The 113,600-nt window shown below is 73.1% G+C and carries 97 protein-coding genes, 1 other RNA gene and 2 pseudogenes (2 of these 100 cut by a window edge); 54 read left to right on the top strand and 46 right to left on the bottom strand.

What is annotated here, in order from left to right:
- Positions 1-611: the 5' portion of a hypothetical protein gene (locus ACFYYN_RS09635; RefSeq protein ID WP_500322199.1), read on the bottom strand. Its footprint begins 520 nt before the window's first position; the window shows 611 of its 1,131 coding nt (coding positions 1-611); the start codon lies at positions 609-611; its stop codon lies beyond the left edge, outside the window.
- Positions 612-791: 180 nt separating this feature from the next.
- On the opposite strand from ACFYYN_RS09635, the gene ACFYYN_RS09630 reads away from it, so the two are divergent.
- The 3 genes from ACFYYN_RS09630 to ACFYYN_RS09620 are packed head-to-tail and all read left to right on the top strand — an operon-like array spanning position 792 to position 3,558.
- Positions 792-1,655: a Nif3-like dinuclear metal center hexameric protein gene (locus ACFYYN_RS09630; protein ID WP_500545328.1), complete on the top strand. Its 864-nt coding sequence runs from the start codon at positions 792-794 to the stop codon at positions 1,653-1,655.
- Positions 1,652-2,395 carry a zinc ribbon domain-containing protein gene (locus tag ACFYYN_RS09625; RefSeq protein WP_500322399.1) on the top strand — a complete coding sequence of 248 codons (744 nt, stop codon included), beginning with the start codon at positions 1,652-1,654 and terminating at the stop codon, positions 2,393-2,395. The genes ACFYYN_RS09630 and ACFYYN_RS09625 overlap by 4 nt, the downstream gene beginning before the upstream one ends.
- Positions 2,395-3,558: a bifunctional RNase H/acid phosphatase gene (locus tag ACFYYN_RS09620; protein ID WP_500545327.1), complete on the top strand. Its 1,164-nt coding sequence runs from the start codon at positions 2,395-2,397 to the stop codon at positions 3,556-3,558. The genes ACFYYN_RS09625 and ACFYYN_RS09620 overlap by 1 nt, the downstream gene beginning before the upstream one ends.
- Here the strand turns inward: ACFYYN_RS09620 and eda are convergent.
- Together eda and yaaA are read right to left on the bottom strand one after the other, a co-directional pair.
- A complete protein-coding gene (gene eda / locus ACFYYN_RS09615) occupies positions 3,544-4,191 on the bottom strand; it encodes a bifunctional 4-hydroxy-2-oxoglutarate aldolase/2-dehydro-3-deoxy-phosphogluconate aldolase (protein ID WP_500545326.1) in 648 nt (215 codons plus the stop codon). The two genes, ACFYYN_RS09620 and eda, sit on opposite strands and share 15 nt — an antisense overlap.
- Positions 4,192-4,913: 722 nt before the next feature.
- Positions 4,914-5,696, bottom strand: a complete 783-nt coding sequence (gene yaaA / locus ACFYYN_RS09610; protein ID WP_500545325.1) for a peroxide stress protein YaaA — start codon at positions 5,694-5,696, stop codon at positions 4,914-4,916.
- A gap of 65 nt (positions 5,697-5,761) precedes the next feature.
- Here yaaA and ACFYYN_RS09605 point away from each other — a divergent pair, with 65 nt between their 5' ends.
- Entirely contained in the window at positions 5,762-7,207 is a 1,446-nt protein-coding gene (locus tag ACFYYN_RS09605; RefSeq protein ID WP_500545324.1) for an RNB domain-containing ribonuclease, read from the top strand.
- 29 nt (positions 7,208-7,236) lie between these two features.
- An RNA gene (rnpB, locus tag ACFYYN_RS09600) (RNase P RNA component class A) lies at positions 7,237-7,636 on the top strand.
- A 2-nt stretch (positions 7,637-7,638) separates the two neighbouring features.
- Here the strand turns inward: rnpB and ACFYYN_RS09595 are convergent.
- Complete coding sequence (locus ACFYYN_RS09595; protein WP_500545323.1) at positions 7,639-9,462, bottom strand: helix-turn-helix domain-containing protein; 1,824 nt, start codon at positions 9,460-9,462, stop codon at positions 7,639-7,641.
- A 151-nt stretch (positions 9,463-9,613) separates the two neighbouring features.
- On the opposite strand from ACFYYN_RS09595, the gene ACFYYN_RS09590 reads away from it, so the two are divergent.
- The 5 genes from ACFYYN_RS09590 (at position 9,614) to ACFYYN_RS09570 (ending at position 15,749) form a co-directional block, all read left to right on the top strand.
- Positions 9,614-11,440, top strand: a complete 1,827-nt coding sequence (locus ACFYYN_RS09590; RefSeq protein ID WP_500545322.1) for an Hsp70 family protein — start codon at positions 9,614-9,616, stop codon at positions 11,438-11,440.
- A 63-nt stretch (positions 11,441-11,503) separates the two neighbouring features.
- Positions 11,504-12,607 carry a hypothetical protein gene (locus tag ACFYYN_RS09585; RefSeq protein ID WP_500545321.1) on the top strand — a complete coding sequence of 368 codons (1,104 nt, stop codon included), beginning with the start codon at positions 11,504-11,506 and terminating at the stop codon, positions 12,605-12,607.
- A 6-nt stretch (positions 12,608-12,613) separates the two neighbouring features.
- Positions 12,614-13,876: a hypothetical protein gene (locus ACFYYN_RS09580; protein WP_500545320.1), complete on the top strand. Its 1,263-nt coding sequence runs from the start codon at positions 12,614-12,616 to the stop codon at positions 13,874-13,876.
- Entirely contained in the window at positions 13,869-15,098 is a 1,230-nt protein-coding gene (locus ACFYYN_RS09575) for a patatin-like phospholipase family protein (RefSeq protein ID WP_500545319.1), read from the top strand. The genes ACFYYN_RS09580 and ACFYYN_RS09575 overlap by 8 nt, the downstream gene beginning before the upstream one ends.
- A gap of 102 nt (positions 15,099-15,200) precedes the next feature.
- A complete protein-coding gene (locus tag ACFYYN_RS09570; RefSeq protein ID WP_500545318.1) occupies positions 15,201-15,749 on the top strand; it encodes a hypothetical protein in 549 nt (182 codons plus the stop codon).
- Between the two features lies 1 nt (position 15,750).
- On the opposite strand, the gene ACFYYN_RS09565 is transcribed toward ACFYYN_RS09570, so the two are convergent.
- The 4 genes from ACFYYN_RS09565 to ACFYYN_RS09550 all read right to left on the bottom strand — a co-directional run bounded on the left by ACFYYN_RS09565 (position 15,751) and on the right by ACFYYN_RS09550 (position 20,634).
- Positions 15,751-16,950, bottom strand: a complete 1,200-nt coding sequence (locus ACFYYN_RS09565) for an acyltransferase family protein (protein ID WP_500545317.1) — start codon at positions 16,948-16,950, stop codon at positions 15,751-15,753.
- A 29-nt stretch (positions 16,951-16,979) separates the two neighbouring features.
- The gene (locus ACFYYN_RS09560; RefSeq protein ID WP_500545316.1) at positions 16,980-19,097 is read right to left on the bottom strand and encodes a bifunctional polysaccharide deacetylase/glycosyltransferase family 2 protein; all 2,118 of its coding nucleotides are present in this window, start codon (positions 19,095-19,097) and stop codon (positions 16,980-16,982) included.
- On the bottom strand, positions 19,094-19,744 hold the full coding sequence (locus ACFYYN_RS09555) for a hypothetical protein (protein WP_500545315.1): 651 nt from the start codon (positions 19,742-19,744) through the stop codon (positions 19,094-19,096). Before ACFYYN_RS09555 ends, ACFYYN_RS09560 begins: the two co-directional genes overlap by 4 nt.
- A 113-nt stretch (positions 19,745-19,857) precedes the next feature.
- Positions 19,858-20,634: an SDR family oxidoreductase gene (locus ACFYYN_RS09550; RefSeq protein WP_500545314.1), complete on the bottom strand. Its 777-nt coding sequence runs from the start codon at positions 20,632-20,634 to the stop codon at positions 19,858-19,860.
- Positions 20,635-20,668: 34 nt separating this feature from the next.
- Here ACFYYN_RS09550 and ACFYYN_RS09545 point away from each other — a divergent pair, with 34 nt between their 5' ends.
- Both ACFYYN_RS09545 and ACFYYN_RS09540 read left to right on the top strand, forming a co-directional pair.
- Complete coding sequence (locus ACFYYN_RS09545; protein ID WP_500545313.1) at positions 20,669-20,983, top strand: 4a-hydroxytetrahydrobiopterin dehydratase; 315 nt, start codon at positions 20,669-20,671, stop codon at positions 20,981-20,983.
- A gap of 665 nt (positions 20,984-21,648) precedes the next feature.
- Complete coding sequence (locus ACFYYN_RS09540) at positions 21,649-23,292, top strand: alkaline phosphatase D family protein (protein ID WP_500545312.1); 1,644 nt, start codon at positions 21,649-21,651, stop codon at positions 23,290-23,292.
- A 5-nt stretch (positions 23,293-23,297) separates the two neighbouring features.
- Here ACFYYN_RS09540 and ACFYYN_RS09535 read toward each other — a convergent pair whose 3' ends face one another.
- Entirely contained in the window at positions 23,298-24,308 is a 1,011-nt protein-coding gene (locus ACFYYN_RS09535; protein WP_500545311.1) for a Gfo/Idh/MocA family protein, read from the bottom strand.
- Between the two features lie 81 nt (positions 24,309-24,389).
- Here ACFYYN_RS09535 and ACFYYN_RS09530 point away from each other — a divergent pair, with 81 nt between their 5' ends.
- The 5 genes from ACFYYN_RS09530 to ACFYYN_RS09510 all read left to right on the top strand — a co-directional run bounded on the left by ACFYYN_RS09530 (position 24,390) and on the right by ACFYYN_RS09510 (position 31,181).
- Positions 24,390-25,682, top strand: coding sequence for a multidrug effflux MFS transporter (locus ACFYYN_RS09530; RefSeq protein ID WP_500545310.1), 1,293 nt, complete (start codon positions 24,390-24,392; stop codon positions 25,680-25,682).
- 38 nt (positions 25,683-25,720) lie between these two features.
- Positions 25,721-25,918, top strand: coding sequence for a hypothetical protein (locus ACFYYN_RS09525; RefSeq protein WP_499511571.1), 198 nt, complete (start codon positions 25,721-25,723; stop codon positions 25,916-25,918).
- Positions 25,884-26,972 carry a serine hydrolase domain-containing protein gene (locus ACFYYN_RS09520; RefSeq protein WP_500545309.1) on the top strand — a complete coding sequence of 363 codons (1,089 nt, stop codon included), beginning with the start codon at positions 25,884-25,886 and terminating at the stop codon, positions 26,970-26,972. Before ACFYYN_RS09525 ends, ACFYYN_RS09520 begins: the two co-directional genes overlap by 35 nt.
- Positions 26,973-27,209: 237 nt before the next feature.
- Positions 27,210-29,357 carry a SpoIIE family protein phosphatase gene (locus tag ACFYYN_RS09515; protein WP_500545308.1) on the top strand — a complete coding sequence of 716 codons (2,148 nt, stop codon included), beginning with the start codon at positions 27,210-27,212 and terminating at the stop codon, positions 29,355-29,357.
- Between the two features lie 252 nt (positions 29,358-29,609).
- Complete coding sequence (locus tag ACFYYN_RS09510) at positions 29,610-31,181, top strand: methionine--tRNA ligase (RefSeq protein WP_500545307.1); 1,572 nt, start codon at positions 29,610-29,612, stop codon at positions 31,179-31,181.
- Between the two features lie 128 nt (positions 31,182-31,309).
- On the opposite strand, the gene ACFYYN_RS09505 is transcribed toward ACFYYN_RS09510, so the two are convergent.
- The 3 genes from ACFYYN_RS09505 to ACFYYN_RS09495 all read right to left on the bottom strand — a co-directional run bounded on the left by ACFYYN_RS09505 (position 31,310) and on the right by ACFYYN_RS09495 (position 33,863).
- On the bottom strand, positions 31,310-32,230 hold the full coding sequence (locus ACFYYN_RS09505) for a DUF6891 domain-containing protein (RefSeq protein ID WP_500545306.1): 921 nt from the start codon (positions 32,228-32,230) through the stop codon (positions 31,310-31,312).
- A 77-nt stretch (positions 32,231-32,307) separates the two neighbouring features.
- Positions 32,308-33,579: an MFS transporter gene (locus tag ACFYYN_RS09500; RefSeq protein ID WP_500545305.1), complete on the bottom strand. Its 1,272-nt coding sequence runs from the start codon at positions 33,577-33,579 to the stop codon at positions 32,308-32,310.
- A 44-nt stretch (positions 33,580-33,623) separates the two neighbouring features.
- Positions 33,624-33,863, bottom strand: coding sequence for a hypothetical protein (locus ACFYYN_RS09495; protein ID WP_500545304.1), 240 nt, complete (start codon positions 33,861-33,863; stop codon positions 33,624-33,626).
- Positions 33,864-33,949: 86 nt separating this feature from the next.
- Between ACFYYN_RS09495 and ACFYYN_RS09490 the strand changes: the two genes are divergently transcribed.
- Entirely contained in the window at positions 33,950-34,942 is a 993-nt protein-coding gene (locus ACFYYN_RS09490; protein WP_500545303.1) for a small ribosomal subunit Rsm22 family protein, read from the top strand.
- 73 nt (positions 34,943-35,015) lie between these two features.
- Here ACFYYN_RS09490 and ACFYYN_RS09485 read toward each other — a convergent pair whose 3' ends face one another.
- Together ACFYYN_RS09485 and ddaH are read right to left on the bottom strand one after the other, a co-directional pair.
- Positions 35,016-36,557, bottom strand: coding sequence for a phytoene desaturase family protein (locus ACFYYN_RS09485; RefSeq protein WP_500545302.1), 1,542 nt, complete (start codon positions 36,555-36,557; stop codon positions 35,016-35,018).
- A gap of 19 nt (positions 36,558-36,576) precedes the next feature.
- Positions 36,577-37,392, bottom strand: a complete 816-nt coding sequence (gene ddaH, locus ACFYYN_RS09480) for a dimethylargininase (protein ID WP_500322231.1) — start codon at positions 37,390-37,392, stop codon at positions 36,577-36,579.
- 161 nt (positions 37,393-37,553) lie between these two features.
- Here ddaH and ACFYYN_RS09475 point away from each other — a divergent pair, with 161 nt between their 5' ends.
- The 4 genes from ACFYYN_RS09475 to ACFYYN_RS09460 all read left to right on the top strand — a co-directional run bounded on the left by ACFYYN_RS09475 (position 37,554) and on the right by ACFYYN_RS09460 (position 41,783).
- Entirely contained in the window at positions 37,554-38,459 is a 906-nt protein-coding gene (locus ACFYYN_RS09475) for a LysR family transcriptional regulator (protein WP_500358034.1), read from the top strand.
- An 86-nt stretch (positions 38,460-38,545) separates the two neighbouring features.
- Positions 38,546-39,109, top strand: a complete 564-nt coding sequence (locus ACFYYN_RS09470) for a cysteine dioxygenase family protein (RefSeq protein ID WP_500322234.1) — start codon at positions 38,546-38,548, stop codon at positions 39,107-39,109.
- A gap of 26 nt (positions 39,110-39,135) precedes the next feature.
- Positions 39,136-40,227: a YeiH family protein gene (locus tag ACFYYN_RS09465; RefSeq protein WP_500545301.1), complete on the top strand. Its 1,092-nt coding sequence runs from the start codon at positions 39,136-39,138 to the stop codon at positions 40,225-40,227.
- A gap of 173 nt (positions 40,228-40,400) precedes the next feature.
- A complete protein-coding gene (locus ACFYYN_RS09460) occupies positions 40,401-41,783 on the top strand; it encodes a serine hydrolase domain-containing protein (protein ID WP_500545300.1) in 1,383 nt (460 codons plus the stop codon).
- 131 nt (positions 41,784-41,914) lie between these two features.
- Here the strand turns inward: ACFYYN_RS09460 and ACFYYN_RS09455 are convergent, their stop codons facing one another.
- Positions 41,915-42,586, bottom strand: coding sequence for a biliverdin-producing heme oxygenase (locus ACFYYN_RS09455; protein WP_500545299.1), 672 nt, complete (start codon positions 42,584-42,586; stop codon positions 41,915-41,917).
- A 388-nt stretch (positions 42,587-42,974) separates the two neighbouring features.
- On the opposite strand from ACFYYN_RS09455, the gene ACFYYN_RS09450 reads away from it, so the two are divergent.
- Positions 42,975-43,721, top strand: coding sequence for a bifunctional DNA primase/polymerase (locus tag ACFYYN_RS09450; protein ID WP_500322238.1), 747 nt, complete (start codon positions 42,975-42,977; stop codon positions 43,719-43,721).
- Between the two features lie 41 nt (positions 43,722-43,762).
- Here the strand turns inward: ACFYYN_RS09450 and efeU are convergent, their stop codons facing one another.
- The 4 genes from efeU to map all read right to left on the bottom strand — a co-directional run bounded on the left by efeU (position 43,763) and on the right by map (position 48,012).
- Complete coding sequence (gene efeU, locus ACFYYN_RS09445) at positions 43,763-44,614, bottom strand: iron uptake transporter permease EfeU (protein WP_500545298.1); 852 nt, start codon at positions 44,612-44,614, stop codon at positions 43,763-43,765.
- A 16-nt stretch (positions 44,615-44,630) separates the two neighbouring features.
- Positions 44,631-45,884: an iron uptake transporter deferrochelatase/peroxidase subunit gene (gene efeB, locus ACFYYN_RS09440; RefSeq protein WP_500545297.1), complete on the bottom strand. Its 1,254-nt coding sequence runs from the start codon at positions 45,882-45,884 to the stop codon at positions 44,631-44,633.
- Between the two features lie 18 nt (positions 45,885-45,902).
- Positions 45,903-47,039 carry an iron uptake system protein EfeO gene (efeO, locus tag ACFYYN_RS09435; protein WP_500545296.1) on the bottom strand — a complete coding sequence of 379 codons (1,137 nt, stop codon included), beginning with the start codon at positions 47,037-47,039 and terminating at the stop codon, positions 45,903-45,905.
- A gap of 124 nt (positions 47,040-47,163) precedes the next feature.
- Complete coding sequence (map, locus tag ACFYYN_RS09430) at positions 47,164-48,012, bottom strand: type I methionyl aminopeptidase (protein WP_500369940.1); 849 nt, start codon at positions 48,010-48,012, stop codon at positions 47,164-47,166.
- A 64-nt stretch (positions 48,013-48,076) separates the two neighbouring features.
- Between map and ACFYYN_RS09425 the strand changes: the two genes are divergently transcribed.
- From ACFYYN_RS09425 to ACFYYN_RS09410, 4 genes are all read left to right on the top strand, one after another.
- Entirely contained in the window at positions 48,077-48,310 is a 234-nt protein-coding gene (locus ACFYYN_RS09425; RefSeq protein WP_500369941.1) for a hypothetical protein, read from the top strand.
- A gap of 34 nt (positions 48,311-48,344) precedes the next feature.
- Positions 48,345-49,343 (top strand): CapA family protein, encoded by a 999-nt coding sequence (locus ACFYYN_RS09420; RefSeq protein ID WP_500545295.1) that lies wholly within the window; start codon positions 48,345-48,347, stop codon positions 49,341-49,343.
- Positions 49,344-49,464: 121 nt separating this feature from the next.
- Positions 49,465-50,121, top strand: a complete 657-nt coding sequence (locus ACFYYN_RS09415; protein ID WP_500545294.1) for an SCO2207 family protein — start codon at positions 49,465-49,467, stop codon at positions 50,119-50,121.
- Positions 50,122-50,295: 174 nt separating this feature from the next.
- A complete protein-coding gene (locus ACFYYN_RS09410) occupies positions 50,296-51,993 on the top strand; it encodes a carbohydrate binding domain-containing protein (protein WP_500322245.1) in 1,698 nt (565 codons plus the stop codon).
- Between the two features lie 22 nt (positions 51,994-52,015).
- Here the strand turns inward: ACFYYN_RS09410 and ACFYYN_RS09405 are convergent, their stop codons facing one another.
- From ACFYYN_RS09405 to ACFYYN_RS09390, 4 genes are all read right to left on the bottom strand, one after another.
- Positions 52,016-53,290: an MFS transporter gene (locus ACFYYN_RS09405; protein ID WP_500545293.1), complete on the bottom strand. Its 1,275-nt coding sequence runs from the start codon at positions 53,288-53,290 to the stop codon at positions 52,016-52,018.
- A gap of 84 nt (positions 53,291-53,374) precedes the next feature.
- Entirely contained in the window at positions 53,375-54,334 is a 960-nt protein-coding gene (locus tag ACFYYN_RS09400; RefSeq protein ID WP_500545292.1) for a dihydrodipicolinate synthase family protein, read from the bottom strand.
- A gap of 10 nt (positions 54,335-54,344) precedes the next feature.
- Positions 54,345-54,938 (bottom strand): hypothetical protein, encoded by a 594-nt coding sequence (locus ACFYYN_RS09395; RefSeq protein ID WP_500369947.1) that lies wholly within the window; start codon positions 54,936-54,938, stop codon positions 54,345-54,347.
- 66 nt (positions 54,939-55,004) lie between these two features.
- Positions 55,005-55,688 (bottom strand): FadR/GntR family transcriptional regulator, encoded by a 684-nt coding sequence (locus ACFYYN_RS09390; protein WP_500545291.1) that lies wholly within the window; start codon positions 55,686-55,688, stop codon positions 55,005-55,007.
- A gap of 255 nt (positions 55,689-55,943) precedes the next feature.
- Between ACFYYN_RS09390 and npdG the strand changes: the two genes are divergently transcribed.
- Both npdG and ACFYYN_RS09380 read left to right on the top strand, forming a co-directional pair.
- A complete protein-coding gene (gene npdG / locus ACFYYN_RS09385) occupies positions 55,944-56,660 on the top strand; it encodes an NADPH-dependent F420 reductase (protein ID WP_500545290.1) in 717 nt (238 codons plus the stop codon).
- A 62-nt stretch (positions 56,661-56,722) separates the two neighbouring features.
- Positions 56,723-56,917 (top strand): hypothetical protein, encoded by a 195-nt coding sequence (locus tag ACFYYN_RS09380; RefSeq protein WP_499511543.1) that lies wholly within the window; start codon positions 56,723-56,725, stop codon positions 56,915-56,917.
- On the opposite strand, the gene ACFYYN_RS09375 is transcribed toward ACFYYN_RS09380, so the two are convergent.
- Positions 56,907-57,698, bottom strand: a complete 792-nt coding sequence (locus tag ACFYYN_RS09375; RefSeq protein WP_500545289.1) for a site-2 protease family protein — start codon at positions 57,696-57,698, stop codon at positions 56,907-56,909. The two genes, ACFYYN_RS09380 and ACFYYN_RS09375, sit on opposite strands and share 11 nt — an antisense overlap.
- Before the next feature lie 269 nt (positions 57,699-57,967).
- Here ACFYYN_RS09375 and ACFYYN_RS09370 point away from each other — a divergent pair, with 269 nt between their 5' ends.
- On the top strand, positions 57,968-58,483 hold the full coding sequence (locus ACFYYN_RS09370) for a hypothetical protein (protein ID WP_500545288.1): 516 nt from the start codon (positions 57,968-57,970) through the stop codon (positions 58,481-58,483).
- Positions 58,484-59,113: 630 nt separating this feature from the next.
- Positions 59,114-62,461 carry an ATP-binding protein gene (locus tag ACFYYN_RS09365; RefSeq protein ID WP_500545287.1) on the top strand — a complete coding sequence of 1,116 codons (3,348 nt, stop codon included), beginning with the start codon at positions 59,114-59,116 and terminating at the stop codon, positions 62,459-62,461.
- A 7-nt stretch (positions 62,462-62,468) separates the two neighbouring features.
- On the opposite strand, the gene ku is transcribed toward ACFYYN_RS09365, so the two are convergent.
- Entirely contained in the window at positions 62,469-63,368 is a 900-nt protein-coding gene (gene ku / locus ACFYYN_RS09360) for a non-homologous end joining protein Ku (protein WP_500545286.1), read from the bottom strand.
- Positions 63,369-63,409: 41 nt separating this feature from the next.
- Between ku and ligD the strand changes: the two genes are divergently transcribed.
- The 3 genes from ligD (at position 63,410) to ACFYYN_RS09345 (ending at position 66,881) form a co-directional block, all read left to right on the top strand.
- Positions 63,410-64,309, top strand: a complete 900-nt coding sequence (ligD, locus tag ACFYYN_RS09355) for a non-homologous end-joining DNA ligase (RefSeq protein ID WP_500322259.1) — start codon at positions 63,410-63,412, stop codon at positions 64,307-64,309.
- 13 nt (positions 64,310-64,322) lie between these two features.
- Positions 64,323-65,198 (top strand): ATP-dependent DNA ligase, encoded by an 876-nt coding sequence (locus ACFYYN_RS09350; protein WP_500545285.1) that lies wholly within the window; start codon positions 64,323-64,325, stop codon positions 65,196-65,198.
- Between the two features lie 66 nt (positions 65,199-65,264).
- Entirely contained in the window at positions 65,265-66,881 is a 1,617-nt protein-coding gene (locus ACFYYN_RS09345) for a M48 family metallopeptidase (protein WP_500545284.1), read from the top strand.
- Here the strand turns inward: ACFYYN_RS09345 and ACFYYN_RS09340 are convergent.
- The 7 genes from ACFYYN_RS09340 to panB all read right to left on the bottom strand — a co-directional run bounded on the left by ACFYYN_RS09340 (position 66,872) and on the right by panB (position 72,831).
- The gene (locus ACFYYN_RS09340; RefSeq protein ID WP_500545283.1) at positions 66,872-67,927 is read right to left on the bottom strand and encodes a PHP domain-containing protein; all 1,056 of its coding nucleotides are present in this window, start codon (positions 67,925-67,927) and stop codon (positions 66,872-66,874) included. The two genes, ACFYYN_RS09345 and ACFYYN_RS09340, sit on opposite strands and share 10 nt — an antisense overlap.
- 10 nt (positions 67,928-67,937) lie before the next feature.
- The gene (locus ACFYYN_RS09335; RefSeq protein WP_500322265.1) at positions 67,938-68,759 is read right to left on the bottom strand and encodes an ABC transporter permease; all 822 of its coding nucleotides are present in this window, start codon (positions 68,757-68,759) and stop codon (positions 67,938-67,940) included.
- On the bottom strand, positions 68,756-69,736 hold the full coding sequence (locus ACFYYN_RS09330) for an ATP-binding cassette domain-containing protein (RefSeq protein WP_500322266.1): 981 nt from the start codon (positions 69,734-69,736) through the stop codon (positions 68,756-68,758). The genes ACFYYN_RS09335 and ACFYYN_RS09330 overlap by 4 nt, the downstream gene beginning before the upstream one ends.
- A gap of 162 nt (positions 69,737-69,898) precedes the next feature.
- A complete protein-coding gene (locus tag ACFYYN_RS09325; protein WP_500322268.1) occupies positions 69,899-70,612 on the bottom strand; it encodes an anti-sigma factor family protein in 714 nt (237 codons plus the stop codon).
- The gene (locus tag ACFYYN_RS09320; protein ID WP_089221762.1) at positions 70,609-71,202 is read right to left on the bottom strand and encodes a sigma-70 family RNA polymerase sigma factor; all 594 of its coding nucleotides are present in this window, start codon (positions 71,200-71,202) and stop codon (positions 70,609-70,611) included. Before ACFYYN_RS09320 ends, ACFYYN_RS09325 begins: the two co-directional genes overlap by 4 nt.
- Positions 71,202-71,747, bottom strand: a complete 546-nt coding sequence (locus tag ACFYYN_RS09315; RefSeq protein WP_499511531.1) for a hypothetical protein — start codon at positions 71,745-71,747, stop codon at positions 71,202-71,204. Before ACFYYN_RS09315 ends, ACFYYN_RS09320 begins: the two co-directional genes overlap by 1 nt.
- A 202-nt stretch (positions 71,748-71,949) precedes the next feature.
- A complete protein-coding gene (gene panB / locus ACFYYN_RS09310) occupies positions 71,950-72,831 on the bottom strand; it encodes a 3-methyl-2-oxobutanoate hydroxymethyltransferase (protein ID WP_500545282.1) in 882 nt (293 codons plus the stop codon).
- Between the two features lie 170 nt (positions 72,832-73,001).
- Here panB and ACFYYN_RS09305 point away from each other — a divergent pair, with 170 nt between their 5' ends.
- The 4 genes from ACFYYN_RS09305 (at position 73,002) to ACFYYN_RS09290 (ending at position 77,751) form a co-directional block, all read left to right on the top strand.
- Entirely contained in the window at positions 73,002-74,606 is a 1,605-nt protein-coding gene (locus ACFYYN_RS09305) for an MFS transporter (RefSeq protein ID WP_500545281.1), read from the top strand.
- Entirely contained in the window at positions 74,603-75,247 is a 645-nt protein-coding gene (locus ACFYYN_RS09300; protein WP_500545280.1) for a TetR/AcrR family transcriptional regulator, read from the top strand. Before ACFYYN_RS09305 ends, ACFYYN_RS09300 begins: the two co-directional genes overlap by 4 nt.
- 268 nt (positions 75,248-75,515) lie before the next feature.
- The gene (locus ACFYYN_RS09295) at positions 75,516-76,436 is read left to right on the top strand and encodes an endonuclease/exonuclease/phosphatase family protein (RefSeq protein WP_500545482.1); all 921 of its coding nucleotides are present in this window, start codon (positions 75,516-75,518) and stop codon (positions 76,434-76,436) included.
- 94 nt (positions 76,437-76,530) lie between these two features.
- Complete coding sequence (locus ACFYYN_RS09290) at positions 76,531-77,751, top strand: MFS transporter (protein WP_500360250.1); 1,221 nt, start codon at positions 76,531-76,533, stop codon at positions 77,749-77,751.
- Between the two features lie 220 nt (positions 77,752-77,971).
- Here the strand turns inward: ACFYYN_RS09290 and ACFYYN_RS09285 are convergent, their stop codons facing one another.
- The gene (locus tag ACFYYN_RS09285; protein WP_500437764.1) at positions 77,972-79,729 is read right to left on the bottom strand and encodes an NAD+ synthase; all 1,758 of its coding nucleotides are present in this window, start codon (positions 79,727-79,729) and stop codon (positions 77,972-77,974) included.
- 271 nt (positions 79,730-80,000) lie between these two features.
- Here ACFYYN_RS09285 and glnA2 point away from each other — a divergent pair, with 271 nt between their 5' ends.
- Positions 80,001-81,362 carry a gamma-glutamylpolyamine synthetase GlnA2 gene (gene glnA2 / locus ACFYYN_RS09280; protein WP_500322275.1) on the top strand — a complete coding sequence of 454 codons (1,362 nt, stop codon included), beginning with the start codon at positions 80,001-80,003 and terminating at the stop codon, positions 81,360-81,362.
- A 955-nt stretch (positions 81,363-82,317) separates the two neighbouring features.
- Here glnA2 and ACFYYN_RS09275 read toward each other — a convergent pair.
- Entirely contained in the window at positions 82,318-82,680 is a 363-nt protein-coding gene (locus tag ACFYYN_RS09275; protein WP_500545279.1) for a hypothetical protein, read from the bottom strand.
- Between the two features lie 198 nt (positions 82,681-82,878).
- On the opposite strand from ACFYYN_RS09275, the gene ACFYYN_RS09270 reads away from it, so the two are divergent.
- From ACFYYN_RS09270 to ACFYYN_RS09255, 4 genes and pseudogenes are all read left to right on the top strand, one after another.
- A complete protein-coding gene (locus ACFYYN_RS09270; protein WP_500545278.1) occupies positions 82,879-83,160 on the top strand; it encodes a hypothetical protein in 282 nt (93 codons plus the stop codon).
- Positions 83,161-83,290: 130 nt separating this feature from the next.
- Positions 83,291-83,362: pseudogene (locus tag ACFYYN_RS09265) on the top strand (glutamine synthetase); the annotation flags it as partial.
- A 100-nt stretch (positions 83,363-83,462) separates the two neighbouring features.
- The gene (locus ACFYYN_RS09260) at positions 83,463-83,834 is read left to right on the top strand and encodes an ankyrin repeat domain-containing protein (RefSeq protein ID WP_500545277.1); all 372 of its coding nucleotides are present in this window, start codon (positions 83,463-83,465) and stop codon (positions 83,832-83,834) included.
- Positions 83,835-83,992: 158 nt separating this feature from the next.
- Positions 83,993-84,238 carry a hypothetical protein gene (locus ACFYYN_RS09255; RefSeq protein WP_500545276.1) on the top strand — a complete coding sequence of 82 codons (246 nt, stop codon included), beginning with the start codon at positions 83,993-83,995 and terminating at the stop codon, positions 84,236-84,238.
- Between the two features lie 171 nt (positions 84,239-84,409).
- Here ACFYYN_RS09255 and ACFYYN_RS09250 read toward each other — a convergent pair whose 3' ends face one another.
- Complete coding sequence (locus tag ACFYYN_RS09250) at positions 84,410-84,994, bottom strand: fascin domain-containing protein (RefSeq protein WP_500545274.1); 585 nt, start codon at positions 84,992-84,994, stop codon at positions 84,410-84,412.
- A gap of 259 nt (positions 84,995-85,253) precedes the next feature.
- On the opposite strand from ACFYYN_RS09250, the gene ACFYYN_RS09245 reads away from it, so the two are divergent.
- On the top strand, positions 85,254-85,997 hold the full coding sequence (locus tag ACFYYN_RS09245; RefSeq protein ID WP_500545273.1) for a bifunctional helix-turn-helix transcriptional regulator/GNAT family N-acetyltransferase: 744 nt from the start codon (positions 85,254-85,256) through the stop codon (positions 85,995-85,997).
- 60 nt (positions 85,998-86,057) lie between these two features.
- On the opposite strand, the gene ACFYYN_RS09240 is transcribed toward ACFYYN_RS09245, so the two are convergent.
- A complete protein-coding gene (locus ACFYYN_RS09240) occupies positions 86,058-86,972 on the bottom strand; it encodes a LysR family transcriptional regulator (RefSeq protein WP_500545272.1) in 915 nt (304 codons plus the stop codon).
- A gap of 95 nt (positions 86,973-87,067) precedes the next feature.
- Here ACFYYN_RS09240 and ACFYYN_RS09235 point away from each other — a divergent pair, with 95 nt between their 5' ends.
- Positions 87,068-87,949: a PhzF family phenazine biosynthesis isomerase gene (locus ACFYYN_RS09235; protein ID WP_500545271.1), complete on the top strand. Its 882-nt coding sequence runs from the start codon at positions 87,068-87,070 to the stop codon at positions 87,947-87,949.
- Here ACFYYN_RS09235 and glpK read toward each other — a convergent pair.
- Together glpK and ACFYYN_RS09225 are read right to left on the bottom strand one after the other, a co-directional pair.
- The gene (gene glpK, locus ACFYYN_RS09230) at positions 87,933-89,441 is read right to left on the bottom strand and encodes a glycerol kinase GlpK (protein WP_500322286.1); all 1,509 of its coding nucleotides are present in this window, start codon (positions 89,439-89,441) and stop codon (positions 87,933-87,935) included. The genes ACFYYN_RS09235 and glpK overlap by 17 nt on opposite strands.
- Positions 89,442-89,512: 71 nt before the next feature.
- The gene (locus ACFYYN_RS09225) at positions 89,513-90,280 is read right to left on the bottom strand and encodes an IclR family transcriptional regulator (RefSeq protein WP_500545270.1); all 768 of its coding nucleotides are present in this window, start codon (positions 90,278-90,280) and stop codon (positions 89,513-89,515) included.
- A 181-nt stretch (positions 90,281-90,461) separates the two neighbouring features.
- Between ACFYYN_RS09225 and ACFYYN_RS09220 the strand changes: the two genes are divergently transcribed.
- Positions 90,462-90,887: an ATP-binding protein gene (locus tag ACFYYN_RS09220; protein WP_500532783.1), complete on the top strand. Its 426-nt coding sequence runs from the start codon at positions 90,462-90,464 to the stop codon at positions 90,885-90,887.
- Positions 90,888-90,981: 94 nt separating this feature from the next.
- Positions 90,982-91,404, top strand: coding sequence for a TOBE domain-containing protein (locus ACFYYN_RS09215; protein WP_499511511.1), 423 nt, complete (start codon positions 90,982-90,984; stop codon positions 91,402-91,404).
- A 255-nt stretch (positions 91,405-91,659) separates the two neighbouring features.
- Here the strand turns inward: ACFYYN_RS09215 and ACFYYN_RS09210 are convergent, their stop codons facing one another.
- The 4 genes and pseudogenes from ACFYYN_RS09210 to ACFYYN_RS09195 all read right to left on the bottom strand — a co-directional run bounded on the left by ACFYYN_RS09210 (position 91,660) and on the right by ACFYYN_RS09195 (position 97,384).
- Positions 91,660-92,679 (bottom strand): TolB family protein, encoded by a 1,020-nt coding sequence (locus tag ACFYYN_RS09210; protein WP_500545269.1) that lies wholly within the window; start codon positions 92,677-92,679, stop codon positions 91,660-91,662.
- A 21-nt stretch (positions 92,680-92,700) separates the two neighbouring features.
- Positions 92,701-93,966, bottom strand: coding sequence for an MFS transporter (locus ACFYYN_RS09205; RefSeq protein WP_500545267.1), 1,266 nt, complete (start codon positions 93,964-93,966; stop codon positions 92,701-92,703).
- A 5-nt stretch (positions 93,967-93,971) separates the two neighbouring features.
- Positions 93,972-94,876: pseudogene (locus tag ACFYYN_RS09200) on the bottom strand (alkaline phosphatase family protein).
- A gap of 189 nt (positions 94,877-95,065) precedes the next feature.
- Positions 95,066-97,384, bottom strand: coding sequence for a peptidoglycan recognition protein family protein (locus ACFYYN_RS09195; RefSeq protein ID WP_500545266.1), 2,319 nt, complete (start codon positions 97,382-97,384; stop codon positions 95,066-95,068).
- Positions 97,385-97,612: 228 nt separating this feature from the next.
- Between ACFYYN_RS09195 and ACFYYN_RS09190 the strand changes: the two genes are divergently transcribed.
- Positions 97,613-100,573, top strand: a complete 2,961-nt coding sequence (locus ACFYYN_RS09190; protein WP_500545265.1) for a bifunctional [glutamine synthetase] adenylyltransferase/[glutamine synthetase]-adenylyl-L-tyrosine phosphorylase — start codon at positions 97,613-97,615, stop codon at positions 100,571-100,573.
- An 18-nt stretch (positions 100,574-100,591) separates the two neighbouring features.
- Here the strand turns inward: ACFYYN_RS09190 and ACFYYN_RS09185 are convergent, their stop codons facing one another.
- Genes ACFYYN_RS09185 through ACFYYN_RS09175 form a run of 3 tightly spaced genes read right to left on the bottom strand, consistent with a single transcriptional unit; the run spans position 100,592 to position 104,244 of the window.
- Entirely contained in the window at positions 100,592-101,434 is an 843-nt protein-coding gene (locus ACFYYN_RS09185) for a phosphatase PAP2 family protein (RefSeq protein WP_499511505.1), read from the bottom strand.
- Positions 101,435-101,471: 37 nt separating this feature from the next.
- Entirely contained in the window at positions 101,472-102,560 is a 1,089-nt protein-coding gene (locus ACFYYN_RS09180) for a LacI family DNA-binding transcriptional regulator (protein ID WP_500322298.1), read from the bottom strand.
- A 25-nt stretch (positions 102,561-102,585) separates the two neighbouring features.
- Positions 102,586-104,244, bottom strand: coding sequence for a glycoside hydrolase family 13 protein (locus tag ACFYYN_RS09175; RefSeq protein WP_500545264.1), 1,659 nt, complete (start codon positions 104,242-104,244; stop codon positions 102,586-102,588).
- Positions 104,245-104,569: 325 nt separating this feature from the next.
- Between ACFYYN_RS09175 and ACFYYN_RS09170 the strand changes: the two genes are divergently transcribed.
- The 5 genes from ACFYYN_RS09170 (at position 104,570) to ACFYYN_RS09150 (ending at position 110,750) form a co-directional block, all read left to right on the top strand.
- Positions 104,570-105,844, top strand: a complete 1,275-nt coding sequence (locus ACFYYN_RS09170; protein WP_500322300.1) for an extracellular solute-binding protein — start codon at positions 104,570-104,572, stop codon at positions 105,842-105,844.
- A gap of 137 nt (positions 105,845-105,981) precedes the next feature.
- On the top strand, positions 105,982-106,983 hold the full coding sequence (locus ACFYYN_RS09165) for a carbohydrate ABC transporter permease (RefSeq protein WP_499511501.1): 1,002 nt from the start codon (positions 105,982-105,984) through the stop codon (positions 106,981-106,983).
- 53 nt (positions 106,984-107,036) lie between these two features.
- Positions 107,037-107,957 carry a sugar ABC transporter permease gene (locus ACFYYN_RS09160; protein WP_500545263.1) on the top strand — a complete coding sequence of 307 codons (921 nt, stop codon included), beginning with the start codon at positions 107,037-107,039 and terminating at the stop codon, positions 107,955-107,957.
- A 92-nt stretch (positions 107,958-108,049) separates the two neighbouring features.
- Positions 108,050-109,681, top strand: coding sequence for a glycoside hydrolase family 13 protein (locus ACFYYN_RS09155; protein ID WP_500545262.1), 1,632 nt, complete (start codon positions 108,050-108,052; stop codon positions 109,679-109,681).
- Positions 109,682-109,712: 31 nt separating this feature from the next.
- Positions 109,713-110,750: a LacI family DNA-binding transcriptional regulator gene (locus ACFYYN_RS09150; RefSeq protein ID WP_500322303.1), complete on the top strand. Its 1,038-nt coding sequence runs from the start codon at positions 109,713-109,715 to the stop codon at positions 110,748-110,750.
- 314 nt (positions 110,751-111,064) lie between these two features.
- Here ACFYYN_RS09150 and ACFYYN_RS09145 read toward each other — a convergent pair whose 3' ends face one another.
- On the bottom strand, positions 111,065-112,522 hold the full coding sequence (locus tag ACFYYN_RS09145) for a hypothetical protein (RefSeq protein WP_500545261.1): 1,458 nt from the start codon (positions 112,520-112,522) through the stop codon (positions 111,065-111,067).
- Between the two features lie 327 nt (positions 112,523-112,849).
- Between ACFYYN_RS09145 and pulA the strand changes: the two genes are divergently transcribed.
- On the top strand, positions 112,850-113,600 hold the start of the coding sequence (pulA, locus tag ACFYYN_RS09140; protein WP_500545260.1) for a pullulanase-type alpha-1,6-glucosidase. 4,679 nt of this gene lie beyond the right edge of the window; 751 of the gene's 5,430 nt are visible here — the first part of the coding sequence; the start codon lies at positions 112,850-112,852; the stop codon falls past the right edge of the window.

Raw genomic sequence — 113,600 nt, 5'->3', positions numbered from 1 at the left:
CTCCCCTCGGTGATCTGCAGCAGCGGGCTGACCGCCCCGGCCCGCTCCAGGTCGACGGCGACCGTCTTGACCGTCCCCTCCGCCTCGCGGTCCAGCGCGAGCAGCCGGCCCGCCCGGTCCAGCCACGCGCCGCCCCCGCAGCGGCCCGGGACCTCCGCCAGCCGGCGCGGCCGCAGGTCCCGGTCGTCGTGCACCAGCCACACCGCCGACACCTCGCGCACCGGGTCGTAGGTGAGCGCGTACGCCTCGCCGGAGGCGACCGGGGGCAGCAGCCGCGCCTCCGCGTCCCCGCCCGGCAGCGAGCCGACGAGCAGTTCGCCGGTCCCGGGACCGGTCGGGTAGAGCAGGGCGAGGTCGTACCGGTCGGCGACCCGGCGGCGGATGAGCACGCGGCCGTCGGGCAACGGCAGGACCTCGGAGCACTGTTCCTCGGGCTGGTTGCCGGGCAGGGGCACGGTGTACGGCTCGGGCCCGCCGAGCGTCCAGCGCTCGGGGTACCAGCCGTCACCCCCGTCGGGTGCCTGGGCCAGGCAGGCGGCGTAGGAGCCGTCCGCGGCGATCGTGAACCCGGCCCGTCGCACGGTGGTGGTCTCGGTGGCGCAGGCTGTCATGGTGTGGCTCACCTCCGGGCCACGACGCTAGTTTTCGCACGCCCGGGCGTCCGACACGAGTTGGTGGTCTTCACACATAAGGGTGGCTCTCGTCCCGTTCCGTCGGACTTCGGATGCTCGGTGTGCTCATGACCAGCCCGGGATTCCGGCCGCCCGCCACCGGCGCGGTAACCTCGACCCGTGCCGAAACTGTCCGACGTCATCGCCGCCCTCGAAGCCCTCTGGCCTCCGGCGTGGGCCGAGCAGTGGGATGCCGTCGGTCTCGTCTGCGGGGACCCGGACGCGGAGGTCGGCCGGGTCCTGTTCGCCGTCGACCCGGTCCGGGAGGTCGTCGAGGAGGCGATCGCCACCGGCGCCGACCTGCTGGTCACGCACCACCCGCTCTACCTGCGCGGGACGACGACGGTCGCGGCGACCGGCTTCAAGGGCCGCGTCGTGCACACCCTGATCAAGAACGACGTCGCGCTGCACGTGGCGCACACCAACGCCGACCGGGCCGACCCCGGGGTCTCCGACGCCCTCGCCGAGGCCGTCGGCCTGCGGGTCACCGGACCCCTCGTGCCCGACCCCGCCGACCCGTCCGGCCGCCGCGGCCTCGGCCGGATCGGCGAACTGCCCGAGCCGATGACGCTGGCGGAGTTCGCGCGCCGTGCGGCGGCCGGCCTGCCGGCCACCGCGACCGGACTGCGCGTCGCGGGCGACCCGGAGCGGCAGGTCCGCACCGTGGCGGTGTGCGGCGGCTCCGGCGACAGCCTCTTCGACGATGTGCGCAGGGCCGGGGTGGACGTCTACCTCACCGCCGACCTGCGCCACCACCCGGCGTCCGAGGCGCAGCAGGCGGGTCCGCCCGCGCTCGTCGACGCCGCCCACTGGGCCACCGAATGGCCCTGGTGCGAGCAGGCCGCGCGCCGGCTCGACGAGGTCTGCGAACGGCACGGCTGGGCACTGCGCACGTACGTTTCGCGCGCCGTCACCGACCCGTGGACGGCCCACGCCCCGGCACTTCCCCTTGACGAACCCACGACCTCAGGAGCCCCCCGCTGAAAGCCGCGCCCGCAGACCAGATCCGACTGCTTGAGGTCCAGGCCCTCGACGCGCGCCTCGCGCAGCTGGACCACAAGCGCATCAACCTTCCCGAGCACGCGGAGATCGAGCGCCTGAACTCCGACGTGACCCAGCTGCGCGACCTGCTGGTCGCCGCCCAGACCGAGGAGAGCGACACCGCCCGCGAGCAGACCAAGGCCGAGCAGGACGTGGACCAGGTGCGCAAGCGCGCCGTCCGCGACCAGGAGCGGCTGGACTCCGGCGCGGTCTCCTCCCCCAAGGACCTGGAGAACCTGCAGCGCGAGATCGCCTCGCTCGCCAAGCGGCAGAGCGACCTCGAGGACGTCGTCCTGGAGGTCATGGAGCGCCGCGAGGGCCTGCAGGAGCGGGTCCAGGAGCTGACCGGGCGCTTGGAGTCCGTGCAGGCCAAGGCCGGCGAGTCCACGGAGCGCCGCAACGTGGTGCTGCAGGAGATCGACGCCGAGGGCTCCACGGTCACCAAGGAGCGCGAGATCATCGCCGGTTCGGTCCCCGCCGACCTGCTGAAGCTCTACGACAAGCTGCGCGGCCAGTCCGGCGGCGTCGGGGCCGCCCGGCTCTACCAGAAGCGCTGTGAGGGCTGCCGGCTGGAGCTGAACATCACCGAGCTCAACGAGGTGCGGGCGGCCGCCGCCGACGAGGTCGTGCGCTGCGAGAACTGCCGCCGCATCCTCGTCCGCACCCCCGAGTCGGGCCTGTAATGGCCCGTACGTTGGTGGTGGAGGCCGACGGTGGGTCCCGGGGCAACCCGGGACCGGCCGGGTACGGCGCCGTCGTCTGCGACGGCGCCACGGGCGAAGTGCTCGCCGAGGCCGCCGAGTTCATCGGCCGGCACACCAACAACGTCGCCGAGTACCGGGGCCTGATCGCCGGGCTGCGCGCCGCGCGCGCGATCGACCCGCAGGCCCGGGTACGGGTGCGGATGGACTCCAAGCTGGTCGTCGAGCAGATGTCCGGCCGCTGGAAGATCAAGCACCCGGACATGCGGCCGCTGGCCGCCGAGGCGAAGGCCGTCCTGCCGGCGGAGCAGGTCAGCTACGAGTGGATCCCGCGCGAGAAGAACAAGCACGCCGACCGGCTCGCCAACGAGGCGATGGACGCCGGCAAGCGCGGCGAGCAGTGGGAGCCCGGCCGCTCCGCCGCCGCGCTGGTCACCGCCGCCACCGAGCCCGAACCGGTGGACGAGGCCGTGGACGAGGCATCCAAGGCCCCGCCCGTCGGCTGGGCGGCGGCGGCCGACCTCGGCACGCCCACCACCTTCGTCCTGCTGCGGCACGGCGAGACCCCGCTCACCGCGGACAAGCGCTTCTCCGGCAGCGGCGGCGACGACCCGGAACTCTCGGAGAAGGGCCTCTGGCAGGCCCGGCGCGCCGCCGACACCCTCGCCGCCCGCGGCACCGTCCAGGCCGTCGTCACCTCGCCGCTGGCGCGCTGCCGGCAGACCGCGCAGGCCGTCGCGGACCGGCTCGGCCTCGACGTACGCGTCGACGAGGGGCTGCGCGAGACCGACTTCGGCGCCTGGGAGGGGCTCACCTTCGCCGAGGTGAAGGAGCGCTACCCGGACGAACTTCACGCCTGGCTCGGCTCGGCCAAGGCCGCCCCGCCCGGCGGGGAGAGCTTCGCCGCCGTCGCCCGCCGGGTCTCCCTCTCCCGGGACAAGCTCCTCGCCCGTCACCCCGGCCGCACGGTCCTGCTGGTCACACACGTCACCCCGATCAAGACCCTGGTCCGCCTCGCCCTGGGCGCCCCGCCGGAGTCGCTGTTCCGGATGGAGCTGTCGCCGGCGGCGCTGTCGGCGGTGGCGTACTACGGGGACGGGAACGCGTCGCTGCGGCTGCTCAACGACACGTCACACCTGCGCTGACGGCGCGGGCCGCGCCGTTGCCCGCAGCGCGGCCGCCTCGCGGGCGAGCCGCTCCACCCGGTCCCAGTCGCGGTCCCGCAGGGCGTCCTGCGGGACCATCCAACTACCGCCCACGCAGGCGACGTTGGGCAGCGCCAGATACGCCGGCGCGCGCTCCGCGTCGATGCCGCCGGTCGGGCAGAACCGGACGTCCGGCAGCGGGGCGGCCAGCGCCCTGAGGTACGCCGTGCCGCCGGCCGCCTCCGCGGGGAAGAACTTCAGCTCCGTCACGCCGCGTTCGGCCAGGGCGACCACCTCGGAGGCGGTCGACACGCCGGGCAGGAACGGCAGCCCGGACGCGGTCATCGCCTCCAGCAGGCCCGGCGTCCACCCCGGGCTCACCAGGAACCGCGCCCCGGCCCGCGCCGCCGCCCCCACCTGCTCCGCCCGCACCACGGTCCCGGCCCCCACGACCGCCTCGGGCACCTCACGGGCCGCCGCGGCGATCGCCTCCAGCGCGGTGGGTGTCCGCAGCGTGAACTCCACCGCGGTCAACCCCCCGCGGACCAGCGCCCGGACGAGCGGGGCCGCGTCGGCGGGGTCGTCCAGCGTGAGGACGGGGATCACGGGGGCAACGGGGGCGAGGTTCAGCACCGTGGCATCGTGCCGCCCCCGTGCGGCCCTCGCAACGCGCGTTGCAGCCTGCGCAACGGGGTGCCCCGTGCGGCCTGTTGTCGCGTGCGGCTCCGTTGCGCCTGCGGCAGGCGTCCCCCGCCCTCCCCAGCCTTCGGCCGGGGAGACCCCCATCCGGCGCGGTCAGTGACCGCCCCGCTGCGTTCGTTGTGGGTCGGTGCCGCGCCGGGGCACGCCCCCACCCTTCGGCCGGGGGGACCCTCACCTCGGCGCTCGGGGCGCTGCCCCACATCGTCGGGCGCCGCGTGCTCCGCTCGTCTCCCCCAGCCTTCGGCCGGGGGCACCCCGCCACACCCCCTCCGGTCGTGTGGGCGGCTGACGGCCGGACGGGGTTCAGAGGGTGGTCCGGGGTTGCCGCAAGTGCCTTTCTCACCCACTACCGGCCGTCATGCGCCCCGACACACGGCAGGGGGTGTGGCGGGGTGCGCCCATGGGGGTCCCCCCGGCCGAAGGCTGGGGGAGACGAGCGGCGAACCCGGCGCCGAATGACGTAGGGCCAAACCGCGAGCGCTGTGGGGGTCCCCCCGGCCGAAGGCTGGGGGAGTGCGCCGGCGCGGCACCGACCCCAACCCAACAGAGCGCAGGCCCGCACTGAGGGCGCCGGGCAATCGGGCGGGAGGGCGGGGGAACCCCCAACCGCAACAAACGCGGCGCCGCACACGACAACCCACCCGCACACGAACTCAGTGGACGTCCGTCACCAACACGTCGAGGCGGCCGGGCGCAGGCACTTCCACCGTGAAGCCCAGGTCGCGCAGGGCCGCGACGAGCGCGTCGGGGTTCCCGGGGCGCGCCCCGGACTCCAGGAGGGCCCGCACGATCCGCCCCTTGGTCGCCTTGTTGAAGTGGCTGACGACCTTCCGCGTCTCCGCCTGCACCACCCGCACCGTCGCCGTGCGCCCCGCGAGCGCGCTGCGCGGGGCCGGTTTCCACGCCGCCCCGTACGCCGAGGACCGCAGGTCCAGGAGCAGGCCCCCGCCCGCGGCCTCCGCGGCGTCCGGGAGGGCCTCGGCGAGGTGCGTGCGCCAGTACGTGGCGAGCGACCCGAGCGCCGGCAGCTTCACGCCCATCGAGCAGCGGTACGCGGGGATCGCGTCCCGGACGCCGACCGCGCCCCACAGCCCGGAGAAGACCAGCAGCGAGCGGGCGGCCCGGCGCCGGGCGGCGGCGTCCAGGGTGTCCAGGCCGAGGGCGTCGTAGAGCACGCCGGTGTAGATCTCGCCCGCGGGCCGGGTCCGCGCCTCGCGCAGCCCCGCGTTGCGGGCGATCTCGCCGCGCAGTCCGGGGCTGAGCCCGAGCACGTCCGCGGCCTTGTCCTCGTCGCCGCCCGCGCAGAGCCCGACGAGCTCGTCCAGCACCGTCGCGCGGGCCGTGGTGAGCCCGGGCAGGGAGAGGGAGCCCAGGTCGACGGCGGGGCCGGTGCCGTCGGTGGCCTTGCCCTCGGACGGCGGTAGCAGGACGAGCACGGTTGTTCTCCTTCACGTTTCCCCGGTGCAGTGCAGCCTACGACCGCCCGACTTAGGCTCGCTCCATGCCTCGTCGTCCCCTGCGCGTCACCACCGCCGACGGAGTCCGGTTGAGGTCCGCGCTGGACGCGCTCCGCGCGGACCTGCACGTGCGGCGGGACTTCCCGGCGAACGTGCTCGCGGAGGCCGAGGAGGCGGCGCGCGGTCCCCGGCTGCCCGCGTACGACGCCACCGACGTGCCGTTCTTCACCGTCGACCCGCCCGGGTCGCTCGACCTGGACCAGGCGATGCACCTCGCCGTGCGCGAGGGCGGCCGCGGCTACCGGGTGTCGTACGCGATCGCCGACGCCGCCGCCTTCGTCACGCCCGGCGGCGCGCTGGACGCCGAGGCGCACCGGCGCGTGCAGACCCTGTACTTCCCCGACGTACGGGTGCCCCTGCACCCGCCGGTGCTCGGCGAGGGGGCGGCCAGCCTGCTGGCCGGGCAGGACCGGCCCGCCGTGCTGTGGCGGATCGACCTCGACGCGGACGGCGCGGTCACCGACGTGGACGTCCGCCGGGCGCTCGTCCGCAGCCGCGCCCGGCTGGACTACGCGGGCGTGCAGCACGCGATCGACGCCGGCACCGCCGAGGAGCCCGTGGCGCTGCTCCGCACCGTCGGCCGGCTGCGCGAGGAGCAGGAGAGGGCCCGCGGCGGCATCTCGCTGAACGTGCCCGAGCAGGAGGTCGTGGAGCTCGACGGCGGCTACGCCCTGCGGTACCGGGCGCCGCGCCCCGTCGACGCCTGGAACGCCCAGATCTCCCTGCTCACGGGCATGGTCGCCGCCGGCGTCATGCTCCGCTCCGGCACCGGCATCCTCCGTACGCTCCCGCTCGCCCCGCACGGGGAGGTGGCCAGGCTGCGCAGGGTCGCCGCGGCGCTGCGCATCGACTGGCCGCACATGACCTCGTACGCCGAACTCGTCCGCACCCTGGACCCGGAGCGCACCACCCACGCGGCGTTCCTGCACGAGGCGACGAGCCTGTTCCGCGGCGCCGACTACACGCCCTTCTGGCCCGGCCACCCCGCCGAGCCGGCCGTGCACGCCGCCGTCGCCGAGGCGTACACGCACTGCACCGCGCCCCTGCGGCGCCTCGTCGACCGCTACGCCGCCGAGTTCTGCCTGGCCGCGGTGGCCGGCCAGGAGCCGCCGGAGTGGGTCGCGGCCGCGTTCCGGGACCTGCCCCGCGACATGCGCGGCGGATCGCACTTCGCGGCCACCATCGAGAGCGCCTCCCTCGACCTCGTCGAGGCGGCCCTGCTCAAGGACCGCGTCGGCGAGGTCTTCGACGCCTACGTCATCGACATCAAGGACTCCGACCCGACCTCCGGCACGGTCCACCTGCGTGCCCCGGCCGTCGTCGCCCGCGTCCGCGGCGGCACCGCACCCCTCCCGCTCGGCGAGCCGCTCCCGGTCCGTCTGACGCAGGCCGACCCCGGCCGCCACACCGTGCTTTTCACCCCGGCGTGATCGGCCGGTAGCATGGTCGCCACGGCAGACGAGCCGAGCGGGCGGCCGCGTCAGGACCTGGTCCTGCCGAGGAACGTCCGGGCTCCACAGGGCAGGGTGGTGGGTAACGCCCACCCGGGGTGACCCGCGGGACAGTGCCACAGAAAACAGACCGCCGGGACCGCAAGGCTCCCGGTAAGGGTGAAACGGTGGTGTAAGAGACCACCAGTGCCCAGGGTGACCTGGGCAGCTAGGTAAACCCCACCCGGAGCAAGGTCAAAAGGGGCCGTCGTGAGACGGCCCTGCGCGGACGATCGAGGGCTGCCCGCCCGAGTCCGCGGGTAGACCGCACGAGGCCGGCGGCAACGCCGGTCCTAGATGGATGGCCGTCGCCCGGCCGGCCGCGAGGCCGACCGGGGACAGAACCCGGCGTACAGCTCGACTCGTCTGCCTCACCCGCCGCCGGCCTCCGCCGGCGGCGCCGCGCACTCCGCGGCCAGCCGTGCCATCCCGTACTCCTCCGCGACCGCGCGGGCCGAGCGCAGCAGGCGCGGTGCCTCCGCGGCGGCGTCCGGGCGGCCGCAGGCGCGCAGGGCGCGGGCCTGCCACAGGCGGAGCCGGGCGAGCTGCGGGGCGGAGGTGCGGGCCGGGGTGGCCGCCAGGCGGAAGTGCGCGAGGGCGGCGTCCGGTTCCCCGGCGGTCAGGGCGAGCACACCGCACGCCTGGGCCGTGGGCGCGACCAGCACCGTGGGCCAGCCGGCCAGGGCGATGCCGGTGCCGTTGTGCGGGGCCAGCCGTTCGCGCAGCCGGGCCACCAGGGGTCGCAGCTCGGCCTGGTCGCCGATAGCGGCGCAGGCCTCGGCGAGCAGGGCGAGCGTGGGCACCGCCCAGCCGTGCGGCGGCAGGGCGCGGAAGCCGTCGGTGTCGTCGGCGAAGGCCTGCAGCAGGTCGGCGGCCTGGTCCCGGGCGCCGGTCTCGCACAGGGCGAGGACGAGCCCCGCCCGCCAGACCGGGAAGTAGCCGTGCTCCTGCACGTCGTCGGCGAGGCCGTCCGCGAACAGCTCGTGCATCCGGCCCTGCTCGCGCAGCAGCCAGTAGGCCTGGCCCATCCGGGTCTGCCGGAAGTTGCCGGCGGGCACGTCCAGGTCGGCGGCGAGCCGGTCGGCGTACTCGGCGGACTCCCGCAGGATCCAGTCCGCCGCGGCCGCGAACCGGCCGCGCCACAGGTCGAGCGTGGTGTCGAGGGTGCGCTGCTGCCAGCGGGCCAGTTCACTGCGGCTCGCGGCGGCGTGCCTGCGGTGCTCCTGGGCCGTGGACAGCGCCGGGTACACCCGGCCCATGCGCAGCTGGTCCACGGCCAGCCCCATCAGCGCCTCGCCCCGGAAGTGCGCCGAACCGTGGCGCACGGCGGCGTCGCGCAGCCGCTCCGACAGCGCCAGTGAGGCGGCGGCTGGCGCGAAGTCGTACAGGCCCCAGCGGCACTCGGTCAGCACCTCGCAGCGCACCTCCTCGCCGAGGCCGGAGGCTTCCGCGGGGTCCGCGGCGTCCGCGCGTTCCAGGCCGCCCAGCGTGTGCCGGGCCAGGGCCGCGCCGCTGTCCGGGCCGGCCCGGGGCACGGCGGTGTCCGCGCTGACCGCCATGGAGAGCTTCTTCGCCCGGTGCGCGTTGAGCTGCAGGCGCAGCGCGCCGGCCTCGGGACCGGGGTCGTCGCGCAGGGCGGCCAGGCTGTCGCCGATCAGGTGCAGCAGCTCCCGGTCGACCTGGCCCGGGTCCGACCAGCGGCGGCAGATCCGCACCACGGCCAGGGCCTGGGCGCGCGGCCGGCCCTCGGCCAGCCGGTGCGCCTCCCGGTAGCAGCGGTCCGCCTCGCGCATCCGGCCCGCGGCGTGCCGCAGGTCGCCGCGCCGCACGAGCCGGTCGAACTCCTCGCCGTACCCGGAGGCCAGGGCGGGGGCGTCGGGCGGCACGGGCGCGGCGCGGTCGACCAGTTTGGACGCCGTACGGACCGGACCGCGGACGCCGTCGCGCTCCTTGCCGCCGCGGGGCTCGCGGGCGGGCCGCGGCCGCGGGGCGAGGCTGAGCAGTTCGCCCCCGGCCTCGAGGAAGTGGTCGCACCTCTCGGCCAGTTCGTACGTCGGGCGGCGCATGCCGTTCTCGACCCGGCTCAGGAAGCTGCGGCTGCACGGCACGCGCTCCGCCAGTTCGCCCAGCGACTTGCCGGCCGCCTGGCGCCTGCGGCGCAACTCCTGCCCGAAGCCGTTCTGTTCCGCCTCCAAGGGCCCCCTCCGTTCCCGTCGCCCGGTGCCTGCCCGGGTGTTGCCAAATATGCCCTGGCAACACCCGGGCCCTCCGGATAACTGCGGAATTGGGACAGCCTGTCAGGTGCGGGGCGGGTACGGACGCCCCATGACCGGGGGGAGTTGACCGATGAGCGGCTTCGACACGTCGGGGGCGGGCAGGCCGAAGGTGGTGGCCGCCGTCGACTTCGGCACGCACGGCACCGGCTTCGCCTGGGCCGTGGTGACCCCGCTGAACGACGATCCGCAGTCCCGGCGGATCACCTTCTACAGCCGGTTCCCCGAGCACCGCGTGGACTACCCGAAGAACCTGACCGCGCTGCTCGTCGACGCGGACGGCACCACGGTGGCCTGGGGCCACAAGGCGCGCAAGCAGTGGTCGGAGGCCTCCGACGGCGGCCGGACGGACGGCCTGGGCTACGCCTACGCGTTCAAGATGGCGCTCAAGGACGACGGCGCCCCGGTGGACATGCCGACCACCGGCGGCATCGTCGACCTCGGCGACCGCGGCCGGGTGCGCGAGCTGATCACGGCCTACCTGCGGGAGATCAGGGAACTGGCGGTCGCCCAGATCAAGGACGCGGGCTACGCCGAGCGGGAGATCCGCTGGTGCATCACCGTCCCGGCGATCTGGGACGACGAGGACCGGGCCGCGATGCGGCACGCGGCGGTGGATGCCGGCTTCCCCGACGACCCGGAGCGGCTGCTGCCGTCCATCGAGCCGGAGGCCGCGGCGCTCTACTGCTACCTGCGGATGGCCGACCTGACCGACGGGACCGGCATGCGCGACCGGCTGCAGCTCAACGTGGACGGCTTCCGCTTCATGGTCGTCGACTGCGGCGGCGGCACCGTGGACATCACGGCGTACGAGACCTCCAGCGACGCGGCCGAGCTCATCGCGCTCCGCGAGATCGGCGTGGCCACCGGCGGCCGGCTCGGCTCGGAGTACGTCAACCAGGCCTTCCGTGAGCAGGCCCTGGGCAAGCGGCTGGGGCCCGAGCTGCTGAGGCGGCTGGAGCGGGAGCACTCGGGGGACCTGCTGGAGCTGTCCGAGCAGTGGGAGCGGGCCAAGACCACCGCGGAGGTCGAGTGGGACGAGGACGGCACCCCGCACATCATGGACACCGTCCGGATCGACCTGCCCGTCACCGTCTGGCAGTTGCTGGACGAGGGCAGCCGGGCCCGGCTGACGGAGGAGGCGGGCGGCCGCCCGCAGCGGATGGTGCTGGCGCCGGAGGAGGTGGAGGTCCTCCTGGACAGCGTGGTCGAGGGGATCCTGGACAAGGTCGAGGAGCAACTGGCCGCCATCCGCCGCACCAGCGGGGAGGCCGCGGGCGCGGGCGCCACGGGGTCGGAGACCCTGGTGCTGGTCGGCGGGTTCGCCAAGTCCCAGTGGCTGCGGGAGCGCATGCACCGGCACTTCGGCTCCCGGCACCGCATCCTGGTGCCGCCGGACCCGGCGCTGGCGGTGCTGGAGGGGGCGACCCACTTCGCTTACAACCCGCGGGTGTTCCTGTCCCGGCAGGCCAAGTACACCTACGGCTTCGAGACCTCGAAGCTGTTCGAGGAGAGCGTCGACTCGCCGATGCGGATGTTCCGCGACGACGACGGCGACATCCTCTGCGTGGGCCGCTTCGCCGTGGCCGTGCGGCGGCTGGACAGCGTGCGGGTGAAGGACGCCTTCCCGTTCACCATCCTGCCCACCCGGGAGGACCAGACCGAGATCGAGCTGCGGGTCTACCGCACCGTCAAGGCCGAACCCCGCTACGTGGACGAGGACGGCTGCGAGGAGATCGGCCGGCTCGCCGTCGACATCGGGGAGACCGTGGGGCGGCCGTTGCGGGAGCGGCCGATCCGGCTGCTGTTCTACTTCGGCCGCTCCGAGATCGAGGTGGAGGCCTTCGACCCGGCGACCGGCGGCAGTCACAAGGTCCGCGTCGACTTCGACCGCATGTAGGGGCGACGGCAGATGAGCGGTGCGGACCACAGGGAAGAACGCGCCGAGGACGAGGGGGAGACCATGTTCGGTTGGTTCCGGAAGGCGGAGGCGGCGCCCGCGGGCGACCGCGACGGCGACGGCGACGGCGGCGGTGACCACCACGACGGTGGCGGTGACGGCACGGTGGAGCGCGAGCCGCGGGCGCCGCGGCGTGGGACGGAGCGGCGCACGCCGCCACGGAGCCGGGCGACGACGGCGACGGGGTCCGGGGCGGGCTCCGGGACGGCACCCGGCAGGGCCGCCGCGACGGTGACCGTGCCGCGCGCCGAGTGGGAGCGGCTGTCCGCGGCGCTGGACCGGATCGCCGAACTGGACAAGCTGGAGGGCCGGCTGACCGCGCTGGAGCAGGACTCCGCACGCCGCGAGGCGCGGCTCGGGGCCCGCATCGGCGCCCTGACCGGGCTCCCCGGCCGGGCCGAGCGCGCCGAGGCCGCATTGGAGGAGCTGGCCGTGCGCGCGGAGGCGGGACTGAGCCGGATCGACGGGCTGTCGCGTCTGCACGACGCGCTCTCCGCGCGCCTGGGCGCGACCGAGGCGGCGGCGGAGGCCGCGGCCCGCAGGCTCGCGGAGCACGACGAGGTGCTGGACCTCATGCGGGCCGGCCAGGTCAGCGAGCGCACCGACCTGACCGACGAACGGGCCCTGAGCCACTACGCGTTCGCCGACCGGCTCAAGGCGCTGTTCACCCAGCGCCTCCCCGAGGTGATCGGCCCGCGCACCGCCACCGACGGCGGGGACGACGTGGTGCTGCGGGAGGCCGAACTGGTACGGCAGATGTGCGGCGCGCTCTTCGGCACCGGCACCGGCGAGCCGGACCTGGCGGAGCTGAACCGGATCGTCACCGACGGCGGCCGGATCGAGCCGGACCGGCGCGGCCGCAGGCTGCTGGACCGGGTCGGCCAGGAGGCCGCCGACCTGCTGCAGGCGATGGCCGCCAGCGGCCACCCCACCGAGTTCGTCTTCGACCTGCCCGCCGGCACCATCGCCGACCCCGACCGGCACATCCTGTGGCCGACCTGCGAGCCGGGGCGGCCCGTGGCGTTCGTGGTGTGCCCCGCCTACCGCGCGGCGGGACTGCGCGTCCTGGAGCCCACGGTGTTCGCCCTGCGCGGCGGGAAGGACTGACCCGCCGTGCGCGACGTCGACCTGCGGGAACTGCGCAGGCGCATCCCGATCGCGGGCAACCGGGCGCTGGCCGAGATCGTGGACGGCCTGGAGACGGCGGAGAACCTGACCGCCGCGCGGGTGGAGCACGGCTTCTTCAGCCGGGTCATCCTGGGCTGGAACCGCAAGGACCGGCAGCGCGCCCTGGAGTCCCAGGCCGCGCTCGCCCTCACCCAGCGCCGGATGGTGGCCTGGGCCCAGGAGACCGCCCGGCACCTCGCGTTCACCGACCTCACGGTGGGGCTGCTCGCCATGGAGGTCGAGCAGCTCCAGGACAGCGTGCTGGAACTGCGCGAGGCGAACCGCCAGGCGTTTCGGGAGATCCGCGAACTCGCGGCCGTCCTGGCCGAGTTCATCGACGCCGTGGACCGCCGTTTCGCCGAGATCGACGAACGCCTCGACGGTCACGAGCGGATCCTGGACACCCACGCCCGCGCCCTGCTGGAACTGGACCGGCGGGTGCTCGCCACCGAGCTGTGGCAGTCGGCCTGGGCCGACGGCGACACGGCGGTACGGCGCTGGCGCCACCAGGGCGCGTACGCCGCACTGCCCTGGCCGTGCCAGGTGCTGCTGCTGGCCCGGGAGTGCGCGACCGGACGGCAGGGGCTGCACGAGTTCGTCACGGGCGACGAGGGATGGCGGGAGCGCCTGGCCGACGACGTCCTCGCCGACCCGCGCGCGGCCGCGGCGGCGGAGGCCTACTGGCCGGCCAGGCCGGTGGCGGAGCCCGTGCCGGGGACGCCCCCGGCACCCTCCTACCGCGCGGTCGAGGAGGCCGGGGGCCGCCCGCCGGGTCCGCGTCCGGCGTTCGGAGGCCGTACCGCGGCGGCCGATCCGCTCCCCGTGCCGCACCGCAGGCCGGTGCGGTCCCTGCTGGAGCGGATCCTCGCCGACATGCCGGACGCCGACGAGCGGCGGATGGTCGCGGAGGTCGCGGGCATCGGCCTGTCCGCGCGGCTGCGGCCGCCGCACCGCCCGATCGGCTACGCCGTCGCCCGCGCGCTGGACCTGTCCACCCGGCCGCCCGCGCGCCGTCCGGACGACCCGGCCCGCGTGGCCGTCGAGGACGCCCGCCGCGACTGCGGCCACGTACCCGCGGTGACCCACGAGGAGTTCGTCCGCGGCGTCATCCACGAGCAGGCCGACGCCGCCCGCCAGGCACGCGCCGCGCTGCGCACCGAGACCGAGAAGCGACGGGGGACGGGGGAAGGGGGAGGGCCCGATGCCTGAGCACCAGGGGGAGGTCCGGGGGGCGGGGGGCGTGGGGCCCGCCGGACCCGGTCCGGGCATCGGGCCCCACGACGGGGGCGGTCCCGTGCCGGACCGCTTCGGGGACCTGCGGCGGCGTGCCGCGGGCATCGGTTCCGGGCCGCTGCCGGAGTACGGCGCGGCGGCAGGCCCGGGCACGGGGGCGGTACCGGCCCCGGACCGGTGGGAGACCGCACAGGGGACGGCCTCGCACCGGTTCGGGCTGGTACTGGCGGGAGGCGCCGCCAAGGGCGCCTACCAGGTGGGCGCGGTCGAGTGCCTGGCCCACCACGGCGCGCGGATCACCGCCATCGCCGGGACCAGCATCGGGGCCCTCAACGGGGTCGCGCTGGCGGGTGCGCCGAACCTGCGGGAGGGGGCGGCGCGCCTGGCGGAGCTGTGGCGCGACTTCACCTCCCGCATAGGCGACGCCCCGTTCGGCACCCGGGCCGTCGCGGACGGGGCCGTCTCCGAGTCCCTGCTGCAGAGGTTCGGCAACCTCGCGCCCAGGGTCGTCCGCCTCCTCGGCGCGCACGGCGACCTGGAGCGGCTCGCCGACCGCGCCGTCGACGCGGCCGCGCTGCGGCGCCCGGCGGCCGTCACCATGCGGGTCGCGGCGTACCCCGTCCTGGCCCCGCACCCACTGCCGCACCTGCGGGCCGGACAGATGGCCGCCGAATGGCTGGCCGGACTCCTCGGCAGCCGCTCGCGGATCCTCCACCTCAACGGCCTGGAGCACGCGGAGATCAAGGAGGCCGTGCTGGGCAGCGCCGCGCTTCCGTTCCTGTTCGCGCCGCGCCAGGTCGCGGGGGAGTACTACCGCGACGGCATGCTCGGCCGGGACAACACGCCCATCCGCGCCCTGGCCGACCTCGACCACTGCGACATCGTCATCGTCGTCCAGCTCGCCCCGGGCGAGACCGTGCGGCAGATCGAGCACCCCGGGCTGACCCTGCTGCGCGTCCGCCCGTCCCGCCCGCTCACCCCCGAGGGCACCCTGGGCACCCCCGGCGGACTGCTGGACTTCTCGCCCGCCACCTTCGAGCGGCTGCGCTCCCGCGGCTACGAGGACACCGAGCGAATGCTCGCCAGGACCGCCGGCCTGCTCGGCGCGGCGCACGAGGTGCGCGCGGCCGAGGAGTTCATGGCCGACGCGGTCCAGAGCGTCATCGACAAGGGCCGCCGGCTCCGCGGCGGTCCGTGAGGCGGCGCCGTTCGCGCGCGCACTGCCGGGAACGGGCAATGCCCACGGGCCCGCGGACCTGCCACCCTCACTGTGGCAGTGGCGTGGCAGGGGGGAGCCCACATGGCGGGCGGCGGAGGCGGCGGCGCGTTGTTCTCGGTGGTCTGGGGGCTCGGGGCGACCGGCTTCGGCTGGGTCCTCGTGACGGACTTCCGGGGTGCGGCGCGTCGCTTCCACACGATGTCCTCGCGGTCCGCGCCCTTTGGCGGGGGCCGGCCACCGGCCGTCGGCATCGGGTTCGTCCGCTTCGTGGCCGGGGTGTTCGCCCTGGCCGGGCCGGTGGTCCTGGTGACCGGTCTGCTCGCGCTGGTCCGGGACCCGGCGGCGCCGGAACGGCTGCCCCGGCTGCCCTTCCCCTTCGCCGTGTTCGCCATCCTTGGCGCAGGGGTGGGGCTGTGGACCTTCTGGCGGCGCTCCGGCGTGCTCCGCCTCGAATGGGTGGAGGGCGGCACCGTCCGGCGGGCGGCGGCGGCCGTCCTCACGGGGGTGCTCGTCGCCTTCCCGGTCCTGCTCGTGCTCGGCCGGACGATGCCGATGCTCCTCGTCTGGCTGCTCGGCGGTATCGCGGGCGGGGTCCTGCTGGTGGGCCGCCGGGACCGGGCGCCGCGGTGACTCAGCGGGCCCCGGCGGCGCGGCCGCGGGCCCGCCGGCCGCGCTTGCGCCCGCCCGTCGGCCACAGGCGCGGCCGGCGTCGTGAGGCGACGTCCTCGGTCCAGCCGACCAGCAGGACGGCGGCGCCGATGAGCGGCCAGACGACGAGGAACTGGAACCAGGTGGCGTCGAGCGGGAGATGGGCCTCGAAGAAGGGCACGTCCCACATCAGGTCGATCAGCGGGACGCTGGCGAAGAGCGCGACCTCGTGCCACAGGTAGACGGTGACGGCACGGGCGTTGAGCAGTCCGACGGCGCCGTCGGCGACGGGCAGGCGGCCCGTCCGGCGCGGGCGGAAGCGCAGCAGCAGGAGGACGAAACCGGCCGACCACAGCGCCTGGGCCAGCGGGATCTCACCGAGGTCGATGCCCTCGTCGGTGGGGTGGGTGTACGCGAACCAGCCGCCCGCGGCGAGGCAGAACGCGGCCGAGGCGACCACCGTGCGGGCCCGCAGGGCGTCCAGCAGGCCGTCGCGGTGCGCGAACCCGAGCAGCCAGCAGGCGGCGAAGGTGACGAGGTCGACCACCGGCGTGAGGGCCGGCTCGGCGAGCGGCAGCCGGTCGTACTGGGCGAGGACGACCAGGGCACCGCAGGCGGCCAGGCACGAACGCGGCGCGGCCCGGAAGGCCTTGAGCAGCCAGGGGGAGAGCAGGACGAGCCACAGGTAGGTGCGGATGTACCAGAGCGGGGCGATGATCTGCTCGGCCCAGGCGGTGCCGGGCGGGTCGGCCAGCGGCAGGATCCACAGCAGCATCCGGTGCCAGGAGTGCGGCCGCCAGCCGTGGAGCAGCATCAGGACGGTCACGGCGGCGGCGAACAGCCAGAAGGGCACCAGCAGCCGCCGCAGCCGGCCGCGCACCACGGACAGCGCGGGACGCTGCAGCGAATGTGCGGCCAGCGACCCGGCCAGGGCGAACATGATGCCGATGGACGGGAGGAGCAGGGTCAGCCAGGCCCAGCCGAAGGTGTGGTAGACGACCACCCGTACCAGGGCGAGGGCGCGCAGCAGGTCGAGGTAGCGGTCCCGGCCGCCGCCCCCGCCCCCGGTGGACGGGGCGGGGGCGGCGGGGGTGGAGCTGCGCGGCCCCGGTATGCGCGTCCCGGCGCCGTCCGCGGGCCGGGGCGGGGCCGCCGGGGCTCCCGCCTCACGTGCTTCGGGCATGGGGCAACTCCTCGGGATGGTACGGGTGTTCAGACGCGGCCGGCGGTGCCGCTGCCGACGGTGGGCGCGCCGACCTCGCCGGTGCGCCGCAGCTTGTGCCAGCCCAGCCGGCCGCCGTTGACGGCCGTCACGCAGGACTGCAGCAGCACGAGGTACATCAACTGCCGGTACAGCACCTGCTGGAGGGGCAGCGGCCACAGGTCCCGCAGCGGTTCGCCGTCCAGCCGGAAGGCGTACGCCGCGCACGCGGCCTGCACGGCGAGCACGCCCGCCCACGCGAGCGCGGTGCGAAACGGGTCCATGAAGACCAGCCCGTAGATCGCGAACACGTCGATGAGCGGGGCCAGCAGCGGGGCGAGCACCTGGAAGAGGACGACGAGCGGCAGCCCGACCCGGCCGAAGCGGCCGGAGTGCCCGCGGTCCAGCACGGCGCCGCGGTGCTTCCACATCGCCTGCATGGTGCCGTAGCTCCAGCGGTACCGCTGCTTCCACAACTGCCGTACCGAGGACGGCGCCTCGGTCCAGGCGCGGGCACGCTCGGCGTACACCACGTGCCAGCCGGCCCGGTGCAGCGCCATCGTGACGTCCGTGTCCTCGGCGAGGGTCTCGTCGCTCATGCCGCCGACGTCGCGCAGCGCGTCCCGCCGGAAGGCGCCGCACGCGCCGGGGATGGTGGGCATGCAGCGCAGCAGGTCGTACATGCGCCGGTCGAGGTTGAAGCCCATCACGTACTCGATGTGCTGCCAGCGCCCGATCATCCGGGTGCGGTTGCCGACCTTGGCGTTGCCCGCGACCGCGCCGACCCGCGGGTCGCCGAAGGGCTGCACCAGTTCGCGGACGGTGGCCGGCTCGAAGACCGTGTCGCCGTCCATCATCACGATCAGGTCGTGCCGGGCGTGCGCCACACCGTTGTTGAGCGCCGCGGGCTTGCCGCTGTTGGGCTGCCGCACGAGGGTGACGCCGGGCAGGTCCAGGGCCTCGACGATGTCGGCGGTGCCGTCGGTCGAGCCGTCGTCCACGACCACGATCTCCACGGGATGGTCGCTCGTGGCGAGGGAGTTCACCGTGTGGGTGATGCACTCCTTCTCGTTGTACGCGGGGACGATGACGCTCACCGGTTCGGTGACCGCCGGCCCCCAGCGGAAACCGGGCGCCCGGCGCTGCCGCGCGTGCCGGCGCGCCAGCACCAGCATCGCGGCGAACCGGGCCAGCACCAGCAGGCCCACCCCGGCGAGGAGGACGGCGAGCGCCGGCACCGCTGCCTCGGAGACCTCCACCGCGGCGACGAAGACCCGTCCCTTCCACAGCTCCGAGCCGCTGACCTTGTCGTTGGTGGACGTGGCGCCGACCGCCTCGCCGACCGTGGCGAAGCGGTAGCCGCGCTCCTTGAGTAGCGGGACCAGCCGGTCCAGCGCCGCCACGGTCTGCGAGCGGTCGCCGCCGGCGTCGTGCATGAGCACGATCGCGCCTTCGCCCGGCTTCGCCGGCACGGAGGCGTCGACGATCGCCTGCACACCGGGCCGTCGCCAGTCCTCGGCGTCGCGGTCGATGAAGGCGGCCACGTAGCCCTGCTTGCCGACCCGCTGGACGACCGGCCAGGACAGGTCGTCCAGCGCGTCGGCGGTCGAGGAGTACGGCGGGCGGAAGAGGGAGGCGTGGATGCCGGCGGCCCCCGCGAGCGCCAGCTGGGTCTGGGACAGCTCCCGGTCGATCCGCCCCGGCGACTGGTACACCAGGTCGGGGTGGGAGAAGGTGTGCACGCCGATCTCGTGGCCCTCGGCGACCATCCGCCGGATCAGCGCGGGGTGCCGGGCGGCCATGCCGCCGGTCACGAAGAAGGTGGCGCGCACGTGCTGCCGCTTGAGCACGTCCAGCACCTCCGGCGTCCAGACCGGGTCGGGTCCGTCGTCGAAGGTGAGGGCGATGGTGCGGTCCGGGGTGCGGTACGAGCGGGGCCTGTCACCGGTGGTGTCGACGACCGGGCCGCCCTCCAGCACCGCCTCCGGCACCTTGTCCGCCGAGACCGGCGGGTGGACCCGGTGGTCGGCCTCGAAGTCGCCGCGTACGTAGCCGCCGAGCAGCAGGACGCAGACGAGCACCACGAGGGCGAGCAGGGGTATGACGAGGCGGGGGCGCAGGGCGGTCACTGGCCGCCCTGCGGCTGCTGGTCGACGGGGCCGTCGGAGGCGCCCGGGGCGGGGGAGGCGGAACCGCTGGGCTGCCCCGACGGGGAGCCGGACGGCGCCGGTTCGGTCGCCGTCGCCCCGGTGGTCGGGGTCGCTCCGGTGGTCGGGCTGCCCGCCGTCGCCCGCGGGGTGGCGGCGGCGCCGCCCTTGGCCGGGCGCTTGGTCGGGGAGGCGCTGGGGCTGGGGGAGGACGGGGAGCCGGCCGTCCCGGACGGGGACGGCGCGGCCGCCGCCCCCGCCCGGAGGAAGCCCGCCGTCACCGGGGGTGCTGCGGCCTGGTCGGCCGGTACGTCGAGTTCCCCCGTCCCCGAGGAGCCCGCGTCGTCCGGCGCTGTGCTCGGCACCCCCGGCAGCGGCAGCAGCGTCTTCGGCGCGATCGGCGTCGCGCCGGAGAGGCTGAGTGCCAGCGCCGCCGTGTAGACGGAGCATGCCGCGCCGACCAGCCAGCCGGCCCTGCGTACTGCACGGGCCCGTCTCCCGCTGGAATCGACGAACACGGGGCCGGGCAGCGCTATCAGCTCGGTCTCCGGCTCGGGGGGCCCGGCCTCGGACCCGGCATCGTCTGCGGGCGTTTCTGACCATACGTCGCGGTGGTGCTTGGAGAGCATGCCGCAACGTAACGCGACGCAAGCAGTCCTATGGGACGTATTTCGGACTTGACCATTTCCGTGGGTGAAGTGGTCGAATTCGGCCGCGGGTGGCTGTGGCCCCCGCTGCGGCGTCAGCCGCGGCCGATGTACGGCATCGTCGTCGCCATCACCGTCGCGAACTGCACGTTCGACTCCAGCGGCAGCGCGGCCATGTGCGCGACGGTGCGGGCCACGTCGGCGACGTCCATCCGGGGCTCGGTCATCAGCCGCCCGTCCGCCTGCAGGGTGCCGGCCGCCATCCGCTCCGTCATCTCCGTGGCCGCGTTGCCGATGTCGATCTGCCCGCAGGCGATCCGGTACGGACGGCCGTCCAGCGACAGGGACTTCGTCAGCCCGGTGACGGCGTGCTTGGTCGCCGTGTACGCCACGCTCAGCGGCCGCGGCGCGTGCGCGGAGATCGACCCGTTGTTGATGATCCGGCCGCCCTGCGGCCGCTGCGCGCGCATCGTCCGGAAGGCGGCCTGCGCGCACAGGAACGCGCCGGTGAGGTTGACGTCGACGACGGCACGCCACTGGTCGTACGTCAGCTCGTCCACCGGCACGGCGGGCGCCCCCATCCCCGCGTTGTTGAACAGCAGGTCGACCCGGCCGAAGCGGTCGCCCGCGGCGGCGAACAGCGCGTCCACCGCCTCCGGGCGGGTGACGTCCGTCGGGATGACCGCCACCGCCGCGTCCGGCAGCCCGTCGGCGGTCCCGCGCAGCGCCTCCTCCCGCCGGCCGGCCAGGGCCACGGCCCAGCCCGAGGCCGCCAGTTCGCGTGCCACCGCCCGCCCGATGCCCGACCCGGCCCCGGTGACCACCGCGACCCGGTGCGCGGTGCCCGTTCCATTTCCCGCGATCTCAGTCATGGCTCCGCAGGGTATGCGGTGCCACGATGAAACCATGTCACCCTACGCCGACCCCCTGTCGCACAAGGAGATCGAGGACCGCCTCGCCGAGCTGCCCGGCTGGTCCCTCTCCGAGGACGGCGCGAGCCTGCTGCGCACGTACCGGCTGCCGCACATCCCGGCGGCGGTCTTCGTGATGCACATCGCGCAGATCCAGGACGAGCTGAACCACCACAGCGACCTGACGCTGGGTTACCAGACGGTCGCCGTCTCCGTCACCACGCACGCGGCGGGCGGCCGGCTCACGGAGCGGGACTTCGGTCTGGCCCAACGCATCGAAGCCATCGCCCCGGCCCACGGGGCCGCGTAGAGGCAGGCCCGCGCGGGCGGGGGCGCGGGCGCGAGCGCCTCGCGGCGTGCGGGCCGGTGGGTGGTGTGCTTCCCGCCTGCCCATTCCTTCCCGGCGCGAGGCGGGGCGGTGGTGGCGTGCGGCCGGGGTCCGGGTGTGGCGGGGGGCCGTATCGGCGGGGGTGCGCCCACGTGGTGTCCTGGTGGATGCCCTCATGACGGCCGGTCAAGCCGAGCGCGGACACTTTGCGGCGTGCGGGCCGGTGGGTGGTGTTGCCGGCGCGAGGCGGGGCGGCGGTGGCGGTGCGAGGGCCGGGGTCCGGGTGTGACAGGGGGCCGTAGCGGCGGGCGTGCGCCCGGTTCGTGACAGCCGCAGGCCTTGACGGGCCGTCACCCCGTTGGCGGGGGTGCGACCTGCGCGTGCCGTGTCCCCGGTCGGGGTGATCTTGACGGGCTGCCGGGGCGGGGGCGGGGCGCCACCGGCCGCACACCCTCTGCCGTCCGGGAGCTTCCCGGACGGGGGGCTTCGCGTCGCGGGGGCGAGATGTCCCGGTTAGGGTGGCCGTTCCGGGTCGCGGAGCTGACGCAGCGTCAACAACGAGACAGGGGCACCGTGGGCCGAACGGGGGGTTCCGGGAGTCCGTGTGCGCGACCGGGGCCACGCAACCCACGGCCAGGGAGGGACACGTGACGCACCCGCAGGCCCGCAGCCGCCATGACCGCACGCTGCGCGCCGCGGCGGCGCTGCTCGACCGCCGCCGCTTCCTGACCGTCACGGGGGCCGCCGCGGCCCTCGCGTTCAGCACGAACCTGCCCGTCGCCGGTGCCGCGCAGGCGGCCGAGGCGCCGCCCGGGACGCTGGCCGGGGACCCGTTCACGCTGGGTGTCGCGTCGGGCGACCCCACGCCTTCGGGCGTGGTGCTGTGGACCCGGCTCGCACCGCGCCCGTACGAGCCGGCGCCGGGCGACGGACTGCCCGAGGCCCGCGTGCCCGTCCGGTGGGAGATCGCGCGGGACGACCGGTTCGCGCGGGTCGTCCGCCGCGGTACCGCCCTGGCGCACCCGGAGTTCGGCCACACCGTGCACGTCGACGTCCAGGGCCTCCAGCCGGACCGGGTGTACTACTACCGCTTCCGCGCGGGCCCCTGGATCAGCCCCCCGGGCCGTACCCGCACCGCCCCCGCGCCGGGCGCCCTCCCGTACGAGATGCGGCTGGCCGCGGTGAGCTGCCAGGCCTACCACGACGGGTACTTCACCGCGTTCGGTCACCTCGCGAACGAGGACGTCGACGCCGTCTTCCACCTGGGCGACTACCTCTACGAGTACGCCGTCAGCGCCACCGGCGGCGCCCGCGCCCTCACCGACCGCACCCTGCCGGAGTGGTTCGCCAAGGAGACGGTGACGCTGGAGGACTACCGCCTGCGCTACGCCCTCTACAAGTCCGACCCCGACCTGCAGGCCGCGCACGCCGCCTTCCCCTGGTTCGTGACCTGGGACGACCACGAGACCGAGAACAACTACGCGGGCGGCAGCGACGAGCACGGCGGCTCCGCCGACGCGTTCCTGGTCCGCCGCGCCGCCGCCTACCGGGCCTACTGGGAGAACCAGCCGCTGCGCCTCCCGCAGTTCCCCCGGGGCCCGGACATGACGCTCTACCGCCGCTTCCACTACGGACGGCTCGCGCAGTTCGACATCCTCGACACCCGCCAGTACCGCACCGACCAGGCGTACCGGGGCCGCTGGCACGACCCCGGGCCGCAGTCGCAGGACCCGGCGCGCACGATGACCGGGGCGACCCAGGAGCGCTGGCTGCTGGACGGCTTCGCCCGCTCGCACGCCGTCTGGAACGTGATCCCGCAGCAGGTGGTGTTCTCCCGGCGGAGGAACGCCGCCGCCGCCTCCCCGCTCAGCATGGACGCCTGGGACGGCTACCCGGCCTCCCGGGACCGCGTGCTGGCCGGGGCGGGAGCCGCCGGCATCGAGAACCTGCTGGTGCTCACCGGCGACGTGCACGTCCACTACGCGATGGACATCAAGGCCGACTGGGACGACCCCACCTCGCGCACCGTCGGCACAGAGCTGGTCACCAGCTCGATCAGCAGCGGCCGCAACGGCTCCCCGCGCCCGTCCAACTGGTCGTCGCTCCTGGCCGCCAACCCGCACCTGCGGTTCTACGACGGGCGCCGCGGCTACGTGACCGTCCGGCTGGACGCCGAGGAGGCGCGGGCCGACTTCAAGACCGTCGACTCCGTGACCACCCCGGGCGCCGACCTGACCACCGCGGCGTCCTTCGTGACCGAGGCCGGGGACCCCGGTCTGCGGGAGACCTGAGGGGCTCAGTCCTCACCGGGGTAGCGGACGCCGATGCGGTCCCGGACCGTGTCGAGCGTCCGCATGACGGCGAGGCTGCCCTCCAGCGGTACGAGCGGGGACTCCCGTTCGCCCGCGCGCAGGCAACGCATGACCTCGGCCGCCTCGTGCTGCAGCCCGCGCAGTCCGTCGTCCGGGGCGCCGAACTCCTCCGGCTCGCGGCCCTCGCGGTGCAGCACGAAGCGGTCCGGGTGGAAGAAGCCGGCCGGAACCTCGATCCGTCCCGCGGAGCCGGTGACCACCGCGGTCTGGGCGGTGTCGGCGGTGAGGGAGCAGCTGAGGACCGCCATGGCGCCGCTGTCGTACCCGAGCAGCATGCCGGTGTTGTCGTCCACGCCGTGCTCGGTCAGGTGGGCCCAGGCCTGGACCTCGTCGGGCTCACCGAGCAGCAGGTGGGCGAAGGACACCGGGTAGACGCCCAGGTCCAGCAGGGCGCCGCCGCCGAGGGCCGGGTCGAGCAGCCGGTGGCCGGGCTCGAAGGGACCGGCGAGGCCGAAGTCCGCGTGCACACTGCGGACCTCGCCGACCGCCCCGTCCGCGACCAGTGCGGTCAGCCGCCGCACCACGGGGTTGCAGTAGGTCCACATGGCCTCCATCAGGAAGAGCCCGCGGGCTTTGGCGAGGTCGGCCAGCTCGCGCGCCTCGACCGCGTTGACGGTGAACGGCTTCTCGCACAGCACCGACCGTCCGGCCCGCAGGCACAGCCCGGCCGCGACGCGGTGCGCCGAGTGCGGGGTGGCGACGTACACCACGTCGACGCCGTCGTCGTCGGCGAGTTCGGTCCAGCTGCCGTACGCGCGCGGGATGTCGAAGCGGTCCGCGAAGGCGCGCGCGGAGGCGAGGCTGCGCGAGCCGACCGCCACGATCTCCGCGTCGTCCTTCATCTCCCGCAGGTCCTCGGCGAAGGACGCTGCGATGCCGCCGGTGGCCAGGATGCCCCAGCGCACTTTCCTACCGGAACCGACCGATTCCGTCATGAATCTGCCCCCACCTGGCCTCGACCACCTCGTGATTGCTGAGAGCATAGAGAACGATTCACACACCACGGAGAGAGACCCATGCCGGAAGCCGGCGCGACCCCGCCCGACCAGATATCCACACCGGGGCCGTCCATCCCGGTACGACGCGCCGGAGACGTCCCAGGAGCTCGCACCAGCCTGATGGTGACGTTCCTGCTCGGCGCGCTCAGCGCGCTCCCCGCGCTCTCCATGGACATGTACCTGCCGGCCCTGCCGCAGGTCACCGAGGACCTGCGCAGCCCGGCGGTCACGGTGCAGCTCACGCTCACCGCGTGCCTGCTCGGCCTCGCCCTCGGGCAGATGGTCGTCGGCCCCATGAGCGACCGCTGGGGGCGCCGCCGCCCGCTGCTGGCCGGAATGGCGCTCTACGTCCTCGCCACCGCCGTCTGCGCCTTCGCGCCCACCACGGAACTGCTGATCGGCTTCCGGCTGCTGCAGGGCCTCACCGGCGCGGCGGGCATCGTGATCGCCCGCGCGATCGTCCGTGACCTGTACGACGGTGTCGCGATGGCGCGCTTCTTCTCCACCCTGATGCTGATCTCCGGGGTCGCGCCGATCGTCGCGCCGCTCATCGGCGGGCAGGTGCTGCGGATCACCGACTGGCGCGGGGTCTTCGTCGTGCTGACCGTGGTGGGCGTGCTGCTCACCCTCGTGGTGTGGCGCTGCCTGCCCGAGACGCTGCGTCCCGCGGACCGGCACGGCGGCGGGTTCGGCGCCACGCTGGGGGCGATGCGCGGGCTGCTGGCCGACCGGGCCTTCACCGGCTACATGCTCACCGGCGGCTTCACCTTCGCCGCGCTGTTCGCCTACGTCTCGGCGTCCTCGTTCGTCGTCCAGGAGATCTACGGCGCCTCGCCGCAGACCTACAGCCTGCTCTTCGGCCTCAACTCCGTCGGCCTGGTGGCGCTGGGCCAGGTCAACGGCAAGATCCTGGTCGGGCGGGTCAGCATGGACAAGGTCACCGGGGTGGGGCTGGCGGTGATCACGGTGGCCGCGGCCGTGCTGCTGGCGCTGACCGCGGGGTGGCTCGGGCCGGTGGGGCTGGTGCCGGTGGCCGCGGGGCTCTTCGTGCTGATGGCGGCGATGAGCCTGGTCCTGCCCAACACCAACGCGCTCGCGCTGATGCGCACCCGGCACGCCGCCGGCTCGGCCTCCGCGCTGCTCGGCACGACCTCCTTCCTGGTGGGCGCCGTCGCCTCGCCGCTCGTCGGGATCGCGGGCGAGCACACGGCGGTGCCGATGGCCCTGGTACAGCTGGGAAGCGTCCTGGCGGCCTGGGTCTGCTTCGCCGGGCTGTGCCGACCGTGGCGGCGTACTGTGGATGCACGGTGACACCTGCCGTCATTGCCGCGCCGAGTCAGGAGGCAGCGATGTCCGAGCCGATCGACGAGAGCAGGTGGGCCTGGAAGACTGCGGACAGTTGTCTGCACACCGGGTCCGAACACATGATCGATCCGGAGGACCTGGTCATGGCCTCCGGCCGTGAGCCGACGCCGGCCCTCATCGAGAAGGCCCGCAAGTTGCTGGAGGAGCATGGCCCCGCAGCTGTCGAGAGGTACCTCCCGTGAGGCGCAGCTGCGCGGCGACGAGCTGAGTCTGCTCGTCGAGGACATCACCCCATATCTCGAACCCGTGCCCCCCTCCGTGCACCCGTGGTGCGCGGGGGCGGTGGTCCTGGCGGGCCGCGGCGGGACGGTCGCACTCCACGAGGCCGTGGGCTGGGCGGTGCGCTACGCGTCCTACGACGAGGGCGCCGACCGCGGAGTGGAGCTGCCACGCGAGCGATGGGTCCCGATGCGGCCGGACACGGTCTTCGACCTGGCCTCGCTGACCAAACTCTTCACCGCCGTCGTCGCGGTGGGCCGGCTGGAACTCGGCCGGGAGGTCGCGGCCTACGTGCCGGAGTTCGCCGCCGCGGGCAAGCAGCGCATCACCGTGGGACAACTCCTCGACCACACCTCCGGACTCCGTCCCGAACTGCCGTTCCACGACCACGCCGACGCCGAGGCCCGGGCGAAGCTGCTCTGGGAGGAGGCCCCGGTCGTCGCGCCCGGCACCGAGCGGATCTACTCCGACCTCAACCTCATCGCACTGCAGCACGTCCTGGAGCGGACCACCGGAGAGGCCCTCGACGCCCTCGTACGGGAGGACGTGACCGACCCGCTCGGGATGTACGACACCCGCTACAACCCGCCCGCCTCCTGGGTCCCGCGGATCGCCGCCACCGAGGACCAGCGCAGGCCGTGGGCGCGGCTGGACCGCGGCCCGCTCCGCGGGACGGTCCACGACGAGAACGCCCACGTCATGGGTGGTGTGGCCGGCCACGCGGGGCTGTTCTCCACCGCCTGGGACCTCGCCCTGTTCTGCCGTGCGCTGCTGGACGGCGGCGGCCCCTACCCCGGCTTCGAGCTGGACCGGCCCTGGTTCATGGGCGCCCTCGCGGGGCGCGGGGCGGCGGGCCACACCGGGTTCACCGGCACCAGCCTGGTGATCGACCCCGCCACCGACGGCTTCCTGGTGCTGCTCGCCAACTCCGTGCACCCGTGCCGTACCTGGCGGGACGGCAGCGTGCCCCGGGCGGCCGCGGGCACGCGGTTCGCGAAGGCGCTCGGCGTGGCCTGAGCCCCGTGCCGTGAGCCCCGTGGGGCCGCAGGGACGTGCCGGGCACGGCGGGGGCAGCCGCCCGAAAGGTGCCGCATGCGGTTCATCGGGTAGTTTGGCAGCTGACGTGGGGTGGCGATCCCGGGCGGCCGCCGCGTCGGCCGGCCGGCCCCCACGGCGGAACGGAGGCGCAGGAGTCGATGGTCCCCGAGGTCAGGACGCGACCGGACCCGGCACCGGACGGGGGGCGGTGAGGGCATGCCGCCGGACCTCGCCGGTCTCGTCGCCGCGGACACCGGTCCGGCGCTGCTGGACTCCCCGCTGAGCCAGGTGGTGCGCGACACGGGCGCCTCCATGGGCCTGGTCTACCTGATGACCCCCGAGCAGGACCTGCTGCGGCTGACGGTGGTCGTCGGCGTCTCGCGCAAGATCGACACGATCTGGGGCCGGGTGGCGTCCGGCGCCTCCAGCCCCATCGCCGACGCGGTGCGTGAACGACGCATGGTGCTGCTGTGCGGCCACGAGGACACCGCCCGGCTGTACCCCCGGCTCGCCCTGGTCCTGCCGTACGACTTCCCGCTCGCCGCGGCCCCGATCACCAGCGGCTCCACCATCTGGGGCGCGCTGTGCCTGGTGTGGCCGGGCGGGCATCCTGGGCGGATCACCCGGCGGGCCCGGGAGGCGTACCGCGGGGCCTGCGACCGCATGGGCCGCCTCCTGCGCAGGGCCGCCGAGGACGGCGAGCCGGTGCTGCCCCCCGCCGAGCCGCGGGTGCTGCCCGCGCTCCGCACCCGCACCCACAGCCCGGCCGAGGCCCTGGCCGCCGCCGACCTCGTGGAACGGCTCCCGGAGGGCTCCTTGGCCCTGGACCTTGACGGCCGGATCACCTTCGTCACGGAGACCGCCGCCGCCCTGCTCGGGGCGGAGGTGCCCGACCTCCTGGGCACCGAGCCCTGGGAGCTGTTGTCCTGGCTGGACGACCCGGTCTTCGAGGACCGCTTCCGCAGCGCGATGATCAGCCGCCGTCCCGGCTCGGCCACGGCGCTGCGCCCACCGGACCGCTGGCTCACCTTCGAGCTCTACCCGGACGGCACCGGCGTGAGCCTCCGCGTCACGCCCGCCCCCACGCCCGAGGCCGCGGACACCCCCGCGGCGCAGCTGCCCGCGGGCCCCACACCGGACCGGGCCATCGCCCTGTACCACCTGCTGCACATGTCGGCCACGCTCACCGAGGCCGTCGGCACGCAGGACGTCATCGACCTGGTCGTCGAGCAGATGCTGTCCGTCTTCGGCGTGCAGGCCGTGGCCCTGCTGACCACCGAGGAGGGACGACTGCGGATCATCGGGCACCGGGGCTACCACGAGGACTTCATGGAGTCCGTCGACGCCCAGCCGATGGACGTCGACAACCCGGCCGTGCGCGTCCTCAAGACCGGGGTCCCGAGCTTCTTCGCCAACGTCGACGAGTTCCTGCGGATCTACCCCGGCACGGTCGTCCGGGACCGCAAGGCCGCCTGGGCCTTCCTGCCCCTGATCACCTCGGGCCGGCCCGTCGGCTCCATGGCCCTGGCCTACGACCGCCCGCACCCCTTCTCGTCCGGCGAGCGCAGCGTCCTCATCTCGATCGCCGGCCTGGTCGCGCAAGCCCTGGACCGGGCGCGGCTGTACGACGCCGAGCACAACCTCGCCATCAGCCTGCAGGCACGGCTGCTGCCCCGCGCCCTGCCGGACGTCCCCGGCCTGGAGGTGGCCGCCCGCTACATGCCGGCCACCCGCGGCATCGACATCGGCGGCGACTTCTACGACGTGATCCGGCTCGACACGACCACCTGCGCCGTGACGATCGGCGACGTCCAGGGTCACAACGTGAACGCCGCCGCGCTCATGGGGGAGGTCCGCACCGCCGTCCGCGCCACCGCGGGCGCCTCCCCCAGCGAGGTGCTGGCCCGCTCCAACCGGCTGCTCGTCGACCTCGACCCCGGCCTGCTCGCCAGCTGCCTCTACGCCCAGCTGGACCTGGAACGGCACACCGCCTGCGTGGCCACCGCCGGACACCCGCCGCCGGTGCTGCGGCACCCGGACGGCACCACGGAGGTGCTGCCGCTGCCGCCCGGCCCGCTGCTGGGCGTCGACCCCGACGCCTGCTACCCGACGACGGAGATCGCGCTGCCGCCCGGCGCGGTGCTCGCGCTGTACACCGACGGTCTGGTGGAGACCCCGGGCGTCGACATCGACGTGTCCGCCGCCGACCTCGCGGCGCACCTCGCCCGGGCCGGCCCGGACGCCTCGATGGACGCCCTGGCCGACAGCCTCCTCGGGCACGCCCAGCGGTCCGGCCCGCGCAACGACGACATCGCCCTGCTGCTCACCCACGTGACGGGACGGCCGGCCGGGCCCGCGGTGTGACGACCCCTCAGGGAGCCGTCCCGCCCCACGCCGGACGGCCCGTGCGCGTCGCCTTCCTCGCGAAATGGTTCCGCGAACAGGGCGCCCCGGCTGCTAGCATCGGGGCATGATCGCGAACCCGTACCACCGGCAGATGATGGCCCCCGCCCGGGGCCGCTGACACCGGACGCGTCCGCGTCTTCCGAGGCCCCCACCGGGGCCTCGATCCTTTTGCGCGTCGGAGCCCCGCCACCGTCCTTCCCGGAGGTTCCGATGACCGCGCCCCAGGCTTCCCGTTTCTACGTCACCACCACCATCCCGTACGTCAACGCCCGCCCCCACCTCGGCTTCGCGCTCGAACTGGTGCAGGCGGACGTGCTGGCACGGCACCACCGCCGACGCGGGGAACCGGTGCGCTTCCTCAGCGGCACCGACGACAACTCGCTGAAGAACGTGCTGGCCGCCGAGGCCGAGGGCATCCCCGTCCAGGACCTCGTGGACCGCAACGCGGCCGCCTTCGCGGCCCTGGACGGCCCGCTCGCGCTCTCCCTGGACGACTTCATCCGCACCAGCCGCGACCCCCGCCACCGCGCGGGCGTGGAGCGGCTCTGGCGGCGCTGCGCCGACGCGGGCGACCTCTACCGCGAGCACTACGAGGGCCTGTACTGCGTGGGCTGCGAGCAGTTCTACACCCCGGACGACCTGGTGGGCGGCCGCTGCGCCGAGCACGGCACCGAGCCGCAGACGGTCGCGGAGGAGAACTGGTTCTTCCGGCTGTCCCGGTACACCGACGAGCTGCGCGGGCTGATCGAGGACGGGCGGCTGCGCATCGAGCCGGCCGCGCGCCGCAACGAGGTGCTCGCCCTGCTCGCGCGCGGGCTGCGCGACTTCTCCGTCTCCCGGTCCCAGACCCGGGCCCGCGGCTGGGGCATCCCGGTGCCCGGCGACGCCGGGCAGGTGATCTACGTCTGGTGGGACGCGCTCGGCAACTACGTCACCAGCCTCGGCTACGGCGGCCCCGACGGGGAGCGCGACGCGGCGTACGGCCGGTGGTGGGCGGGCGACGGGCGGCGCGTGCACCTGGTGGGCAAGGGCGTGCTGCGCTTCCACGCGGTGTACTGGCCCGCGATGCTGCTGTCGGCGGGGCTGCCGCTGCCGACGGACATCCTCGTCCACGACTACCTGACGGTGGAGGGGCGGAAGATCAGCAAGTCGGCGGGCACCACCGTCGACCCGGAGGAACTGACCGCCGAGCACGGCACCGACGCGGTGCGCTGGTGGCTGCTGCGCGAGGTGCCGCGGGTCGGCGACGCCGACTTCACGCGCGAACGGCTGGTCGCCCGCGCCGACGCGGACCTCGCCGGCGGGCTCGGCAACCTGGTGCACCGGGTGGTGACGATGGTCCACCGGTTCCGTGACGGCGTCGTCCCGGAGGCGGGCGGGCCCGGAGAGCCGGGCACGGAGGCCTTGCTGACGGCATGTCGGGAAACGCCGGACGCCGTCGCGGCGGCGCTGCACGACGTGGACTTCCGGCGTGCCACGGCCGCCGTCTGGCGGATCGTCGACGAGGCCAACCGCTGCATCGACGAGACCCGGCCCTGGGAGCTGGCCCGCGCCGAACGCCGGCACCGCAACGCCTCCGCCGGCCGCCGCCTGGACGCGGTGCTGGCCGCCCTCGTGCACGCCTGCCGTGCACTCGCCGGTGAGCTGGAGCCCTTCCTGCCGGGTGCCGCGGCCCTGATCGCGCAGCGCTGCACGGCCGGGGACGACGGCCGCCTCCCGTCCCCCGCACCGCTGTTCCTGCACTCCGGTGCCCGGGAGGCCATGGCTGCGCCCCGGTCGTAGGTCCCGCGGCCGGGCGCGCTCCGGCCGTGACCGCCTACGACGCCTGCCTGGCCGCGTCAGCGCGGAACCCCGGAGGACCGCCGGGGCCCGGGCGGAACTCGGCCGGGCCGGGGGCGCCACAGCGGGGCCTAGCCGACCAGCCGCTTGCGCCAGTCCAGAGGAATCACCATGACGGTGCCCTCCGGGTCGCCGTCCCACTGCGACGGCAGCCCGGCCGCCGTGAGCGCCGCGACGACTTCCCGGCCGACCGCCGCCGCCGTCCCGGACGAGCCGTCGAAACCCCCGTAAAGGAGGGGAAGTCCACGTCCGGCGGCCGCCGAGGCCGTGCACTCGGGGTGGAAGTAGACGAATCCGCGGGCATCCGGCGCGCCCGCCCCGCCGATCCCGGAGTCACCGGACGGATGGGGTCCTTCGAAGTTCTCCCGTGCCGTGATGCCCGAGGCCTCCAGTGCCGCGAACGCCCTCGTCAGCCGTTCCGGGTCGGTCTCGCCCTCCCAGCGGGCCTGTTCCCCCACGCGCTCCAGCCACATGCGGTCGGCCAGGTGGCGCGCCTGTTCGGGGGAGACGGGTCGCCGCCGCCCGGAGACGAGGTACTGCTCGGCGACCTCCGCCAGTTCGGCCCGCGTGGCGTACCCGGCGACCAGCACCTCGCGGACCCGTGCCTCCAGGCGGGCCCGCTCGTGGCCGTCGAGGTCCAGGGGACGGACCCGTTTGGGGGCCCGGAACTTCAGGCGGGTCCAGGCCGGCCCGTCGTCCCAGCCCTTCTCCCCGCGGGCCCAGCCGGTGATCGCGGCCACCACAGGTTCCGGGGTGTCGAGGAACGCCTGGTAGTGGCGGTCGTGCCCGCCGTCGCGGTGCTCCAGTTGGTAGTAGCTCTCCGCGGCGGCGTGCCACACCTGCAGGTAGACGTCCGGAAGGTCCGGTATCCGCTGGACGATCAGGAACAGCTCGCCCCTGGCCCCGATCCCGCCCACCAGTTCGGCGAGTTCGTGGGTGGAGACCCGGACGTGCCGCCGTCCGTTCTCCCCGAGCACGGTGATGGGAAGCATGCGTCCACCCTGGCACGGACCACCCCTGGGGGCCACGGTCCGCGCGCGGCCGAGCAGGCGAGTTGCCGGGCCCCGGTTCAGGGCGTGGCGGGTTTCCCCGAGGGCTCGGACTCCTCCCGCCCGTCCGCCCGGCCGGGGCCGGTCGCCGTGGACGGCAGGGCACGCCAGGGCAGGAGCAGGGCGCTGGCCAGGCACAGCACGCCCGCGACGACGATCGCCACGCGCACGCCCCCCACGGCGGCGATGGCGCCGCCGGCCAGCATGGACAGGGGCTGGGCCGTCTTGGAGCTCACCGACCACGCGGTCACCACCCGGGTCATGACGCCGTCGTCCGTGGCGGCCATGCGGTACGTGATGAACGACGGGTTGAAGACCCCGGCGGCCAGCAGCAGGAAGGTGTCGGCGGTGACCAGGACGACGGGCCCGAGGGGACCGGGCGGCGCCCAGGCGAGCAGCAGGAGCCAGGGGGTGCGCAGCACCCCGAACAGCAGCAGCACCCGGTGCGGGCCGAGCCTGCCGGTCAGCGGGGCGGTGAGGCGGGAGCCCAGGACACCGCCGAGGCACGGCAGCCCCAGCGCCAGGCCGTACTGCCACGGGGTGAAGTGGAGTTCGCGGAGCATCAGGACGGCCAGCAGCGGGTTGCTCATCATGATGGACCCGCCGAAGAGCATGGCGTTCCAGAAGAGCGGCCGCAGTCCGCGGTGCCCCAGGACGTAGGTCCAGCCGGCCACCAGGTCCCGGCCGCGGCCGTGCGACCCGGCCCGGGCCGGGGGCTCCGGTTCGGGGCGGCGGATCCGGCGGACGCCCAGCGCGGACAGCAGGAAGGAGACCGCGTCCACGGCCAGGGTGACCGTCGCCCCGAAGGCGGTGACGAGCAGTCCGCCGACCGGCGGCCCCGCGCTCAGGCTGAGCCAGTCGGTGGTCTCCAGCCGCGAGGCCGCCCGGAGACGGTCCCCCGGCGGGACGAGGCCCTTGAGGTGCGCGGTGCTCGCCGCGCCGAACACGATGGCCGAGGCCGCCTGGACGATGCCCACCAGGCACAACTGCGCGAAGGTGAGCACGCCGAGGGCCGCCGCGACCGGGACGCTGAGCAGCACGAGGAAGCGGAGCAGATCGGCGGTGACCATGACCGGCCGTTTGCGGCGGTGCTCGACGCGGCCGCCCAGGGGGAGGGTGATGGCGGCGCCCGCGAGCGCCGACAGCGCCGCGAGGAGGGAGACCTGGAAGGTCGTGACGTCCAGCGCCAGGACGGCCACCAGCGGCAGGGCCCCGGAGCCGACCGCGCTTCCCGCCGCGCTCACCGCGTAGGCGCCCCACAGGCGGCCGAAGTCACGTCGTGCGTCCGTCACTTGCTCATCCGGCGAGGCCATGACGGCGGAGCCTAGCGCCGGTGTCAGTCGCGGACGATCACCTGGGCGTGGTCACTCGCGCCGAGTTCCCGGAGGGTGCGGTGGATCCTGCGCAGAGCGCCGTCCCTGTCCACGTCGTCGTCGACCTTCAGGTCGAGGTGGCAGCTGCCCATGCCGGTCCCGGCGCCCGTGATCTCGCCGTCGGCCTCGAACGCGGCCTCCAGCGCCTCCTCGACCTCGTCGCGGTCGAGGGGCAGGGCCGTGAGCACGATCTCCACGAACACCGCGCGACCTCCTGCGAACCGGGTGCCGGTGCACCCTGACGGCGACCGCGCCGGCCCGCTCCGGGCGACCCTTACCCTTGACCCTTGTGTCCTCTCTGCAAGCCGCCCTCGCCGGTCTCCTCGACGGGCTCCCGCCCGGCCGTGCCACCCAGGCCGTCGACCGGCTGATCGCCACCTACCGGGGGCGTACGCCCAGCAGCACCCCGATCCTCCGCGACCGCTCCGACGTCGCCGCGTACGCGGCGTACCGCATGCCGGCCACCCACGCCGCGGTCGGCGCGGCGCTGGCGGAGTTCCGGGCCCGCGCGGGGGAGTGGGCCCCGGCGAGCCACCTGGACGTGGGCGGCGGGACCGGCGCCGCGACCTGGGCGGTCGCCGACGCCTGGGAGGACGGGACGCACACCAGCACCGTCCTCGACTGGTCGGACGCGGCGCTCTCGCTCGGCCGTGAGCTGGCCGCCGGGGCGGAGCACGCCGCCGTGCGGGACGCGCGCTGGCACAAGGCGCCGCTCGGCACCGGGGCACGGCTGCCCGAGGCGGACCTGATCACGCTGTCGTACGTCATCGGCGAGCTCACGGAGGCCGACCGCGACGCGGTCGTCGACGAGGCGGCGCGCGCCGCGGCCGGCGCCGTGCTCGTCGTCGAACCGGGCACCCCGGACGGTTACGCCCGGGTCCTCGCGGCGCGCGAGCGGCTCATCGCGGCCGGCTTCCACGTCCTCGCCCCCTGCCCCCACGACGGCACCTGCCCGGTGCAGGCCCCGGACTGGTGCCACTTCGCGGCCCGGGTCGCCCGCACCTCGCTGCACCGGCAGGTCAAGGGGGGCTCCCTGCCGTACGAGGACGAGAAGTTCAGCTACGTCGCGGCCGCCCGCTTCCCCGCGGCGGGCGACGGTTCACCGGACCGTGTGGTGCGGCATCCGCAGATCCGCAAGGGACAGGTCCTCATCGACCTGTGCACGGTCGAGGACGGCCTGCGCCGCGACACCGTCAGCAAGCGGCACGGCGCGCTGTACCGTGCCGCCCGCGACGTCGCCTGGGGCGACGCGTGGCCGCCTCCCGCGGCGGAACCGGAGTAGTCCCGGGTCCGCGGGGCGACCGCCTGCCGCCGACGACGTGCGGCACCGCGCAGGGCCGCACCCCGCCGCGCGCTCACCGCTCGCCCAGCACCGCCATGGCCGCGTTGTGGCCCGGGACGCCGCTGACCCCGCCGCCGCGCACCGCGCCCGCCCCGCACAGCAGCACGTTCGCCTGCGCGGTCCCCACGCCCCAGGCGCCGCCGCCCGACTCCGCGTAGGGGAACGCCAGGTCGCGGTGGAAGATGTGCCCGCCGGGCAGGCCGACCTCCCGCTCCAGGTCGAGCGGGGACTTCGCCTCGATGCAGGGCCGCCCGTCCGCGTCCACCGCCAGGCAGTCCGCCAGCGGTTCCGCGAGCACCGCGTCCAACTGCGCCAGGGTGGCCTTGAGGAGGGTCTGCTTGGCCTGCGCGGGGTCGTCGGCGAAGAGCCGCGCCGGGGCGTGCAGCCCGAAGAGGGTGAGGGTGTGCACGCCTTGGGCGGCCAGGTCGGGGGCGAGGATCGACGGGTCCGTCAGCGAGTGGCAGTAGATCTCGGACGGCGGCGCCGTGGGCACCGCGCCCTCGGCCGCCTCGCGGTAGGCCCGGTCCAGCTGGGTGTACGACTCGGCGATGTGGAAGGTGCCGGCGAAGGCGTCGCGCGGGTCGACCGCGGTGTCGCGCAGCCGCGGCAGCCGCCGCAGCAGCATGTTCACCTTGAGCTGCGCGCCTTCGGGCTTCTGCGGGGCCGCCTCGCCCAGCAGCCCGGCCAGCGCGTACGGGGAGGCGTTGACCAGCACGTGCCCCGCGCCCACGCTGCCGCCCTCGAACGACACCTCGGCCCGCGTGCCGTCGGTTGCGACGGCCGTGACCTCGGTGCCGGTCAGGATCTCCGCCCCGGCCGCCCGGGCCGCGTCCGCCAGGGCGTCGGTGAGGGCGCCCATGCCGCCGACGGGCACGTCCCAGTCACCCGTGCCGCCGCCGATGACGTGGTAGAGGAAGCAGCGGTTCTGCAGCAGGGAGGGGTCGTGCGCGTGGGTGAAGGTGCCGATCAGGGCGTCGGTCAGCACCACGCCGCGCACCAGGTCGTCCTCGAAGGCGGCCTCGACGGTCTCGCCCAGCGGCCGCTCGAACAGCGCCGACCAGGCCTCCGGGTCGTCCACGGTCCGCTCCAGCTCGGCCCGGGACGGCAGCGGCGCGGTCAGCGTCGGGAAGACGCGCTCGGCGACCCGCTGCGTCATGCCGTAGAAGCGCTGCCAGGCCTCGAAGTCGCGGTCGGAGCCGGTCAGCCGGACGAAGCTCTCACGGGTCGCGGACGGCGACTCGGCGTCGACGAGGAGCCCGCCGTCGCCGTACGGGGTGTAGGAGGAGATGCGGCGGCGCCGGACGGCGAAGCGCAGCCCCAGGTCGTCGACGATCTTCCGGGGCAGCAGGCTCACCAGGTACGAGTACCGGGACAGCCGTGCGTCCAGACCGGTGAACGCCCGCGTGGAGACGGCGGCGCCGCCGGTGCCCGGGAGCCGCTCCAGCAGGAGCACGGAGCGGCCCGCGCGAGCGAGGTACGCGGCGGCGACCAGGCCGTTGTGGCCGCCGCCGACGATCACGACGTCGTACGAGGGGTGAAGGGGCAGCTGCGACATGGGCCCTTTCGTATCACGCTCAGTCGCGCAGCTCCATGGTGCAGCACTTCACGCTGCCCCCGGCCTTGTGCAGTTCGGACATGTCCACCGGCACCGGCTCGAAGCCGCGCTCGCGCAGCCGCCGCAGCAGCCCGGTGGCCCCGGAAGGGACCAGGACGTTCAGGCCGTCGCTGACGCAGTTGAGCCCGAAGGCCGTGGCGTCCTGGCGGGTGGCGGTCAGCGCGTCGGGGAAGAGCCGGCGCAGCACCGCGCGGCTGCCGGGGGAGAAGGCGTCCGGGTAGTACATGATCTCGTCGCCGGCGAGCACGCACAGCGCCGTGTCGAGGTGGTAGAAGTGCGGGTCGGTGAGCTCCAGGCCGATGACGGGGCGGCCGAAGAACTCCTGGAGCTCGGCGTGCGACAGCGGGCTGCTGCGGAAGCCCTTCCCGGCCAGCAGCCAGCTGTCGGTGACGGCGAAGTCCCCCTCGCCCTCGTTGACGTGGTGCGGGTCGTGCACCTCTCCGTAACCGCGGTTCAGGAACCACTCGCGGTGCGCGGGCGCCTCCGCGGCCCGCTCGGCGTTGGCGAAACGGGCGCCGAAGACCCGGCCGTCGACCACGGTGGCGCCGTTGGCGGCGAAGACCATGTCCGGCAGGCCCGGCAGCGGCTGCAGGATCTCGACGGTGTGCCCCAGCGAGCGGTAGCGGTCACGGAGGTCCTCCCACTGGAGCAGGGCGAGCGCGGGGTCGACCGGCTTCGTGGGGTCCATCCAGGGGTTGATGGAGTACGTGACGCGGAAGTACGTGGGAGGACACATCAGATACCGGCGGTACGAGGCGGTGCGCGCTGCGCTCAATGAAGGCTCCTCGCGGTGTGGTTGAGGCCGTAGTGACATGGTGGACCCACAGCGGACACCCCGCACCGGATTGCGGACGCAAACACCCCCCGGCGGAGCCCTCCCAGAAGCACGAGGAGGCCGTCTGCCGGGTTGTCCAAAGTTCCCCTTATGATTCGGGGGTGTTCGATTCCAGGCACATCAAGACCTTCCACACCGTGGTCACGGCCGGCTCCTACTCGGCCGCTGCGGTGGCGCTGGGCTACACCCAGCCCGCGGTCACCCAGCAGATGAAGGCCCTGGAGCGCTCGGTGGGCACCGCGCTCTTCGTCCGCGTCGGGCGGCGCATGCGGCTGACCGAGGCGGGTGAGGCGCTGGCGCGGCACGCCGAGACGATCCTCGACAGCATCACCGTGGCCTGGGAGCAGATAGGCGCGGTGACCCGGCTGGAGACCGGCCGGGTGAGGCTGTGCGCCTTCCCCAGCGCCAACGCCACCTTGATCCCCGAGGCGCTGGCCCTGCTCGCGGCCGAGCACCCCGGGATACGGGTCGAGCTGCTGGGGGACGAACCGCCCGACTCGCTGGAGCGGGTCACCCGCGGCGAGTGCGACATCACCCTCGCCTTCACCTACCCGGGGCTGCACGAGGCGGTGCCGGACGACCTGGTCGAGATCCCGCTGCTGGAGGACCAGCTCATGGTCCTGATGCCGGCCGGGCACCGGCTGGCCAGGTCCCGCTCGGTCAGGCTCGGCGACCTGGCCGACGAACGCTGGATCGCCGGCTGCATGCGCTGCCGGGTCAACTTCCTCCACGAGTGCGCCGAGCTGGGCTTCGCCCCCGACATCGCCTTCGCCACCGACGACAACCTCGTGGTCCAGTCGCTGGTCGCGGAGGGGCTGGGGGTCGCGATGATGCCCGGGCTGGCGCTGTCCTTCATGCGGCTGGACCGGGTCACCGGCCGGCCGCTGGACCCCGTCTCCCGCCGCCGGGTCGCGGCGTACGTGCCGCGCGACCATCTGCGGATCCCGGCCGCGGCCCTGGTGCTCGACGCGCTCAAGGCGGTCGCCGAGCGGCGCAGCGGCTGCTGACCCGCACCCCATCCATAAGGAGGGGCAAAGCGGGGTGAAGGAACTGTCAGTGGACGCGCGGGCCCGTGCGCACGGACGCTGCGGACATGACCTCCGCGACCGTTCCGGCGCTCTCCGCGCCCACCGCCCGGCTGGCCCGCCTCGTCGACGAGGTGCGCGAGACGGTCGGCCGCGGCCTGCCGCCCGGCCCGACGGCCCACCTGGTGGGCGAGCGGCTCGCGCCGCACCTCGGCGCCGCCGACCTGCTGGCCGAGCGGCACCGCGAGGGCGACCCGGACCGCTACCGGCAGCACATCCTGCACGCCGAGGAGGACGGCAGCTTCTCGATCGTCGCCCTGGTCTGGCTGCCAGGGCAACGGACGTCCATCCACGACCACGTCTCCTGGTGCGTCACGGGGGTGCACCAGGGCCAGGAGCACGAGCGCCGCTACCGGCTGGTCCCCGACGGCACCGGCTCCCGCCTCGTCCCGACCCAGGACGTCGTCAACGCCCAAGGCGAGGTCTGCGGCTTCGCGCCGCCCGGCGACATCCACCAGGTGTGGAACGGCGGGACCGGCAAGGCCATCTCGCTGCACATCTACGGTGCCGACATCTCCCGCCTGGGCTCCAGCGTGCGGCGGGTCTACCGGCTGCCGGTCGGCGAACGGTGAACCTCCGCACCGCGACGCGCACCCCCGTGCCCGTCCCCCGTGGGGCGGCGCCGACCGCCCGCCCCGCCGCGTCCCCCGCCGGAGGCGGCGCGGGCCGCCGCCGGGCCGCCGCGACCGTGCTGCCCGGCCTGCTGGTCACCGCCCTCGGCGCCGTCCTGGCGACCGCACTGCACCGGCTGCTGCCCGCCGTGCCGGTGCCCACCACCGCCGTCCTCCTCGGCATCGCCGCCGCGAACCTGCCGGGCCTGCGCGCGACCCTGCGCGGCCGGGCCCGGCCGGGGCTCACCTTCGCCGGGAAACGGCTGATGCGCATCGGCATCGTGATCCTGGGACTGCAGCTGGGCCTCGACGACGTGGTCGGCCTCGGCTGGGCCACGGCCGGCATGGTGGTGTGCGTCGTGGCCGCCACCTTCTGGGGCACCCTCTGGCTCGGCCGCCGCATGGGCCTGCGCGGCGACCAGCCGCTGCTCATCGCCACCGGCTACTCCATCTGCGGTGCCTCCGCCATCGGCGCGGTGAGCCAGGTCAGCGGCAGTGACGAGGAGGACGTGGCCGCGTCCGTCGCCCTGGTCACGCTCTGCGGCACCCTCGCCATCGGCGTGCTGCCGCTGCTGCACCACCCGCTCGGCCTGGACGACGTGCAGTTCGGCCGCTGGGCCGGGGCCGGCGTGCACGACGTCGGACAGGTCGTCGCGACGGCCCAGACCGCGGGCCCGGCGGCACTCGGTGAGGCGGTGCTCGTCAAGCTGATGCGCGTCGCGCTCCTGGCACCCCTGGTCGCCGCCGTCGCCTACGCCCTGCGCCGGCGGCACGCCATGTCGGGTGCCGCGGGGCCGGACGCCGCCGCCTCCGCGCGTCGGACCCCGCTGCTGCCCCTGTTCGTCGTGGGCTTCCTCGTCATGATCGCCGTGCGCAGCACCGGAGTCCTGCCGACCGGCGTGCTCGACGGAGCACAGCAACTGCAGCAACTGCTGCTGGCCATGGCCATGGTGGGGCTCGGCAGCATGGTGCACCTGCGCGCCCTGGCGCGAACCGGGCCGCGTGTGGCCGCCGTCGGCCTGATCTCCTGGACCCTCATCGCCACCGTCTCCTACGCCGGTGTGCTCCTCACCAGTTGACGACCCCGGCCGGCGGCCCGACGACGAGCGCGGTACCGGCCTGCTGGATGGTGCCGTCCAGGGCGGAGCCGACACCCGTCTTCCCGGCAGGGACGGTGGCCATGAGGGCGCCGACGGCAAAGCCGGTGCCATGCGCCCGGCACCCCGCCCGGGCCCGCCTCTAAGGTGAGCGCATGCCGACACCGCAGACCGACCCCGACGACGCCCTGCTCCCGGACACCCGCCGGGCCCTGCTGCACCGCGTCGCGGTCGCCCAGTCCAGCAGCCGCACCCCCTCCCTCGTGGGGGCCGTCGTCCGGGACGGCGAGGCCGTGTGGACCGGGGCGCGCTCCTGCGTGGACGGGCACGCCCCGGACGAGGACACCCAGTACCGGATCGGCTCCCTCACCAAGACCTTCGTGGCCGTCCTGGTGATGCGGCTGCGCGACGCGGGACGCCTCGGGCTGGACGACCCTATCGAGAAGCACATCGGCGGCACCCCCGCCGACGGGGTCACCGTGCGCCAACTCCTCACCCACACCGCCGGACTGGCCGCGGAGACCCCCGGCCCCTGGTGGGAGCGCACGCCCGGCGCGCTGCGGCCGGAGACGGCCGACCTCCTCGGCGGGACGCCGCGGCTGCACCCCGCCGGCGAACGCCACCACTACTCCAACCCCGGGTACGCCCTGCTCGGCGCCGTCGTCGAGGCGCTCCACGACGGCCGGCCCTGGGACGAGGTGCTGACCGCCGAGGTCCTGGAACCGCTGGGGATGACCCGTACGACGCGCCGCCCGCAGGCCCCGCACGCCGGCGGCTGGGCCGTCCACCCGTACGCCGAGCTGATGATGGCCGAGGCCGTGCAGGACACCGGCCTGATGGCCCCCGCGGGCGAACTGTGGTCGACCGCCGACGACCTGTGCCGCTGGGCCGCCTTCCTCGCCGCGGGCGACGAGCGCGTCCTGGTGCCCGCGACGCTGGAGCAGATGCGCCGGCCGGCCGCGCCGGGCGGCGACCAGGGCCTCGGCGTGCAGCTGATGAATACCCCGGACGGCCGGGTTCTGGTGGGGCACGGCGGCTCGATGCCCGGCTTCGTGGCCGGGCTGTGGTGCGACACGGAGGAGGGACTCGGCGCGGTCGTCCTCGCCAACTCCACCACCGGCGCCCCGACCACGACGATCGCCGCCGACCTGCTGCGCATCGTCGCCGAGCGCGAGCCCCGCATCCCCGAGCCCTGGCGGCCCGACTCCGACCCCGAACCGGAGCTGCTCGCCCTCACCGGCCCCTGGTACTGGGGCACCGCCCCGCACGTCCTGCGCCTGCGCACCGGCCGCGACCTGGAACTCACCGCCCTGTCCGGCACCGCCCGCGGCGCCCGCTTCCGCGCGGAACCGGACGGCACCTGGACCGGCCTGGACGGCTACTACGACGGCGAGACCCTGCGCGCGGTGCGCGCCCCCGACGGCACCGTCGGCCATCTCGACCTCGGCTCCTTCGTCTTCACCCGCGCCCCCTACGACCCGGCGGCCCCGGTCCCGGGCGGAGTCGACCCCTCGGGCTGGACCTCCCCCCTCGGCTAGGCCGCGTCCACACATGAGCTCCCCCAGCTCCGCTGGGGGAGCCGCTGGGCAGGCGGGACTTTGACGACGCGGCCTGCGCGGGACGGGTGCCCGAACGGCGGGGACCAGCCGGGTCGTCGCGGGTCAGGGGGTCAGGCGGTCAGCGGGAACTCGCGGCCCAGCGCGGCGAAGACCGCCGAGTTGTGGGCGAAGGCCCGCCGGCACTCCTCCACGACACGCTGCTTCTCGAGCTCGTCGACCGGCAGGGCGTCCAGCAGGCTCCGGTACTCGCGCTTGAACGCCGCGGGGTTGCCGATCGCGTCGAAGACGTAGAAGCGCACGCCGTCGCCCTTGCGGGAGAAGCCCCAGGTCTTCTCCGCGATGCCGCGGATGACCTGGCCGCCCGAGAGGTCGCCGAGGTAGCGGGTGTAGTGGTGGGCGACGTAGCCCGCCGGCCACGCGCGGGCGGTCTCGGCGACGCGGCGGGCGTACGCGAGGGTCTCCGGCAGCGCGCCGGCGCGGTCGCGCCAGCCGGGGGCGAGCAGGTGGTCCAGGTCGCGTTCCAGGGCGGCGACGCGCATCAGCTCCGGACGCAGGAAGGGCCCGGCCACGGGGTCGCCGGCCAGTTGCGCGGCGGCGTCCTCCAGCGCCCGGTAGACAAACCAGAGCTGCTCGGTGTAGCGCGCGTACGCCGCGACCCCCAGGCGGCCGCCGAGCAGGTCGCCGATGAACGTCGAGGTCTCGGCCTCGGTGTGCCGGTCGTGGCTGGCGGAGCGGATGACGGCCGAGAACGGTGCGGTCGCGGAGCCGTGGGCTGGCGTCAAGGGAATCCTCCTGCGTCGGGCCTGCAGGAATCGTCGCAACTTAGGGGACCCTAAGTCAACGAGTTGCCGACAACCTGTCGGGAAACCAGGCTAGCGCGGATCCGCCCTCCGGGGCGGACGACGCGTCGTCCCGTGGGTGACGGTGGTCACGGAGGGGAGGCCGGTGCCGGTCGCCGCCCCGGGTGCCGTGGGCAGCGGGGACAAGCGGGGACAAGGGAAACGTGCCCGGATCCGCCCGGGACGGGGGACGCCCTGCAGGGGGACCCCGCGCGCGGCCGGAATGCGGACGGGGAGCAGGATGGTTTCCACCATCCGTGGATTCCGCTTACGGCCTTTCCCTCGTTACGTAGGGTGGAGCAAGGGTTCACGGGGCGAGGAAAGGGGCTCGATGGTCACCAAGGGCAGGTTGTCCGACTGGCTGCGCCGCAAGGCGGGGGAGCGCGGTGCCGGAGTGGACGGGGCCGCGGTCCGCGCGGCCGCCGGTGGCCGGAACGGGGACGACCTGCGCCGGGACGAGCTCCTCCTGGAAGCCGCGGACGCCGGCCTGCCGCTGGCGCCGGCCGCCCACCCGTCGCCCGTGTCCGGTTACCGCTGTTCCTGCGACCGGATCGGCTGCCCCACCCCGGGCACGCACCCCGTCTCCTTCGCCTGGCAGACCCAGGCCACCACGGACGCGGAGCAGGTCAGGCGCTGGCTGCGCGCGCACCCCCTGGCCAACTTCATCACCGCCACCGGCATCGCCCACGACGTCCTGGACGTACCCGCCGAGGCGGGCCGGATCGCCCTGGAGCGGCTGGCCGCCGAGGGTTCCGCGGCCGGGCCCGTCGCGGTCTCCGACGGGCGGATGCTGTTCTTCACCGCCACCCGTGCCACGGCCGACGAGGACGAGTGGTGGCCGTGCGAGCTGGACTGCCATCCAGAGACCCTCGACGAGCACCCGGGCCTGCGCTGGCACCACCGCGCCAGTTACGTGCTGCTCCCGCCCTCGCGTCTGCCCTCCGGCGCCACCGTCGCGTGGGTCGCCGGCCACGGCCCCGAGCAGGTGCTGCCCGACCCGCTGCCGCTGCTCGGGGTGCTGACCGACGCCTGCGCCCAGGTCGAGCCCGAGCCCGAGACGGCCGGCTGGCTGCACTGACCCCGGCCCGGGGGCCGTGAAGCGGTCGGAGCCCGGCGGCCTCAGCCCTCGTCACCGACCGGAACCGCTGCGGACGGCTTGACGGACGGCGCGCTGACCCTGCCGGGACGCAGGAAGAGGAACATCGTGGGCGCGAGGTACAGCGCCCAGACCGCCACCTGCAGCCAGGTCGGGTCCGGCTGGAAGTTGAACACGCCCTTGAGCAGCGTCCCGTACCACGAGTCCGGCGGGATCTGGTCGCTGACGTCGAAGGCCTCGGTCCCCAGCCCCGGCAGCCAGCCGGCCTCCTGCAGGTCGTGGAAGCCGTACGCGAGCACGCCCGCCGCGACCACCACCAGCATGGCGCCGGTCCAGGTGAAGAACTTGGCCAGGTTGATGCGCAGCGCGCCCCGGTAGAACAGCCAGCCCAGCACCACCGAGGTCAGCAGGCCCAGCACCGCGCCCACCAGCGGGCGCACGCCGTCGTCGGTGGCCTGCACGGCGGTCCAGATGAACAGGGAGGTCTCCAGCCCCTCACGCCCCACGGCGAGGAAGGAGGTGATCACCAGTGCCCCGGTGCCCATGGCGATCGCGGCGTCCAGCTTGCCGTGGAGTTCGGCCTTCAGGTGCCGCGCGGTGCGCCGCATCCAGAAGACCATCCAGGTCACCAGGCCGACCGCGACGATCGACAGCGAACCGCCCAGCGCCTCCTGCGCCTCGAAGGTCAGCTCGGAGGAGCCGAACTGCAGGGCGGCGCCGAAGGCCATGCTCACCAGGACCGCGGTGCCGACGCCGAGCCAGACCGGCGGCAGCTTGTCCTTGCGGTCGGTCTTCACCAGGTACGCGACCAGGATGCAGACCACCAGGCTGGCCTCCAGGCCCTCACGGAGCCCGATCAGGTAGTTGGCGAACACCGCCGGTCACTTCCTCTCAGTCGTTCTGGAAGAGCTCGCGGCCCCACCAGTCGTCCTTGTCCCGGACGCCCGGCGGTACGGCGTAGACGGCCGAACCCACGTGCTGGATGTACTCGTTGAGGGAGTCGAGCTTCGCGAGCCGCATCTGCAGCGGCACGAAGCCGTCCCGGACGTCGCGCTGGTACGCGATGAAGAACAGCCCGGCGTCCAGGCGGCCCAGGCCGTCGGTGCCGTCGGTGAAGGAGTAGCCGCGGCGCAGGATCGTCACACCGCTGTTGTCCGGGTGCGCCAGCCGGACGTGCGCGTCCGGGAGCATCGCCTTGAAGTCCGGGGCGTCGTGCTCGCGCTGCCTGCCGATCGGAGCGCCCTCGCCCTTCGTCCGGCCGAAGATCTGCTCCTGCTCCTGCAGCGGGGTGCGGTCCCAGGTCTCGATGTGCATCCGGATGCGACGGGCGACGAGGTACGAGCCGCCGGCCATCCAGGACGGGCCGTCCTTGGCGGACACCCACACGTGCTCGTCCTGGGTGCCCCTGTCGGAACCCGCGACGTTGTGCGTGCCGTCCTTGAAGCCCATCAGGTTGCGCGGGGTCTGCTCCTCGGGAGTGGTCGAGGAGGTCTTGCCGAAGCCGAGCTGCGACCAGCGCATCGCGACCTTGCCGAAGCCGATCCGGGCCAGGTTGCGGATGGCGTGCACGGCCACCTGCGGGTCGTCCGCGCAGGCCTGGACGCACAGGTCGCCGCCGCTGCGGTTCGGGTCGAGGGCGTCACCGGGGAACTTGGGCAGGTCCACCAGCGCCCCGGGGCGGTGCGCCTTCAGCCCGAAGCGGTCCGCGCCGTCCTTCGTCGTGAACAGCGAGGGGCCGAAGCCGATGGTGAGGGTGAGCCGGGAGGGCTGCAGGCCCAGCGCCTCACCGGTGTCGTCCGGCGGGGCCTCGGCGAGGCCTCCGACCGCACCCTCGCCGACCGGCCGGCCCTGCGTCATCTTCCGGGCGGCGTCGGTCCATTCCTTCAGGAGCGCGACCAGTTCCCCGCGGTCCTCGGTCTTGACGTCGAAGGACGCGAAGTGGAGCCGGTCCTGCACCGGGGTCGTGATGCCGGCCTGGTTCTCCCCGTGGAAGGCGATCGCGCTGCCCGCGGCGCCCGCGGGCTGCACGTCGTCCCCGGAGCGGACCGCGGCCACGGCGCCGCCGGCCGCGGCGGCCGCGACGACGACACCCGCACCGGTCCAGCCGAGCACCTTACGACGCGACGTGACACTCTCATCGGACATGGTCCACAGCCCCCGGGGTTACTTGGCGACGGCCGAGGCGAGCTTCGACAGGGGCTCGGCGAGCGCGTTGACCGCGTCCGAGAGCTCCTTGCGCTGGTCCTTGCCGACGGTGTCGTAGGAGACGAACTCCGTGGTGCTGCCGCCCTTGCGGTACTTGTCGAGCAGCGCCGTCAGGGCCGGGAACTGCTTGTCGAGGTCGGCGGTGAGCGCCGCGTCGTTCTCGGCGGCGACCGGCTTCAGCAGTTCGTAGGCCTTCATCGCGCCCTCGACGTTGGCCTGGAAGTCCGACAGGTCGGTGTGGGAGTAGCGGTCCTCCTCACCGGTGATCTTGCCGGTGGCGACCTCGTCCAGCAGTTCCTTGGCGCCGTTGGCCATGCTGGTGGCGGTGATGTCGGCCTTGCCGACGCGGGTCTGCCAGTCCTTCAGGTCGGTGACGAGCTGGTCGGCCAGGGCGCCCTCCTCGGCCCCGGCCTTCTTGTCCTGCCACAGGGACTTCTCCAGCCGGTGCCAGCCGGTCCACTTCTGGCCGTCCTCCAGGCCGTCCTCGCGGGTGTCGGTCAGCGGGTCGATGTCGCCGAAGGACTCGGCGACCGGCTCGGTGCGCTCCCAGCCGACCCGGGAGGGCGCGAAGAGCGACTTGGCCTTCTCCACGTCGCCCGCCTTCACGGCGTCGGCGAACCGCTGGACCACGGGGATCGTCTGGTCGGCCTGCTCCTGGGCGTACTTGCGGTACGCGGCCACGGCGGCGTCCAGGCGCGGGTCGCCCTTGGCGGCGCCCTTGCCGGTGACGGTGATCTTCTGGCGGATGCCGTCGCCCTTCATGCCGGGCTTGCAGGCGATCTGGTACGTACCGGCCTTGATCTCGGCGGTGATGGTGGCCTTGGTACCGGGGCCGATGTTCTCCCGCTCGGTCACGATCTGGTCGCTGGGCGTGTAGACGTAGACCTCGGTGACCTTGGAGCCCTTGTTCTCGACGGCCAGCTGCACGTGCCCGGCCGGGAAAGTCGTCCTGGAGACCTCGCACTTGGTGTCCGACGCGGTCACCGTGACGGCGTCGGACGCCTTGCCGTCCGCCTTCTCCGCGCACCCGGTGACAGCGGTGACGGCGACCACCATGCCGGCGGCGGCTACTGCGGACATGCGGACGGCGGACATGCGGTCTCCAGGCGGCTCGGGAAGCTATGACTTAGGCAAGCCTTTCCTGGGAAAGGCTTGCCTAACCTATCCGAGGCCTATCGCGACATGGCCGCATTCCGGTAAAGGAATCCCCATGAGGAGGTCAAGGCAGCGTCAGGACCTCCGCGCCTGTGTCCGTCACCACAAGGGTGTGCTCGAACTGCGCGGTGCGCTTGCGGTCCTTGGTGACGACCGTCCAGCCGTCGTCCCAGATCTCGTACTCGTGGGTGCCCAGGGTCAGCATCGGCTCGATGGTGAAGGTCATGCCCGGCTTCATGATCGTGGTCGCACGCGGGTCGTCGTAGTGCGGGACGATCAGGCCGGAGTGGAAGGCGGTGTTGATGCCGTGGCCCGTGAAGTCGCGCACGACGCCGTAATTGAATCGCTTGGCATAGGACTCGATGACCCGGCCGATCACATTGATCTGCCGTCCGGGCTTCACCGACTTGATGGCGCGGTTCAGGGATTCCCGGGTGCGCTCCACCAACAGCCTTGATTCTTCGGCGACTTCGCCGACGAGGTACGTGGCGTTGGTGTCCCCGTGCACCCCGTGGATGTAGGCGGTGACGTCCAGGTTGACGATGTCGCCGTCGCGCAGCCCGGTCGAGTCGGGGATGCCGTGGCAGATGACCTCGTTGATGGAGGAGCACAGGGACTTGGGGAAGCCCCGGTACCCGAGGTCCGAGGGGTAGGCCTGGTGGTCGCACATGTACTCGTGCGCGATCCGGTCCAGCTCGTCGGTGGTGACACCCGGCGCGATCGCCTTCGCCGCCTCCTCCATGGCCCGCGCGGCGATCCGCGAGGCGATCCGCATCTTCTCGATCGTCTCCGCCGACTGCACCTCCGGGCCGTCGTACGGCCGTGGCGCGGGCCTGCCCACGTACTCCGGACGCGGGATCGAGGCGGGCACGGGACGGGTGGGGGAGAGCTTGCCGGGAACCAGGACAGACATGTCAGCGAGTGTATCGGCGGCCGGTCGGGCAGCATGGCGGCAGGACGTCGTACGAGGAGGGACGATGGCGCTGTTCAGGCGAGTCCGCAAGCCCGCGGGGAAGCCCGGCGAGTGGTTCTACTGCATCGAGCACCACAAGGTCGAGGAGGGGCCGGAGTGCCCCGCCAAGGACCGGATGGGGCCGTACCCGAGCCGCGCGGACGCGGAGCGGGCGATGGAGACGGCCGCCGAGCGGAACCTGCAGTGGGAGAACGACCCGCGGTGGAAGGACCGCTCGCGGGAGGACGGGGAGGAGTGAGCCCGCCGGGGGCCGCCGGGTGCACGATGGAAGGGTGAAGCTCGGGCTGGCCGGCGACACCATGCTCGGCCGCACGGTGGCCGCGCGGCTGGCCGAGGCCCCTCCGGAGGCGCTGTTCTCCGAGGAGGTCGTGGCCGTCGCGCGGGAGGCGGACCTCTTCGTCCTCAACCTGGAGTGCGCGATCTCCGACCGCGGTGAGCCCTGGCCCGACCCCTTCAAGCCCTTCTTCTTCCGAGCCCCGCCCGTCGCCGTGCGCGCCCTGACGCACCTGGGCGTGAGCTGCGTCAACCTGGCCAACAACCACGCCCTGGACTACGGCCGGACGGCGTTGCTGGACACGCTGGAGCACCTGGCCGCCGCCGGGATCGCCGCCGTCGGGGCCGGACCGGACGAGAGCGCGGCGCGCGCCCCGGCGGTGCTGGGCGGCCCCGGGGGCGCGGCGGGCCGCCCGAGCCTGGGCGTCGTCGGTGTCACCGACCATCCGGCGGAGTACGCCGCGGGACCGGACCGCCCCGGGGTGGCCTACGCGGACCTGCGCGAGGGCGTCCCGCGCTGGCTCGCCGACGGCGTCGCGAGCCTGGGCGCGCGGACGGCGGCGGTGCTCGTCACCCCGCACTGGGGGCCCAACATGACCACCGGCCCGGCCCGCTACATCCGGGACGCCGCCGGGGCCCTGCGCACGGCGGGCGCCACGCTCGTCGCGGGCAGTTCCGCGCACGTCTTCCACGGCGTGACGGACGGGGTGCTCTACGACCTCGGCGACTTCGTCGACGACTACGCGATCGATCCGCGGCTGCGCAACGACCGCGGCCTGTTCTTCCTCGTCACCTTCGACCCCGCCGGTCACCGCCCCGTCCGGCTGGAGGCGGTGCCGATCGCCCTCGACTTCTGCTTCACCCGGCTGGCCGACCGCGGTGAACGGGCCTGGATCGCCCGGCGGTTCCGGCGCGCCTGCGCCGGGTTCGGGCACCGGGTCACGGAGGAGGGCGGGCGGCTGGTGGTCCGCTGGGACGGCGAAGCTACCGACCCGTAGCACAGACGGCCCCCTCCTGTCCGAGATTCCGAACGGATTGAGGTCCAGACCAACGACGCTCCGTTTCCAAGGGCACGTGGACCGGATCCGACCGACGGCCGGTCGGAGGAAAGGGGCCCCCATGTCCAGGAAACGCACGATGAGCACCAAGCAGAAGATCGCGCTCATGACCGGCGCGGCCACCCTGGCCGGCGGCTTCGCCGTGGTGACCATGAGCATGGGTCATGCGTCGGTGGTGTGCGACGGGCTCGACCAGGCGCTGCGCAACAACGAGAGCTTCATCGCGGCCCAACGCGCCAACCCCGACTCCCAGTCGGCGGCCCGGATCGCCAACCGCGAGGCCGTGATCAAGCAGATCAACGTGCAGCGGGAGGCCTCCGGATGCGGTGCCGCGCAGGCGGCGCCCGCGGCGCCCGCCGCCCCGGCCGGACAGGGTCAGGGCCAGAACCAGCAGGGCCAGAACCAGAACCAGGGGCAGAACCAAGGCCAGAACCAGGGTCAGGCCGCGCCGCCGGCCGGCGGCGCGGTCGGCCAGGTCGTCTGCGCGGGCTCGACGGTCACCCTCTCCGGCGAGGGCGGCGCGCCCGCCGCCTCCAGCAACCAGTTCCCGCTGGGCACCAAGCTCAAGGTGACCAACCTGGACAACAACAAGTCGACCACGGTGTCGGTGACCTCGACCTCCGGGAGTTGTGCGCTGCTGAACAACGCGGCCTTCGAACAGGTCCGGGAGCCCGGCAAGTTCCTGATCAGGAAGGCGCGCATCGAACGCGTCGGCTGACCGGGGAACCCCGCGGCCGGTCCGGGCCGCTGTCGTACCAGGAAAGCGGCAGTGGCCCGGACCTCTTGACGGGAGCACGACACTTCGCTTCAATCCGCGATGACAGGTCCAGACCAACGGTCCAGACCACTCGCACAGCGCAGCCCCCCGCCGCCCCCCCCACTGGGAGGTCACGTGCTCTTCCGTCGTCATGTCCCCCGTACCGGATCGCGCAGATCCCGCATCCTGGCCGGCGTCACCGCCGCCTTCCTCGCCGCCGCGGGCAGTCTGATCGCCCTGCCCGGCACCGCCCACGCCGCCAACCTCGTCGCCAACCCGGGCTTCGAGAGCGGCAGCCTCTCCGGCTGGTCCTGCTCCGGCGGATCGGTCGTCGGCAGCCCCGTGCACAGCGGCACCAAGGCACTCGCCGGCGCCGTCAGCAGCAGCGACACCGCCCAGTGCACCCAGACCGTCTCCGTACAGCCCAACACCGCGTACTCGCTGACCGGTTGGGTGCGCGGCGCGTACGTCTACCTCGGGGTGACCGGCGGCGCGTCCACCTGGACCCCGTCCGCCGCCTCCTACACCCAGCTGACCGTCCCCTTCACCACCGGCGCCTCGCAGACCAGCGTCCAGATCTACGTGCACGGCTGGTACGCGCAGGGCACCTACAACGCCGACGACATCAGCCTCGACGGCCCCGGCGGCGGGGGCGGCGGTGACACCCAGGCGCCCACCGCGCCCAGCGGCCTCACCTCCACCGGCAAGACCTCCTCCAGCGTCTCGCTGTCGTGGAACGCCGCCACCGACAACACCGGCGTCACCAGCTACGACGTCTACCGCGGCAGCACCCTGGCCACCACCGTCACCGGCACCTCCGCCACCGTCACCGGCCTGGCCGCGAGCACCTCGTACACCTTCACCGTCAAGGCGCGCGACGCCGCGGGCAACACCTCGGCCGCCTCCAACGCCGTGACCGTCACCACCAACGCGGGCGGTGGCGGGGGCACCGGCTTCAAGCAGGCCGCGCCCTACCTCTACCTCGGCTGGGGCGACCCGCCGAGCCCGTCCACGGTGATGAGCGCCACCGGCATCAAGTGGTTCACGATGGCCTTCATCCTCTCCTCCGGCGGCTGCAACCCCGCCTGGGACGGCTCCCGGCCGCTGACCGGCGGCACCGACCAGTCCACCATCAACGCGATCCGCGCCGCGGGCGGCGACATCGTCCCGTCCATCGGCGGCTGGAGCGGCAACAAGCTCGGCCCCAACTGCTCCACGCCCGAGGCGCTCGCCGGCGCGTACCAGAAGGTGATCGACGCCTACGCCCTCAAGGCGATCGACGTCGACATCGAGAACACCGACGAGTTCGAGAGCGAGGTCGTCCAGGACCGCGTCCTGAACGCGCTCAAGATCGTCAAGCAGAACAACCCCGGCATCCGGACGATCGTCACCTTCGGCACGTCGACGACAGGCCCGAGCTACTGGGGCAACCGTCTCGTCGAGCGGGCCAACGCGCTCGGCGCCAACATCGACGTCTTCACCATCATGCCGTTCGACTTCGGCGGCGGCGCCGACATGTACGGCAACACCGTGAACGCCGCCGAGGGCCTGAAGGCCAAGCTGAAGTCCACCTTCGGCTGGGACGACGCCACCGCATACGCCCACCTCGGCATCTCCGGCATGAACGGGCTGAGCGACCAGCAGGAGAACACCACCCCGGCCATCTGGACCCAGATCCGCGACTGGGCCAACTCCCACCACATCGCCCGGCTCGCCTACTGGGCCGTCAACCGGGACCGCCCGTGCCCCGGCGGCGGCGTGACCAGCAACTGCTCCGGCATCAGCCAGAGCACCTGGCAGTTCACCTCGATCACCGCCGGCTTCACCGGCTGATCGGACCCCCGCCCCCCACGGGTCAGGCGGCGGAGGACACCGTGTCCTCCGCCGCCTTCCGCATGCCCACGGCGTGCTCGTTGGTCCGGGCGTCGTACGCCATCAGCGTCGGCAGGCAGGCGGCCAGCGCCCCGACCGCCGCCACGCACGCCAGCCCGCCGGTCCACACCGAGGTGCGCAGGCCCAGCAGCGCGGCCGAGCCACCGGCCCGCACCTGGCCGAACTGGGGGCCGATGGTGAAGGAGAGCAGTTCGATGCCGGCCAGCCGGCCGCGCAGCGCGTCGGGGATGGTCTGGTTCCAGATCGTGGCCCGGAACACCCCGCTGACCATGTCGAACGCACCCGCCAGCGCCAGGAAGGCCAGCACCAGCCATACGTTGCCCGACCAGCCCGCCGCCGCCATGCACAGACCGAAGCCCGCCGCGGCGAGCAGGATCGCCCGCCCGTGCCGGTGCACCCGTGACGCCCAGCCGCCGGTGAGGCTCATCAGCAGCGCCCCCGCCGGCAGGGCCGCGTACATCAGGCCCAGCGACCAGGGCGCGCCCAGGTCGTCCGCCATGAAGGGGAACACGGCGATCGGGAACGCCAGACCGGTCGCCGCGATGTCCACCACGTAGGTGCCCAGCAGTTCCTTGCGGCTCCAGGCGTAGCGCGCCCCCTCCGCGATCGAGCCCAGCGACGGGCGCTTCGCGTCGTGCGAGGGCGGGGACGGCCGCAGCCCGAGGCCGAGGACGACCGAGAAGGCGAAGGTGAGGGCGTCGACGGCGTACGCCCATCGCAGGCCCGCGTACGCGATCAGCACACCCGCGAGGGAGGGCGCCGCGATCGCCCCGATCTGCCAGCGCAGCGCGTTCAGCGAGGCGGCGGCGGTCAGTTGCCCGTGCGGGACGATGCGCTGCACGATCGCGTCCAGGGCCGGCCGCTGGAGCCCGCCCAGCGCGCTGGTCAGCGCGGCGACCACGTACAACGGCCAGAGCACCGGCCGCGGCAGCAGGGCGTTGACCAGCAGCACGGCCGACAGCACCCCGAGGGCCGCCTCCGTCCACAGGATGAGCTTGCGCCGGTCCAGGGCGTCCGCGAGCGCCCCGCCGTAGAGGCCGCAGACGATCAGCGGCACCAGTTCGACGGCGCCGAGGGCGCCGACCGCGAGGGTGGAGCCGGTCAGCTCCTTGACCTGGACCGGGACGGCCACGAAGGTCAGGAAGCTGCCGAAGGTCGTGATCAGGCCGGCGCACCACATCAGGCGGAAGTCGCGCGAGGTCCGCCATGGTGCGAGGTCGGGAAGGAGTCTGGACACGAGGACGCATGCTCCGCGCGCTGGCCTCCCGGCGCAACCGGGTTTCTCCCTCCGCCGGGCACGGGCGGGGCACCGGCGGCCCGGTCAGCGCATCAGCCCCGCGGCCGCCAGCCGCTGCCGGACCACCGCGACGGCGGTGTCGTCCAGCGGGACCTGCGGGGGCGCCGTGGCCGCGCAGCCGATGACGCCGCGCAGCCGCAGCGCCGCCTTGAAGGCACCCAGCGCCGAGGAACTCGCGCCCATCGCGGCGGAGTCCGCCCCCGCGTCCACGATGGCGTAGAGCCGCGCGAGCCGGTCCTGCTCCGCCGCGGCCTCGCGCCAGCGTCCCGCGACGGCGTGCGCGTGGAGCCGTACGTAGCCGTGCGGATCCACGTTGCCGAGGCCGGGGACGACGCCGTGCGCGCCCGCCAGGAGGGCGCCGTCCACCGCGAGTTCGGACCCGGTGAGCAGCGCGAAGTGGGAGTCCAGGCCGCGGCGGCGCAACTCGGTGAGCAGCCGGCGCATGGGGCCGTCGGCGCCGCTGCTGTCCTTCAGGCCGGCCAGGGTGCCCTCCTCCGCGAGGGCCAGCACGGTCGCGGCGGGCAGCTTGGTGTGCACCGCCGAGGGGATGTCGTACGCGAACAGGGGCAGCCCGCCCGCCCCGTCCCGCACCCGCCGGAAGTGGTCGGCGATCTCCACCGGATGCGTCGCCGCGTAGAAGGGCGCGGTCGCCACCAGGGCGTCGGCGCCCGCAGCGACGGCGGCCCGCGCGTGCTCCAGGACACGGGGGGTGGTCATGTCGACGACGCCGGCGAGCACGGGCACCCGGCCCCCGACGGCCTCCACGACCGCGGTGAGCGCGGTGCGCCGCTGCGTGTCGGTGAGGAAGGCCGTCTCGCCGCTGGACCCCAGGGCGAAGACCCCGTGCACCCCGGCGGAGAGCACATGCCCGACCAGGGCGCGCAGGCCCTCGGTGTCCACGTCCCCCGTCTGCGTGAGCGGGGTGCACAAAGGTGGTACGACCCCGCGCAGCGGGCGGAGCGGATCGGTCCCGGTTGCGGTCATGGACCGCTTCCTACCAGCTCGCGGGCGGTGGCGACACCAACTGCTCGGCGAGCCGCGCGAGTCGGGGCAGCCGGTCCCGCAGCCGCACCCGGCGTCCGGCCGCCGCGCTGACCAGGTGCTGCAGCACGTCCATGCCGACCTCGGAGGGCTCCGGCGGCACGGTCAGCGCCTCGTGCGCCAGCCCGCGCAGCTCCGGGTCGCCCGCGTCCATCGCCAGCACCGTCGCGCCGGAGCGCCGCGCGTCCTCCACGCGCTCCAGCAGCCCGGCCTCGGCCCGCTCGGGGGTGACGACCAGCACCGTCTCGCCCCTGCGCGCCGCCTCCAGGCGGGCCGTCCCGACCGCGAGGTGCGCAGGCGCGCCCGGCGGCACGCGGTGCCGCACCAGCGTCGGCGACAGCTCCGGCAGCCCGCTCCAGGCGGCCTCGTCGTCCAGATGGGCCGCCATGTGCCAGGGCTCGTACTCCCCGCTGCCGACCAGCAGCAGCCCGCCCGCGGGCCCCCGGCGGACGGACCCGCGCAGGGAGCCGGCGAAGGACCGGGTCAGCTCCGGCCACTCGCTCCCGGCCAGCAGTTCACGGACGACCTCGACCCGTACGGCATCCATGCACCGCATCCTCGCGGACCACGCACCGGCCCGGCCCCGCTTCGCGCCGTGCTCACCCGAACGGGGTCAGTCCGCGCCGTCCGCGGGCAGGGCCCTGGACACCCGCTCCCGGACGTCCGTGAAGTGCCGCCGCATGGCGGCCCTGGCCGCGCCCGCGTCCCCGGTGCGCAGCGCGCCGACGACGGCGCGGTGGTTGGCGACGACGCGCTCGACCGGGTCGTCGGCGGGCGCCAGGGCGGCGCCGACCTCGTGGTAGGCGCTCCGGAACAGGTCGACGAGCTGCAGCACGAGCTCGTTGCCGCAGGCGGCGTAGAGCAGCGCGTGGAAGGCCCGGTCCGCGTCGGGGTCGTCGACCATCCGGCCGGCGAGCGCGTCGAGTTCGTCCAGCCGCTGCGCCGGTATCGTCCCGGCGACCTCGCCTATCAGGCCGACCTCGAGCAGCTCGCGCACCGCGACGAGGTCGGCGAGGGCGCGCACCCGGGACCGCAGGTGGAAGGTGAGCGAGGGCATCAGCACCCGCAGCGGCGCCTCTCCGACGAACGTCCCCGTGCCGTGCCGGATCTCCACGATGCCGAGCGCCTGCAGCGCGCGCACCGCCTCGCGCACGCTGTTGCGGCTCGCACCGAGCAGGTCCATCAACTGCGGCTCGGTCGGCAGGGTGGCGCCGGGGGCGAGCCGCTGCTCGTGGATCAGCTCGATGATGCGGTCCTGGAGCCTCGGGCCGTGGCTCCTGCCGACGGTTCTGGTCACGGGCGGCCGCCTTTCCCTGTGCTGTCGTGCACTTTTGACGTTCCGTCAGCTGTCCCGTGCGGCCCGCACGGGACAAGGGACGTCCAGCGTCCACCCCGCGGCCGCGCATCGGGAGGCAACACCGATGTCATACCTCACATCCGTCGTCCCCCGAGCCAATACCGGCGTGTACGGGGGCTCTCACGCACCGCGGAGCGGGACGTGTCACAACGCCTGCGCGGGCCATGCACCGCCCTCACCTGGCAGGATCGCGGTATGACTGTTGACAGTGGCAATGAGACCCCCGCCCCCAAGGCCCCGGCGAAGGACCCCTGGGAGCTGCCGGACGTGTCCGGCCTCGTCGTCGGCGTCCTCGGCGGCACCGGCCCCCAGGGCCGCGGCCTGGCGTACCGGCTGGCCGAGGCCGGCCAGCAGGTGGTCATCGGCTCGCGCGCCGCGGACCGCGCCCAGGCCACGGCCGACCGACTCGGCCTCGGGGTGCAGGGCGCCGACAACGCGGAGACCGCCCGCCGCAGCGACGTCGTCATCGTCGCCGTGCCGTGGGAGGGCCACGGCGAGACCCTCCAGGCGCTGCGCGGCGAACTCGCCGGCAAGCTCGTCGTCGACTGCGTCAACCCGCTGGGCTTCGACAAGCAGGGCGCCTACGCCCTGAAGCCGGAGGAGGGCAGTGCCGCCGAGCAGGCCGCCGCGCTGCTGCCGGAGTCCCGCGTCACCGCCGCCTTCCACCACCTGTCCGCGGTGACCCTCGAGGACCCGGAGATCGACTCGATCGACACCGACGTCCTCGTGCTGGGCGACAGCCGTGCCGACACCGACCTGGTCCAGGCCCTGGCCGCGCGCATCCCCGGCATCCGCGGCGTCTTCGCCGGCCGGCTGCGGAACGCGCACCAGGTGGAGGCGCTGGTCGCCAACCTGATCTCGGTCAACCGCCGCTACAAGGCCCACGCCGGTCTGCGCCTGACCGACGTCTAGGCCCGTGGGGGCATGGGGGACAATGGGCGGGTTCGCGACCGACCCGACAGGAGCCGCCCCCCATGCCCCGCCTCGCCCTCTACGCGCTCGTCCTGTGCGCGCTCGCCGTGGCCGCCGCCGTCGTGTCCTTCGTGGAGGGCAGCTGGCTCGGTGTCTTCTGGATCCTGATCGCGGGCCTCACCAGCAACATGTGCTGGTACTACCTGCGCAAGGCGAAGGCCGAGCGGGAGTCCGCCGAGCAGCGGATCACTGGCTGAACGGGTCGCCCTTCCAGAACTGGAAGAAGGCGTAGCCCAGGCTCGACAGCCAGTCCGGGATCCCGAAGACCGCCATCACCGAGTCGACGAAGCCGAAGAACGCGGAGTTGACCTCGGGGATCCACAGCACACCGAAGACGGCCAGCAGCCCGAACTGCCCGAACGGCTCCAGCTGGCGCCGCGTCCGGTACGAAAGCCAGGGCTCGATCACGCCGTAGCCGTCCAGGCCCGGCACCGGCAGCAGGTTCAGGATCGCCGCCGTGACCTGCAGCATCGCCAGGAACGCCAGCGCGGACGCGAAGGGCGCGTGGGCCTGGTCCAGGGAGACGACGCCGAAGGTGAAGGGCAGCATCAGGGCGATCGCGAACAGCACGTTGGTCAGCGGGCCCGCGGCCGAGATGAGGCTGTGCTTCCAGCGGCCGCGGATCCTGCCCCGCTCGATGAAGACGGCGCCGCCGGGCAGGCCGATGCCGCCCAGGATCACGAAGATCACCGGCAGCACGATGCTCAGCAGCGCGTGCGTGTACTTCAGCGGGTTCAGGGTCAGGTAGCCCTTGGCCCCGATCGAGATGTCGCCGCCGTGCAGCGCGGTGCGCGCGTGCGCGTACTCGTGCAGGCACAGGGAGACGATCCAGCCGGACACGACGAACAGGAACACGGCGAAGCCGGTGCTGGTGGAGAACTCCGTCCACACCGCCCAGCCCGACACGGCCATGATCGCGGCCAGGCCCAGGAAGATCGGGCTGATCTGCCGTTCACTGCGGGTTGCTGCGGTGGTCATCGTGCGGGCTCCTGCGGAGGCGGTAACGACATCGGTCGTGGTGCTGGCCGCCCGATCATGCCATCCGGCCGCCGCCGGGCACACCCACGGCGGGATAACGCCCCGGCGACGCCGGACGTTCCTGCGGCCCGTCGGCGACGCCCGGGTCGCGACCGCGTTGCGATACGTCATCGATCGCACCCGCTCCGTCGCCGCTGGGGTCACGGCGGGCGCACCCTGAAGTCGTCCGGGGCCGGGGGGCCCGAGGACGGGGTCAGGACGGGGGAGCCATGACGTGGAAGAGGTTCGCCGTGCCGGCGCTGCTCGGCATCGCCGTGTGCGGCACGCTGACCGGGTGCAGCCCCGAGGGCGCGGGGGTCACGGGCATCGCCGTGAACGAGGACGGCAGGCCGCTGGGGGTGATGCTCGTCTGCCAGGGCCACATCGAGGGGGCGACGCTCTACGACTCCGACCACGCGGACGCCTCGGCCGACCTCGGCAGGTGGAGCCGCGCCAAGACGGCCACGGGGTTCACGGTCTGGTCGCTGGAGAGCGGCGGCAGGGGCTGGAGACCCGAGGTGCCCACGGCCCCCTTCGCGCCGCACCGCACGTACAGCCTGTACGGCTGGACCCGCGACGGCTCCTGGTCGACGGCGCACGTGAGCTTCACGGCGGCGCAGTTGGCGAGCCTCGAGCCCGGGCAGGTCCGCTGGTACAAGGGGAGGGGGACGCCGGGTACGGACCGGGACGGGAACGCCACGACGTCGATGGGGGAGTTTCGGGCGGAGGGGTGCGAAGAGATGTGACCGGTTCTTCGTCTGCGGCGCCGCGGTTGTTGCTGTTGCGGTTTCTCCCCCACCCTCCCGCCCGATCGCCCGGCGCGGTCAGTGCGGGCCTGCGCATCGTGTGCCTGGGTCGGTGCCGCGCCGGGGTACGCCCCCAGCCTTCGGCCGGGGGGACCCCCATGGGGGCACCCCGCCACACCCCCTCCGGTCGTGTGGGCGGCTGACGGCCGGTGGGGGTTCAGAGGGCGTTCCGGGGTTGCCGCAGGTGCCTACTTACCCCCCCCACCGGCCGTCAGCCGCCCCAACACACGGGAGGGGGTGTGGCGGGGTGCGCCCGGAAACGACGAGCGGCGGACCCGGCGCGGAATGATGTGGGGGTAAACCGCGAGCGTTGAGGACGTGCGCCGGCGCGGCCCCGACCCCACGCCAATGGAGCGCAGGCCCGCACTGACCGCGCCGGGCAATCGGGCGGGTGGTGGGGGATGCCCGCCGCAGGCGCAATCGAGCCGCACACAAACACCTGGGCAGCCCGGCGCAGCCGCCCGCAGGCGCAAACAACCCGCACGCAACCACCGGACCCACCAGAACGCACCCCGGGCGGCAATCACAACCCGGGGGCGGACTCGCTCGCCGCTCGGACAGAATGGGGGCGTGCGTTACGGCATTCTCGGGACGACCCAGGCTCACCGCGGCGACGGCACCGTCGTGCCGCTGGCCGGTACGCGGCTGAGGGCGCTGCTCGCCGCGCTGGCGCTGCGCCCCGGGCGGGTGCGGACCACCGAGGCGCTGATCGACGAGGTGTGGGAGGGCGAACCGCCCGCCGACGCGACCGGGGCGTTGCAGGCCCTGGTCGCCCGGTTGCGCCGGGCCGTGGGTCATGAGGCCGTGGGCTCGGTGGACGGCGGCTACCGCCTGGTCGCCGCGCCGGACGCCGTGGACCTGTACCGCTTCGAGCGGCTCGTGGAGGACGGCGGCCGGGCGCTCGCCGACGGCGACGCCGCCAAGGCCGCGGAGGCGCTGGACTCCGCGTTGGCGCTGTGGCGCGGCCCGGTGCTCGCCGACCTTCCGGACCGTGGGTCCGTCGCGCCCCGCTACGACGCGCTGCGGCTGGACGCCCGGCGGCTGCGGATCACCGCCGAGGTGGCGCTCGGCCGCGCCGAGCAGGTGCTGCCGGAGGCGGTGGAGCTGGCGGTGGCCCATCCGCTGAACGAGGCGGTGCAGGTGCTGCGGCTGCGTGCGCTGCGCGAGGCGGGCCGGGGGGCCGACGCGCTGGTGGCGTACGAGGAGGTGCGGCGCGAGCTCGCCGACACGTTGGGCACCGATCCTGGCCCGGAGCTGCGCGCCCTCCACGCCGAGCTGCTGAATCCTTCCGCCCCCGCCCCCGCCAGGGCCGCCGCGTCGGCGCCGCCCTCAGGGAGCCCGGCGCGGCTCGGCAACGCGCGGGCCCGGCTGACCAGTTTCGTCGGCCGCGAGGCGGACCTGTCCGCGATCGCCGCGGATCTGGCGGTGGCGCGGCTGGTCACCGTCACGGGCCCCGGCGGCACCGGCAAGACCCGCCTGTCGCAGGAGGCCGGCGACCTGGTCGCCGGGCGCTGGCCGGACGGCGTCTGGTTCGCGGAACTGGCTCCCGTGGAGGACCCGCGCACCGTGGCCGTCGCCGTGGTGAACGCGCTGGGCCTGCGCGAGACGCTGCTGCACGCGGCCTCGGCGACCGAGGCGGCGCTGGCCGCAGAGGCGAAGGGGGCCGCGGCCAAGGACCCGCTGCTGCAGCTCACCGAGTACTGCGCGGAGCGCCGCATGCTGCTGGTCCTGGACAACTGCGAGCACGTGATCGGCGCCGCCGCGGAGCTCGCGGAGCGGCTGCTCGCGCACTGCCCCGGTGTGGCGGTGCTGGCCACCAGCCGCGAACCGCTCGGTGTGCCCGGCGAGTTGATCCGGCCGCTGGACCCGCTGCCGCAGACCCCCGCCCTGCGGCTGCTCGCCGACCGCGGCGCGGCGGCCCGCCCCGGCTTCACCCCGGACGAGGACCCGGAGGCCTGCGCGGAGCTGTGCCGCAGGCTCGACGGATTGCCGCTCGCCATCGAACTGGCCGCGGCCCGGCTCCGGATGATGACGCCCCGCCAGCTCGCGGACCGGCTCGACGACCGCTTCCGCATCCTCACCGCGGGCAGCCGCACCGTGCTGCCCCGGCAGCAGACGCTGCGCGCGGTCGTCGACTGGAGCTGGGGCCTGCTCAGCGAGGCCGAACGGACCGTGCTGCGACGCTTCGCCGTGTTCGCCGGCGGCTGGGACCTGGCCGCCGCCGAGGCGGTGTGCGGCGAGGACGGCGGCGACGTGGACGCCCGTGACGTCGCCTCCGTCCTGGCCTCGCTCGTCGACAAGTCGCTGGTCGTCGCCGACCTCGCCGAGGACGGCGCGCGCTACCGGATGCTGGAGACGATCGGCGAGTACGCGGCCGAACGCCTCGACGAGGCCGGTGAGCGCGACACCGTGGGGCGCCGCCACACCACGTACTTCCGCGAGTACGTGCGCACCGCCGACCCCGAGCTGCGCGGGCCGTGCCAACTGCTCTGGCTGGACCGGCTGGAGCGCGAGCACGAGAACCTGCGGGCGGCGATCCGCCGGGCGGTGGACACCGGGGACGAGCAGGAGGCGCTCTGCCTGGTGCTGGCCTGCAGCTGGTTCTGGGAGATGCGCAACTACCGCAGCGAGATCGGCCACTGGCCGGCCGTGGTGGCCGCGATGAGCCCGGTGGACGCCTTCGCCGAGCCGCTGCGGCTCCCGCCGCTGGACCGCGGGCCGCTGGAGGACCCGCTGCCGATGACGCCGCGGCAACTCACCGAGGCGCGGCGCTGGGTGCGCACCGGCGAGGTGTTGGCGTACATGGGCGAGCACGACGTGTGGAACGATCCGAGGCTGGTCGGGCTGGGCGAGGCGATCATCGAGGCCTACCCGCCGGAGCTGCCGCAGTCCAGCATGCGTCCCGGGCTGTTCCGCGTGCTCGGCGCGATGCTGACCGGTCGCTTCGACCGCATGCCCGAGCTCATCGACGGCACGGTGGAGAGCTGCCGGCTGCACGGCCGGGTGTGGGAGCTGGCGTTCGCGCTGCAGTTCCGTGCCAAGGTGATGAACGACGTGGAGGGCCGGCTCGACGCCTCCATGGACGACATCCGCGAGGCCAGGGAGCTGTTCGGCCGGGTCGGCGACGACTGGGGCATGGCCGAGGCGCTGGCGGCGGAGGCCGAGGCGAGCGCCAACGCCGGCGACTGGGCGCGTGCCGCGGACAGCTGCCGCCTGGCCATCGAACTCGCCCGCAAGCTCGGCGCGTACCAGCACGTGCCGATCATGATGGTCCGCCTCGGCGACGCCCTCGCCAACGCCGGCGACCTGGAGGAGGGGGAACGGCTGATCCGCGCGGGAGTCGCCGAGGCCGCGTCCTTCCGGCCGGTGGGCGACGACGCGGGCTACTACGGCAGGGTGCTGCTCATCGCCCTGCTCGCCCGGCGCGGTGAACTGGACGAGGCCTTCGCGCTGCTCGACGCCATGCAGGCCGACCCGCCGCGCGGCATGCCCTCGTTCATCGTCGGACTGCTCGCCGCCATCCGCGGCTGGCTCACCGGCATGGCGGGCGACCCGTACGGGGGGCTGCGCCATCTCGCGGAGTCCGTCGCCTACATGGAGGGGCATCCGCTCAGCCCGGTCATCGGGCCGCGCATGGGCGTGCTGCTCTTCCCGCCGGGCGTCGCGCTCTTCACCGGGATCGCCGGGCTGCGCAGCGGCGACGACGTCCGCGGCCCCGCGCGCCGCGCCGCGGTCGTGCTGGGCGCGCACGACGCGCTGCGGCAGACCGCCTGCACCCCGTGGGAGCGGACGAGCATGGACGAGGACGCGGTGCGGCTGCGCGGGCACCTGGGCGAGGAGGACTTCGCGGCGGCCTACCGCGAGGGCCGGGGGCTCACCTTCCCCGAGGCGGTCGAGCTGCTGCGCGAGCCCGTCTGACGTGTCCTCAGCCCGCCTTCTTGCGGGGCGTCGTCTTCTTCGCCGCGGTCTTCTTCGCCGCCGCCTTCTTCGCGGGGGCCTTTCCGGCGGCCGTCTTCTTCGCCGGGGCCTTGCCGGAGGCGGTCTTCTTCGCTCCGCCCTTCTCCCCGCCGCGGGCGTCGATGCTGGCCTGGAGCGCGGCCATCAGGTCCACCACGTTGTCGGGGGCGGCGGCGACCTCGGCCATCTCGGGGACGGGTTCGCCCTCCAGCCGGGCGGCGACGAGCTCGTCCAGCGCGTGCTGGTACTCGTCGTGCATCGACTCCAGGTCGAAGTCCTCGGAAAGGGTGTCCATCAGGCTCTGCGCCATCTTCAGCTCCTGCGGCCGCACGGTGACCTTCTCCGGCGGCGCCAGCCCCTCCGCGGCGCGGAGCTCGTCGGGCCAGTACATCGTGTGCAGGACCAGCACGTCCTGGTGGACGCGCAGCAGCGCCAAGGACTCGCGGGTGCGCAGCGCGATCTTGGTGACGGCGGCCTTGCCGCTGCTGCTCAGGGCCTCGCGGAGCAGGACGTACGGCTTGGCGGCGGCGGTCTCCGCGCCGACGTAGTAGGCCCGCGACAGGGACAGCGGGTCGACCTCGTCGGCGTCGACGAAGGCGAGCACGTCGATCAGCTTCTTGCTGGGCAGGGGGAGGGCGGCCAGGTCCTCGTCGGTGAGCACCACCGTGCGGCCGGTCTCGTCCTCGTACCCCTTGGCGATCTCCGCGTAGGGGACCTCCTTGCCCTCCTTCTCGCAGTACCGCTTCATGCGGATGCGGCCGCCGTCCTCGGCGTGCACCTGGTGCAGGGAGACGCCGTGCTCCTCGGTGGCCGCGTAGAGCTTGACCGGAATGGAGACCAGCCCGAAGCCGATCGCACCTTTCCACATGGATCGCATACTTTCGTCCCTTTCCGGGGACTTTCCAGACTATGCCCGCCCCGTCAGCCTCGCCCGACCGGCAGACGGTCGAGGTGGACGGCCGCCGTGTGGTCCTCACCCACCTGGACAAGGTCGTCTTCCCGGTCACCGGTCACACCAAGGCACAGCTGCTGCAGTACTACGCCCGTGTCGCCCCGGTGCTGGTGCCGCACGCCGCCGGTCGCCTCGCCTCCTTCGTCCGCGCCCCCGAGGGCCCGCACGCCCAGCGCTGGTTCGCCAAACGCCCGCCCAGTGGCACGCCCGACTGGGTGACCACCGCCGGGGAGGCCGACGAGCCGCACATCGTCGTCGACTCCACCCCGGCCCTGGTCACCATGGCCAACCTCGGCGCCTGGGAGGTGCACGTCCCGCAGTGGACCGTGGCCGGCGGACGCGACGCCCACGACCGCCTCGTCCTCGACCTCGACCCCGGCGAGGGCGCCGACCTCGTCCTGTGCTGCCGGGTCGCCGAACGCCTGCGGCAGATGATGGAGGACGACGGGCTCGTCTCCTTCCCCGTGACCTCCGGCAGCAAGGGGCTCCACCTCTACGCGCCGCTGCGACCCGCCACCGAGGCCGCCGCCACGGGCTACGCCAAGGCACTCGCCGCCCGCATGCGCGACGAGCACCCCGGCCTCGTCGTGTTCTCGATGACGCGCAGCCTGCGCGCCGGGAAGGTCTTCATCGACTGGTCCCAGAACGCCTCCGCGAAGACCACCGCCTGCCCCTACACCCTGCGGCTGCGCGACCGCCCCGGCGTCGCGGCGCCCCTCACCTGGGACGAGGTCGCCTCCTGCCGGAAGGCGGAGGACCTCGCCTTCACCCCGGAGGAGGTCCTGCAGCGCACCGCCGACCACGGCGACCCGCTGGCCGCCCTGGACGACCCCGCCGGCCGCGGCACCCTGCCGTGACGGGCGCCCCCTCGTGACCGATCCCCTCCCGCTCCCCGTGCGCGTCGCCCTGGCCCGCCGCGTCGACACCGTACCCGCGGCCGACGCCCTCCCCGGCGGCTGCGCCTACGAGCCGAAGTTCGACGGCCACCGCATGGTCGTGCTCACCGACCCCGTACGCCTGCAGACCCGTTCCGGCCGGCTCGTGACCGCCACCTTCCCCGAGATCGCGGAGGCCGCCGGGGCCCTGCCGGCCGGCACCGTCCTCGACGGCGAGGTCGTCATCTGGCGGGACGGCCGCGTCGACTTCGGCGCCCTCCAGCGCCGCGCCCTGCGCGGGTCGCGCCGCCGTACCGACCTCCCCGCCAACTACGCGGCCTTCGACCTGCTCGCCACCGCCGGTACCGACCTGCGCGGCCGGCCGTACCACGAACGCCGCGCGGCCCTCGTCGCGCTGCTGGAACCGCTCGGGCCGCCGCTGCAGGCCGTGCCCATGACGACCGACCGCGACGAGGCCGTCCACTGGTACGCCTCGCTCGCCCCGGCCGGCATCGAGGGCCTCGTCGTCAAGGGCCGCGGTCAGCGCTACCGCCCCGACCGCCGCGACTGGCTCAAGCTCCGCCACGCCGTCCCGCAGGACGCCGAGGCCATCGGCTTCACCGGCACCCCCCGCGCCCCCCGCGCCCTCGTCCTCGACCTCGGCGACGGCCCCTTCGCCACCGCGCCGCTGGACGCCCCCCTCCGCACCCAGCTCGCCGCGCTCCTGGCCCCCCCACCGCCCCCGCCCGGCGCGACCCTCGACGACGGCACCCCCTACCGCCCCCTCCCCGCACCGCTCCCCGTCGAGATCCTCCAGGGCGAGGGCCGCCACGCCCTCACCACGGTGCTCCGCCTGCGGCCCGACGCCTGACCGCGGGGAGGAGCGCACCACCCCACCCCGGAAAGGCCGTTGAGCAGCGGTCGGTGCGGGAATACCATGGCGCGTCGCCGCTCGGCCGTCGCGGGCGACTCCCCCTTCGGCTCCCAGGAGACCCCTTCCGGCATGCGTGCGTTCCTCCAGGCCGTCCGGCTGCTCGTGCTGCTGCTCGGCTTCTACGTCATGGCCGTCGGCCTGCTCGCGTCGATCGTCGCCGCGGACGTCGTCCTCACCGACGTCGCGCTGCGACAGGGCTACGTGACCTTCCTGTTCCTGGGCATCAGCGTCGCCTTCGCCTCACCGCTGGTGTCGGGCCTGTTCGCCTCCGTCCGCGGCGTCAACCGTCACCGGCCGGCCGGGGTGCGGGTGACCGCGGACGAGCAACCGGAGCTGTGGGCGCGTGTGCGCCGGGTGGCCGACGCCATGGAGACGGCGGCCCCCGTCGAGCTCTGGCTCGTGGCGGAGCCGGTGGCGGCCGTCTGGCAGAGCTCCTGGGTGCTCGGCCTGGTCGCCGGGCGCCGGCGGATGGTGCTCGGCATCCCGTACCTGACGGGGCTGACGGAACGCCAGATCGACGCGGTCATCGCCCACGAACTCGGCCACTTCGCCCGGCGCGACACCCTCCTGGCGGGGCTGGCCGCCCGCAACCGCGCGGGCCTGATGCGGGTCCTGGAGCGGTACGCCGAGGACGGCAACGGCATCGGCCACGCGATGGGCTCGATGTTCGCCGGCTACGCCCGCTTCTGCCTGCGGACGACGCAGGCCCAGGCACGCCTCGGGGAACTGGCCGCGGACCGCGCCGCCGCGCGGATCGCCGGACGGGACACCACCGCCGCCGCCCTGCGACGCATCCCCCTGCTCGACGCCGCGCACACCCGCTACGTCCGGGAGTACGCCGGCATCGGCTCCGCGCTCGGTCTGCTCCCTCCGGCCGAGGAGGTGCACCCCGGCTTCGGCGCGTTCCTGGACAGCGGCACCTGGCGGGAGGAGGAGCGGCGGCTGATCGCCGACCCGCCCCGGGAGAAGACCTCGCCCTACGACTCGCACCCCCCGATGCGCGAGCGGGTCGCGGCGATCGAGGCGCTGCCCGCGGACGCCGCCGGGACCGTCCCCGGCGAGCCGTCACCGGCGGGCGCCGGCCTGCTCGGGGATCCCGTGGCGACCGGTGCCCGCACCGTGCTGGCGCTCCCCGGGGCCGCCGGGCTGCGGCAGCTGCCCTGGCGGGACCTGGCCGCCGAGGTGGGGACGGCGGAGCTCGGCGCCGAGACGACGCCGGTGCTCCGGGCCGCCCGCGCCGTCCTGCGCACCCCCGCGGACCTCGGGATGCTGCTGGACGCCCTCGACGCCGGGCGCTGGCCGGAGGTCGTCGACTGCATGCCGCGCCCCGGTCACGGGGGCCACATGCTCCTCGACGACTCCCTGCGGGCGCGTGCCCGCGCCGATGCCGCGGACGGGCTGTACTCCCTGGCGCTGGCGGCCCTGGTCGAGGACGGCCGGGCCCGCTGGGAACTGGACTGGGAACGCGGCAGGCACCTGGAGTTCGACGAGGGCGTCCACGCCGCCCTGGACCGTGCCGTGGACGCGGCCGTGTCCCCGCAGGACGGAGCGGAACCGGACAGCTCGGGCCTGCGGGAACTCCTCGGACTGCCCGTGGACCGGGCACCGGCTCAGACCTGAGACGTTGCGGCCGGCACCTCACGGGTGCGGGTCCAGCGCAGCAGGGTGTCCGCGTCCCAGGTGTTCACCACCCGCTGCGGAGGGACGCCGCACTCCTCGGCGCGGGCACAGCCGTGGATCTGCCAGTCCAGCTGGCCGGGGGCGTGGGCATCGCTGTCGATGCTGAAGAGGACCCCGGCCTCCACGGCCTTGCGCAGCAGCCGCCGCGGCGGGTCGAGCCGGTCCGGGCGGCTGTTGATCTCCACGGCCACCCCGAAGCGCTCGCAGGCGGCGAAGACCAGGTCCGCGTCGAACTCCGACTCCGGGCGCAGCTTGCCGGCCACCAGCCGTCCCGTGCAGTGCCCCAGCACGTCCACCAGCGGATTGCTGATCGCGGAGATCATCCGCCGGGTCATCTCGTCCCGGTCCATCCTCAGCTTGGAGTGGACGGACGCGACGACGACGTCCAGCCGGTCCAGCAGCTCCGCGTTCTGGTCGAGGGCGCCGTCCGCGAGGATGTCGCACTCGATGCCGGTCAGCAGCCGGAAGGAGCCGGGGAGACGGGCGCCGACCTCGGCCACCACCTCCAGCTGGGCGCGCAGCCGCTCGGCGGTGAGCCCCCGGGCGACGGTCAGCCGCGGGGAGTGGTCGGTGAGCGCCGCCCACTCGTGGCCCAGCTCCACCGCGGTGCGGGCCATCGTCTCGATCGGGCTGCCGCCGTCGGACCAGTCCGAGTGCAGATGGCAGTCGCCGCGCAGCGCGGCCCGCATCCGCTGCCCCGCGTCGCCCTCCGGCCGGTTGACCGCGCCCGCGGCGCCCTCCGCCAGCCGGGTCAGGTAGGCGGGCCGGTCGCCCGCCAGCGCCTCCCGGACGACGGCGGCGGTCTTCGGGCCGAGCCCCTTGACCTCCTCCAGGCCACCCGGCCGTTCCGCGCGCCGCCGGAGTTCCTCCGGCGGCATCGCGGAGACCGCGGCGGAGGCCCCGCGGAAGGCACGGACCCGGTACGTCGGGGCGCCGTCCCGCTCCAGCAGGAAGGCGATCCGGTCCAGCGCCTCGACGGGGTCCATGCCTCCAGGATCAGGTCTTGTTGCGGAACCTCGCCACCGCCAGCGGCGCACTGATCACCGTGATGCCCACGGCCCACATCAGCGTCATCATCGCCGAGTGCGCGACCGCACCGCCGTTGATCAGGTTGCGGGAGGCGTCGGCGAGGTTGGACAGCGGGTTGTAGCGGGTGAAGGCCTCCAGCCAGCCCGGCATGGTCGTGGGCTTGGCGAAGATCGAGCTCCCGAACTGCAGCGGCAGGACGACGATCATGGCGAGTCCCTGGACGGACTGGGGGGTCCGGGCGACCAGACCCAGGAGGATGAAGACCCACATCAGCGAGGCCCCGAAGGTCAGCGACAGCACCACCGCGCCCACCAGCCCGAACACACCGTTGTCCACGTGCAGTCCGAGGATGAAGCCCATCACGAGGAGGATCACCGTGGCGACCAGCGCCCGGCCGATCTCCACCACGATCTTCGCGATCAGCACGGAGGAGCGGGCGATGGGCATCGTGCGGAAGCGGTCCATCACCCCGGTCTTGAAGTCCGAGTTGACGCCCGTGCCGACGGCCATGGCGATGTTCATGCCCATCATGGCCATCAGGCCGGGCACCATGTAGTTGACGTACTTCTCCTGGCTGCCCTCGAGCGCGCCGCCGAAGACGTACACGAACAGCAGCGTGAAGACGATCGGCATCAGCAGCGCGTCGAACATCGACTCCGGGTCCTGCCGGATCTGCAGGACGTTGCGCCGCACGAGGGCGCCGATGTGCCGGAGGTTGGCGCGCAGCCCGATCCGCGGATCGGCGGTGGCGGCCTTGGTGTTCCCCGCGGGGACGGTGACGGCGGTCATGCCGCGAGCTCCTCTCGGTCCCGGGTGCCGCTGCCGCGCGTGACGGCCAGGAACACCTCGTCCAGACTGGGCAGATGGGTGTCGATGCCGGCGATGGCGAAGCCGTGCGCGCCGAGCGCGGCCACGACGTCCGTCAGCTGCTCGTCGCTGAGGATGGGCACGTTGAGCACCCCGCCCGCGTGGTCCGGCACGGCCTGCGTCCCCGTGCCGAGCGCCGTCGCCATCGCGTCCAGCTCCCCGGGGTCCACCGGCCTCACCTGCAGGGTCCGGCCGCCGACCTTCGCCTTCAGTTCCTCGACCCGGCCGCCGGCGATCACACGGCCGCGGTCGATGACCGTCAGCTCGTGCGCGAGCTTCTCGGCCTCCTCCATGTACTGCGTGGTCAGCAGCACGGTCGAGCCGTCCGCGACCATGTTCTGCACCTCGTCCCACACCTCGTTGCGGGTGCGGGGGTCCAGGCCGGTGGTCGGCTCGTCCAGGTACAGCACCGCCGGGCGGCCGATCATCGACGCCGCCAGGTCCAGGCGGCGGCGCATGCCGCCGGAGTACTCCTTGGCGGGCTTGCGGGCGGCGTCCGTCAGCGAGAACCGCTCCAGCAGCTCGTCCGCCCTGCTCCGGGCGTCCCGCCGGGACAGGTCCAGCAGCCTGCCGATCATGTAGAGGTTCTCGCGGCCCGACAGGGACTCGTCGACCGACGCGTACTGCCCGGTCAGCCCGATCACCCGGCGCAGCTGCCGGGGCTGCGCCACCACGTCGTAACCGGCCACCATCGCCGTGCCGGCGTCCGGACGGATCAGCGTGGACAGGATCCGCACCAGCGTCGTCTTCCCGGCGCCGTTCGGCCCCAGCACGCCGAGCACGGTCCCCTGCCGCACGTCCAGGTCCACCCCGTCGAGGGCCTTCGTCTCCCCGTAGCGCTTCACGAGCCCCCGCACCCTGACGGCGGCGTCCGCGCTCTTGGCATCTCGTTGTGTCATGCCGCCACGGTCGCGCGCCTCACCGACACGGCGCCGACATATCGCTGACAGCCTCACCGACACGGTGCCGACGCGCCCCCGGCCGCCCACGCGACGCCACCGGAGAACGCCCGAGGGGGGACGCGCACCGCGCGTCCCCCCTCGGGCATCGGCCCCTCAGGCCTACGTGGTGACCGACACCAGCCGCTGCCCCTGGGACGTGACGACGTCGAACCGTGAGATGGAGTCCGGCTGCATCCCCGCCGACCCGTCCAGCGTGAGCGGGTTGGGCTGGTCGGAGGTGCCGTAGCCGGCCGTCGGGACGCTCCAGGTGCCGACCGTCTGCTGGGAGCCGTCCTTGCCGACGACGACCAGGCGGCAGGTCAGCGGGCCCTGGACCCCGGCGAGGGTGAGGCCGACCTCGCTGCCCCACTTCTTCTCGTTGACACCGACCGTCGCCTTGACGCCCGTGGAGTTGTCGGTGCCCTTGAACTGCTCCGCGTAGACCCTGGCCTGGGCGTCGTCGGAGCCGCCACCGGAGGCGAGCACCGCGACGGTGGGGCCCGCCACGATCAGCGCCACCGAGGCGGCGAGCGCGAACATCCTGCGCCGGGCGCGGGTCTTGCGATCGTCCGACACCTTGCCGAGGAGACGTCCGAGCACCTTGTCGCCGCTGGGCGGGAGGGGCACTCCGGCGCCGGCGGGAGCGAGTTCGGCGAGCACCGGCACGAGGCCGCTCAGCTCGTCGAGTTGCTGTCCGCACTGGTGGCAGATGGCGAGATGTTCCTCGAAGCGCGCCATGTCGGCGTCGTCGAGCACGCCGAGGACGTACGCCCCGACGTCGACGTGCGGGTCGTGGGGGGTACCTGCCCCGGAGCCGTAACCGTAGACCGTCACGAGGTGGTCACACCCCTTTCCTCAAGAGCGATTTTCAGGGAGCGGAGGGCGTAGAAGACGCGCGAGCGCACGGTGCCGGGCGGTACCCCCAGCGCCGCCGCGGCCTCGTTGACCGTCCGGCCCTTGAAGTACGTTTCGATCAGCACCTGGCGGTGGGCCTCGGTGAGATCATCCAGTGCGTCGGAGATCGTCATCAGCCTCAGGGAGCGTTCGAGTTCGTCCTCGGCCGGGAGTTGGTCGAGGGCGGCCGGGGAGGCCTCCGGGGGCCGTGCCTGACGGCTGCGGTGGCCGTCGATCACGATCCGCCGGGCGACCGTCACCAACCAGGGCCGCAGGGAACGGGCGCCCGGGTCGAGCCGGGACGCGCTCTTCCACGCGCGCAGCAGGGTCTCCTGCACGACGTCCTCGGCCAGGTAGCGGTCACCGCCGACCAGCCGAAGAACGTATGCGAAGAGCGCACCCGCGTGTTCGCGGTAGAGCGCCCGCATGAGGTCCTCTTCGGGGACCCCACCTGAGCGATGGTCGGCCACGAGCGCATCCTGCCCTACTGATCGCTGGGGGTCGAGTCCTCTCAATGCCTGCTGTCCCATCAGTACCCGTCTGACCCGTTCTCGGAGGAGGCGCTCTTCGGCTGCGCGGGCGCCCCGGCCTTCTCGCCGTCCGGGGTGGCCGCGTACCAGGTGCGGTTCGCGCCCTGGCCCTTGGTGTCGCCCGGGTTCTTGTCGCCCGCGAAGTGGTAGAGCGGCATTCCGTTGAGCGTGAGCTGCATCGTGCCGTCGGGGCGCTTCACGCTGCCGACCAGGTTCTGGTCCACGCCCTGCACCTGGGTGTCCGAGACCGCGGCGGCCGGCAGCCACTGGGTCGCGCACTCGCCGGTGCAGGTCGAGGTCGGCGGGTTGGGCTTGTCCTGCTCGAAGCGGTACAGCACCCAGCCCTTCTCGTCGGTGACCAGCTTGCCGAGCTGGGCGTTGTCGACGGTCCGGAGGCCGGGCGCCGGCGCGGGCTGCGACGCCTGGATCGCGCCCACCGGGGGACTGGCATTGTCGACGCCCGCGTTGCAGGCGGTGGCGACGATCAGCGCGGCGGAGGCGAATGCCCCCGCCCCCACCGATCGGCGCAACTTCGGAACGTTCATGCCACGGCCCCCGGCACTTTCTCGTCGGTGCTCCACCCCTGGTGGGCGGTTGCCCACTCATACGGGGGTGAGGGCCGGTGTACTCAACGTCCTCAGAAAAAACTTCCGCCCCGGGGAGGGGGTGCCCGGGGCGGAAGCCGGCGGTGGGTCGCACCGCCTCAGGGGGAAGTCGCGCGTGGCGCCGCGACAGGTCGTCGGAGGGTCAGTGGAAGCTGTGCTCCGGAGCCGGGTAGGCACCGCCCACGACGTCCTCGGCGAAGGCCTTGGCCGCACCGCCGAGGGTCTCGCGCAGCGCTGCGTACTGCTTGACGAAGCGCGGCACCCGGCCGGAGGTCATCCCGGCGAAGTCCGTCCAGACCAGCACCTGGGCGTCGCACTCCACGCCCGCGCCGATGCCGACCGTCGGGATGTGCAGGATCCGGGTGACCTCCGCGGCCAGCTCGGCCGGGACCAGCTCCAGCACGACGGCGAAGGCGCCGGCGTTCTGCACGGCCTTGGCGTCGCGCAGCAGCTGCTGGGCGGCCTCCTCGCCGCGGCCCTGGACCGGGTAGCCACCGAAGGCGTTGACCGACTGCGGGGTGAGGCCGATGTGGGCCATCACGGGGATGCCGGCCTGGACGAGCAGGTCGATCTGCTGGGCGGAGCGCTCGCCGCCCTCCAGCTTCACGGCGCCCACCCCGGCCTCCTTGACCAGCCGGGTCGCGCTGCGCAGCGCCTGCGTCGGACCCTCCTGGTACGAGCCGAACGGCAGGTCGCCGATGACCATCGCGCGCTTGGTGCCGCGCACCACGGCCGCGGACAGCATCGTCATCTCGTCCAGCGTGACCGGGACGGTGCTCTCGTAGCCGAGGTGACAGTTGCCCATCGAGTCGCCGACCAGCAGCACGGGGATGCCGGCCTCGTCGAAGACCGAGGCGGTCATGGCGTCGTAGGCGGTGAGCATGGGCCACTTCTCGCCGCGCTCCTTGGCGGCGGCGATGTCCCGGACGGTGATCCGCCGTGTCCCCTTGCCGCCGTACAGCGCCTTGCTGCTGTCGGGAGCGGGCTGGGCGGGCGTCTGGGCAGCCGGAACGGCATGCGTCATTGCAACTGCTCCTTGTGTCATCTCGAGGCGCCCTGACGGCGTCCCCGGACCGATTCCATGCTGACACGCGCCGCCGTCCGCGCAAAGGGGGGCGTCCGTCACTCCCCCTTTTGCCGAGGTTTTACAATACGAGACGGTCCCGTATCGGAAATCGGGTCTACGTTGACGGCATGCCCGCCGACACAGCCCAGCCGCAGAGCCCCAGCGTCCCGGAGGCGGTCCACCGCCGCCGCTGGGGGATCCTGACCGTCCTGCTGTTCAGCCTCCTCGTGGTGGTCCTGGACAACTCGATCCTCAACGTCGCGATGAAGACCATCGCCGAGCCCGCCCCGACCGGCCTGGGTGCCACCCAGAGTCAGCTGGAGTGGGCGATCAACTCCTACACACTGGTCTTCGCCGGTCTGCTGTTCACCGCGGGCCTGCTCGGCGACCGCCTCGGCCGCAAGAAGGTGCTCCTGTTCGGCATGGCCGTCTTCGGCGTCGGATCGGTGCTCTCGGCCTTCGCCGGCTCCTCCGGCGAGCTGATCACCTTCCGCGCGGTCATGGGCTTCGGCGGCGCCTTCGTGATGCCCGCGACGCTCGCCATCATCATCAACGTCTTCGAGCGCGAGGAGCAGCCCAAGGCGATCGGCATCTGGACCGGTGCGGTGGGCCTGGCGATAGCCATCGGCCCGGTCACCGGCGGACTGCTCCTCGACCACTTCTGGTGGGGCTCGGTCTTCCTGGTGAACGTGCCGATCATCGCCGTCGCCCTGCTCGCGATGGTGCTCATCGTCCCGGACTCCCGCGACCCACGGCCGGGCCGCCTCGACCCCGTCGGCGTGCTGCTGTCCATCGTCGGCCTGGTGCTGCTGGTGTACGGCATCATCAAGGGCGGCCAGCTCGCCGACTTCACCGCCCCCACGCCCCTGGCGGCCATCATCGGCGGCCTCGTGGTCCTCGGCGCCTTCGTCTGGCACGAGGCCCGCAGCAGCCACCCCGCCTTCGACGTCTCCTACTTCCGCAACCCGACCTTCTCGGCCTCGGTCTCCGCGATCGGCCTGGTCTTCTTCGCGCTCATGGGCGTGACCTTCTTCATGGTCTTCTACACCCAGAGCGTGCGCGGCTACAGCGCCCTGGACTCCGGCCTGCTGCTGCTCCCGCTCGCCGTCGCCCAGCTCGTCTTCGCGCCCCGTGCCCGGCTGGTCGTCGACCGGATCGGCGCCCGCCTCACCTGCGCCGCCGGGCTCGCGCTGATAGCGCTCAGCTTCCTCGGCTTCCAGCTGCTCGACGCCGACACCCCGATCTGGCAGCTGGAGGTGCTGTTCTTCCTCATGGGCACGGCCATGGCCCACGTGATGCCGCCCGCGACCGTCGCCATCATGTCCTCCCTGCCGCGTGAGAAGGCCGGCTCCGGCTCCGCCGTCAACAACACCTTCCGGCAGGTCGGCGGCGCGCTCGGCGTTGCGGTGCTGGGCTCGCTGATGTCGACGGTCTACCGTGACGGCATCGCGGACCACCTGACCGGCCTCCCCGCCGACGTGCAGCACCGGGCCGGCGAGTCCATCGAGGCCACGCGCGCCGTGGCCGAGGGCATGGGTCCCGCGGGCAAGGCGCTGCTCGCCCCGGCCACCGACGCCTTCCTCGACGCCATGCACGTCACCGCCTACGTCGCGAGCGGTGTCGCGCTGCTCGGCATGCTCGTCGTCGTGGTCTTCCTGCCCGGCAGGACCGCCGGGGGGCGTCCCGCGGGCGGAGAGGAACGCGAGGTCAGCCCGGTGGGGGCGGAGCGGTGACCGGCACCCGGGCGGCGACGGAACCCGGCGGCGGCACGGTCCCCGGGCCCGCCGGGCGCCTCCCGCGCGGCCGTCCGCGCAGCGCCGCCGCCGACACCGCGATCATCGAGGCCGTCCTCAGCATGCTGGAGGAGGGCGCCACGATCGGGGAGCTGTCGATGGAGCGCATCGCCCGCGCCGCCGGCGTCGGCAAGGCCACCGTCTACCGGCGCTGGGCGGGCAAGAACGCGCTGATGCTCGACGTCATGAAGTCCGTCGACGAGCAGACCCCGCGGCTCGCCGGCCGCTCGGTCCGCGACGACCTGGTCACCTGCGTCGAATTCATACGGCGCAGGGCCCTGGTCAAGCGCTCCTCCGCCCTGCTGCGCAACGTCCTCGCCCAGGTGCAGAACGAGCCGGAACTGTGGGCCGCCTACCACGACACCGTCATCGCGGCCCGGCGCGCCCAGGTCCGCGAGGTCCTGGGCCGGGGCATCCGCAGCGGCGAACTCCGCGACGACATCGACCCGGAACTCCTCGGGGACCTCTTCATCGGCCCCATGCTGTCGCGTTCGATGCTGCGGCCGGACGCGGCACTGCCGGAGGGGCTGTCGGAGCTGATCGTCGACTCGGTGCTGCAGGGCGTCCGCGCCGGGCGCTGAACGCCTGGGGGAACAAGGGGGAATGTCCTGGTTCTGTCACAGGGTGCCCTTTCGCCGGGCGGCGGGGGAACCTGTGGCCCGGCGAGTCCCGTCCTCCGGGCGTCGATCGCCTATGGTCGACTGAGCACCTGGCAAGACAGTGAGGACTCCCCCCATGGCTCAGGCGTACGACGCGGACGTGACCACCGACGGCGGCACCAGGCCGCAGGGTTCGGGTGCGAACGGACGTTTCGGACGCTTCCGGCGGTTCTGGTCCTTCGGCGACGGCATGTGGCGGCGGGGGATCGTCACGGCCGTACTGGCCCTCGCCATCGCCGTGGTGATGGCCTTTCACGGCGCGGTGCCCAACCGGATCGGCAACGTGGGCAGCCTGCTGGAGACCTTCCTGCCCTGGCTCGGGCTCGCGCTCCCGGTGCTGCTGGTGGTCGGCGTGCTGCGGCGCTCGGCGACCGCGCTGATCGCCGTCCTGCTGCCGATCGTGGTGTGGCTGCACTTCTTCGGCGGGCTCCTCACGGACAAGGACGCCGGTGGGGGCGACCTCACCGTGCTGACCCACAACGTCAACGCCGACAACCCCGACCCCGCCCGCACCGCGCAGGACCTCATCGGCTCCGGTGCCGACCTCGTCGCGCTGGAGGAGATCCCCGCCGGGAAGGTCTCCGTCTACAAGTCCGGGCTCAAGGCCCGCTACCCGTACAGCGCCGTGGTGGGCACCGTCGGGCTGTGGAGCAGGTACCCGCTCGGCCAGGTGCGGCCGGTGGACATCCGGCTCGGCTGGACCCGCGCCCTGCGCGCCACCGCCACCACGCCGCACGGGAAGGTCGCGGTCTACGTCGCGCACCTGCCCTCGGTGCGGGTCAAGTTCAACGCGGGCTTCACCGCCGGCGAGCGCGACCGCAGCGCCGACGCGCTCGGGGAGGCCGTCGCGGACGAGAAGCTGCCCGACGTCATCCTCATGGGCGACCTCAACGGCACGATGAACGACCGCGCGCTCGCCAACATCACCTCCCAGATGCGGTCCACGCAGGGCGCCGCGGGCGACGGCTTCGGCTTCAGCTGGCCGGCCGGCTTCCCGACCGCCCGCATCGACCAGATCCTCGTCAGGGGCCTGGAGCCGACCGCCTCCTGGGTGCTGCCCGCGACGGGCAGCGATCACCGCCCGGTGGCGGCGAAGGTAGCACTCCCGTAACGAGTTCTTCGCCCACGGGAAGAACGGGCCGGGCAGACTTTGTTCCGCAGTTAAACTAATAACTGCTCCCGACCCTGCCCCGGAAAGGCCTGTCATGCCTCTCGCCCTGCTCGCACTGGCGATCAGCGCATTCGGCATCGGTACGACGGAGTTCGTGATCATGGGCCTGCTGCCCGACGTCGCGGACGACCTGCAGACCTCCATCCCGACCGCCGGCTACCTCGTCTCCGGCTATGCCCTCGGGGTCGTCATCGGCGCCCCGCTCCTGGCCGCGGTCACCACGCGGATGCCGCGCAAGGCCCTGCTCCTGTCCCTCATGGCCCTGTTCACCGTCGGCAACACGCTCTCCGCCCTCGCCCCGGGCTTCGGCTGGCTGCTCGCCGGGCGCGTGCTGTCCGGACTCCCGCACGGTGCCTTCTTCGGCGTCGGCGCGGTCGTTGCCGCGGGCATGGTCGACCCTGCGCGCAAGGCCCGCGCCGTCTCCCTGATGATCGCCGGGCTCACCGTCGCGAACATCGTCGGCGTCCCCGCGGCGACCCTCCTCGGCCAGCACCTCGGCTGGCGCGCCACCTTCCTCGCCGTCGGCATCATCGGCCTCGCCGCCATCGCGGGCATCGCCCTGCTCGTGCCCCGCATCCCCCTCGCCCCGGGCGGCGGCCTGCGCCGGGAACTGTCGGCCTTCCGCAGCGGGCAGGTCTGGCTGGCGCTGGGCACCACGATCTTCGGCTTCGCCGCGGTCTTCGCGGTCTACAGCTACGTCACGCCGATGCTCACGCAGGTCGCCGGGTTCGGGGAGAGCAGCGTCACGCTGGTGCTCGCCCTCTTCGGCGTCGGCGCGACGATCGGCAACCTCCTCGGCGGCCGCCTCGCCGACCGCGCCCTGCGGCCCGCGCTGCTCGGCGGGCTCGGCGCGCTCGCGGTCGTCCTGCTGCTGTTCACGGTCACCGCGCACGCCCGCTGGAGCGCGGCGCTCACGGTCGTCCTGCTCGGGATCGCGGCGTTCGCGACGGGGTCGCCCATGATGATGCTCGTCATGGAGAAGGCCCGGCACGCCCCCGCGCTGGCCTCCTCCGCGAACCAGGCCGCGTTCAACCTGGCCAACGCGGGCGGTGCCTGGCTCGGCGGGGTCGTCCTCGCGCACGGCCTCGGCTACACCGCCCCGGCGGTGGCGGGCGCGGTGCTGGCGGTCACGGGGCTCGCGATCGCGACGGTCGCGGGCCTGTGGGAGCGGCGCGCGGGCTCCGATGCGGGGTCCTCTTTGTCCCGGGTCGTCGTGTCCGGGCAGCCGCCCGCGGTGCGGGAGCGCGTGCGCTGACCTGGCCCGGTGCCTCGTGTGCGGCGCCGTTGTGTGTCGCGGTTGGGGTTTCTCCCCCGCCCGCCCTCCCGATTGCCCGGCGCGGCCCCGACCCCACACCAACGATGCGTAGGCCCGCACCGACCGCGCCGGGCAATCGGGCGGGTGGTGGGGGATGCCCGCCGCAGGCGCAAACAACCCGCACACAACGACGGGCCGCAACCACAACCCCGGGCACTCGCTACGCGTGCTCGCGCCAGCGGTTCGTGATGGGGAGCCTCCGATCCTTCCCGAACCCCTTCGCGGAGATCTTCGTCCCCGGCGGATACTGCCTCCGCTTGTACTCCGCCGTGTCCACCATCCGCAGCACCTTCGCCACGAGCTCCCCGTCGAACCCGGCGGCGACGATCGCGTCGCGCCCCTTGTCCTGGTCGACGTACATCGCCAGCACCCGGTCCAGGACGTCGTAGTCCGGCAGGGAGTCCGTGTCGACCTGGCCCGGCCGCAGCTCCGCGCTGGGCGGCTTGGAGATGGAGTTCTCGGGGATGGGCGGGGTCTGGCCCCGCTCCGCCGCGGCCTGGTTGCGCCACTGCGCGAGGCGGAAGACGGTCGTCTTGTAGACGTCCTTGATGGGCCCGTACGCGCCGACCGAGTCGCCGTACAGCGTGGAGTAGCCGACCGCGAGCTCGCTCTTGTTGCCCGGGGCGAGGACGATGTGCCCCTCCTGGTTGGAGATGGCCATGAGCATCGTGCCGCGCAGCCGGGACTGCAGGTTCTCCTCCGCCAGTCCGGTCAGCCCCAGGGAGCCCATGTAGGCGTCGAACATCGGGGCGATCGGCACGGTGCGGAAGTTGAGCCCGGTCCGCCGGGCCAGTTCGGCGGCGTCGTCCTTGGAGTGGTCGGAGGAGTACCGCGACGGCATGGAGACGCCGTAGACGTTGGCGGCCCCGACCGCGTCGCAGGCGATGGCCGCGACCAGGGCGGAGTCGATGCCGCCGGAGAGGCCGATCAGCACGGAGCGGAAGCCGTTCTTGGCGACGTACGCCCGCAGGCCGACGACCAGCGCGGTGTAGACCTCCTCGTCGTCGCCCAGCCGCGGGGCCTCGCCGCCGTGCACCTCGGGCTCGTAGGCGGGGAGCGGCTCGGCGGAGAGGGTGATGTGCTCGATCTCCAGGCCGTCGTCGGCGATGCCGCCCGGCACCTTGGTGGCGTCCGCGGCGGGCAGGTCGAGGTCGACCAGGACGCAACCCTCCTCGAACTGCGGGGCGCGTGCGATCACCTCACCGTCCTCGGAGACGACGATCGAGTCGCCGTCGAAGACGAGCTCGTCCTGCCCGCCGATCATGGCGAGGTAGGCGAGGGTGCAGCCGGCCTCCTGGGCGCGCTTGCGCACCAGGTCCAGGCGGGTGTCGTCCTTGGCGACCTCGTAGGGGGAGGCGTTGACGGAGAGCAGCAGACCGGCGCCGGCGGTGCGGGTGGCGGGCACCCGGCCGCCGTCCTGCCACAGGTCCTCGCAGATGGCGAGGGCGACGTCGACCCCGTGCACCCGGATCACGGGGAGGGTGTCGCCGGGCACGAAGTAGCGGAACTCGTCGAAGACGCCGTAGTTCGGCAGGTGGTGCTTGGCGAACTTCAGCACGACCTTCCCGCCGTGCAGCACGGCGGCGGCGTTGCGCGGTGAGCCCGCGGGCTGGCCGTAGCGGGGCTGGGCCTTCTCGCTGCGGTCGAGGTAGCCGAGGACCACCGGCAGCTCTCCGAAGCCCTCGGCCGCCAGGCGCTCGGCGAGGGCCTCCAGGGCGGCACGGCTGGCTTCGACGAAGGAGGAGCGCAGGGCGAGGTCCTCCACGGGGTACCCGGTCAGCGCCATCTCCGGGAAGGCCACGAGGTGGGCTCCCTGTTCGGCCGCGTGCCGGGTCCAGCGCACGACCGACTCCGCGTTCCCGGCGAGGTCGCCGACGGTGGAGTCGATCTGATTCAGGGCGAGGCGAAGTTGAGGCACGCCGCCCAGTGTAATCGTCAAACCGACGCGATGTCGTGGGCGACGCCTGTGGGGTCGCGCACTCGGCCCGGGAAGCCGTGGCGGACGGGCCTTTCCGGGGTCGGCCCCCTGTGTCAAGATCGCAAGGGTGCATCACAATGGTGGCGAGGGGTGTCCGGCGGTCCCGGCCGCCGCCGAAACAGACCGGTAACCCCGTGACGTGATACTGGTCTGGCCCTCGCTCGAGCCGGCACGGACAACAGGCCCCCATGACCTGTGAGGTTGGATAGCTATGGATAAGCAGCAGGAGTTCGTGCTCCGTACCCTCGAAGAGCGCGACATCCGATTCGTGCGGCTGTGGTTCACCGACGTGCTGGGCTACCTCAAGTCGGTCGCCGTGGCGCCTGCCGAGCTGGAGCAGGCCTTCGACGAGGGCATCGGCTTCGACGGGTCGGCGATCGAGGGCTTCGCGCGGGTGTACGAGTCGGACATGATCGCCAAGCCCGATCCCGGCACCTTCCAGATCCTCCCGTGGCGCGCCGAGGCGCCCGGCACCGCCCGGATGTTCTGCGACATCCTCATGCCGGACGGCTCCCCGTCGTACGCCGACCCCCGCTTCGTCCTCAAGCGGTCCCTGGCCAAGGCCTCCGACCTCGGGTTCACGTTCTACACGCACCCCGAGATCGAGTTCTTCCTGCTGAAGAACCTGCCGCTGGACGGCAGCGTGCCGCTGCCCGCCGACAACTCCGGCTACTTCGACCACACCCCGCAGAACGTGGGCCAGGACTTCCGCCGCCAGGCCATCACGATGCTGGAGTCGATGGGCATCTCGGTGGAGTTCTCCCACCACGAGGGCGCCCCCGGCCAGCAGGAGATCGACCTGCGCTACGCGGACGCGCTGTCCACCGCCGACAACATCATGACCTTCCGCCTGGTCATGAAGCAGGTCGCGCTGGAGCAGGGCGTGAACGCCACGTTCATGCCCAAGCCCTTCAGCCAGCACCCCGGCTCCGGCATGCACACGCACCTGTCCCTCTTCGAGGGCGACCGCAACGCCTTCCACGAGTCCGGCGCCGAGTACCAGCTGTCGAAGGTCGGCCGCTCCTTCATCGCGGGCCTGCTGCGGCACGCCGACGAGATCTCCGCGGTGACCAACCAGTGGGTCAACTCGTACAAGCGCATCTGGGGCGGCGCCAACCGCACCGCGGGCGCCGGCGGCGAGGCCCCGTCGTACATCTGCTGGGGCCACAACAACCGGTCCGCGCTCATCCGCGTCCCGATGTACAAGCCCGGCAAGACCGGTTCCACCCGGGTCGAGGTCCGCTCCATCGACTCCGGTGCCAACCCGTACCTCACCTACGCCGTCCTGCTGGCCGCCGGCCTCAAGGGCATCGAGGAGGGCTACGAGCTCCCGCCCGGCGCCGACGACGACGTGTGGGCCCTCTCCGACGGCGAGCGCCGCGCCCTCGGCATCCAGCCCCTCCCGCAGAACCTCGGCGAGGCCATCTCCCTCATGGAGCGCAGCGAACTGGTCGCCGAGACGCTCGGGGAGCACGTCTTCGACTTCTTCCTGCGCAACAAGAAGCAGGAGTGGGAGGAGTACCGCTCCGAGGTCACGGCGTTCGAGCTCCGCAAGAACCTCCCGAACCTGTAGCCGCAGGCCAGCGGGCGGGGTTTCCCGAGGATGATGCGATCCGGGCCGGCAGCGCAATGCTGTCGGCCCGGAGCCGTCTCATTCGCTCTGGGCCGTCTGTGGGCCGTCCGGCGCCGGGTCCGCCACGGGATAGAGGGACTATCGCCGATCGGCCAGCAAGGGTCACGGTTCGACGCGTTGGCCTCGGGCCACCGTGGGGCCGTGCACACGAACCGGCGCTCCATCCCATGACCCGGAACAAAGGTGATCAGACATGATTCCGCGGATAGGCGACGAAGTGATCGTCTCCTGCGAGTCGGCGACCGCTCGGGTGGTCGATGTGATCCGCTACGTCACTCTGGAATGGCCGTGGAGAACGATCGACAATTCCTCCCATGTCAGGTGGAACGGGCAAGTCGCGCTCCCGTACGGCGCCTCCCACCAGGAATGGAGCCCATACCGTCTCGAACCGGTAGGTTCCACCCTTCGAGTAGGAGGATTCTGCGCCGTGTCCATCCCGCCCACCCGACTATACGTAGGGCACTACGAGGAGTACGACCCTCCACGCAACCTCGGCTGGGCTCCCGCACCCACCGCTGGACTCTATGTCGTCCCACCGGAAAGGTGGGACGTGCACATGGAGGACGAGGACATGGAGGACACGGGGTGCATGCTCTACCTGGGCGGAGCTGATCCCATTCGAGTGGAACCGGTCAAGGACTGAGGCGGGACGCACTGGGTTCCAGCACCACCTGGACCAGCATCACGCAGTCCAGGGAGACAGGTCATGACCCAAACTCAGCGACGTCGCGCCCGCAGTTCGCGTCGAGGAGCGCGTGCCACACGCGTGCCACGGGGACCATGCGGGGAACCACGGGGAACGGCGTTGACACCACCGCATTGCCGCAGTTCAGGACCTACCCGGGTGAGGTGTGGTCCGGAGCCTCAGCGTTTCAGACTGGGGCCACGTACTTCTCTACGTCTTGGCGATGTAGAGAAGCGCATGGGCGAAGCCCGGCCATGTGGTCGCGTCGGGCGGACCGATGTGTACACGCCGTGTGATGGCCGACCGGGCTTCGGGGCCGCCTCGCAGGAAGCCGTCGAGGTCGCCGGCTATGTCGTCCAGATCCTCGAGCACTTCGGGTGTCTCTCTGCGTATTGCGGCATGGATGACGACCTCACCTTGCCGAGGCTCAACAGCCAGCCCTAGGAGATCTGGGCCGATCAGCCGCAATGCAGCCTGCCCTGTCATGAGCAGGAGGTAGTTCCGGCGAAGCAGTGCACGTTCGTCTCGGTCACTCAGGTCGGGGTTGTAGTACTGCTGAGCCGGGTGCGCCATGTGCTCAGAGTAGCGAGGTGCTCCGGTGCGGCAGGCCGAGGCGACAGCAGCGACGTACAGCAACCACGACGACCCTGGCCATCCGTTATCGGGCTGGAGCAGCTCTCCGACGTGCCTGGCAGTCCTCAGCGACCGTCGAGAGGGGCATCAGCGCTCGTACAGCTCTGCTGCACACCTGGCGCGTGAGATCATCCGCGGATGGCAGACGCACAGCTACCCCCGGGTTGGACGCTTCAGCGGATCCGCGACGTGTCCGGCGACCAAGAGGCAGTTGTCCTGGACCCACACCGGGCAGTGAAGTGGGTCGCCTCCGACGCCCACGATGTGCTGCACCCAGAGATCGTTCTCGGGTTCCACAGCCTGTGCATCGTGAAGCCTGTCGATGATAACGACTGGTACATGGGCAGCCTGTACGACGACGGCAGCATCGACTGTTGGACAGCCTACGGCGATCTCTATGAGGCGCTACGCGGCCTGTAGGGGGATGCGGGCTGAGTGTCCAACTGCGCGACAAACCGCCATGAACGGCCGCGGATCAGGTTGGGTGCTGGGAAACCGACTCCACCATCGACCTAACCGCAGGCCACAGGGCTGCGTGCCCGGGTGACCTGAGCAGGAGTGGGAGGAGTACCGCTCCGAGCTCACGGCCTTCGAGCTCCGCAAGAACCTCCCGAACCTGTAGCCGCAGGCCAGCGGGATTTCCCGAGGACGATGCGATCCGGCCCGGCGTCGTCCCACGGCCTGCTCGGCACAGTACGAGCGGCCCGCACCTGGGAGGGACTGTGAACGCCGAACAAAGTGACCGCATTTGGCGCATGGCCATTGACGCGGCGCGGCGTGGGCACCTCGACAGCCTCCGCACGAGTGTCGAGACCAAGCTCTTCGATCGCAATCGCCCCGATCGTCGGGGTATGACGCTCCTGCACCACGCTGTTGCAGCCGAGATCGAACGGGCCTGGTCCGAGCGTAGGGGTCGGGCATACGTCGACTGCGTCGCTTACCTGCTCATCGCCGACGTGGACTTCACCGTTCGTGATGTGGAGGGCCGCACAGCCGAGGACATTGCTTCGATGAACGGCCACTGGCTGGCAGAGGGACTGCTCCGCGCGTGGGGGCGACTCCACGGCGCTGGACTGCCATCCGAGACCTCATAGAGGTACCCCGGGCCGTAACTGGCCCATCCGCAGGGACCCATCCGGGAAGCTCACCGCCGTCGATCCGTACGGGGGTAGCGCGGTCGGGCCGCGCACGGCACGGTGCGGCCATCGCGCTGTGTACGTCGGGGCAGCCGGGTGAGGAGGACACTGATGCCATGACCCTACCCAAAACGCATCATTGCTCTTCCTGCTCGGACGGTGGCGCGCAGGAAGAGGTCATCCACGAAGACCTCGTCGTCGGAGCACCGCTGTCCATGGAGGATCTCACCGAGGCGCAGCGCCTGGACCGGTTCGCCCGCAAGTACGCCCACGATGGTTGCCAGGTCAGAGAAGTCCGACGAGTCCCGCACGACTGCCTGAGCGGCTATGCGTGGTCCGTCCGCTTCGTCGAGAGTTCCTGACCACAGCGCGTCGGCGGCGCCCGCCGGGCTACCGGCGGCCACTGATGACACAGGCGTGCCGCGAGCGCCGCAGCCGGGCAGGGGGCGGGACGCCTCGCCCCCTGCCCGACTTCCGTGCGGTCGTGTCTCAGCTCGCCCGGTCCTGGCCCGTGGTCATGACCAGCCGGCCGGTCAGGAGATCAAGAACTTCTCCCAATCTCCGACGGAGGTGGAGCGTGCCCGGAGCATGCCGTAGCCGGAGCCCGTGTAGGCCAGCTCGGAGGTCACGTACTTGCCGTTGGCGAGGGACTTGAGGGTGCAGTAGTCGGTGCAGCGGACGTCGAACTTCTCCCACGCTCCGACGCTGCCCGAACGCGCCCGGAGCATGCCGGCGTCGGCGCCCGTGTAGTTCTGCTCGGCGCTCACCCAGCCCTTGGCGCTGTACGAATAGAGGGTGTAGAACCCGTTTCCCGGGCAGATGGAGAACTTCTCCCAGTCGCCGGCGGAGGTCGACCGAGCGCGGAGCATTCCGGAGACGTATCCGGTGTAGTCGACCTCGGCGGAGACGAAACGATTGCTGGCCTTGGACTTGAGCTTGATGTCCGCACAGTGGTCGTCGCCGAGATCCCAGTCGGGGAGGGCCGCGGCCTTGGCGACGGCCTGAGCGGGGGTGGGGGTGTGGATCGTGTCGGCTGTCGCGGACGGCGTCGCGGTCAGCACGACCGCCCCCACCGCCACAGCCATGCCGAACTTGCCGAAGATGCTCTTGAGGTTCACGTTCCTGCTTCCTGCGATCTTTCTCTGATCTTTGTGCGATGACCTGTCGCGGCCTGCCGAGAACCGGTGGCCGCTGATGGCCGAGCGCCGGACGCCTTGACCTCGGTGCGCACCGTACGGTCCGGCGTCCGGCGTATGGATGGGACGTTGCTGATGTCGGCATAAGCCAACCTTGTGGGCATTGACACCTCATCGACAGGCCGTTGAAGAACGATTGACGCGTCCGGGCGATCGGCGGGTCGAGCCCGCTGGATCCGAGGTGCGCGTCCTCCGCTCACGGCTGGGTCTGGACTCCGGGTACCTGAGCCGGCAGCTGCGGCGGCTGGAGTCGGACGGCCTGATGACCACGGACCCGGACCCGGATGACGGACGGGTGCGGAAGGTGCGTCTGACCGGGACCGGCGTTGCGGCGCGGGAGGTGCTGGATCGCGCGTCGGACGAACTCGCGGAGTCGATCCTCGATCCGCTGACCGACGGTCAGCGGGGGCGCCTGGTCGCGGTGATGACGGAGGTCGGGCGGCTGTTGCTGGCCTCCCAGGTGCGGATCGGGATCACGGACCCGCGCGAGCCTGACGCCCGTTACTGCCTGCGCTCCTACTTCGAGGAGTTGGGACGGCGGTTCGACACGGGCTTCGACCCCGCCCAGAGCCTCTCCGCGAGCGACGAGGAGATGACGCTGCCGGACGGATTGCTCCTGGTGGCGAGCGCGCAGGGCTCCCCGATGGGGTGCGGGGCGCTCAAGCTGCACCCCGAGACGCGGATCGCGGAGGTGAAGCGGATGTGGGCATCCCCGGACGTTCGCGGCCTCGGACTGGGCCGTCGCATCCTGGAGCGTCTCGCGGACGAGGCGGTCCTCCGCGGGATGCGGACGCTGCGACTGGAGACGAACCGCACGCTCGCGGAGGCCAGGCGCCTCTACGAGACCGCGGGATTCGTGGAGGTCGAGGCGTTCAGCACCGAGCCGTACGCGCACCACTGGTTCGAGCGGAACCCCGAACGCTGACACGACTGTTCCGCCCGGGCGTGACCACGGCCGCACCCGCACGCTGCCGGGGGCGGTGGCCTACTCGACCGCCGAGCCCCCGTTTCCGTGCCGCGCGAAGTGGTCCGTCAGCGCGTCGAGGACGGCCTGGACCGCCGGGGAGGTCCAGCGGCCGCGCCGGCGGACGAGCTGGACGGGCACGTCGGGGAGGCCGGGCCCGGGGACGGCGGTCAGGGTGCCCTCGCGCAGGGCGGTGCGGACGGTGGCGCGGGGGAGGACGCCGAGCCCGAGGCCCGCGGCCACGCAGGTGCGGGCGGCCTCGCTGCTGCCGAACCGGGTCAGCCGCGGCCGGGCGTCGCGGACGCCGAGGAGTTCGCGCGCGACGCGGTCGCTGTAGGAGCAGCCCTCCTCGTGGAGGAAGAAGGTCTCCCGGGCGAGTTCCGCCCAGGTGACGGGCCGGTCGAGCGCGGCCAGCGGGTGGCCGGGGGCGGCGATGAGGACCAGCGGTTCGGCGGCGAGCGGGCGGGCGGTCATGTCGGCAAGGGTGACCTGGTCCTCCAGCAGCAGGGCGACGTCGAGCCGCCCGGCCCGCAGTCCCTCCACGGCCGCGTCGCTGCCCGCCGGGTGGAGGTGGACGTCGATGCCGGGGTGGGTGCGCCGCAGGGCGGCGACGATCCGGGGCACGTGCGTCGAGCAGAGCGTGTCCCCGGCGCCGAGGACGACGGTCCCGCCGGACCGGGCGTCCCCGGCCGCCGTGCCGCGCAGGCGCGTCTCCGCTTCGAGGACGCCCTCGGCCTCCGTCATCAGGCGCCGTCCGGCCCCGGTGAGCTGTGCGCCGCGCGGCATGCGGTCGAAGAGCCGTACGCCCAGCTCCTTCTCCAGGGACTTGATCTGCGCCGTCACGGTGGACTGCGACAGGTGCAGTTCGGCGGCCGCGCCGGTGAAGTTCCCCGTCCCCGCCAGGGTGAGGAAGGTGGTGAGCAGTCGGGTGTCCACGGCTCGACCGTAACCGCTGCGATCGGTCGCATCAATCGTGGTGATGAAGAACCATCGTTTCTGGCAATGGCACCGGGTGTGACAGCGTGGACGGCATGACACCTGGGACCCGCACCGACGTGCTGCGCTACACCGCATTCAGTTCCGACCCCGCGGGCGGCAATCCGGCCGGCGTCGTCCTCGACGCGTCGGACCTCGACGAGGAACGGATGCTCGCCCTCGCCGCCGAGGTCGGCTACTCCGAGACGGCGTTCGTCACGGCCGCGGACCCCGCCCGCCGGCGGTTCACCCTGCGCTACTTCAGCCCCCTCGCCGAGGTCGACTTCTGCGGCCACGCGACCGTCGCGACCGCCGTTGCGCTGGCGGAGCGCATCGGCCCCGGTGAGCTGGTCTTCGACACCCCGGCGGGGGAGATCCCCGTACTGACGGCCGGTGACGAGGGGGCGGTGCACGCCACGCTCACCAGCGTGCCGACCCGCTCACGCCCGGCCGAGGACGCCGAGCTGGACGCGGCGCTCGCCGCGCTGGGCTGGGAGCGGGGCGAGCTGGACCCCGCGCTGCCGCCGCACGTGGCCTTCGGAGGGGTCCACCACCTGGTGCTGGCCGCCGCGGAGCGGGCCCGGCTGGCGGACCTGGCGTACGACTTCGACGCCCTGGCCGGCGTGATGCGCCGCCACGGGTGGACCACGGTGCACCTGGTGTGGCGGGAGGCCGCGGACCGCTTCCACGCCCGCGACCCCTTCCCGGTGGGCGGGGTCGTCGAGGACCCGGCGACCGGCGCGGCCGCGGCGGCGTTCGGCGGTTACCTGCGCGAGCTGGGCCTGGTGCCGGAGGCGGCCCGGGTGGTCGTGCGGCAGGGCGAGGACATGGGCCGCCCGAGCGAGCTGCTCGTGGGCGTCGACCCGCGGGACCCGCGCGTCCGGGTGACCGGCCGGGCGGTGCGCCTGGGCCCGCCGGCGGTCACGGGGGCTGTCTGATCCAGCCGATGGAGCGCTCGACGGCGCGCTGCCAGTTCTCGTACTCGGCGTCGCGGTGCCCCGGGTCCATGTCGGGCAGCCACTGCCCGGCACGGTGCCAGTTGTTCCGCAGCACCTTCAGGTCCGGCCAGTAGCCGGAGGCGAGACCGGCGGCGTAGGCGGCGCCCAGGGACACGGTCTCGGCGACCATGGGGCGGACCACGGGGACGTCGAGGACGTCGGCGATGAACTGCATCAGCAGGTTGTCCGCGGTCATGCCGCCGTCGACCTTGAGCTCCTTCAGCCCGAGTGAGGAGTCGGCGTTCATGGCGTCGACGACCTCGCGGGTCTGCCAGCCGGTGGCCTCCAGGACGGCCCGGGCGAGGTGCCCCTTGGTGATGTACGAGGTGAGGCCGACGATGACGCCCCGGGCGTCGCTGCGCCAGTGCGGGGCGAAGAGACCGGAGAAGGCGGGCACGATGTAGCAGCCGCCGTTGTCGGCGACGGTGAGGGCGAGGGTCTCGATCTCCGGGGCGCTGCTGATCAGCCCGAGGCGGTCGCGGAACCACTGCACCAGCGAGCCGGTGACGGCGATCGAGCCCTCCAGGGCGTAGACCGTCGGCTGGTCGTCGATCTTGTACGCGACGGTGGAGAGCAGCCCGTGCCGCGACCTGATCATCGTGGTCCCGGTGTTGAGCAGCAGGAAACTGCCGGTCCCGTAGGTGCACTTCGCCTCGCCGGGGGAGAAGCAGGTCTGGCCGAAGAGCGCCGCCTGCTGGTCGCCGAGGGCCGCGGTGATGCGGACCCCGGGCAGGACCGTCCGGGCCGCGCCGTAGTTCTCGGCGGAGGCGTGGATCTCCGGGAGCATCGCGCGGGGGACGCCGAAGAAGTCCAGCAGGTCCTGGTCCCAGGTCAGCGAGTGGATGTTCATCAGCATGGTGCGGCTGGCGTTGGTGGCGTCGGTGATGTGCAGACCACCGTCGACCCCGCCCGTCAGGTTCCAGATCAGCCAGGTCTCCATCGTCCCGAACAGCACCTCGCCGTCGCGGGCGCGCTGCTCCAGCCCGCGCACCTCGTCGAAGAGCCAGCGGATCCGCGGCGCGGAGAAGTAGGTGGAGGGCGGCAGGCAGCAGCGCTCCAGGAAGAAGTCGTCGCCGGGGTCCTTGCGCAGCCGCTCGACGAGCGGCGCGGTACGGGTGTCCTGCCAGACGATCGCCCGGCCCAGCGGTACGCCCGTGCTCCGGTCCCACAGCACGGTCGTCTCCCGCTGGTTGGCGATGCCGATCGCGGCGACCTCCTCCGCCGCGATCTCGGCGGAGGACAACGCCTGCGGCACGATGCGCTCGAGGTTGCGCCAGATCTCCAGGGCGTCGTGCTCGACCCAGCCGGGCCTGGGGAAGTGCTGCTGGTGCTCGCGCTGGGCCACCGACACCAGGCGCCCCCGGTGGTCGAACAGGATGCATCGGGTGGAGGTGGTGCCCTGGTCGATGGACATCACATACCGTTCAACCATGATCGGGGCCTGCTTTCCGATGCTTTCCGACGCGTTCGCTGTGCTCGGGGTGTCCGGTGCCCGGGCGGGCCTCACCAGCGGGCGGCGCCCAGGTCTCTGGAGATCGCCCGCGCGGCCTCGCGGAGCAGCGTGACCAGGGACGCCAGCGGGCGGCCCTTGCTGTCGCAGATCCGCTCGACCGGGCCGGACAGGCCGATCGCGCCCACGACGAGGCCGCCCGACCCGCGGATCGGCGCCGAGACCCCGGCCTCGCCCATCGACATCTCCTGCACCTCCGGCGCCCAGCCCTGCTCGCGGACGTCGGCGAGGGCCCGGGTGAGGTCCTCCGGGACGACCAGGGTGTGCCGGGTGTACGCCTCCAGTTCCTCCTTCAGCAGCGGCTCCAGCGGTGCCGCCCCGTACGCCAGCAGGATCTTGCCGAGCGAGGAGGCGTGCAGCGGCAGCAGGGCTCCGACGTCGAGCGTCTGCAGGCTGTCGTCGGGCCGGAAGACGTGGTGGACGACGAGCACCTGGCCCTCCAGCGGGGTGCCCAGGCGTACCGCCTCGCCGCTGCGGGCGGCCAGCGCGTCGGCCCAGTTGATCGACCGGGACCGCAGTTCGTTGACGTCCAGGTAGCTGGTGCCCAGGTGCAGCAGGGCCGCTCCGAGCTGGTACTTCCCGGTCGCCGGGTCCTGCTCGACGAAGTCCACGTGCTGGAGGGTGCGCAGGATGCCGTGGGCGGTGCCCTTCGCCAGCCCGAGCGAGCCGGCCACTTCGCCCAGCCCGAGCCGGCGGGGACCGCCGGCCAGGAGCCTGAGGATCGCCGCCGCCCGTTCGATGGACTGGAGCGGGCCGGCCATACGTCGATGCTATCCCCGGCGACCACGATGGGCATCAGCGCGTTTCCGCAGGTCGTTCGGCCTCTGAGGGCAGCGTTCGATAATGACGACCCCGATTCATTGACCCGGGATGTCCTGTCTCGGAAGCTTTCGTGCAGGTCCGGGAGTCCACCCGGCAGGACTCCCCCGGGAGGAGGACACCATGGCGGCACAGCCCGAGACGATGCCGCAGCGCGAGGACGTGCACGTCTGCGCGCTGTCGCACATCCCCGGCGCCCTGTCCGTCGTGCGCCGGAGGGTACGGGGCGTGCTGGCGGAGTGGGAGCTGCGCGCGGAGGTGGCCGAGGACGCGCTGCTGGTGATATCGGAGCTGACCACGAACGCGATCGTGCACGCCGACGGCCCCGCGTCCCTGCGCATCTGCTGGACCGAGGTCGAGGGGCGCAGCGCCCTGCACATCGAGGTGACCGACTCGGGCCCGTCGGCCCGACCATGCATGCCGGGGGGATCCACCGACCCGGACGAGCACGGCCGGGGCCTCGGCATCGTCAACGCCCTCTCCACACGGCACGGCATCCGTGCCGACTGCGCCGGTTTCACCCGCTGGGCGGACCTGGTCACCGCCTGAGCCGCCGCCGGCGGGACCGGACCGCCGCCCGGGCCCGGGGCGGGCGGCGGGTCGTTCCGCGCGGCGCGCCGGGGGCGGGCTTACGGTGCCGCTCATGGCACTGAGCATTCGCAACCAGATCGACGGCAAGGTCGCCTCGGTGGTCCCGGGCGAGGTGATGGCCGTGGTCACGGTGCGCCTCGACGGCGGGGGACCGGACTTCACGGCGGCCGTGACCGCCGAGGCCGTGCGGGAGCTCGGCATCATCCCGGGCGGCGGGGTGACCGTGCTGATCAAGGCGACGGAGGTCTCCCTCGCCACGGCCCCGGTGCAGGGCATCAGCATCCGCAACCGGGTCCCCGGGACCGTCACCGCCGTGACGCCGGGCGAGGCCATGGCGACCGTCCGGATCGGCTTCGCGGGCGGCCGCGAGCTGACCGCCGTGATCACCCGGGAGGCCCTCGACGAGCTGGGCGTCGCCGAGGGCGCCGCGGTCGTCGCGCTGGTCAAGGCGACCGACGTGTCACTGGCGACCTGAGCGGACGAGGGGCCCCGCGGCGAGCCCTAGCTAGGGCCTGTCGTCAAATTCCCGCCTGCCCCGCGCCGCTCCCCCAGCTGGCGCTGGGAGGTGCCCCCAGGCACGGCACGCTGCGTTGTCGAATCGTCCGAGTAACCCACTACGAGGACGACTCTCCGCCTTGCGATGCACCGCACTTGGGGGTACCTCCCAGCGGAGCTGGGGGAACCGCGGGGCCCGCCCTCCGGGCGGCCGACGTCAATCTGACGACAGGCCCTAGCCGAGGTACGCGGGGGCCAGTGCCGCCGTCATCATGCGGCGGGCCGTGCCGGTGCCGTCGGCGGGCACCGTCCACAGGTCCGCGCCGAAGTCCCCGGCGAGGGCGTAGACGACCGTGTGGTCGTCCCGCCAGACGACCTGGTCGTCGACGCTCCGCCGCTCCGCGAGCGGGGTCTCGCGCAGGGTGGCCAGGTCCAGGACGTACAGCCGCCAGGGCGCGTCGGGGGACAGGCCCTCGACGCGCTTCTTGAACACCAGCCGGGTGCCGTCGGGCGAGAGCGAGGGGCACTCGACGTTGCTGCGCAGCGTGCGGACGGAGCGGGCCGCGACGTCGCCGCGGACGAGGTAGGTGCGGCCGCCGGTGCCCAGGGTGGCGTAGAAGTGGGCGTCGTCGGAGAACGTCACGCCCCAGAAGTTGACGTCGGCGGCGTGGTACGGCCGGCCCTCCCTGGTGATCCGGAAGTCCTCGAGGTTCTCGACGAGGGTCCAGGTACGGGTGTCCAGGACGGAGGTACGGGTGGAGAAGTTCGTGCCCGCGTAGGAGTCGCCCCCGACGAACACCGTCCAGGCGACCATGCGCCCGCTGGGCGAGACCCGGGCCCGGGTGGGGATGCCCGCGAGGGGGAAGCGGCGCAGCTCGTGCAGCCGGGCGTCGAGCACGACGGCGCGGTAGCCGTCCTGGACGGCGCCCTTGACGGACTGCAGGCAGATGCCGGTGCCCGCGGCCGCGTAGAAGCGCAGGCACTTCACGGCGGAGGCGGTGCGTGCGGCCCCGGGGCGGCCGGCCGGGACCGTGGCGAGCTCGTCCCGGTGCGGGCCCCACGCCATGTTGCGGAACACCATGCGGGGCGCGTCCGGCGCCAGCGTCACCGCCCCCGCCGTGACCGCGGGGCCGCCCGCCTGCGGGCGGTCCTTCTCCGCCGCCCGGTCGGCGGCGCGCAGCACGGACACGGCGGCGACGGCGGCCAGCGCCGCCACGGCGGCGAGCAGCACGAACAGACGGCTGCGGGTGTTCATGGGGGGCCTTTCCTCGGGGGGTCACGTGCGCGGCGCCGGACGCAGGTACACGGCGCAGACCGCGCACGCCGTCAGCGCCAGCGCGGCGGCGGTGAGCGCCGTGCGGTCGCCCCAGGCGGTCCAGGCCGCGCCGAAGACCAGGGAGGCGACGAAGCGGGCTATGGCCTGCCCGGTCTGGACGAGGGCGAGCCCGGCGCCGCGCAGCTCGTCGGGGACGGCGGTGGAGGCGGCGGCCATCAGCACACCGTCCGTGGCGGCGTAGAAGGCGCCGTGCAGCAGCAGGACGGCGTACGCGGGGCCGTGCGAGAGCATCAGCCCGTACGCGGCGAGCAGCGCGAGGTGTCCCGCGAGGAACATCCGCCAGCGCCCCACACGGTCGGCCAGCCTGCCCAGCGGCATCGCGAGCAGCAGGAAGGCCGCCGCGGTGCCCAGGGGGAGCAGCGCGAACCAGCGGTCGGGGACCCCGAGCCGGTGCTGGAGCAGCAGGTAGACGAAGGAGTCGCTCACCGTCGACAGGCCCAGCAGCGTCGCGCACACCGTGAGCCGCCGCACGTCCCGGCGGCGCAGCAGCGCCACGGACGCCCGCAGCGAGGGCGCGGGCGCTTCGGCGGGGGCGGGGGCGGCCGTGGTGACCGGGGTCCCGCCGCGGAGGCGGCCCGGCACGAAGAGCAGCAGCACCAGCACCCCCACGGCGGCCACGCAGAAGCTCACCGTGAAGACGGCGTCGTACCCCTCGGCGGCCTGCCGCAGGATGAGGAACGCCACCAGCGGTCCCAGCAGCGCCCCGGCGGTGTCCATGGCGCGGTGCACGCCGAAGGCCCGCCCGCGCGTCCCGGGCGTGGAGGTCAGCGAGATCAGCGCGTCCCGCGGCGCGGTGCGCAGTCCCTTGCCGGTGCGGTCGACCGCGAGGACGGCACCGATCAGGGGCAGGCTGTGGACGAGGAGCAGTGCGGGCTTGCACAGCGCCGACAGGCCGTAGCCGACGGCCGCGACGGCCTTGTGCCTGCCGCCGCCCCGGTCGGCGAGGTGGCCGCCGGCCAGCCGCACGAGGGCGCTGAAGCCGTTGTAGACGCCGTCGAGCAGGCCGAAGCCGAGCGGGGAGAGCCCGAGTCCGGCGACCAGGTAGAGGGGGAGCACGGCGGTGACCATCTCCGACGAGACGTCGGTGATGAGGCTGACGGTGCCCAGGACGAGGACGGTGGGGGCGACGGCGGTGGCCCGGGGTCCGGGACGCGACGCGTCCCGGACCCCGGTGCCGGCTCCGCCGCGGCTGTCCGCGACGTACACCGGCCTCAGCTCGCCCAGATGCCGGTGATGTCCGAGGCGGAGGCGGCGTTGCCCGCGTGCCGTGCGTGGTGAGACCCGCCAGGTCCTCCAGCGTGCGGAGCACGTTGTAGTGGTTGTACGTCGTGGCGGACGACGAACCGGCCTTGACCGGCTGGCCGTAGAACACGGTCGGGATGCGGTTGCCGCTCAGCCGGTTGTCCTCGTCGAAGGTGACGACGAGCAGGCTGTTGTGGGTCTTCGCCCAGGTCGCGTAGGCGCCCAGCTTGTTCTTCAGCCAGGTGTCACCGGTGGAGACCGAGCAGTCGTGCATGTCGCTGCACAGGTTCGGCGTGACGAAGGAGACCTTCGGCAGGGTGGTGAAGTCCGTCGGGAACTGGGCGAAGGTCTTCGCCGTCGACGTCGGGACGTTGCTGAACGCGAACCACGGGTTGTGCTTGCGGGCGTAGTCGCCGCTGCTGCAGGTGGTGGAACCCTGGCTGGGCAGCGTCTCGTTGTAGCTGGCCCAGCTCTTGCCGGCGGCGATCAGCTCGGAGGCGAGGTTGGGCTTGGAGCTGAAGCCGGGGGTGTAGCAGCCGTCGTCGGTGACGCCCTGGTTGCCGCCCGAGAAGATCTGCAGGTAGTTGGGCTGGCTCGGGTGCGTGACGCCGTACGACTGCGTCAGGCTGGCGCCGCCGGCCTTGAGCGTGTTGTTGAGGTACGGCGCGCTGGAGCTGCCGATGACCTGGCTGTAGGCGTGGTTCTCGAGCATCACCACGACCACGTGGTCGGGGTTCGGCACGCTGCCGGCCGCGTGGGCGGTCTCGGCGCCGCCGAGTCCGGCCCACAGGCCGAGGGAGGCGGCGGCGACGCCGAGGGTGGAAGCGAGGGCGGTGACGGTGCGACGGGGACGGGGCAGGGACCAGCCGGACACGGCGGACCTCCGTGAAGGGGGGACGGGGAGTGGCGCCGCGCCAGGTTAGGAGGCGGTCGCGGACGTCCGAAGCGCCGCGGAAGTGAAGGTCCGGGGAACGGTGCGTACGTTCTGGATCTTGAGGTCAAGCGCAGGTAAAAGGGCCCGGGGAACGCAACTCGCGTTCCCCGGGCCCTTGCTGTCAGGACGTCACTTGACGTACGTGATGCCGTCCGTGGTGATCGCCGGACGTCCGGAGGTGCCGACGACGACGACCTTCAGCGTGTGCTTGGCGCTGGTGCTCCAGGTCTTGGACCAGATCGTCTGCCGGTAGGCGGTGGTGGAGGACTTCAGGTCCACCGTGGCCGCCTTGACCCCGTCGACGTAGACGTACGCCTGACCGGAGGTCGAGGCGCGGGAGACCACCCAGCCGACCGAGCGGCCGGTGAACGTCCAGGTCAGGCTGGCGTTCTTCGAGGAAGAGGTGAGCGACTTGCCGCCGAGGTAGCTGGTGCTGCTCTTCGCCGACCACTTCCCGACCTTCGTCGCCGAGGTCTCCTGCAGGATCGCCGCCGTGCGGCTCACCGAGGCGGTGGTGTAGTTGCCGGCCGCGTCGGTGGCCTTCAGGCCGTACGTGACCGCGGTGTTCGCCTTGCCCGTGGTGCTCCACGACGTGGTGGTCGGGCCGAAGGTGGCCGTGGTCGGGGCCGTCGCCGCGACGCTCTTGAGCGCGCCGTTGTCGGAGGCCTTCCAGCTCACGGAGACCGGCACGGAGGTGCTGGAGACGGTGGCGTTGCGGATCTTCACCGAGGGGGCGGTGGTGAACGTCGGCTTGGTCGTGTCGCCGAACACGGCGTACGAACTCGCGGACGTCGCCGTCTTGTTGTTGTTGTGCACCGCTCGCACGGTCACGGTGTGCTTGCCCGCGGCGACCGTGATCGGCGCGGAGGTGGCGGTGGCCTTGGCTGTGGCCGCGACCTTGCCGTCCACGAGCACCTCGAACCGCTTGATGACGGCGGTCGGGGTGGACTCCTTCCAGGCCACCGTCGCCGTGCCCTTGGTGTAGTACGAGGACCCGGAGAGCGTGGCGCCGCTGACGCCGTTCAGCGTCGGCGCGGCGACGCCGGCCGCGTAGGAGCGGATGGTGGCGAGCTTGTCGTACAGGTTCTGGCCGGGGCAGGCGGTGGCGAAGCCGTCGCGGTGCCCGGAGATCGGGTTGAACGTGTACGACTTCTTGAAGACCCACGGCGGGCTGTCCTCCGCGCCCTCGACCAGGGTCTGCGTCTTGCTGCCGGGGTTGGGGTTGATCCCGTACTGGCCGAGCTTCCACGCGGACAGCGCCGCGATCGAGCCGAGCATCTTGGAGGAGATCGGTGTGGCCGGGACACCCTTGATGACCTGGAAGGTGCCGATCGCGGCGATGCCCCAGCTGCGCGTGTTGAAGCCGTAGGTCTGCGCGCCGATGACCGGCAGGTCCAGGCCGCCGAAGCGGCCCTCGAAGATGGTGCCGCACTTGTCGACCAGGGCGTTGTAGCCGATGTCGCGCCAGTCCTGCGACAGGTGGTAGGCGTAGATCCACCGCACGATCGAGGCCGATTCGGTGCAGTCGTAGTCGGCGGCGGTGTCGGTGTGGTGGACGAAGACCACGTTCACCTTGTCCGCGTAGGGCGGGTCCCCGGCCTCGCGCTTGGACTCGTCGGCACCCCAGTCCTTGCGGAGCTTGACGGCCGGCATCGCCACGGTGGACGTGGGGGCGGTCGGCCGGGTCGAACTCGGCGACGGCGAGGTGGAGGCGGAGGCGGAGGTGCTCGCGGACGTGCTCGGGGAGGCACTGGTGGACGCCGAGGAGTCCGGTGCCGGGGCCGAGGTCGACGGAGCCGCCGTGTCGCTCGGTGAGGAGTCCGTCGGGTCGGGCGTCGCGGTGTCGGACGGCGAGTCCGTCACGGAGGGGTCGGCCGGCGGGGTCGTGGTCTCCTCGGCGTCCGCCGCGAAGGCGGCGGGCGCCATGGCGACGTCGGTGCCGCTCTTCTTGGCGTCGCCGACCAGCTCGAGCTGGAGGCCCTTCGGGAGGGTGCCCGACGCGCCGTTCGCCGATACGACCTTGAGCTCGACGCCGTTGGACAGGCCCACGTACAGCGGGGCCGAACCGCCCCGGGTGGCGCCCTCGGTCTTCGGGTCGGGAGCGTCGTCGTAGTGCGGGTCGACCGCGTGCCAGTCGGACCACTGGCCGCTCTTCACGGAACGGGTGCGCACCTGCACCGTGCCGTCCAGCTCCGTACGCGGGTCGTCCCACGTCACACCGAGCAGGCCGAAGGTGTCGGTGTCGCGCCGGGGCAGGGTGCGCTCCCCGCCCTTGCCCTTGAGGTCGACGGACTGGACCGCACTGGGCACCGGCCCCTTCGCGTCGGCCGACGGGGCGGTCCCCTCCGGACCGCTGGCCACGGACGCGGCGGTGATGACACCGGCCCCTCCGAGTACGACCGCCCCCACCGCGAGCCACGCACGCCCGCGCAGACGTATTCGCCGCATGTTCTCTTCCCCGCCCCGTCCCACTCATGGGTAGCCGTGGGTACCGTTGGTTGATTTCTTAAACCTCTGAAACAGCAAGCGCTTTATACCAGAAGGACCAGACCGCGCTCACACCGCCGGACGATCACCCCGAACCGGGCATACCGCCAGGTAACAGAGCCGGGGCAGGGCGGATACTCTCTCTAGGGCGGATCAGCCCAGCCGGGAGCACCGGGAAAGGCAGGCGGCGTGCTGGAAGGGCGACGGGACACCAGGTTCGGGCGGCTGCTGCGGCACGGCTTCAGTGACGCCGTGGCCGCCGAGGCGCTGCTGGGCGGCGAGCAGCTCGCCCCGGTGCGCAGCGACCCGGTCCTGCTCGACGCGCTGGGCGCCACGGCCGACCCCGACCAGGCGCTCGCCTCCCTCGTACGGCTCGTGGAGGCCCTCGATCCCGGGGAGCGGCGCACCCTCCTCGACACGCTCACCACGGCCAAGCCGCTGCGCGACCGGCTGCTCGGGGTGCTGGGCTCCTCCGTGGCCCTGGCCGACCACCTCACCCGGCATCCACGCGACTGGCACGCCCTGGTCACCTACGAGCACGCCGACCTGCACCCGGGGACCACGGAGTTCGAACGGGGGCTGGCCGGGGCCGACGACCCCGAGTCGCTGCGCGTCGCCTACCGGCGCTGCATGCTGGGCATCGCCGCCCGCGACGTGTGCGGCACCAGCGACCTGGTGCAGACCGCCGCGGAGCTCGCCGACCTCGCCACCGCGACGCTGCGCGCGGCCCTGGCCATGGCCGAGGAGGAGGCGCCGGGCGATGCCGCGCTGTGCCGGCTGGCGGTGATCGGCATGGGCAAGTGCGGCGGCCACGAGCTCAACTACATCTCCGACGTCGACGTCATCTTCGTGGCCGAGGCCCGCCCCGACGCCGAGGAGGCCAAGGCGCTGCAGGCCGCCACGCGGCTGGCCTCGCGCATGATGCGGATCTGCTCCGACACCACCGTCGAGGGCAGCATCTGGCAGGTCGACGCCAACCTGCGCCCCGAGGGCCGGCGCGGCCCGCTGGTGCGCACCCTGTCCAGCCATCTGGCCTACTACAAGCGCTGGGCCAAGACGTGGGAGTTCCAGGCGCTGCTCAAGGCCCGGCCGGTGGCCGGCGACCCGGCGCTCGGGCAGGAGTACGTCGAGGCGCTGTCGCCCATGGTGTGGCAGGCCGCGGAACGCGAGCACTTCGTCCAGGACGTGCAGGAGATGCGGCGCCGGGTCGTGGAGAACATCCCCGTCGCGCACCTCGACCGGGAGCTGAAGCTGGGCCCCGGCGGCCTGCGGGACGTGGAGTTCGCGGTGCAGCTGCTCCAGCTCGTGCACGGCCGCACCGACCCGTCGCTGCGCAGCGGCACCACCTTGACCGCGCTGTCCCAGCTCGCCGCCGGCGGCTACGTGGGGCGGGCGGACGCGGCGGCGCTCGACACCTCGTACCGCTTCCTGCGGACGATGGAGCACCGCATCCAGCTCCACAAGCTGCGCCGCACCCACCTGGTGCCCGAGGACGTGGCCGACCTGCGGCGGCTCGGCCGCTCCCTGGGCTTCCGGGCGGACCCGGTGGCGGAGCTGCAGCGGGAGTGGCGGCGGCACGCGCGGGAGGTGCGCCGCCTCCACGAGAAGCTCTTCTACCGGCCGCTGCTCGACGCGGTCGCCCAGCTCGCCCCCGGCGAGGTGGGCCTGACCCCGGACGCGGCCAAGCAGCGTCTGGAGGCGCTCGGCTACGCCGACCCCACCGCGGCCCTGCGCCACCTGGAGGCGCTGGCCTCGGGGGTCAGCCGCAAGGCCGCCATCCAGCGGACCCTGCTGCCGGTGCTGCTCGGCTGGTTCGCCGACTCCGCGGACCCCGACGCGGGTCTGCTCAATTTCCGCAAGGTCAGCGACGCCCTGGGCCGCACCCCCTGGTACCTGCGGCTGCTGCGGGACGAGGGCGCCGCCGCCGTCAACCTGGCGCGGGTGCTGTCCTCCGGGCGGCTCGCCCCCGACCTGCTCATGCGGGCCCCCGAGGCGGTCGCCCTGCTCGCCGACGACGAGGGGCTCCAGCCCCGCACGCGTGGTGCGCTGGACCAGGAGGTGCTGGCCGCGGTCCACCGCGCGGACTCCGCCGAGCAGGCCGTCGCCGCGGTACGCGGGGTCCGCCGCCGCGAGCTGTTCCGCACCGCGGCCGCGGACCTCGTCGGGGTCCACCGCGACGACCCCGACGCCATCGGCACCGCCCTCACCGACCTCAACGCCGCCGCCGTCACCGGGGCCCTGCAGGCCGCGGTCAACGCCGTCGAGGTGGCCGAGGGGGAGCCCCTGCCGACCCGGTTCGCCGTCATCGGGATGGGCCGCTTCGGCGGCCACGAACTGGGCTACGGCTCCGACGCCGACGTCCTGTTCGTCCACGAGCCGTACGAGGGCACCGACGAGCACCGGGCCGCCAAGGCCGCGCTCAAGGTCGCCAACGAGCTGCGCAGGCTGCTGCAGATCCCCACCACCGACCCGCCGCTGCTCATCGACGCCGACCTGCGCCCCGAGGGCAAGAGCGGACCGCTGGTGCGCACGCTCGGCTCGTACGCCGCCTACTACCGGCGCTGGTCGCTGGTCTGGGAGAGCCACGCCCTGCTGCGCGCCGAACCGGTCGCGGGCGACGAGGACCTGGGAGCCCGCTTCATCGGCCTCGTCGACCCGCTGCGCTACCCGGCCGAGGGGCTGCCGGAGGAGGCGGTCCGCGAGATCCGCCGGCTCAAGGCCCGTATGGAGTCCGAGCGGCTGCCGCGCGGCGCCGACCCGACGACCCACGCCAAGCTGGGGCGGGGCGGGCTCAGCGACGTCGAGTGGACCGTGCAGCTGCTGCAGCTCCAGCACGGCGCGCAGTTCCCCGGCCTGCGGACCACCCGTACCCGGCCGGCGCTGGCCGCGGCCGCGGCGGCGGGACTGGTCCTCGCCGAGGACGCGGAAGTCCTGGACGCCGCCTGGATCCTGGCGAGCCGGATGCGCAACGCCGTCATGCTCGTCCGGGCCCGCGCCGGGGACACCTTCCCCGGCGACGGCAAGGAACTCGCCGCGGTGGGCCGGTACCTCGGATATGAGCCTGGGCACGTGGGCGACATGGTCGAGGAGTACCGCCGGGCCACGCGCCGGGCCCGCGCGGTGGTCGAGCGCCTCTTCTACGCCACGTAGTCCGCGCCCGCCGCCCGCCTACGCCGTGGCGACGCGCACCTGGCGCGGCAACCGGTAGGCGAGGCCGCCGTAGACCGCCCAGGAGGCGGCGAAGCCGACGCCGAGGCAGAGGGTGCCGCCGGCGGCGTCGAGCCAGAAGTGGTTGGCGGTGGAGACGATGACGAGCAGCGTGACGACCGGGTAGAGCACGCCCAGCACCCGCACCCAGGTCCGCCGCGCGAGCATGGCGACGGTGATGCCGCACCACAGCGACCAGCCGATGTGCATCGACGGCATGGCCGCGTACTGGTTGGAGACGTGCGCCAGGTCGCCCGACGCCATCGACCCCCAGGTGTGGTGGATCTTCACGGTGTCGATGAAGCCGCCGCCCTCCATCAGCCGGGGCGGCGCCAGGGGGAAGAAGTAGTAGCCGAGCAGCGCGATGCCGGTCGTCACGAAGAGGACCAGCCGGGTCGGCGCGTAGCGCCCGGGGTGCCGGCGGAACAGCCAGACGAGCACGGCGAGGGTGACGATGAAGTGGAGCGTCGCGTAGTAATAGTTCATCGCGACGATGAGCCACGTTACCGAGTTCACGGCATGATTGACCGCGTGTTCGAAGGCGAGCCCGAGGGACCGTTCCAGGCCCCAGACGTGGCCCGCGTTCCGCATGGCGTCGTCCTGCTGCTCGGGCACGGCGTTGCGCACCAGTGAGTAGATCCAGTAGCTGACGGCGATCAGCAGGATCTCGAACCACAGCCGGGGCCGGCGTGGCGCCAGCAGTCTGTTGCCCGTCGTCGCTCCATCGGCGTCACGGGAATCGATGGAGCGCGGTGGTACGGCGTCACTGCGGTGGGCCATGGTCTTCGCGGTCGATTCCCCCATGGGGCGATAGTCTGCCATGCGGTCCGGTGCCGTCCGATCAACCCCCGGTGGGATTGCGTGCATCCCGCGTACGCCTCCCGGTCGACTGCTGTACGGGTACGGCTGCCCCGGCCTTGGGGCCTGATGCCGTCGAACCGCGGACGACCAGTTCGGGCAGGAAGACGAACTCGCTGTGCGGTGCCGGGGTACCGCCGACCTCCTCCAGCAGCGCGCGCACCGCGGCCTGGCCCATGGCCGTGACCGGCTGCCGGATGGTCGTGAGCGGCGGATCGGTGAAGGCGATGAGCGGGGAGTCGTCGAAGCCGACGACGGAGACGTCCCCGGGGACGGACAGCCCCTGCTGCCGGGCGGCGCGGACGGCGCCGAGCGCCATCATGTCGGAGGCGCACACCACGGCCGTGCAGCCGGACTCGATCAGGCCGGAGGCGGCAGCTTGACCACCCTCGAGGGTGAACAGCGAGTGCTGGATGCGCCCGGCCGCCTCGTCGGCGGCTATGCCGAGCACCTCCTCCATGCTGCGCAGGAAGCCCTCTATCTTGCGCTGCACGGGGACGAACCGCTTGGGACCGACGGCGAGGCCGATCCGCTCGTGGCCGAGCGCCGCCAGATGGGTGACGGCCAGACGCATGGCACCGCGGTCGTCGGGCGAGACGAACGGCGCCTTGATCTTGCCGGAGAAGCCGTTGATCAGGACGAACGGCACGCCCTGGCCGTGCAGCCGGTCGTAGCGCTCCACGTCGGCGGTGGAGTCGGCGTGCAGTCCGGAGACGAAGATGATCCCGGCGACACCGCGCTCGACGAGCATCTCGACGAGTTCGTCCTCGGTCGAGCCGCCCGGGGTCTGGGTGGCCAGCACCGGGGTGTACCCCTGCCGGGTCAGGGCCTGCCCGATGACCTGGGCGAAGGCCGGGAAGATCGGGTTCTCCAGCTCCGGGGTGATGAGCCCGACGAGGCCCGCGCTGCGCTGCCGCAGCCGCACCGGCCGTTCGTACCCCAGCAGGTCGAGGGCGGCCAGCACGGATTGACGGGTGGCGGCGGAGACCCCGGGCTTGCCGTTGAGGACACGGCTGACGGTCGCTTCGCTCACCCCCGCCTGGGCTGCGATGTCGGCAAGCCTTGCGGTCACAGGATTGGACTGTACCGGTCGCATCTCAGATCGCCCACCAGATGCACGAATCAGCCGGAAGACGGACGGATCCGCCGGTGAACGCCACGGGCTCGGAGGAGAGCACCGGCCGCCCCGGCACGGGGAGTTGGACCGGGGCCGGATTGGCGTTGACGGTGCACACCAGGCCGGGACGGGAGAAGGCCAGCACCCCCTCGGGAGCGTCCAGCCAGCGCATCGGCCCGTCGCCGAGGCCGGGCAGTTCACGGCGCAGCCGCAGGGCCGAGCGGTACAGCTCCAGGGTGGAGTCGGGGTCGCCGGTCTGCGCCTGGACGCTCAGTCCGCCCCAGCCGGCGGGCTGCGGCAGCCAGCTGCCGGCCGGGCCGAAGCCGTGGCTGGGGCCGTCGGCGGTCCACGGGATGGGTACCCGGCAGCCGTCGCGCAGCCCATCCTGGCCGTTGTCCCGGAAGAAGGAGGGGTCCTGGCGGACCTCGTCCGGCAGGTCGGTGACCTCGGGCAGACCCAGTTCCTCGCCCTGGTAGACGTACACGGAACCGGGCAGCGCGAGCATCAGCAGGGCCGCGGCGCGGGCCCGGCGCAGCCCGGCCGCACCGCCGCCGTAACGGGTGACGTGCCGGACCACGTCGTGGTTGGAGAGCACCCAGGTGGTGGGGGCGCCCACGGAGACGGTGGCGGCGAGGGACTCCTCGATCACCGCCCGCATCGCCCCGGCCTCCCAGGGGCACTGCAGGAAGTGGAAGTTGAAGGCCTGGTGCAGCTCGTCGGGACGGACGTACAGCGCCATGCGCCCGGCGTCGGGCGCCCAGGCCTCGGCGACGCCGATGCGCTCGGACGGCAGTTCCTGCGGCGCGGGGCCGGGGGAGTAGGAGTCGAGCAGCCGGCGCCAGGCGCGGTGGATCTCGTGCACCCCGTCCTGGTCGAAGAAGGGGAGCACCTGGGAGCCGATCATCTTGACCTGCTCCTTGTGGCCGATGTCGGGCAGCCCCGGCGCCTTGACCATGCCGTGGGCGACGTCGATGCGGAAGCCGTCCACGCCCAGGTCCAGCCAGAAGCGGAGGATGGCGTCGAACTCCTCGCGGACCTCGGGGTGCTCCCAGTTGAGGTCGGGCTGCTCGGGCGCGAAGAGGTGGAGGTACCAGTCGCCGTCCGCGACCCGGGTCCACGCGGGGCCGCCGAAGACCGACTCCCAGTCGTTGGGCGGCAGTTCGCCGTGCTCGCCCTTGCCGGGGCGGAAGTGGTAGCGCTCACGGGCCGGCCCCCCGCGCCGGTCCGTGAGCGCCGCCCGGAACCACGCGTGCCGGTCGGAGGTGTGGTTCGGGACGATGTCGACGATCACCCGCAGGCCCAGCTCGTGGGCGGTGCGGAGGAGCGCGTCGGCGTCCGCGAGGGAGCCGAAGAGGGGGTCGACGGTGCGGTAGTCGGCGACGTCGTAGCCGCCGTCCGCCTGGGGCGAGGCGTAGAAGGGGGTCAGCCAGACCGCGTCGGCGCCCAGTTCCGCCAGGTACGGCAGCCGGGCCCGGATGCCGGGCAGGTCGCCCACGCCGTCACCGTCGCCGTCGGCGAAGGAACGTACGTACACCTGGTAGATGACGGCGCTGCGCCACCAGCCGGGTGTGCCCCCCTCGGGGGCGGCCGGGGTCTCGTCGGTCGCGTCGTGGATGACGGGGGCGAGCTCTTGGGTCATGTCGGTCCCTCGGGAGTCGGCGCCGTTCCCTGCCGATGATTCCGATCCACCGCGTGATCGGCAATGCCTTTCAAGAATTTGCGGAAGATCGCGTAACGGCTTCCAGGAGCGCGAGGGTCCCACGTCACGTCTCCCGTCGGCAACTGTGAGGACACGCAGATGTAACGATCGGAAGATCTTGCAAGTCTTTGCAGCAAGGTCTTTCGTCGGGCTTTCATCCCTGTTACGTTCCTCGACAGCCCGGCGGCCGCAAAGGCGCAGTCGGCAGGGGGGACGCGGCGACGCGCCCCGCACCATCACGGGCTTTCATCCTGGAGGAGATCACATGCGGCGTGGCATAGCGGCCACCGCGCTGGTTGCGGCGCTCGGGCTTGCGGCGACGGCTTGCGGCGGCGACGACGGCGGCAGTGACAAGGCCGGCGGTCCGGTCACCATCACCTGGTGGGACACCTCGAACGCGACGAACGAGGCGCCGACCTACAAGGCCCTGATCGCGGACTTCGAGAAGGCGAACCCGAAGATCAAGGTCACCTACGTCAACGTGCCGTTCGACCAGGCCCAGAACAAGTTCCAGACGGCCGCCGGCAGCAAGGGCGCCCCGGACGTCGTCCGCGCCGAGGTCGGCTGGACCGCCTCCTGGGCGAAGTCCCAGTTCCTCGCGCCGCTGGACGGCACCCCGGCGCTGGCCGACCAGGGTGACATCAACCCGTCCCTGCTCAAGCAGGCGCAGTACGAGGGCAAGACCTACGGTGCCCCGATCGTCACCGACACCCTCGCGCTCATGTGGAACAAGGAGCTGCTGAAGAAGGCCGGCTTCGACAAGGCCCCCGCCACCTGGGACGAGCTGAAGGCGGTCGCCAAGGCCGTCAAGGCGAAGGACAAGGTCGACGGCTTCTGGCTCCGCGCCGACTCCTACTACGAGCTGCCCTTCCTCTTCGGCGAGGGCACCGACATGGTCGACGCCGCGGCGAAGAAGATCACGATCAACTCGCCCGAGGCCGTCAAGGCCGTCGACACGAGCAAGTCCGTGCTCGCCGCCCCGGGTGTCCACAAGCTCGACGTGACCGCCGACAGCTACGCCCACATGCAGGACGCGTTCGTCAACGGCAAGGTCGCCATGATCGTCCAGGGCCCCTGGGAGCTGACCAACATCTACAAGGGCGCGGCCTTCTCCGACAAGGCCAACCTGGGCATCTCCTCCGTCCCGGCCGGCTCCACCGGCAAGGCCGGCGCCCCCACCGGCGGCCACAACCTGGCCGTCTACGCCGGCTCGGACAAGGCCCACCAGGAAGCCGCCCAGAAGTTCGTCGGCTGGATGACCTCGGGTGAGACCCAGGCCAAGATCGCGCTGAAGAACGGCACCCTGCCGACCCGCACCTCCGCCTACACCGCCGAGGTCAAGGCCGCTCCCGGCGTCGCCGAGTTCCAGGACATCCTGGCCAACGTCGCCCGCCCGCGTCCGGAGCTGCCGGAGTACAGCTCCCTGTTCGCCGACTTCAACACCGGTCTGACGAACGTCCTGCAGGGCAAGACCGGCACCCAGCAGGGGCTGGACGCGACCGCCGACGCCTACAAGAAGCTCGTCAAGGACTTCCAGTAAGGCAGCCATGAGCCGTCCGGTCCGCCTCCCCCGAGCGGGGGGCGGACCGGGCGGCCCGCCCGCGTCCGCACGCATGCCCCCCGGCTGTGCGGGGCGGCCGTACCACCCTTAGCGAACCTCTCGAAAAGGTGCCGAAGATGACCGTCGCCGTCCAGGGCGGGACCCGGAAGACCAAGCGTGGCGAGGCGCCGCGCCCCGGTCCGCTCAGCCGCATCCGGCAGTCGTACAACCGCAACTGGTATGCCTGGGCCATGGTGGCGCCGGTGGTCGCCGTCATCGGCCTGCTGGTGCTCTACCCCCTGGTCCGCGGCATCTACCTGTCGCTGACCGACGCCAACAGCCAGAACGTCGGCCGGACGATCGGCGTCAACCACATCCCGGACTCCTTCTCCTGGGTGGGCTTGAAGAACTACACGGAGATCCTCTCCGGGGCGGACCACCAGTTCTGGCCGCACTTCACCTGGACCATCGTGTGGACGGCCGTCTGCGTCACCCTGCACTACGGCCTCGGCCTCGGCCTCGCCATGCTGCTGAACCGCAAGATCCGCGGCCGCACCTTCTACCGGCTGGTCCTGATCCTGCCCTGGGCCGTGCCCACCTTCGTCACCGTCTTCTCGTGGCGGCTGATCCTCGCCGACGACGGCGGCATCCTGAACACGGTCCTGCACTCGCTGCACCTGCCGACGCCCGCCTGGCTGAGCGACCCCTTCTGGCAGAAGACCGCGGCGATCATGGTCAACACCTGGGTCGGCGTCCCCTTCATGATGGTCTCGCTCCTCGGCGGCCTGCAGTCGATCCCCTCCGAGCTGTACGAAGCGGCCGAGATGGACGGCGCCACCCCCTGGCAGCGGTTCCGCTTCGTGACGCTCCCGGGCCTGCGCTCGGTGAGCAGCACGGTGATCCTGCTCGGCATCATCTGGACCTTCAACCAGTTCGTCGTCATCTTCCTGCTGTTCGGCGCGAGCGCGGGACAGGACGCCCAGATCCTGGTGACCTGGGCCTACCGGCTCGGCTTCGGACAGGACCCGCGTGACTACGCCGGGTCCGCCGCCTACGGCGTGATCATCCTGTCCATGCTCATCGTCTTCGCCTCCGTGTACCGGCGCTGGCTTGCCCGCTCCGAGAACGCGGCCGCCTGACGGCCGCCCCCGGCCAGGACATCGTCATGACGCAAGAGAGGGCAGCCACCCCCATGAGCACCACCGCAGACCTCCCCGCCACGGGGGCCGACCAGGGCGCGACCGCCGCCCCCGCCCGCGCGGCCGTACGCCGGCGCACCGGCCGCGGCGAGCGCAGCCGGGGCGCGTCCGTGCTGATCCACGGCGTGCTGATCACCGCGAGCCTCATCGCGGCCTTCCCCGTGCTGTGGATCGGCTGGGTCTCCTTCGGCCCCGACAAGACCGACTTCCTGCACCCGGCCGACATCGCCGGCAAGTTCAGCTTCGAGAACTACACCAAGGTCCTCGGCGACACGAACTTCCTGCAGTGGTTCCTGAACTCCATGATCGTCGCCCTCGGCACCTGCGTGCTGGGCGTGTTCATCGCCGCCAGCTCCGGCTACGCGGTCTCCCGGATGCGCTTCCCCGGCCACCGGCAGCTGATGTGGATCTTCCTGGTGACCCAGATGTTCCCGGTCGCCATCCTCATGGTGCCGCTGTACAACATCCTGGCCGACCTGGGTCTGCTGGACACGTACTGGGCGCTCATCCTGGTCTACTGCACCACCGCCGTCCCCTACTGCGCGTGGCTGCTCAAGGGCTACTTCGACACCATCCCGCAGGAGATCGACGAAGCCGGCCGGGTCGACGGCCTCACCCCCTTCGGCACCTTCTACCGGCTGGTCCTGCCGCTGGCCCGTCCGGGCCTGGCGGTGGCGGCCTTCTACACCTTCCTCACGGCGTGGGGAGAGGTCGCCTACGCCTCGGTCTTCATGCTCGGCGACGACAAGTACACCCTCGCCGTCGGGCTGACCACCTTCATCAGCGAGCACGACAACCAGTGGGACCTGATGGCCGCCACGTCCGTGCTCATCGCCGTCCCCGCGTCGGCCTTCTTCTACGTCGTCCAGCGGCACCTGGTCACCGGCCTCACCGCCGGCGCGGCCAAGTCCTGACCGTCGTCCGACCCGGGGCACCCGGCCCACCGGCCGGGTGCCCCGGCCTCGCCCCCTCGCCGCACGAGCAACCACTTTTCCAAGGGATCACCATGACCCAGTACCTGGCGGACTCCACCCGTCACCCCCACTCCTGCGACCAGCCCGTGGCCACCACGGACTGGTGGAGAGACGCGGTCATCTACCAGGTCTACCCCCGCAGCTTCGCCGACGGGAACGGCGACGGCATGGGCGACATCCCCGGCGTCCGCGAGCGACTCCCTTACCTGCGCGACCTCGGCGTCGACGCCGTCTGGCTGAGCCCCTTCTACGCCTCGCCGCAGGCCGACGCCGGTTACGACGTCGCCGACTACCGGGCCATCGACCCGATGTTCGGCACCCTCCACGACGCCGACGGCCTGATCCGCGACGCCCACCGGCTGGGTCTGCGGATCATCGTCGACCTGGTGCCCAACCACTCCTCCGACCAGCACGAGTGGTTCAAGCAGGCGCTGCGCGAGGGCCCCGGCTCCCCGCTGCGGGCGCGCTACCACTTCCGCCCCGGCAAGGGCGAGGACGGCGAACTGCCCCCCAACGACTGGGAGTCCATCTTCGGCGGGCCGGCCTGGACCCGTGCCGCCGACGGCGAGTGGTTCCTGCACCTGTTCGCGCCCGAGCAGCCCGACTTCAACTGGGAGCACCCGGCCGTCCAGGACGAGTTCCGCTCGATCCTGCGCTTCTGGCTCGACATGGGCGTCGACGGCTTCCGCATCGACGTCGCGCACGGCCTGGTCAAGGCCGACGGCCTGCCCGACATCGGCGCCCACGAGCAGCTCAAGCTCCTTGGCAACGATGTCCTGCCCTTCTTCGACCAGGACGGCGTCCACGAGGTCTACCGCTCGTGGCGGCGCATCCTCGACGAGTACGACGGCGAGCGCATCGCCGTCGCCGAGGCCTGGACCCCCACCGTCGAGCGCACCGCCAACTACGTCCGCGCCGACGAACTGCACCAGGCCTTCAACTTCCAGTACCTCGGCACGAAGTGGGACGCCGTCGAGCTGCGCGAGGTCATCGACCGCTCGCTCGACGCCATGCGCCCGGTCGCCGCGCCCACCACCTGGGTCCTGTCCAACCACGACGTGGTCCGCCACGCCACCCGGCTGTCCCCCGACGGGAAGGGCTACGACCTGCGCCGCGCCCGTGCCGCCTCCCTGCTGATGCTGGCCCTGCCCGGCTCCGCGTACGTCTACCAGGGCGAGGAACTGGGCCTGCCCGAGGTCACCGACCTGCCCGACGAGGCCCGTCAGGACCCGGCGTTCTTCCGCGCCGCCGGCCAGGACGGTTTCCGCGACGGTTGCCGGGTGCCGATCCCGTGGACCGCCGAGGGCCCCAGCCACGGCTTCGGCAGCGGTGGCAGCTGGCTGCCGCAGCCCGCGGAGTGGGCGGGGCTCAGCGTCGCCGTACAGACCGGCGACCCGGACTCCACCCTGGAGCTGTACCGCTCCGCCCTGCGGCTGCGCCGCGAGCGGGACGGCCTCGGCGCGGGCGAGTCGGTCCAGTGGCAGGACGCCCCGCAGGGCGTGCTGTCCTTCCGCCGGCCCGGCTTCGCGTGCACCGTCAACACCACCGGCGCTCCGGTGACGCTGCCCGCGCCGGGCCAGGTGCTGCTGGCCAGTTCCCCCGTGGAGGTCACGGCGGACGGGGTCGTCCTCCCGGCCGACACGACCGTCTGGTGGGCCGTTTGACGTGCGGCGCGGTCGCATAGGGTCGGGGACTGTGAACACCACCGCTCGACTTGCCGACATCGCGGCCCAGGCGGGGGTCAGCGAGGCCACCGCCAGCCGCGTGCTGAACGGGAAGGCGGGGGTCGCCCCCGCCACCCGGCAGAAGGTGCTGGCCGCACTGGACGTGCTCGGCTACGAGCGTCCGGTGCGGCTGCGCCAGCGCAGCGCCGGCCAGATCGGGCTGATCACCCCCGAGCTCAACAACCCGATCTTCCCCGCCTTCGCCCAGGTCATCGAGCAGAACCTGACCGGCTACGGCTACACCGCGGTGCTGTGCACCCAGCACCCCGGCGGCTCCACCGAGGACGAACTGGTGGAGGCGCTCGTGGAGCGCGGGGTGCGCGGCATCGTCTTCCTGTCCGGGCTGCACGCGGACGTCACCGCCGACCCCGAGCGCTACGCCCGCCTGCTCGGCCAGGGCGTGCCCTACGTGCTGGTCAACGGCTTCAACCCGGCGATCGCGGGGCCGTACATCTCGCCGGACGAGCGCGCCTCGGCGCGCATCGCCGTCCAGCACCTGGTGGAGCTCGGCCACCAGCGGATCGGCCTGGCCGTCGGGCCCAACCGCTTCGTGCCGGTGCACCGCAAGGTCGAGGGCTTCGTCGAGTCGCTGGGCAGCCTGCTCGGGCTCGGCGAGGAGCAGGCCGCGGAGTACGTCCAGCACACCCTCTTCTCCGTGGAGGGCGGCCACGCGGCCGCCGGGGCGCTGCTGGACAAGGGCTGCACGGGCATCGTCTGCGGCAGCGACCTGATGGCGCTCGGCGCGGTGCGCGCGGTGCGGGAGCGGGGGCTGACCGTCCCCGGGGACGTGTCGGTCGTCGGCTACGACGACTCGCCGCTGATCGCCTTCACCGACCCGCCGCTGACCACGGTCCGCCAGCCGGTCGAGGCGATGGGCGCGGCCGCGGTGAACGCGCTGCTGGAGGAGATCGGCGGCAACCCGGTGCAGCGCGCGGAGTTCGTCTTCCAGACGGAGCTGGTCGTCCGCGGCTCCACGGGCCAGGTGCCCGGCGCCGGCCGGCGTTCCTGATCGTCCCTCATCGTCTCTGATCGTCCCCGGCCGTTCCTGATGCGCGGCGGGTGTCGAGGCGGGCCCTGGACCTGCCCCGGGCGGGGCGCAGCGGGGTGGCTTCGTCGGTCCTGGGCCCGCCTCCGTCTCGGGGGCGACCGGTCCAGCCGGCCGGGCGCGTGGGACCCGCCGTCAGGGGCGGACCCCCGGCCGGCCGAACCGGGCTGAAGAGGAACGTAACAGCCGCTCCGGCCAGGGCGGAAGGCCCCTGCAGAAACTTTCTGCAAGATTCTGCAGGGACCTTTCGGAAGGGCGGGACCGCAGGTGGGAGGGGGTCAGGGTGCGATGCCCACGCCGTCCAGACGGCTCCACGCGCGCTCCTGGGCGGCGGACAGCGCCGGCCAGTGCCGTGCCCCCGGGCGGGGGTACACGCGGGAGGCGTAGGGGCGCGGGACGTATCCCGGTTCGAAGAAGCACCCCGTGCCGTAGGTGGCGTCGAACGCCGGGCAGGAGGCCGCCACCGAGGCCGGCGTGGGCTTGCGGCCGGTCCGCGCCCAGGTCGCCAGTGACCGCATCGCGGCGGCGTACTCGGCGTCGCTCAGCTCGCTGTGCTCGCTCTCCCGCGTGAAGTTCTGCACCAGCAGCCGCCCGCGGTGGGCGCCCTCCAGGGAGGCCCGGTAGGCCGCCTCGTGCTCGACGAAGGCGGTCGGGTCGTCGATGGCGTGGACGGTGAGCACGGGGATCGACACGGCGCCGGTGACGTCGCTGTCGTAGGACAGGTCCCGGCGGGCCGTGGGGTCGGCGGTGAAGCGCTCCACGCCCGCGTTGAGCGCCGCGTCGTCGTGAGAGCCGGTGTAGCGGACGGTGCCGTTGCCGAACGGGTTCCGGCCGCCGAGCCGGTTGTGCACGATGTCGCGGAAGGTGAAGGTCGCGAACCGCAGGTGCGATTCCAGCGTCCGCTCCGGGATCCCGGTCACCGCCAGGATGTCGTCGAGGTTGCGCTGCTGCAGGGCGGTGCGCTCCTGCGGGGGCGAGGCGTAGCCGGTGCACTCCTGCAGGCGCGAGCGCAGTCCGGTGGTGGTCATCGTCGAGTCGGCGCGCAGCCCCATCCACAGCGGGTACGGGGGCTCGGTGGGCCTGGGGTGGTTGCGGCAGTAGTACTGGTAGACCACGCGCAGGTCCACCCGGTAGTCGTAGCCGCGTGAACCGCCGCCCAGGACGCCGCTGGTCAGCAGGGCGCCGTCGTAGGGCGCATGCCGGCCGGTGCCGTAGACCTCGGCGACCTTGGCCGCCACGTCGCCGCCCCAGGACTGGCCGTGGACGAAGGTCAGGCGCGGCGTGCCGAAGCGCTCCACGAACAGCCGCCGCACGTTCTCGGTGTCCTTCGCCGCCATCCGCGTGCCGTAGCCGCCGCGGCGGTAGGACGAACCCGCCCAGGCGTAGCCCTCCTTCACCATGACCGACCAGCGCGCCAGGTCCCCGGTGCTGCGCTCGGGGTCGGAGGTGTCGCCGAGGTCGGGGCCGCCGTGGGCGTGGACGACCAGCGAGCCGTTCCAGTCGTGCGGGACCGCCATGGCGTAGAAGGCGCCGTTCGCGTCCTGGCCCCGGTAGCAGGTGGCTTCCGCCGCCAGCTCCGCCGGGCAGTCGGCGGGGGCGGGCCCGTCGGCCGCGGACGCCGGTACGGGCCCGGCCAGGGCGGTGGCGAGGAGGGCGGCGACGCCCGCGATCGTCACGGAGATGCGGTGTCGTGCGGATCCGGACCGGGGGCGGTGGGGGGAGTGCCCGGTGACCATCGTCTCGTCCTTCCGTCGTCGTCCGGCGCTTCGTTGCGCGGGCCCCGATGCTTGGGGACGGAGGCGGTGGGGGTCCAGAGCCGTGGCCTTTGCGTTCATAGTGTTCGGCGACCGGCTGCGGCGGACCGGGATGTGACGGGGCGTCATCCGCACTCCGTCGACGCGGAGGATGTCATGTTGGAAATCCTTGCGACATCTTGCTGTAAGCCGCGCGTAAGAGGTACGGTCCCGCTCACGGTCCGGCACTGCCGCCGGGCCACGGCTCATGGCGCGTGGGCTCCCAGAGGTACAACCGTCCGCACACGGATTCCGCAAGGAGAACACCCCGTGGCCCAGCACACCGGGCTGCCCGCGTCCGCGCGTTCACGCGCGCGCAGACGCGGAGCCGCAGCCGTCGCGGTGGCGGCCCTCGCCGCCGCCTTCGCCGTCCCCGCCTCGGCCCCCGCCGCCTCGGCGGCCGCCCCGCCCCCGCCGCCCTCCGACGCGGCGCTGGCCGCGCAGCCCGGGCGTCACGACCTCACACGGGAGCAGTTCTACTTCGTACTGCCGGACCGTTTCGCCAACGGCGACGCGTCCAACGACAGGGGCGGTCTGACCGGCACCCGGCTCAGCACCGGCTACGACCCCACCGACAAGGGCTTCTACCAGGGCGGCGACCTCAAGGGGCTCACCCAGCGGCTCGACTACATCAAGGGCCTCGGCACCACCGCGATATGGATGGCGCCGATCTTCAAGAACCGGCCCGTGCAGGGGACCGGTGAGAACGCGTCGGCCGGCTACCACGGCTACTGGATCACCGACTTCACCCAGGTCGACCCGCACTTCGGCAGCAACGCCGACCTCAAGGCGCTGATATCCAAGGCCCACGCCAAGGGCATGAAGGTCTTCTTCGACGTCATCACCAACCACACCGCCGACGTCGTCGACTACGACGAGAAGTCCTACGGCTACCTCTCCAAGGGCGCGTTCCCCTACCTGACGAAGGACGGCGTGCCCTTCGACGACGCCGACTACGCGAAGGGCGGCAAGGGCTTCCCCGCCGTCGACCGCGACTCCTTCCCCCGCACCCCCGTCGTCA

The organism is Streptomyces sp. NPDC001902, assembly GCF_042891295.1.
Classification (GTDB): Bacteria; Actinomycetota; Actinomycetes; order Streptomycetales; family Streptomycetaceae; genus Actinacidiphila.
Note: the sequence above shows the minus strand (reverse complement) of the source record. Positions and strands in the feature narration are given on the sequence as shown.

What these genes read in the sequence shown, in the direction of transcription:
- ACFYYN_RS09400 (WP_500545292.1), bottom strand. Translation starts at nt 54,334, where the DNA reads ATGACCGCAACCGGGACCGATCCGCTCCGCCCGCTGCGCGGGGTCGTA.
- ACFYYN_RS09225 (WP_500545270.1), bottom strand. Translation starts at nt 90,280, where the DNA reads ATGGCCGGCCCGCTCCAGTCCATCGAACGGGCGGCGGCGATCCTCAGG.
- glpK (WP_500322286.1), bottom strand. Translation starts at nt 89,441, where the DNA reads ATGGTTGAACGGTATGTGATGTCCATCGACCAGGGCACCACCTCCACC.
- ACFYYN_RS09565 (WP_500545317.1), bottom strand. Translation starts at nt 16,950, where the DNA reads ATGCCCGAAGCACGTGAGGCGGGAGCCCCGGCGGCCCCGCCCCGGCCC.
- ACFYYN_RS09450 (WP_500322238.1), top strand. Translation starts at nt 42,975, where the DNA reads ATGGTCACCAAGGGCAGGTTGTCCGACTGGCTGCGCCGCAAGGCGGGG.
- ACFYYN_RS09375 (WP_500545289.1), bottom strand. Translation starts at nt 57,698, where the DNA reads ATGACCACCGCAGCAACCCGCAGTGAACGGCAGATCAGCCCGATCTTC.
- ku (WP_500545286.1), bottom strand. Translation starts at nt 63,368, where the DNA reads ATGTGGAAAGGTGCGATCGGCTTCGGGCTGGTCTCCATTCCGGTCAAG.
- ligD (WP_500322259.1), top strand. Translation starts at nt 63,410, where the DNA reads ATGCCCGCCCCGTCAGCCTCGCCCGACCGGCAGACGGTCGAGGTGGAC.
- ACFYYN_RS09215 (WP_499511511.1), top strand. Translation starts at nt 90,982, where the DNA reads ATGGCACTGAGCATTCGCAACCAGATCGACGGCAAGGTCGCCTCGGTG.
- ACFYYN_RS09570 (WP_500545318.1), top strand. Translation starts at nt 15,201, where the DNA reads ATGGCGGGCGGCGGAGGCGGCGGCGCGTTGTTCTCGGTGGTCTGGGGG.
- ACFYYN_RS09145 (WP_500545261.1), bottom strand. Translation starts at nt 112,522, where the DNA reads ATGGTCACCGGGCACTCCCCCCACCGCCCCCGGTCCGGATCCGCACGA.
- ACFYYN_RS09550 (WP_500545314.1), bottom strand. Translation starts at nt 20,634, where the DNA reads ATGACTGAGATCGCGGGAAATGGAACGGGCACCGCGCACCGGGTCGCG.
- map (WP_500369940.1), bottom strand. Translation starts at nt 48,012, where the DNA reads ATGTCTGTCCTGGTTCCCGGCAAGCTCTCCCCCACCCGTCCCGTGCCC.
- ACFYYN_RS09575 (WP_500545319.1), top strand. Translation starts at nt 13,869, where the DNA reads ATGCCTGAGCACCAGGGGGAGGTCCGGGGGGCGGGGGGCGTGGGGCCC.
- ACFYYN_RS09165 (WP_499511501.1), top strand. Translation starts at nt 105,982, where the DNA reads ATGACCGTCGCCGTCCAGGGCGGGACCCGGAAGACCAAGCGTGGCGAG.
- ACFYYN_RS09305 (WP_500545281.1), top strand. Translation starts at nt 73,002, where the DNA reads ATGCCCGCCGACACAGCCCAGCCGCAGAGCCCCAGCGTCCCGGAGGCG.
- ACFYYN_RS09530 (WP_500545310.1), top strand. Translation starts at nt 24,390, where the DNA reads ATGCCGGAAGCCGGCGCGACCCCGCCCGACCAGATATCCACACCGGGG.
- ACFYYN_RS09315 (WP_499511531.1), bottom strand. Translation starts at nt 71,747, where the DNA reads ATGAACGTTCCGAAGTTGCGCCGATCGGTGGGGGCGGGGGCATTCGCC.
- efeO (WP_500545296.1), bottom strand. Translation starts at nt 47,039, where the DNA reads ATGTCCGCCGTCCGCATGTCCGCAGTAGCCGCCGCCGGCATGGTGGTC.
- panB (WP_500545282.1), bottom strand. Translation starts at nt 72,831, where the DNA reads ATGACGCATGCCGTTCCGGCTGCCCAGACGCCCGCCCAGCCCGCTCCC.
- ACFYYN_RS09275 (WP_500545279.1), bottom strand. Translation starts at nt 82,680, where the DNA reads ATGGCGCACCCGGCTCAGCAGTACTACAACCCCGACCTGAGTGACCGA.
- ACFYYN_RS09210 (WP_500545269.1), bottom strand. Translation starts at nt 92,679, where the DNA reads ATGAACACCCGCAGCCGTCTGTTCGTGCTGCTCGCCGCCGTGGCGGCG.
- ACFYYN_RS09295 (WP_500545482.1), top strand. Translation starts at nt 75,516, where the DNA reads ATGTGGCGGCGGGGGATCGTCACGGCCGTACTGGCCCTCGCCATCGCC.
- ACFYYN_RS09175 (WP_500545264.1), bottom strand. Translation starts at nt 104,244, where the DNA reads ATGACCCAAGAGCTCGCCCCCGTCATCCACGACGCGACCGACGAGACC.
- npdG (WP_500545290.1), top strand. Translation starts at nt 55,944, where the DNA reads ATGACTGTTGACAGTGGCAATGAGACCCCCGCCCCCAAGGCCCCGGCG.
- ACFYYN_RS09370 (WP_500545288.1), top strand. Translation starts at nt 57,968, where the DNA reads ATGACGTGGAAGAGGTTCGCCGTGCCGGCGCTGCTCGGCATCGCCGTG.
- ACFYYN_RS09460 (WP_500545300.1), top strand. Translation starts at nt 40,401, where the DNA reads ATGCCGACACCGCAGACCGACCCCGACGACGCCCTGCTCCCGGACACC.
- ACFYYN_RS09510 (WP_500545307.1), top strand. Translation starts at nt 29,610, where the DNA reads ATGACCGCGCCCCAGGCTTCCCGTTTCTACGTCACCACCACCATCCCG.
- ACFYYN_RS09320 (WP_089221762.1), bottom strand. Translation starts at nt 71,202, where the DNA reads ATGGGACAGCAGGCATTGAGAGGACTCGACCCCCAGCGATCAGTAGGG.
- ACFYYN_RS09545 (WP_500545313.1), top strand. Translation starts at nt 20,669, where the DNA reads ATGTCACCCTACGCCGACCCCCTGTCGCACAAGGAGATCGAGGACCGC.
- ACFYYN_RS09585 (WP_500545321.1), top strand. Translation starts at nt 11,504, where the DNA reads ATGTTCGGTTGGTTCCGGAAGGCGGAGGCGGCGCCCGCGGGCGACCGC.
- ACFYYN_RS09195 (WP_500545266.1), bottom strand. Translation starts at nt 97,384, where the DNA reads ATGCGGCGAATACGTCTGCGCGGGCGTGCGTGGCTCGCGGTGGGGGCG.
- ACFYYN_RS09515 (WP_500545308.1), top strand. Translation starts at nt 27,210, where the DNA reads ATGCCGCCGGACCTCGCCGGTCTCGTCGCCGCGGACACCGGTCCGGCG.
- ACFYYN_RS09220 (WP_500532783.1), top strand. Translation starts at nt 90,462, where the DNA reads ATGGCGGCACAGCCCGAGACGATGCCGCAGCGCGAGGACGTGCACGTC.
- ACFYYN_RS09485 (WP_500545302.1), bottom strand. Translation starts at nt 36,557, where the DNA reads ATGTCGCAGCTGCCCCTTCACCCCTCGTACGACGTCGTGATCGTCGGC.
- ACFYYN_RS09160 (WP_500545263.1), top strand. Translation starts at nt 107,037, where the DNA reads ATGAGCACCACCGCAGACCTCCCCGCCACGGGGGCCGACCAGGGCGCG.
- ACFYYN_RS09470 (WP_500322234.1), top strand. Translation starts at nt 38,546, where the DNA reads ATGACCTCCGCGACCGTTCCGGCGCTCTCCGCGCCCACCGCCCGGCTG.
- ACFYYN_RS09525 (WP_499511571.1), top strand. Translation starts at nt 25,721, where the DNA reads ATGTCCGAGCCGATCGACGAGAGCAGGTGGGCCTGGAAGACTGCGGAC.
- ACFYYN_RS09340 (WP_500545283.1), bottom strand. Translation starts at nt 67,927, where the DNA reads ATGGACCCCGTCGAGGCGCTGGACCGGATCGCCTTCCTGCTGGAGCGG.
- ACFYYN_RS09605 (WP_500545324.1), top strand. Translation starts at nt 5,762, where the DNA reads ATGCCTCGTCGTCCCCTGCGCGTCACCACCGCCGACGGAGTCCGGTTG.
- ACFYYN_RS09415 (WP_500545294.1), top strand. Translation starts at nt 49,465, where the DNA reads ATGTCCAGGAAACGCACGATGAGCACCAAGCAGAAGATCGCGCTCATG.
- ACFYYN_RS09185 (WP_499511505.1), bottom strand. Translation starts at nt 101,434, where the DNA reads ATGGGGGAATCGACCGCGAAGACCATGGCCCACCGCAGTGACGCCGTA.
- glnA2 (WP_500322275.1), top strand. Translation starts at nt 80,001, where the DNA reads ATGGATAAGCAGCAGGAGTTCGTGCTCCGTACCCTCGAAGAGCGCGAC.
- ACFYYN_RS09425 (WP_500369941.1), top strand. Translation starts at nt 48,077, where the DNA reads ATGGCGCTGTTCAGGCGAGTCCGCAAGCCCGCGGGGAAGCCCGGCGAG.
- ACFYYN_RS09290 (WP_500360250.1), top strand. Translation starts at nt 76,531, where the DNA reads ATGCCTCTCGCCCTGCTCGCACTGGCGATCAGCGCATTCGGCATCGGT.
- ACFYYN_RS09620 (WP_500545327.1), top strand. Translation starts at nt 2,395, where the DNA reads ATGGCCCGTACGTTGGTGGTGGAGGCCGACGGTGGGTCCCGGGGCAAC.
- ACFYYN_RS09505 (WP_500545306.1), bottom strand. Translation starts at nt 32,230, where the DNA reads ATGCTTCCCATCACCGTGCTCGGGGAGAACGGACGGCGGCACGTCCGG.
- ACFYYN_RS09345 (WP_500545284.1), top strand. Translation starts at nt 65,265, where the DNA reads ATGGCGCGTCGCCGCTCGGCCGTCGCGGGCGACTCCCCCTTCGGCTCC.
- ACFYYN_RS09535 (WP_500545311.1), bottom strand. Translation starts at nt 24,308, where the DNA reads ATGACGGAATCGGTCGGTTCCGGTAGGAAAGTGCGCTGGGGCATCCTG.
- efeB (WP_500545297.1), bottom strand. Translation starts at nt 45,884, where the DNA reads ATGTCCGATGAGAGTGTCACGTCGCGTCGTAAGGTGCTCGGCTGGACC.
- ACFYYN_RS09270 (WP_500545278.1), top strand. Translation starts at nt 82,879, where the DNA reads ATGGCAGACGCACAGCTACCCCCGGGTTGGACGCTTCAGCGGATCCGC.
- ACFYYN_RS09395 (WP_500369947.1), bottom strand. Translation starts at nt 54,938, where the DNA reads ATGGATGCCGTACGGGTCGAGGTCGTCCGTGAACTGCTGGCCGGGAGC.
- ACFYYN_RS09235 (WP_500545271.1), top strand. Translation starts at nt 87,068, where the DNA reads ATGACACCTGGGACCCGCACCGACGTGCTGCGCTACACCGCATTCAGT.
- ACFYYN_RS09255 (WP_500545276.1), top strand. Translation starts at nt 83,993, where the DNA reads ATGACCCTACCCAAAACGCATCATTGCTCTTCCTGCTCGGACGGTGGC.
- ACFYYN_RS09520 (WP_500545309.1), top strand. Translation starts at nt 25,884, where the DNA reads ATGGCCCCGCAGCTGTCGAGAGGTACCTCCCGTGAGGCGCAGCTGCGC.
- ACFYYN_RS09335 (WP_500322265.1), bottom strand. Translation starts at nt 68,759, where the DNA reads ATGACCGCCGTCACCGTCCCCGCGGGGAACACCAAGGCCGCCACCGCC.
- ACFYYN_RS09590 (WP_500545322.1), top strand. Translation starts at nt 9,614, where the DNA reads ATGAGCGGCTTCGACACGTCGGGGGCGGGCAGGCCGAAGGTGGTGGCC.
- ACFYYN_RS09170 (WP_500322300.1), top strand. Translation starts at nt 104,570, where the DNA reads ATGCGGCGTGGCATAGCGGCCACCGCGCTGGTTGCGGCGCTCGGGCTT.
- ACFYYN_RS09555 (WP_500545315.1), bottom strand. Translation starts at nt 19,744, where the DNA reads ATGCTCTCCAAGCACCACCGCGACGTATGGTCAGAAACGCCCGCAGAC.
- ACFYYN_RS09380 (WP_499511543.1), top strand. Translation starts at nt 56,723, where the DNA reads ATGCCCCGCCTCGCCCTCTACGCGCTCGTCCTGTGCGCGCTCGCCGTG.
- ACFYYN_RS09330 (WP_500322266.1), bottom strand. Translation starts at nt 69,736, where the DNA reads ATGACACAACGAGATGCCAAGAGCGCGGACGCCGCCGTCAGGGTGCGG.
- ACFYYN_RS09155 (WP_500545262.1), top strand. Translation starts at nt 108,050, where the DNA reads ATGACCCAGTACCTGGCGGACTCCACCCGTCACCCCCACTCCTGCGAC.